The organism is Paenibacillus sp. 01T431, assembly GCF_056398625.1.
Genome location: NZ_JBFTPT010000007.1, coordinates 230,687 through 346,029 on the forward strand (window position 1 = coordinate 230,687; position 115,343 = coordinate 346,029).

97 protein-coding genes and 1 pseudogene (2 of these 98 running past the window's edge) are annotated in these 115,343 nt (G+C 45.3%); 27 read left to right on the top strand and 71 right to left on the bottom strand.

From position 1 onward, the window contains the following. Positions 1-350 carry the 5' end (the start) of an asparaginase gene (locus tag AC1DM9_RS15145; RefSeq protein ID WP_477580785.1) on the bottom strand. It extends 1,000 nt beyond the left edge of the window, so only the first 350 of its 1,350 coding nucleotides appear in the window; the start codon lies at positions 348-350; its stop codon lies beyond the left edge, outside the window. Between the two features lie 289 nt (positions 351-639). On the opposite strand from AC1DM9_RS15145, the gene AC1DM9_RS15150 reads away from it, so the two are divergent. Together AC1DM9_RS15150 and AC1DM9_RS15155 are read left to right on the top strand one after the other, a co-directional pair. Continuing rightward, positions 640-747 (top strand): carbohydrate-binding protein, encoded by a 108-nt coding sequence (locus AC1DM9_RS15150; protein WP_477510765.1) that lies wholly within the window; start codon positions 640-642, stop codon positions 745-747. 197 nt (positions 748-944) lie between these two features. After that, complete coding sequence (locus AC1DM9_RS15155) at positions 945-1,142, top strand: sporulation protein Cse60 (RefSeq protein ID WP_076268509.1); 198 nt, start codon at positions 945-947, stop codon at positions 1,140-1,142. 421 nt (positions 1,143-1,563) lie between these two features. On the opposite strand, the gene AC1DM9_RS15160 is transcribed toward AC1DM9_RS15155, so the two are convergent. The 11 genes from AC1DM9_RS15160 to AC1DM9_RS15210 form a co-directional block, all read right to left on the bottom strand. After that, positions 1,564-2,919 carry an LLM class flavin-dependent oxidoreductase gene (locus AC1DM9_RS15160; RefSeq protein WP_477580786.1) on the bottom strand — a complete coding sequence of 452 codons (1,356 nt, stop codon included), beginning with the start codon at positions 2,917-2,919 and terminating at the stop codon, positions 1,564-1,566. 35 nt (positions 2,920-2,954) lie between these two features. Then, positions 2,955-3,776, bottom strand: coding sequence for an ABC transporter permease (locus AC1DM9_RS15165; RefSeq protein WP_477580788.1), 822 nt, complete (start codon positions 3,774-3,776; stop codon positions 2,955-2,957). Next, the gene (locus AC1DM9_RS15170) at positions 3,776-4,576 is read right to left on the bottom strand and encodes an ABC transporter permease (protein ID WP_430056209.1); all 801 of its coding nucleotides are present in this window, start codon (positions 4,574-4,576) and stop codon (positions 3,776-3,778) included. The genes AC1DM9_RS15165 and AC1DM9_RS15170 overlap by 1 nt, the downstream gene beginning before the upstream one ends. Positions 4,577-4,655: 79 nt before the next feature. Next, a complete protein-coding gene (locus AC1DM9_RS15175) occupies positions 4,656-5,681 on the bottom strand; it encodes an aliphatic sulfonate ABC transporter substrate-binding protein (protein ID WP_477580790.1) in 1,026 nt (341 codons plus the stop codon). 47 nt (positions 5,682-5,728) lie between these two features. Then, entirely contained in the window at positions 5,729-6,505 is a 777-nt protein-coding gene (locus tag AC1DM9_RS15180; RefSeq protein ID WP_477580792.1) for an ABC transporter ATP-binding protein, read from the bottom strand. A gap of 231 nt (positions 6,506-6,736) precedes the next feature. Beyond that, complete coding sequence (locus AC1DM9_RS15185; protein WP_477580793.1) at positions 6,737-7,336, bottom strand: TetR/AcrR family transcriptional regulator; 600 nt, start codon at positions 7,334-7,336, stop codon at positions 6,737-6,739. A 144-nt stretch (positions 7,337-7,480) separates the two neighbouring features. After that, the gene (locus AC1DM9_RS15190; RefSeq protein ID WP_477580795.1) at positions 7,481-8,302 is read right to left on the bottom strand and encodes a class I SAM-dependent methyltransferase; all 822 of its coding nucleotides are present in this window, start codon (positions 8,300-8,302) and stop codon (positions 7,481-7,483) included. A gap of 41 nt (positions 8,303-8,343) precedes the next feature. Continuing rightward, entirely contained in the window at positions 8,344-9,807 is a 1,464-nt protein-coding gene (locus tag AC1DM9_RS15195; protein ID WP_477580797.1) for a stalk domain-containing protein, read from the bottom strand. Between the two features lie 20 nt (positions 9,808-9,827). Next, complete coding sequence (locus tag AC1DM9_RS15200; RefSeq protein ID WP_477580799.1) at positions 9,828-12,350, bottom strand: FecR family protein; 2,523 nt, start codon at positions 12,348-12,350, stop codon at positions 9,828-9,830. Beyond that, the gene (locus AC1DM9_RS15205; RefSeq protein WP_477580801.1) at positions 12,347-14,110 is read right to left on the bottom strand and encodes a CHASE2 domain-containing protein; all 1,764 of its coding nucleotides are present in this window, start codon (positions 14,108-14,110) and stop codon (positions 12,347-12,349) included. Before AC1DM9_RS15205 ends, AC1DM9_RS15200 begins: the two co-directional genes overlap by 4 nt. Before the next feature lie 26 nt (positions 14,111-14,136). Further along, positions 14,137-16,752, bottom strand: a complete 2,616-nt coding sequence (locus AC1DM9_RS15210) for an SLC13 family permease (RefSeq protein WP_477580803.1) — start codon at positions 16,750-16,752, stop codon at positions 14,137-14,139. A gap of 202 nt (positions 16,753-16,954) precedes the next feature. On the opposite strand from AC1DM9_RS15210, the gene AC1DM9_RS15215 reads away from it, so the two are divergent. Then, on the top strand, positions 16,955-17,377 hold the full coding sequence (locus AC1DM9_RS15215) for a DUF4395 domain-containing protein (RefSeq protein WP_477580805.1): 423 nt from the start codon (positions 16,955-16,957) through the stop codon (positions 17,375-17,377). A 52-nt stretch (positions 17,378-17,429) separates the two neighbouring features. Here the strand turns inward: AC1DM9_RS15215 and AC1DM9_RS15220 are convergent, their stop codons facing one another. From AC1DM9_RS15220 to AC1DM9_RS15265, 10 genes are all read right to left on the bottom strand, one after another. Next, entirely contained in the window at positions 17,430-18,416 is a 987-nt protein-coding gene (locus tag AC1DM9_RS15220; RefSeq protein WP_477580806.1) for an oxidoreductase, read from the bottom strand. 183 nt (positions 18,417-18,599) lie between these two features. Next, on the bottom strand, positions 18,600-19,904 hold the full coding sequence (locus AC1DM9_RS15225; protein WP_477580808.1) for a 6-phospho-beta-glucosidase: 1,305 nt from the start codon (positions 19,902-19,904) through the stop codon (positions 18,600-18,602). Beyond that, the gene (locus AC1DM9_RS15230; protein ID WP_477548915.1) at positions 19,889-20,884 is read right to left on the bottom strand and encodes an N-acetylglucosamine kinase; all 996 of its coding nucleotides are present in this window, start codon (positions 20,882-20,884) and stop codon (positions 19,889-19,891) included. The genes AC1DM9_RS15225 and AC1DM9_RS15230 overlap by 16 nt, the downstream gene beginning before the upstream one ends. A 149-nt stretch (positions 20,885-21,033) precedes the next feature. After that, the gene (locus tag AC1DM9_RS15235; RefSeq protein ID WP_339206308.1) at positions 21,034-22,683 is read right to left on the bottom strand and encodes an extracellular solute-binding protein; all 1,650 of its coding nucleotides are present in this window, start codon (positions 22,681-22,683) and stop codon (positions 21,034-21,036) included. A 59-nt stretch (positions 22,684-22,742) separates the two neighbouring features. Further along, positions 22,743-23,636 carry a carbohydrate ABC transporter permease gene (locus AC1DM9_RS15240; RefSeq protein WP_076268524.1) on the bottom strand — a complete coding sequence of 298 codons (894 nt, stop codon included), beginning with the start codon at positions 23,634-23,636 and terminating at the stop codon, positions 22,743-22,745. A gap of 22 nt (positions 23,637-23,658) precedes the next feature. Beyond that, positions 23,659-24,612, bottom strand: a complete 954-nt coding sequence (locus AC1DM9_RS15245; protein WP_339206306.1) for an ABC transporter permease — start codon at positions 24,610-24,612, stop codon at positions 23,659-23,661. Positions 24,613-24,755: 143 nt separating this feature from the next. Further along, a complete protein-coding gene (locus tag AC1DM9_RS15250) occupies positions 24,756-25,622 on the bottom strand; it encodes an AraC family transcriptional regulator (protein ID WP_076268526.1) in 867 nt (288 codons plus the stop codon). A 225-nt stretch (positions 25,623-25,847) separates the two neighbouring features. Then, positions 25,848-27,224, bottom strand: a complete 1,377-nt coding sequence (locus AC1DM9_RS15255) for a sensor histidine kinase (RefSeq protein ID WP_477580810.1) — start codon at positions 27,222-27,224, stop codon at positions 25,848-25,850. Next, a complete protein-coding gene (locus tag AC1DM9_RS15260; RefSeq protein ID WP_076268528.1) occupies positions 27,221-27,901 on the bottom strand; it encodes a response regulator transcription factor in 681 nt (226 codons plus the stop codon). The genes AC1DM9_RS15255 and AC1DM9_RS15260 overlap by 4 nt, the downstream gene beginning before the upstream one ends. A 147-nt stretch (positions 27,902-28,048) precedes the next feature. Then, positions 28,049-28,867 (bottom strand): protein-glutamine gamma-glutamyltransferase, encoded by an 819-nt coding sequence (locus AC1DM9_RS15265; protein ID WP_477580812.1) that lies wholly within the window; start codon positions 28,865-28,867, stop codon positions 28,049-28,051. A 181-nt stretch (positions 28,868-29,048) separates the two neighbouring features. On the opposite strand from AC1DM9_RS15265, the gene AC1DM9_RS15270 reads away from it, so the two are divergent. Genes AC1DM9_RS15270 through AC1DM9_RS15280 form a run of 3 tightly spaced genes read left to right on the top strand, consistent with a single transcriptional unit; the run spans position 29,049 to position 32,295 of the window. Beyond that, positions 29,049-29,573 carry a hypothetical protein gene (locus tag AC1DM9_RS15270; RefSeq protein WP_477580814.1) on the top strand — a complete coding sequence of 175 codons (525 nt, stop codon included), beginning with the start codon at positions 29,049-29,051 and terminating at the stop codon, positions 29,571-29,573. Positions 29,574-29,596: 23 nt separating this feature from the next. Next, positions 29,597-31,756, top strand: a complete 2,160-nt coding sequence (locus tag AC1DM9_RS15275; RefSeq protein WP_477580816.1) for an ABC transporter transmembrane domain-containing protein — start codon at positions 29,597-29,599, stop codon at positions 31,754-31,756. A 17-nt stretch (positions 31,757-31,773) separates the two neighbouring features. Then, positions 31,774-32,295: a GNAT family N-acetyltransferase gene (locus AC1DM9_RS15280; protein WP_477580818.1), complete on the top strand. Its 522-nt coding sequence runs from the start codon at positions 31,774-31,776 to the stop codon at positions 32,293-32,295. Positions 32,296-32,525: 230 nt separating this feature from the next. Here the strand turns inward: AC1DM9_RS15280 and AC1DM9_RS15285 are convergent, their stop codons facing one another. The 5 genes from AC1DM9_RS15285 to AC1DM9_RS15305 all read right to left on the bottom strand — a co-directional run bounded on the left by AC1DM9_RS15285 (position 32,526) and on the right by AC1DM9_RS15305 (position 38,178). Further along, on the bottom strand, positions 32,526-32,909 hold the full coding sequence (locus tag AC1DM9_RS15285) for a GNAT family N-acetyltransferase (protein ID WP_477580820.1): 384 nt from the start codon (positions 32,907-32,909) through the stop codon (positions 32,526-32,528). Positions 32,910-33,015: 106 nt separating this feature from the next. Next, complete coding sequence (locus tag AC1DM9_RS15290) at positions 33,016-33,561, bottom strand: GNAT family N-acetyltransferase (RefSeq protein ID WP_477580822.1); 546 nt, start codon at positions 33,559-33,561, stop codon at positions 33,016-33,018. 4 nt (positions 33,562-33,565) lie between these two features. Further along, positions 33,566-35,356, bottom strand: coding sequence for an ABC transporter ATP-binding protein (locus AC1DM9_RS15295; protein WP_477580824.1), 1,791 nt, complete (start codon positions 35,354-35,356; stop codon positions 33,566-33,568). Then, on the bottom strand, positions 35,353-37,116 hold the full coding sequence (locus tag AC1DM9_RS15300) for an ABC transporter ATP-binding protein (RefSeq protein ID WP_477580826.1): 1,764 nt from the start codon (positions 37,114-37,116) through the stop codon (positions 35,353-35,355). The genes AC1DM9_RS15295 and AC1DM9_RS15300 overlap by 4 nt, the downstream gene beginning before the upstream one ends. Positions 37,117-37,398: 282 nt before the next feature. After that, the gene (locus AC1DM9_RS15305; protein WP_430055858.1) at positions 37,399-38,178 is read right to left on the bottom strand and encodes a Cof-type HAD-IIB family hydrolase; all 780 of its coding nucleotides are present in this window, start codon (positions 38,176-38,178) and stop codon (positions 37,399-37,401) included. A gap of 729 nt (positions 38,179-38,907) precedes the next feature. On the opposite strand from AC1DM9_RS15305, the gene AC1DM9_RS15310 reads away from it, so the two are divergent. Then, positions 38,908-39,180: a hypothetical protein gene (locus tag AC1DM9_RS15310; protein ID WP_477580829.1), complete on the top strand. Its 273-nt coding sequence runs from the start codon at positions 38,908-38,910 to the stop codon at positions 39,178-39,180. Between the two features lie 74 nt (positions 39,181-39,254). Here AC1DM9_RS15310 and AC1DM9_RS15315 read toward each other — a convergent pair whose 3' ends face one another. Next, positions 39,255-39,704: an SRPBCC family protein gene (locus AC1DM9_RS15315; protein WP_477580831.1), complete on the bottom strand. Its 450-nt coding sequence runs from the start codon at positions 39,702-39,704 to the stop codon at positions 39,255-39,257. Between the two features lie 117 nt (positions 39,705-39,821). Here AC1DM9_RS15315 and AC1DM9_RS15320 point away from each other — a divergent pair, with 117 nt between their 5' ends. After that, positions 39,822-40,628 (top strand): DUF6597 domain-containing transcriptional factor, encoded by an 807-nt coding sequence (locus tag AC1DM9_RS15320; RefSeq protein WP_477580833.1) that lies wholly within the window; start codon positions 39,822-39,824, stop codon positions 40,626-40,628. 176 nt (positions 40,629-40,804) lie between these two features. Further along, entirely contained in the window at positions 40,805-41,626 is an 822-nt protein-coding gene (locus AC1DM9_RS15325; protein ID WP_477580835.1) for a hypothetical protein, read from the top strand. Positions 41,627-41,691: 65 nt separating this feature from the next. Here the strand turns inward: AC1DM9_RS15325 and AC1DM9_RS15330 are convergent, their stop codons facing one another. From AC1DM9_RS15330 to AC1DM9_RS15380, 11 genes are all read right to left on the bottom strand, one after another. Continuing rightward, complete coding sequence (locus AC1DM9_RS15330; protein WP_430055866.1) at positions 41,692-43,272, bottom strand: ATP-binding protein; 1,581 nt, start codon at positions 43,270-43,272, stop codon at positions 41,692-41,694. Positions 43,273-43,544: 272 nt separating this feature from the next. Beyond that, on the bottom strand, positions 43,545-44,672 hold the full coding sequence (locus AC1DM9_RS15335) for a copper amine oxidase N-terminal domain-containing protein (RefSeq protein ID WP_477580837.1): 1,128 nt from the start codon (positions 44,670-44,672) through the stop codon (positions 43,545-43,547). Positions 44,673-44,758: 86 nt separating this feature from the next. Next, the gene (locus AC1DM9_RS15340) at positions 44,759-45,895 is read right to left on the bottom strand and encodes a bifunctional cystathionine gamma-lyase/homocysteine desulfhydrase (protein ID WP_477580945.1); all 1,137 of its coding nucleotides are present in this window, start codon (positions 45,893-45,895) and stop codon (positions 44,759-44,761) included. Position 45,896: 1 nt separating this feature from the next. Beyond that, on the bottom strand, positions 45,897-46,820 hold the full coding sequence (locus tag AC1DM9_RS15345) for a PLP-dependent cysteine synthase family protein (protein ID WP_477580839.1): 924 nt from the start codon (positions 46,818-46,820) through the stop codon (positions 45,897-45,899). Between the two features lie 187 nt (positions 46,821-47,007). Continuing rightward, entirely contained in the window at positions 47,008-49,062 is a 2,055-nt protein-coding gene (locus AC1DM9_RS15350; RefSeq protein WP_477580841.1) for a hypothetical protein, read from the bottom strand. Continuing rightward, positions 49,049-51,274: a GH92 family glycosyl hydrolase gene (locus AC1DM9_RS15355; RefSeq protein WP_477580843.1), complete on the bottom strand. Its 2,226-nt coding sequence runs from the start codon at positions 51,272-51,274 to the stop codon at positions 49,049-49,051. The genes AC1DM9_RS15350 and AC1DM9_RS15355 overlap by 14 nt, the downstream gene beginning before the upstream one ends. A 243-nt stretch (positions 51,275-51,517) precedes the next feature. Then, positions 51,518-56,131 carry an S-layer homology domain-containing protein gene (locus AC1DM9_RS15360; RefSeq protein WP_477580844.1) on the bottom strand — a complete coding sequence of 1,538 codons (4,614 nt, stop codon included), beginning with the start codon at positions 56,129-56,131 and terminating at the stop codon, positions 51,518-51,520. A 52-nt stretch (positions 56,132-56,183) separates the two neighbouring features. Beyond that, positions 56,184-57,293 carry a SurA N-terminal domain-containing protein gene (locus AC1DM9_RS15365; protein WP_477580846.1) on the bottom strand — a complete coding sequence of 370 codons (1,110 nt, stop codon included), beginning with the start codon at positions 57,291-57,293 and terminating at the stop codon, positions 56,184-56,186. Positions 57,294-57,425: 132 nt separating this feature from the next. Next, positions 57,426-58,889: an ABC transporter substrate-binding protein gene (locus AC1DM9_RS15370; RefSeq protein ID WP_441959118.1), complete on the bottom strand. Its 1,464-nt coding sequence runs from the start codon at positions 58,887-58,889 to the stop codon at positions 57,426-57,428. A 150-nt stretch (positions 58,890-59,039) separates the two neighbouring features. Further along, a complete protein-coding gene (locus AC1DM9_RS15375; RefSeq protein ID WP_441881096.1) occupies positions 59,040-59,924 on the bottom strand; it encodes a carbohydrate ABC transporter permease in 885 nt (294 codons plus the stop codon). An 11-nt stretch (positions 59,925-59,935) separates the two neighbouring features. Further along, positions 59,936-60,805 carry a carbohydrate ABC transporter permease gene (locus AC1DM9_RS15380; protein WP_477580849.1) on the bottom strand — a complete coding sequence of 290 codons (870 nt, stop codon included), beginning with the start codon at positions 60,803-60,805 and terminating at the stop codon, positions 59,936-59,938. Positions 60,806-61,182: 377 nt separating this feature from the next. Between AC1DM9_RS15380 and AC1DM9_RS15385 the strand changes: the two genes are divergently transcribed. Beyond that, on the top strand, positions 61,183-62,439 hold the full coding sequence (locus AC1DM9_RS15385) for a response regulator transcription factor (RefSeq protein ID WP_477580851.1): 1,257 nt from the start codon (positions 61,183-61,185) through the stop codon (positions 62,437-62,439). After that, the gene (locus AC1DM9_RS15390) at positions 62,420-64,207 is read left to right on the top strand and encodes a sensor histidine kinase (protein ID WP_477580853.1); all 1,788 of its coding nucleotides are present in this window, start codon (positions 62,420-62,422) and stop codon (positions 64,205-64,207) included. The genes AC1DM9_RS15385 and AC1DM9_RS15390 overlap by 20 nt, the downstream gene beginning before the upstream one ends. On the opposite strand, the gene AC1DM9_RS15395 is transcribed toward AC1DM9_RS15390, so the two are convergent. The 5 genes from AC1DM9_RS15395 to thrS all read right to left on the bottom strand — a co-directional run bounded on the left by AC1DM9_RS15395 (position 64,195) and on the right by thrS (position 70,207). Then, on the bottom strand, positions 64,195-65,262 hold the full coding sequence (locus AC1DM9_RS15395) for a cache domain-containing protein (protein WP_477580855.1): 1,068 nt from the start codon (positions 65,260-65,262) through the stop codon (positions 64,195-64,197). The genes AC1DM9_RS15390 and AC1DM9_RS15395 overlap by 13 nt on opposite strands. A gap of 147 nt (positions 65,263-65,409) precedes the next feature. Continuing rightward, positions 65,410-66,084, bottom strand: a complete 675-nt coding sequence (locus AC1DM9_RS15400; RefSeq protein ID WP_076268553.1) for a methionine ABC transporter permease — start codon at positions 66,082-66,084, stop codon at positions 65,410-65,412. Continuing rightward, positions 66,074-67,102, bottom strand: a complete 1,029-nt coding sequence (locus AC1DM9_RS15405; RefSeq protein WP_441881101.1) for a methionine ABC transporter ATP-binding protein — start codon at positions 67,100-67,102, stop codon at positions 66,074-66,076. Before AC1DM9_RS15405 ends, AC1DM9_RS15400 begins: the two co-directional genes overlap by 11 nt. A gap of 73 nt (positions 67,103-67,175) precedes the next feature. Further along, positions 67,176-68,000 (bottom strand): MetQ/NlpA family ABC transporter substrate-binding protein, encoded by an 825-nt coding sequence (locus tag AC1DM9_RS15410; protein ID WP_441881102.1) that lies wholly within the window; start codon positions 67,998-68,000, stop codon positions 67,176-67,178. Between the two features lie 293 nt (positions 68,001-68,293). Next, complete coding sequence (thrS, locus tag AC1DM9_RS15415) at positions 68,294-70,207, bottom strand: threonine--tRNA ligase (protein WP_477580947.1); 1,914 nt, start codon at positions 70,205-70,207, stop codon at positions 68,294-68,296. Between the two features lie 504 nt (positions 70,208-70,711). Here thrS and AC1DM9_RS15420 point away from each other — a divergent pair. After that, on the top strand, positions 70,712-71,116 hold the full coding sequence (locus AC1DM9_RS15420) for a CBS domain-containing protein (RefSeq protein ID WP_441881104.1): 405 nt from the start codon (positions 70,712-70,714) through the stop codon (positions 71,114-71,116). 78 nt (positions 71,117-71,194) lie between these two features. Here the strand turns inward: AC1DM9_RS15420 and AC1DM9_RS15425 are convergent, their stop codons facing one another. Next, positions 71,195-72,082 (bottom strand): LysR family transcriptional regulator, encoded by an 888-nt coding sequence (locus AC1DM9_RS15425; RefSeq protein WP_477580857.1) that lies wholly within the window; start codon positions 72,080-72,082, stop codon positions 71,195-71,197. A gap of 113 nt (positions 72,083-72,195) precedes the next feature. Here AC1DM9_RS15425 and AC1DM9_RS15430 point away from each other — a divergent pair, with 113 nt between their 5' ends. Continuing rightward, complete coding sequence (locus tag AC1DM9_RS15430; RefSeq protein WP_477580949.1) at positions 72,196-73,581, top strand: MFS transporter; 1,386 nt, start codon at positions 72,196-72,198, stop codon at positions 73,579-73,581. Here the strand turns inward: AC1DM9_RS15430 and AC1DM9_RS15435 are convergent. Both AC1DM9_RS15435 and AC1DM9_RS15440 read right to left on the bottom strand, forming a co-directional pair. Then, the gene (locus AC1DM9_RS15435) at positions 73,558-74,190 is read right to left on the bottom strand and encodes a type 1 glutamine amidotransferase family protein (protein ID WP_477510727.1); all 633 of its coding nucleotides are present in this window, start codon (positions 74,188-74,190) and stop codon (positions 73,558-73,560) included. The genes AC1DM9_RS15430 and AC1DM9_RS15435 overlap by 24 nt on opposite strands. A 119-nt stretch (positions 74,191-74,309) precedes the next feature. Further along, positions 74,310-75,092, bottom strand: a complete 783-nt coding sequence (locus AC1DM9_RS15440; RefSeq protein WP_477580859.1) for an AraC family transcriptional regulator — start codon at positions 75,090-75,092, stop codon at positions 74,310-74,312. 105 nt (positions 75,093-75,197) lie between these two features. On the opposite strand from AC1DM9_RS15440, the gene pyk reads away from it, so the two are divergent. From pyk to AC1DM9_RS15455, 3 genes are all read left to right on the top strand, one after another. Further along, the gene (gene pyk, locus AC1DM9_RS15445) at positions 75,198-76,613 is read left to right on the top strand and encodes a pyruvate kinase (protein WP_076268562.1); all 1,416 of its coding nucleotides are present in this window, start codon (positions 75,198-75,200) and stop codon (positions 76,611-76,613) included. 206 nt (positions 76,614-76,819) lie between these two features. Further along, a complete protein-coding gene (locus tag AC1DM9_RS15450; protein WP_076268563.1) occupies positions 76,820-77,116 on the top strand; it encodes a hypothetical protein in 297 nt (98 codons plus the stop codon). A gap of 242 nt (positions 77,117-77,358) precedes the next feature. Then, positions 77,359-77,733 carry a hypothetical protein gene (locus AC1DM9_RS15455; RefSeq protein ID WP_076268564.1) on the top strand — a complete coding sequence of 125 codons (375 nt, stop codon included), beginning with the start codon at positions 77,359-77,361 and terminating at the stop codon, positions 77,731-77,733. Positions 77,734-77,775: 42 nt separating this feature from the next. Here AC1DM9_RS15455 and AC1DM9_RS15460 read toward each other — a convergent pair whose 3' ends face one another. The 3 genes from AC1DM9_RS15460 to AC1DM9_RS15470 all read right to left on the bottom strand — a co-directional run bounded on the left by AC1DM9_RS15460 (position 77,776) and on the right by AC1DM9_RS15470 (position 80,747). Further along, positions 77,776-79,188: an MDR family MFS transporter gene (locus AC1DM9_RS15460; RefSeq protein WP_430055893.1), complete on the bottom strand. Its 1,413-nt coding sequence runs from the start codon at positions 79,186-79,188 to the stop codon at positions 77,776-77,778. A gap of 10 nt (positions 79,189-79,198) precedes the next feature. Beyond that, entirely contained in the window at positions 79,199-79,624 is a 426-nt protein-coding gene (locus AC1DM9_RS15465) for a MerR family transcriptional regulator (RefSeq protein WP_339206240.1), read from the bottom strand. A 178-nt stretch (positions 79,625-79,802) separates the two neighbouring features. Further along, positions 79,803-80,747 (bottom strand): acetamidase/formamidase family protein, encoded by a 945-nt coding sequence (locus AC1DM9_RS15470; protein ID WP_477580862.1) that lies wholly within the window; start codon positions 80,745-80,747, stop codon positions 79,803-79,805. Between the two features lie 365 nt (positions 80,748-81,112). Between AC1DM9_RS15470 and AC1DM9_RS15475 the strand changes: the two are divergent. The 7 genes and pseudogenes from AC1DM9_RS15475 to AC1DM9_RS15505 form a co-directional block, all read left to right on the top strand. Further along, positions 81,113-81,292: pseudogene (locus tag AC1DM9_RS15475) on the top strand (family 4 glycosyl hydrolase); the annotation flags it as partial. A 42-nt stretch (positions 81,293-81,334) separates the two neighbouring features. Further along, a complete protein-coding gene (locus tag AC1DM9_RS15480) occupies positions 81,335-82,228 on the top strand; it encodes a hypothetical protein (protein ID WP_477580864.1) in 894 nt (297 codons plus the stop codon). Between the two features lie 85 nt (positions 82,229-82,313). Beyond that, positions 82,314-83,540 carry an ROK family protein gene (locus AC1DM9_RS15485; RefSeq protein WP_477580866.1) on the top strand — a complete coding sequence of 409 codons (1,227 nt, stop codon included), beginning with the start codon at positions 82,314-82,316 and terminating at the stop codon, positions 83,538-83,540. A 129-nt stretch (positions 83,541-83,669) separates the two neighbouring features. Further along, positions 83,670-84,944, top strand: a complete 1,275-nt coding sequence (locus AC1DM9_RS15490) for an ABC transporter substrate-binding protein (RefSeq protein WP_477580868.1) — start codon at positions 83,670-83,672, stop codon at positions 84,942-84,944. Between the two features lie 144 nt (positions 84,945-85,088). Then, positions 85,089-85,910 carry a carbohydrate ABC transporter permease gene (locus AC1DM9_RS15495; protein WP_477580870.1) on the top strand — a complete coding sequence of 274 codons (822 nt, stop codon included), beginning with the start codon at positions 85,089-85,091 and terminating at the stop codon, positions 85,908-85,910. Between the two features lie 42 nt (positions 85,911-85,952). Further along, on the top strand, positions 85,953-86,798 hold the full coding sequence (locus AC1DM9_RS15500) for a carbohydrate ABC transporter permease (RefSeq protein ID WP_477527476.1): 846 nt from the start codon (positions 85,953-85,955) through the stop codon (positions 86,796-86,798). Between the two features lie 36 nt (positions 86,799-86,834). Then, on the top strand, positions 86,835-87,668 hold the full coding sequence (locus AC1DM9_RS15505; protein WP_477580872.1) for a PIG-L deacetylase family protein: 834 nt from the start codon (positions 86,835-86,837) through the stop codon (positions 87,666-87,668). A gap of 132 nt (positions 87,669-87,800) precedes the next feature. On the opposite strand, the gene AC1DM9_RS15510 is transcribed toward AC1DM9_RS15505, so the two are convergent. The 9 genes from AC1DM9_RS15510 to AC1DM9_RS15550 all read right to left on the bottom strand — a co-directional run bounded on the left by AC1DM9_RS15510 (position 87,801) and on the right by AC1DM9_RS15550 (position 94,031). Then, positions 87,801-88,787, bottom strand: a complete 987-nt coding sequence (locus AC1DM9_RS15510; RefSeq protein ID WP_477580874.1) for a cation diffusion facilitator family transporter — start codon at positions 88,785-88,787, stop codon at positions 87,801-87,803. 179 nt (positions 88,788-88,966) lie between these two features. Then, positions 88,967-89,527, bottom strand: a complete 561-nt coding sequence (locus AC1DM9_RS15515) for a nucleotidyltransferase family protein (protein ID WP_477580876.1) — start codon at positions 89,525-89,527, stop codon at positions 88,967-88,969. Then, complete coding sequence (locus tag AC1DM9_RS15520; RefSeq protein WP_477580878.1) at positions 89,511-90,239, bottom strand: metal-dependent hydrolase; 729 nt, start codon at positions 90,237-90,239, stop codon at positions 89,511-89,513. The genes AC1DM9_RS15515 and AC1DM9_RS15520 overlap by 17 nt, the downstream gene beginning before the upstream one ends. 54 nt (positions 90,240-90,293) lie before the next feature. Then, positions 90,294-91,334: a serine hydrolase domain-containing protein gene (locus tag AC1DM9_RS15525; RefSeq protein ID WP_477580880.1), complete on the bottom strand. Its 1,041-nt coding sequence runs from the start codon at positions 91,332-91,334 to the stop codon at positions 90,294-90,296. A 136-nt stretch (positions 91,335-91,470) separates the two neighbouring features. Further along, positions 91,471-91,860, bottom strand: coding sequence for a hypothetical protein (locus AC1DM9_RS15530; protein ID WP_441881121.1), 390 nt, complete (start codon positions 91,858-91,860; stop codon positions 91,471-91,473). 193 nt (positions 91,861-92,053) lie between these two features. Further along, positions 92,054-92,707: a polysaccharide deacetylase family protein gene (locus AC1DM9_RS15535; protein WP_477580882.1), complete on the bottom strand. Its 654-nt coding sequence runs from the start codon at positions 92,705-92,707 to the stop codon at positions 92,054-92,056. Positions 92,708-92,907: 200 nt separating this feature from the next. Next, entirely contained in the window at positions 92,908-93,087 is a 180-nt protein-coding gene (locus AC1DM9_RS15540; RefSeq protein ID WP_477580952.1) for a hypothetical protein, read from the bottom strand. Positions 93,088-93,337: 250 nt separating this feature from the next. Then, on the bottom strand, positions 93,338-93,568 hold the full coding sequence (locus AC1DM9_RS15545; protein WP_053373130.1) for a hypothetical protein: 231 nt from the start codon (positions 93,566-93,568) through the stop codon (positions 93,338-93,340). Positions 93,569-93,713: 145 nt separating this feature from the next. Beyond that, entirely contained in the window at positions 93,714-94,031 is a 318-nt protein-coding gene (locus AC1DM9_RS15550) for a thioredoxin family protein (protein WP_083682069.1), read from the bottom strand. Positions 94,032-94,224: 193 nt separating this feature from the next. Here AC1DM9_RS15550 and AC1DM9_RS15555 point away from each other — a divergent pair, with 193 nt between their 5' ends. The 3 genes from AC1DM9_RS15555 to hflX all read left to right on the top strand — a co-directional run bounded on the left by AC1DM9_RS15555 (position 94,225) and on the right by hflX (position 100,087). Beyond that, entirely contained in the window at positions 94,225-95,436 is a 1,212-nt protein-coding gene (locus AC1DM9_RS15555) for an SWIM zinc finger family protein (RefSeq protein ID WP_477580884.1), read from the top strand. Beyond that, on the top strand, positions 95,433-98,390 hold the full coding sequence (locus AC1DM9_RS15560) for a DEAD/DEAH box helicase (protein ID WP_477580886.1): 2,958 nt from the start codon (positions 95,433-95,435) through the stop codon (positions 98,388-98,390). The genes AC1DM9_RS15555 and AC1DM9_RS15560 overlap by 4 nt, the downstream gene beginning before the upstream one ends. Before the next feature lie 431 nt (positions 98,391-98,821). Continuing rightward, positions 98,822-100,087 (top strand): GTPase HflX, encoded by a 1,266-nt coding sequence (hflX, locus tag AC1DM9_RS15565; RefSeq protein ID WP_477580888.1) that lies wholly within the window; start codon positions 98,822-98,824, stop codon positions 100,085-100,087. A 66-nt stretch (positions 100,088-100,153) separates the two neighbouring features. Here the strand turns inward: hflX and AC1DM9_RS15570 are convergent, their stop codons facing one another. Continuing rightward, positions 100,154-101,074 carry an aldo/keto reductase gene (locus tag AC1DM9_RS15570; RefSeq protein WP_441959073.1) on the bottom strand — a complete coding sequence of 307 codons (921 nt, stop codon included), beginning with the start codon at positions 101,072-101,074 and terminating at the stop codon, positions 100,154-100,156. Positions 101,075-101,219: 145 nt separating this feature from the next. Here AC1DM9_RS15570 and udk point away from each other — a divergent pair, with 145 nt between their 5' ends. Then, positions 101,220-101,855: a uridine kinase gene (udk, locus tag AC1DM9_RS15575; RefSeq protein WP_076268584.1), complete on the top strand. Its 636-nt coding sequence runs from the start codon at positions 101,220-101,222 to the stop codon at positions 101,853-101,855. 204 nt (positions 101,856-102,059) lie between these two features. On the opposite strand, the gene AC1DM9_RS15580 is transcribed toward udk, so the two are convergent. The 11 genes from AC1DM9_RS15580 to AC1DM9_RS15630 all read right to left on the bottom strand — a co-directional run. Further along, on the bottom strand, positions 102,060-103,211 hold the full coding sequence (locus tag AC1DM9_RS15580; protein ID WP_477512397.1) for an MFS transporter: 1,152 nt from the start codon (positions 103,209-103,211) through the stop codon (positions 102,060-102,062). An 18-nt stretch (positions 103,212-103,229) separates the two neighbouring features. Next, complete coding sequence (locus tag AC1DM9_RS15585) at positions 103,230-104,327, bottom strand: polysaccharide deacetylase family protein (RefSeq protein ID WP_477512398.1); 1,098 nt, start codon at positions 104,325-104,327, stop codon at positions 103,230-103,232. Positions 104,328-104,482: 155 nt separating this feature from the next. Continuing rightward, on the bottom strand, positions 104,483-105,559 hold the full coding sequence (locus tag AC1DM9_RS15590) for a copper resistance D family protein (protein WP_477580890.1): 1,077 nt from the start codon (positions 105,557-105,559) through the stop codon (positions 104,483-104,485). Between the two features lie 195 nt (positions 105,560-105,754). Then, positions 105,755-106,600, bottom strand: a complete 846-nt coding sequence (locus AC1DM9_RS15595; RefSeq protein ID WP_477580891.1) for a carbohydrate ABC transporter permease — start codon at positions 106,598-106,600, stop codon at positions 105,755-105,757. Positions 106,601-106,613: 13 nt separating this feature from the next. Beyond that, on the bottom strand, positions 106,614-107,516 hold the full coding sequence (locus AC1DM9_RS15600) for a carbohydrate ABC transporter permease (protein WP_477512400.1): 903 nt from the start codon (positions 107,514-107,516) through the stop codon (positions 106,614-106,616). An 87-nt stretch (positions 107,517-107,603) separates the two neighbouring features. Next, on the bottom strand, positions 107,604-108,971 hold the full coding sequence (locus AC1DM9_RS15605) for an ABC transporter substrate-binding protein (RefSeq protein WP_083682071.1): 1,368 nt from the start codon (positions 108,969-108,971) through the stop codon (positions 107,604-107,606). 189 nt (positions 108,972-109,160) lie between these two features. After that, complete coding sequence (locus AC1DM9_RS15610; RefSeq protein WP_477580893.1) at positions 109,161-110,363, bottom strand: extracellular solute-binding protein; 1,203 nt, start codon at positions 110,361-110,363, stop codon at positions 109,161-109,163. A gap of 110 nt (positions 110,364-110,473) precedes the next feature. Continuing rightward, positions 110,474-111,460 carry a substrate-binding domain-containing protein gene (locus AC1DM9_RS15615; RefSeq protein ID WP_477580895.1) on the bottom strand — a complete coding sequence of 329 codons (987 nt, stop codon included), beginning with the start codon at positions 111,458-111,460 and terminating at the stop codon, positions 110,474-110,476. A 15-nt stretch (positions 111,461-111,475) separates the two neighbouring features. Then, complete coding sequence (locus tag AC1DM9_RS15620) at positions 111,476-113,260, bottom strand: cache domain-containing sensor histidine kinase (protein WP_441881132.1); 1,785 nt, start codon at positions 113,258-113,260, stop codon at positions 111,476-111,478. A 1-nt stretch (position 113,261) separates the two neighbouring features. Next, the gene (locus AC1DM9_RS15625) at positions 113,262-114,887 is read right to left on the bottom strand and encodes a response regulator transcription factor (RefSeq protein WP_477580897.1); all 1,626 of its coding nucleotides are present in this window, start codon (positions 114,885-114,887) and stop codon (positions 113,262-113,264) included. Between the two features lie 197 nt (positions 114,888-115,084). Beyond that, positions 115,085-115,343, bottom strand: the 3' end of a protein-coding gene (locus AC1DM9_RS15630; RefSeq protein ID WP_477580899.1) for an ABC transporter permease. The gene runs 452 nt beyond the window's last position; 259 of the gene's 711 nt are visible here — the last part of the coding sequence; its start codon lies off the right edge, out of view; its stop codon occupies positions 115,085-115,087.

The following is a 115,343-nucleotide window of genomic DNA, read 5'->3' on the forward strand; positions in this document are numbered from 1 at the left end:
CCGAATTGATAGGTAGAGACATCAGCTATTTTATTTTTCCCAGGCAGCTGAGCAACCATATCTGCCATTTTATAAGTACCAGCCGCATAGCTCTGGAAGTTAGTAGGATCATTATTGCTTGCCTTACCCGCAATCGTTCCTCCTGTTGCAACAACAATAACATTAGGAAGACTTGAAGCTTGATGTTCAGCGGATAGGGCCGGAATATCAAATGTCGGCAGCTGCGGTGCTTCCTCCGCGCGTACAAAATCCGTTTTTGTCAATACCCCTACCATCGCTGCAAGCAATGAAAGTACAAGCAGTGGAATTAAAATCTTTTTCGCTATCTCGCTCTTCACAACTTGTGTCATGTTTAACTCCTCCTATGCGATATAATTCTCTCTTTCTTCTACATCAGTCTATTTCATGTTATATAAGTTAACAAATCATTAAAGTAGACAAAAAAGCGTAACCATTGAGGTTTAACTCTACTTTTCACTCATTTGTGCTCATATCCTTACTAAATTGAAGAAAACATATGTTAGTTTTATTTACATGAATTAACGAGAATACTAGATTAATGCTCAGTATAAAAAAGGATTCTATAAATCAGTTTCAGTGTAAGAATTAGTAAGATAGACACTGTTTTTTATTCTCTATTTGTATTTAGGAGGGACATATGTCACTTATAATGGGGACACCTATGTAGCCAAATGGTGGACGATGGGAGAAAGACCTGATCAAGGAGGCGTCTGGAAAAAAAGCTAAACAACCCATGCAGCCGAATAGGGGCAGCTTCGTTATTTTAGCGAAGCTGCCCCTATTTTCTTTGTCTAAAATGGATCATTAAATCTCCCTGTTGACACTTATAGTACGCAATGCTATGGTGGACGTCAGAAGGCATTCTGCTATCGACGCGGGGTGCCTATCTGTATATTTATTTGGTAAGGGAGGACACAACGAATATGATTCAAGTAAAAGAATTTATTGATACGGATTCTGTTTTTGCTGAAAAAAGGGCAAATGAGTTTTTGGCAGAACTGAGCGACGATCAAGTCATTAATATTTGCTACGGCTCCATGATCAAAACAGCCACTTCAGGCAACACTTATCAGCGCAGCACTATACTTGTCGTTTATAAGCAAAGCAAAGAGAAGGAATAAAGAAAGCGGGTGATCCCATCATTAAGCCTCGTCAAGATAATCTAGAACATCATGAGACGCAGGGGAATGAGGACAAGGACATTCGAAACACAAAAAGAGATAAGTGGGAAATATTTTTCCGTATCCTTTCCTCCACGGCAGCATTTGGTTTGGTAGCTATCGCTATCGGCTATGTCACCTATTCATTTTTCATAAAATAGAGGCTGCTGTCTTGGAACCGTTATCACTTATTTTTAAGGTGGAGGTTTGCCATGAAATATTTTACTTATAATCGATGGTGTTTATTAAAGAGCGGAATATTCACAAAACCTTAGTCCCCCCTTCCCTGTAACAACGGCAAAGAAGCAAGCAGCCGTCGCCTAATCATGGCGCCAGCTGCTTGCTTCTTTGCGTTTTTTTCACTATTGCCTCTCAGCTCTTGTTACGCTTGTTCTTGTACCACAGGACGTTTGTTGCGGAAATGCCCTTCGCTTGGACGTTCAAGTCCAAGATGGTCACGAAGGGTATCTCCCGTGTAATCTTCACGAAACAGTCCGCGCTGCTGCAAAATCGGTACGACATAATGAACAAAATCGTCGAGTCCTCCAGGAAGAACCGGAGCCATGATATTGAAGCCATCGCAGCCATAGTCCTCAAACCACAGCTCGATAAGGTCAGCCAGCTGTTCGGGCGTACCAACAAACTGCAAATGCCCCCTCGCTCCTAGCATTCTGCTTCCAAGCTCTCGCATCGACAGCTTATCTTTGCGCGCCATATCCATAATAAGCTGAACACGGCTCTTCATGCCGTTGGATGCTTCAACAGGATCAGGAATATCCGGCAGCTGATCATCAAGCGAATAGCTGCTTAGATCTACGCCTAGGAATCCAGATAAGAAGCCGACAATATGGGCGGCAGGAATGAGCCCCTGCAGCTCTTGGTAACGCTGCTTCGCTTCCTCTTCCGTCGCACCAAGAATCGGAGAGAGGCCTGGCATGATTTTTAGACTGCCGCGTTCCCTTCCATAATCTCCAAGTTTGCTGTTCACACTCTCATAAAAGATTTTTGCCGCTTCCAGCGATTGCTGCGCCGTAAATATAACTTCGCCAATGCTGGCCGCAAAGTCTTGACCTGGACCTGATGAGCCTGCCTGAATTAGCACCGGATAACCTTGAGGAGATCTCGGCACATTCAGCGGTCCTTTCGTGGAGTACCATTCTCCGCTGTAATCAACTGGCCTTACTTTAGACTCATCGGCAAACTGACCCGACACCCGGTCAAGCACAAGCGCGCCATCCTCCCAGCTATCCCATAAGCGGGTTGTGGCATCCACAAATTCACGAGCCATCTTGTAGCGCAGGCCGTGCTCGGGATGTTTTGGCTGCCCGTAATTATGGGCTTCCAGATCAAGCTGCGAGGTTACAATATTCCAGCCTGCTCGCCCGCCGCTAATATGATCAAGCGAAGAAAACTTTCGCGCGACATTAAAAGGGGTGTTGTATGTAGTTGAGACGGTTGCAGTCAGGCCGATCTTCTCCGTAACAGCCGATAATGCGGATAATAGCGTAAGAGGCTCCAGCATGCCCGCTACCGCTTGCCCCACATTAGTGGCATACAGCAGATCTGCGAAGAAGAGCATGTCGAACTTGCCGCGCTCCGCGGTTTGCGCAAGCTTCTGATAAAACTTCACATCAAACATTCCTTCAACACCCGACTCCGGATGACGCCAGCCTGCATGATGATGGCCTGTATAATAAATAAATGCTCCGAGATGGAGCTGCTCCTGCCGTTTCCCCATAATCCGTTAACCGCCTCTCCAAACGATTCATTTTGTCATCCTTTATACGTATCTCGCCAGCGAAGCCATTTGGTTTCTAGCAGCCGAATGGCCGAATCCGACAACTTGCCAAATACAGCGAACAAAATAATGCCTACAAAAACAATTTCCGTTTGCGAGTATGCTCTTGCATCCTGAATCATATAACCGATACCTGCACTCGTCCCCATCATTTCTGCAACAACAAGCAGCAGCCATGAAGCGCCAAGCGATAGCCGTACGCCCAATAAAATATTCGGCAAGGCCGCTGGTATAATAAGCTTTGTTACCTGCTGAAGCTTCGTATATTGGAAAATACGCGAAACCTCATACAGCTTCACGTCCGTATTTCGAATACCAAGAAATGTGTTCACATAAACCGGGAAAAAGGCGCCAAGTCCAATAAGCAGCACCTTTGAAAACTCTCCGATCCCGAACCATAAAATAAACAATGGAATAACGGAAAGCAGCGGCACCGTTCTCAGCATTTGCAGCGAAGGATCAAGCGTCCTCTCCATTACCTTGCCAAGACCCGCCGATAAACCAAGCAGCAGCCCGAGCGCTCCGCCAAGAAGAAACCCAAAACCAGCGCGATAAATGCTAATACCGAGATGCTTCCCCATCTCTCCCGATTCACACAATGACACAAAGCTCTTCACAATATTTGACGGGGCCGGCAGCAGTGTTTCAGACAACAAACCAAGCCCGCTGACCGCCTGCCAGACAATCACAATGAAAGCCGGAACAATCCAGCCATGAAGCGGCTTTGGAATAACGCTTAACCAATCCCGACCAGCTGCCTTAACGCCCATTTCACGCGAAGCGGTTCGTTCTCTCATTACTTGCTGCCTCCTTTGTAGCTGTCCTGCCAATTTAACAGCCTCTTCTCAAGCAGCTTAACAAGTGAATCCGTCAGCTTACCGACTGCGGCAAAAATAATAATGCCTACAAATACAACCGAAGTAATCATGAGATAACGCGCATCATTAATCAGAAAACCAATTCCTGAGCTCGAACCCATCATTTCAGCTACAACAAGCCCAAGCCATGCCACACCGATAGAAAGTCGCACGCCAAGAAAGATATTAGGAAGCGATGCTGGAAGAACAAGCTTCGCAATCATTTGCCAGCGGCTAAACTGCAGCACACGAGCAACGTCAAACAGTTTGCCATCTACGGAACGAATACCAAGAAAGGTATTGACGTACAGTGGGAAAAAAGCACCTTTTGCAATCAATAACACTTTAGATGTCTCATCAAAGCCAAACCACAAAATAAACAACGGAGCTACGGCCAAATGGGGCAAAGTACGAAGCATTTGCAAGGAAGGATCAATGAGCCTTTCCGTCTTATAGGAGAACCCTACCCATAATCCCGCAGCTAAACCTAATCCTCCGCCCAGCAAAAATCCAAGCAGCGCACGTCGAGCTGAAATACCGAGATGATAAACCAGCTCACCAGATAAAGTTAAATGAACGAATTCCTCCACAATTAAGCCTGGTGTTGGCAGCAGCGTTGGATTAAGCTTCCCCATCATTCCAGCAATTTGCCAGATAGCTAATAAGCCGACTGGAAGCAGCAAACTGAGCAGCAGATTAACCGTTTGAATAGAGAGACGGCTCCTCGGCCGCCTCTTCATTACTTTGATGGGCTTATGCAATGCGCTTTCTGAGCCAGCTCCAACCATAAGAAACGCCCCATTCCTCTTGTTCAGTGTATTATTTCAACGCATCTTCAATAAATTTGTTATCAAATACGGTGGACACGTCGATTTTCTTGCGAATGACTTTAATGTCGAACTGGAAGTCTGCCGTCTTTTGCTGCTCTGCAATAATTTCATCCGATACAGGGATATTAATTGTCCTGGAGCGATTGAAGATCGCTTCAATTAATGCCGCAGGCACTTTACGCTCTGCCGCATAACGCTCGGTGGATTCGGCACGTTTATCATTTTCCCAAGCAAGCGCTTTGTTCCATACTTTCAGATACAAGGTAACTAGCTCAGGATAATCATCAGCAAATTGTTTTCTAACAATGTTGAAGGAAGGAGAAAGCACGCCCAGCTGTTCGCCGTCCGCAAGCACCTTCGCTTTATCCTGCAGCGTGTTCAGCGTAATGTTCGGCTCCCATGTCGCCCACGCATCAACCTTCCCCGTCTCAAAAGCAGGCTGTGCTTCATCCGGCTGCAGTTGAATAATTTCCAAATCCGATGCTTTAAGCCCCGCACCTTCAAGGCCGCGGTAAAGGAAGTTAAATGCGTTGCTCCCCTTGGCAACAGCTACCTTCTTGCCTTTTAAGTCAGCAACCGTTTGAAACGGGCTATCTTTAGGCACGATGATCGCGACATTGTTTTTGCCTTCGAGCGCCTGAGAAATGACTGTGAATTTAATGTCCGCAGCTTGTGCTGCAATGATCGGCATATTGCCAAGCCCAGCGAAATCAAGACGGTTAGAAGCAATTGCCTCTGTCATTGGAGGGCCGCTCTGAAATTCCGCGTACTCCACTTTCACGCCAAGCTTGCCAAATTCGTCTTCAAACCATTTCTCCTCAATCGCTTTGCCCATTAAACCGCCGCTGCCCTGATATCCAATCTTTACAGTAACTCCGTCATAGCTCTTTGCTGCTTTGTTGCCCGCGTTGCCAGTTTCTTTCTTGTCTGAATTTCCGTTGCCAGAAGCCGCGCAGCCGCTAATAAATACCGCTAATACAATAATTGCTGCCGTAAGAAGGCGTAATCTGTTCATCTTCATTCTCTCCCCGACGATCTTTATTTTTGGTGAAAAATAGTTTATTAAATATCCGCGCCTTGATCGATTTCCGGCCCCTCAACCTTCTCAAACTCACCCAGCACCTTGTGCCGCATCTCTTGAAAAGCATGGCCTGCTCGTTTCCGAGGATACAGCAAATCAATCGGCAATATTTTTCGAATATGACCCGGACGCGGATTCATAATGACGACTCGCTCGCCCAGAAATACCGCCTCATCCAAATCATGTGTCACAAACAACATCGTCGTTTTGTTTTTCTGCCAAATATCAAGCAGCACCTCTTGCATATGCGACCGAGTAAAAGCATCCAATGCGCCAAACGGCTCATCCAGCAGCAATATATCAGGACTGCGAAGCAGCGCTCTTGCAATAGCTACACGCTGCGCCATGCCTCCAGATAACTCACGAGGATAAGACTGTTCGAAGCCCTTCAGCCTTACAAGCTCGATGAGCTCATCTACTCGTTTACGAACCTCCGGCTTGCGAAGCGATAAATTTGCGGCTATATTTTTCTCCACCGTCAACCAAGGGAATAGCCTCGGTTCTTGAAAAATAAATCCTTTTTCTATGCTCGGTCCTTCAATCGGTTTTCCATTCAGCAATACCGTTCCTTCATAACCGGTATCGAGCCCTGCTACAATTTTGAGCAATGTGCTTTTGCCGCAGCCGCTCGGTCCAATAATCGTAATAAATTCCCCTTGTTTCACCTGAAGCCCAATGCGATCAAGCGCAATGACATCTCCCGAGGGTGTTGCAAATGTCTTATTAAGTTCATGTACTACGAGCATCTCCACCGCCATAAGCTGCCCCTCCTATTCAATATTGCATTATTAATACCCGATTACTTGGTATTATGGTAAAATAAAAAGACTTAACGCGTATAATAACTAACGTTAAATCTCCAGTGGTCTGGTCGATTCGCCCATATGTCAAACCTATCTACAATTTGAATGTTCATTCGGTTTGTTATGTTGCTTATTTTGCGGCATCATTTCAACTTTGTCAACATTTTTTTCGCATGCCTAAAAAAGCTATTTTTTGATCTCAAATAATCGAATAATCGCCTCAACATTCATCTCCACCTTCACCTCATAATCGGGCGGACGCTGGAGTGTCAGGCCTTGTATAAGGCTTACAAAATAAAAAGCAAGCTGCAAGGGATCTTCATCAATGATGATTCCCCTACGTATGCCGTCATTCATAATATCGGCGACAGGGCCTAGGTTTACTGTAAAACGATCCGTGATCGCCTTCTTAATGTCTGGCGGAGTAGACTCGGATAACCTTGCCGTATGCATAAGAATCGTAAACGCCCAATTTGTCTCCAATGAGAGCCAAGAGGCAAGCATTACCCTAAGTTTAGCGATCGGTTCCATATCCATGGCCGCTAAATCGGTTACATACTTCCCATAATTCGTCTGCCCCGAGCGCAGCACCTCGCTGAATATCTCTTCTTTCGAAGCATAGTAGTGATAGACATTACCCACACTAACCTTTGCTTCTTTCGCTATATCTTGAATGCTCGTTAATTGAAAACCATTAATCGCCATAACCTTCAGGGCACAATCAAGAATATGCTGCATCTTTTTTTCACGCATCATTTTATCTTTTTCTACATTTCTAGGTGACAAGCTAAGTCCTCCTTACAATAAATCACACTTAACCTGCATTATACATGCAAATACGTTTTGCGGTCATTTTAGCAATAAAAAAAGAAGGCAACCTTGTCCTCACGACAAGACTGCCTTCTGCACCATTTAAGCGCTAATAATGCTCTATTTTACACCTATCCGCATGCGGTAGCTGAACATGACATCAAGCGTTCTTCCCGCAAAATAACGCTCGACACTGCTGCGATAGCTCTGCAATTGCTCTTCCAGCGCCATCGAGCCAAGCTTGAAGACCGCTTGAATGCCGCCTTGGCTAATAGCCAGACCAATATAACGCTCTGCGTCGCAGCGCTCCATGTTATGGAACACGATTTCTTTGGAGAAACGGAAGAGACCACTGTTATGGATTTGTGTCAAATGCTGTTCCTTATCTCGTTTGATCGCTTGATCCTTCTCTGGGATATGAGCAGCAATAATCTCCTCAGAACGATCCATAAGCTGCTTATATTCTAATTCGACAGCCCAGTGCAGCGTAGGAGGCCAATCGCAATCATAGGCGGCAAATACACCTTCCGGCTTCAGAACGCGGGCAAATTCAGAGAGCGTGCTGACGGGCTCCATCCAATGAAATGACTGCGAGCAGGTTACAATATCAACACTGTCCGCATCTAAATTAAGCTGGTCAGAATACCCTTTGATGAACGAAATGGACTGATCCTCGGGGAGCTTAGACAAATGAGCCAGCGCTTTGCTTCTCATATCGTCATTTGGCTCAAAACCTATAATTCGCTCCGCATTCCCGAGCCATATAAAGGAGGACAGCCCCGTTCCGCATCCAACATCCGCCACAACGCTTGGCACTCTTCCCAAATAGCTTGTCAAAATATTTACAACTGCGGCAGGGGCTTTCGGACGATGCTGGTCGTAATCATTTTGAAAGCCTGAGAAACGGTCTACATTATTTTGCGAGCGATTTTCCAAAGTCATTGTACAGCCTCCATTCCAGCGATAGGGAATTTTGCTACTTATTACTCACTACTCATAATAATAGCATTGTATTCACTATCAAAAGCAAACAAAAATGAAGCGGCGTCAGCTAAATATTGCGCATCTACGTATAAAGCGCCTTTTTCAACAATAACCGTATGCTTCGCATTTACTTTTAGCGAAAGCTTCCAGTTGTTTTTGGTCAGCTGCACTTCCTTGGCCGCAGCATTCCACTTTATGTTCGCTCCCCATGCACCAAAGACAGCTCTCACAGGAAGATATGTTTTTTCTCCGCTCTTAAAAGGCTTTTGCACAGCAGTGAATTTCACTTGCTTGTTATCCAGCCATACTTGAATATCTTTGCTCGCCGGCAGCAGCTCCGTACCTGCAATCAGCTCTTCTTTCGTACGAATAGGATTGAGAGCCTTAGGGTTCACCGTCAGCACCTTAACGCTATTGTTTAACGTGTCGGCTATATACAGTTTACCGCTCAAATACAGCAAGGAAGACGGTTGATTGAACTGCGCTTGTTCAACCTCTCCAACTTTATCGCCAGGCGTACCTTGACCTGCAATTGAAATGACTTTCCCATCCGCTTGCAGAGCACGAATTCGGTTATTCAAGCTGTCTGCAACAAACAAAACTCCATCGGCAAATGCCAGCCCGCGCGGCCGATTAAACCGCGCTTCAGCGCTTATGCCATTCCCATAGCCGCCTGCCATATAACCGGTAAGCGCATCGACAGCTGTCGGTTTTCCAGCTACCGTCTTGACCTTGCCATCATAAATATAACGAATAAGATGATTGCCGCTGTCAGCTACATATAAGCCGCCCTTATCGTCGAACACAAGTCCCATCGGTTCATTAAACAAAGCTTGCGCTGCGCTTCCGTCCTTGTACCCGCCTATTTCGCCGGCAACTCCAGCAAAGGTAGATGTTACGCCTTCGGGAGTAATGACACGAATGACATGGTTTAGGGAGTCTGCTACATAAACATTGTCTTTGCTGTCTATTGCTAGTCCCGTTGGGGAGTTAAACTGCGCATCGCCAAATTTGCCGTCTTTATTTCCTGGCTTGCCATTGCCCGCAGCCGTGTATACTCGATCGTTTACAATTCTGCGCACAACGTGATTGTCGGTGTCACTTACATAAATGACACCCTTGCTGTTCACTACAGTAGAAGACGGTTGATTGAACGTTGAATTGGCAATCGTCCCATCGAAATAGCCCGCTTCCGTCTTTGTCGTAACAGGAGTAAGCTTCCCATTTTGCCATTTGCTAATCTGATTGCTGCCCGAGCCTACAACAATGATGCTCCCATCAGGGGCAGAAGCCAGCCCCCAAGGTTGGCTTGCTTTCTCGATGACATTGGAAACTTTAGCGACGTTCTCCGTCTCTCTTATTTCTACTGGCTGCTCATTCGCCGCGAATGCTGTTGCATGAAACGAAACTAGCATCGTCGCAAGCGCTGTGCTTGCTGCTAGCCATTTAATATTGCTTTTCATAGCATTGCTCCTTTCGATATTTAATCTATAGTTATTGGCCTTATAATATGGAAGGGAATAATTATCTCGTCAATTTGTTCCTCTTTTTTCATAATGGGTATTGTGATATTTCCCTCGCCTCTTGCTAGTTCCATACTGAAATAAGACCCTTTAAGTATGAGTTTTATATATACACCATCATTCTCGAGCTCATATGCATCGCTCTCTAGCGGCGTATTTTCAAACCCAAAGCAAAATGGCTCTTCCGCACACAAATTTCCATTAATCATTATCTCTCCCAGTTCATAACCATGTGTGTAGATGAAAAGCTCCTTATCCTTCACTATAACGGGCCTGTTCTCAAAATCTACGTATCTAGGAAAGGCAGTTACTTTGCTATCTAAAGAGAAATGCTGCTCGTTTTCTTGAAAATCACCATTAACTAGGTTCTTCAAAGCATTCGGTATTACATACACATCAATATTTGAGTTGTATGCAATGGGATCTTTAAGCTTTACAATGAGCTGCGTTTGATTATCTTGGTCAACAGCAACACTCTCAATATCCGCTATGTGGAGGGGCAGCTCCGCATTTCTACATGTTCTGCCCTCTGGAAGCTCTACCGCGTCGCATTTATAAATTACCAAACCATCTTTTGGAGAATAATTCCCAAAAGCAAGGCTCGTAGTAAATGGAAGCACTAACGTATACTCATCCTCCATAAATGCCACATTGGATAAAGCCTTCGGAGGATTAGCTACCCGTACCGTAATATCAAGCTCTAGAAAGTTTTCAACCTGACCATTACTGCCATTTTTCAAAGAAATACTTAAGCGATATGCTCCAGGCCGTAAATTGCCTTCGGCAAAATAATTTCCTTTTAACATAACATTCGCCGTATCAGGACCAGTCATGCTAAATAGTAAGGCACCGCTAAGGTTATATTCAAAAAACGGGTAACACTCCTCCGTTTCTTCCACTGGGCAAACTCTAGTTATTCTGATGTACGGGGAGTTCCCCTCAGAAGGCCATTCAGGCATTCCATAACCAAAAGTTCTAAAGGATATATTTGTGTAGTAATCGGTTTTCCCTAAAATAAATTCAATTGGCGGGTATTCACTGTTATTTATAAATTGAAACCCTTGTTCCATTTCTCCTCTTGCTGTAACTTGTTCATTCGTCTGCACATCATTGGTTTCCGAATTTTTTAATTTATTTTCATAGACCGTTATACGAATGATAGAGCCGTATTGCACAGCTTCTTTTAATTTAACCACCAGCTGATTAGGTTCAGATGGATGTATATCAACCGTCTCAACGATATCTAGACTTTCAAATTCACCAGCGTCATCCTGACGCACCTCAAATTTGACGATATTTGTACTAGAATCATTAAGAGCAAGTGTTGTCGTAAATGGCAAAATAAACGTTTTGTCATTTTTCATATACGATTCTAAATGATTATAAAACATCGTTAAATCTAGCGTTGGCGGCACAGGTTCTGGCGTTGGTGTTGGCGTCGGTGACGCCGTTGGTGTTGGCGTCGGTGACGCCGTTGGTGTTGGCGTCGGTGACGCCGTTGGTGTTGGCGTCGGTGACGCCGTTGGTGTTGGCGTCGGTGACGCTGTTGGCGTTGGCGTCGGTGACGCCGTTGGTGTTGGCGTCGGTGACGCCGTTGGTGTTGGCGTCGGTGACGCCGTTGGTGTTGGAGTCGGTGACGCCGTTGGCGTTGGCGTCACGACTGGGTTGCCGCCTCCACCGCTGCTGCCGCCTGTTCCCGCATTGTCCTCATATACAATAGTAGAGTTGGTTTGTGAACCTCCACTACCGCCTGCAGCTGCCGCCGCTTCCTCTTGTTTTTTCTTTTCAATTAGTGCTTTAACTTGCTCAATTATTGCCTTATCCGCTTTGGCGTCCTTTTGAAGCAGCAGAAGATAATGCTCCAGGCCGACCAACGGAAGATCGAGATAATTCAGCTTTTCCTTTACTCCTGCCCCATCTTTATTCAGTGGCAGCTGTTCATTCGGATTAACCGTCGTCTCGTCCGTTAGCCCTAGCCCATGCTTCGTTTTTACTGCGCCTTCAAATACACCCAAGTAGCTCTCGTTATTCTCATACGTAACGGTAAACTGCGTCCCCATAACGCCCATAATGGCAGTTGGCGTCTCAATCTCAAACCTAGAATCGCCGTCAAGCTTCTTCTTAATCGTGACAAGAACCTTTCCCTTCAGCAGGCTTAGACTCGTTTTGCCGCCCAGTGCCTTTGCACTTTTGACCAGTTCACTCACAACAAGCGTGGTATCCGTGCCAATCGTGACTTCTTTATCGCTGTCCAGGTCCATCGTTATTTTCCCATCACTGCCGGTTAGTATCGTATCGCCTTTTGTTATAGCCATTCCTTTAAAAGCATTAAATTTCTTGGACCCGCCGCTCTTTTTCACTTCCGCTTTGCCTGAAATGGTCGTTATTTTCCCCGCCTTTTCCGTATCCTTCGCAAAAACAGATGTCGGCATAATAATGGCCATGACTAGCAAAGTCACAAAAACTAGCTTTAACGTCTTCATTTTAGTCCCTCCAATTCATAGATTGAGATGCCCTGTTCTTTTCCTTTTACCTTGATCTCGCCCAGAGCGTTCGCAATAACACGATCTTTAACCACCTGATAGACCGCATCGCTCATAATTATTTGTCCTGGCTTTGCATTGCTCTCCAGCCTAGCTGTCGTATTAACCGTGTCTCCAATAGCGGTGTAGTCCATCCTGCTCTTCGAACCTATGTTGCCGAAGACGGCTGGCCCCGTATGAATGCCAAGACCAAACTTCACACCAAAGCCAAATCGTTCAATTAACTTGCGCTCCAATGCAGCTGAGCCCTCTTTCATTGCCCACGCCGCTTCCACCGCTCGCATTGGATGGTCTTCAAGAAGCAGCGGCGCATTGAAAATCGCCATGGCTGCATCACCGATAAACTTATCCAGCGTACCTTCGAATTTAAAGATGCAGTTGGCGGCAAGATCCAAGTATTCATTTAGTATTTCAACGATTTCCTCCGGCTCCGCCTTCTCTGAGAGAGGCGTAAAGCCGCGAATATCGACAAAAAGCACAGTTAACTCACGGCGCGTTCCGCCCAGTTTTAGGCCCTCTTCACCATTTTTCAAAATCTGGTTAACGACCTCAGGCGCCACGTATCTGCCGAATATATCCGTCACTCTGCGCCGCTCCAGCAATTCCTCTACGTAATGGAACCCAACAACAATGATGCAACTAATAATCAGCAGCGGCACCACATAGCCGATTGATATGATGATTCCCTGACCGTACAAGTAGCTGCTTCCTACTACAAACGCGACAAGAATAACCGCAACCGCCAAAAACGAGATAAGCATATTCCACTTCCGGAATAAGAAGTAGGCAAGCGAAGCCGCAAGGAGCAAAATCAGCGCATTCCATTTCCAATTAAGCTCATGCTTAAGATCATTTTCGAGCAGAGCCTGTATAATGTTCGCGTGTATTTCCACCCCGTACATCATTTTTTTCACCTGCAATGGCGTCAGGTACTCATCCTTAAAGCCCGTGGCATACGGTCCAATAAGCACAATGCGATCCTGAAAATAATCCGCAGGCACATCCCCGTTCAGTACAGCAGCGTAAGGAATCGCTTCATATTGCCCCGGCCGCTCCGTATAGGGAATATGAAACTGTCCAAATGCATCAAGTGGAAGCATATCCGCACTTACACTTTTGCCGAGGCGCTCCATGTACATTTTATAAATTGTCCAAGAAAAGCTTTCGACCTGCTCGCCTTCATACATAAAACGATATAAAGAGTTGCGTACAACGTGGTCGCGGTCCGGTATCGTGTTGATATGTCCAACCGCCGCTGCCGCCTCCTTAAGTGCCGGAAACGGCTCGGATATTTCAAGTGCTTCAATTGCGCCCTGCTTGGCTGAAGCTTCAAATGTTCCATATACGGGAAAAACGACATTGCCCGCATTTTCCACTGCGCTGATTAGCGCTTCATCCGATGATGAATCATCTGCCGACGGTGCAGGAAAAGTGACGTCAAACGCAATAACTGCGGGTTTTCCTTCGGAGAGCATATCAACCAATTGAGCATGAACATTTCGATTCCAAGGCCAGCTCCCAAATTCACTCACACTTTCATCATCAATAGCGATAATCGCAATTTGAGTTTCGACAGGGCTTTCCTTTTGCATAAAACGATCTTGGAAAAAATAGTCCATTCGATCAAATGTTCCTCTATACAGGAAGAAAATAACCAGTACAGCAAGCAGGCCCATAATATGTATAAGCTTTATTTTCATAATATCCTCCTTTCCCTTCTTTTTCGTTAAATGAGATGAAGCCACTTCCAATATGGAACACAGAGCACAGCTATAAGCAGAACCGCAAACGCATAACCGAGTGCAAGCTTCCCGGCTTGACGATGGGTAAACGCTTTCCCCTCCGAGCTGTAATAGGCAGTTAAATAGGTAGGGGACTGATAAGCAAAGAAAAACGGATCTGTTGCAAGCAATATGACAAATACGAGCACCCAAGGATGAATACCTACTGTTTCTCCTAAAGGAACAATAGCGGTGATAAGTAAAATAACAGCTGGATCATCTCGAATGACTAGCGTAACGATAAAGGAAACGAGAATGACTGCAACAAGGAATAAGGCAGGCGTGCTGACAAAAACAGACATATGCTCTCCAAGAAAGGAGGATAACAGCTCAGCAATCCCTAGCTGCTCGGCGACGCCCGCAAAGCTAAATGCAGCCCCGAGAAACAATAAAAAAGTCCAATCTATTCCGGTAGAAATTGTCTGTTTATCAAGCACGCCGCTAATAACTAAAACCGCAAAACCCATCAACATAATCCATGTACTCTCAATCCCGTGAAGCGGTTGAAGCACCATAAGCCCAATGCAGCATATAATCGTCCAGACCGATACTCGCTCATCCTTTGTAAGCGGTCCAAGCAGCTTCAACTGTTCATTAAGCACTTCGCTTGTGACAACTTTGGCAGGCTCGATCTTACGGAACATAAAGAGCAATACAATAATCAACACAGTGGCAAAAATAACAAACCCCGGCAGCGCATACAATAACCATTGCAGCCACGATACCGATTGCTCTGTAGAAGCAAGGCCATAAGCCATAATATTGGTGTATGAGCCTGTCATAACAAAAGGCGCGGTAAAGCCAAAGAAAATCATAGCAATCAGCCCAAGGCCAGCGGCTCCCTTGCTCCTCTCTTCAAAGCCGAGCGATTCGGCGAGCGTCTGTGCCATCGGAACGCCAAGCGATACCTTGGCAGAGGATGAAGGAAGCAGCGGATTAAGTAGGACCCCGCCTGCAATAATGCCCCAAAGCTGTCCGCGGTAATGGGCAGGAAATCTTTTTAAAGCATGGAGCGCAAAGCGGTAAGAAATGCCTGATTTTGTTATTACCGCACTTATCGCCATAATAGAAATCATGAAGAGCCACGAGCTTGACGCAAATCCCGACAGTGCCGTTTCCGGAGAGGCAACGCCCCCCAGCACCCACAGCATAATCATGCCAAGCGCCACAATGTAATCCGGCATAATCGGAACAATCCACATAATGACTGCGGCTAGCGCAATTCCGATAAACCGCATGCCCGCCTCAGTTAAACCGCCAATAGGATCTAACAGGAAAGAAAGTATGATGCAGAGCAGCGCCGCCATGACAGCCCCTGCTTCAGCAACACGATTCCCCTTCAACAAACGTCCGGCGCCTTTCACGAGCACCTCGCTGCGTTTTCGAGCCAGCTTTTGTTTGGCTAATCCATACGCCCGATCAGCATCCGGCAATTCAACTTTATTGAAGGATAAAGTGCTAGCTAATGCATCCGCCAGCTTCAAATAATCCAGCGCTTGATTGTTTCTGCCCACACGTCTGCTAAGCTCCGTTCCGCACTCGTACAAAAACAATAGCTCATGCGATTGAAATTTGTTAGGCTGATTTAAAGAGGCTTCTATAACAGCAAGCCCAATTTCCGGCGCATTTTTCTCACAGTAAGGAAGATAGGTTTGCAGCACTGTGTAATTCCCTGCGAGTATATCTCTAGGGCAGCGGCTAATGGTACGAAAAAGCTCAGCGCGCTGATGATCCGTAACCTCTCCTTCTATGCGAGCATACGTGTCTAGCGTTGCTGGCCAGTTCCCTTTATCCGCTTGGATCATGATGAATGCGACCCAGTTACCTTGAGAAACATACCACGAGGTCGCTTTATCCAGCCAACCAGCCATTTCCTCGTACCCATACCGTTCCTTGCTTATATCATTAAGAACTGGCTTAATACCGCTTGCAAGAGTCAACCATTCCGATGTTAATGGATCATCTTGAAAGCACTCCCGAAGGAAGAGATTGTCTGAGAGCTCCCTTTGCATCGTCATGCCATAGGTATGCTCCACAAGCCCTCTGCTAATAAGAGGAACATGTGCGCACCACTGCAGAAAACGAGCCGATAGCTCGCGCAATTGTCCAAGCTCATACGCAATTCGCTCGGATTCCGTTTTCTTAGATGCTTGAAGCTTCGCATTCGTTGCAATCAATCGTTGCGAAAGCAGCTTGATGAAATAGGATGAGAAAATTGCATTCTCAGCAACAAGGCGGTCAAACATCCTGCTGTCAATGATATGCAGTACAGCATCCTCCGCAGCTACGGCCTCAGCAGACCGCGCTTCCCCAGTAAGCAGAGCCATTTCACCAAAAACCTCACCTGGCCCAAGCACGGCAAGCGAACGCCGAACACTGTCATCCGTTTTTGAGAATAGCTCAATCGTGCCGCCTTCTATGATGAACATTTGATCGCCATGCTCGCCTTGATGGAACAACCTCGTTCCCGCAGGAATCTGTTGTTTATCAAGCATCCCCAGCAGCTTCGCAAGCTCTACATTAGAGAGCCCTTTAAACATATCGATACCTGTGAGCTTCACTAATCTATCTACCTCTTATCAAAGAAATTAGTTCTTTAGTATTATTAATCTATTATATATGAATATTGAAAAAAATTGGTAGTTATCGAAAGTTGTCATTTAATAATATTTTTGATCGATTAATCATTTGGTTATTGCCAAAAGAGCTTAAATTATCTACTATTAAATTATATAAATCCAATACGGAAAGTTGGTTTTTATAATGAAGGAGATTCCCATTCCATTTGTTCGAAGTAATCAAGTCGGTATCGTTGCCGTACTTCTTCTTGCGATAGGCCTGCAGTTGCCTTGGCTTATTGCAGCACTTTGGATTATTCAAATAATTGGACTTATTTTCGGTCCCAAAGCTAATTTATTCATTATTGTGGCTCGCCCTTTCCTAAACGGTCGAATTTCTTCCGCACAAACAGAAGCAGCTGAGCTGCAGCGCTTCAACAACTCCCTAGGTGTAGGTTTCCTCACCTTCTCGCTGCTTGGCTTTATGCTCGGCTGGTCTGCAGCTGGTTATATATTTGCTGGAATGATGGGAGCTGCTGCGCTAGCCGCCATTCTCGGCTTTTGCATCGGCTGCACGATCTATTTTCAATACAAGCAATTCCGCGCACGGAGATTAAAACGAGGTTAGCTTTAACAAAAAGAGCAATTGCCCGCATGAGGGCAATTGCTCTTTTGTATCGTTATAGCTTTACAATGGCTCTGCCTTTGGCTTGCCCATTCAAGAGGGTAGCTACCTGGTCGCTCACCTGGTCCAGACTAATTTCCGAGAATAGTTCGCCCAGCATACTTGGCTTATAGGCATCAGCCAACAGCGCCCATATTTTGCAGCGAATCTCCATCCCTGCCATGACGGAATCAATACCGATCAGCCGCACTCCTCTTATGATGAATGGGTATACGGTCATCGAAAGGCCCGCTCCGCCTGTCAAACCGCTCGCCGCTACGGCGCCGCCATATTTTAATTGAGACAGCACCGCGGTTAATGTCTCCCCGCCCACACAATCAATAGCTCCTGCCCATATCTGCTTGTCCAGAGGCTGCTTGGAACCAGATAGAAGCTCTTCTCTAGGCAGAATTCGTTTTACGCCTAAATCAAGCAAATACTGCTGCTTATCCAGTTTCCCCGTACTCGCCGCCACCTCATATCCAAGCTTCGCCGCAATTGCAGCAGCAATACTGCCTACTCCTCCAGTTGCACCAGTAACAAGAATAGGACCATCCTCTGGCCGAATGCCATTTTGCACAAGCTCATATACGGACAAAGCCGCCGTAAAACCTGCCGTCCCCAGTATCATGGCTTCCTTCATCGACAAACCTTGCGGCAGCTTGATTGTCCATTCCGCAGGCACACGGGCATATTCGCTAAAACCGCCAAAATGATTGACGCCGAGCCCAAATCCCGTGACCACAATTTCGTCGCCCTTTTGGAATCTCTCATCTTCACTCGATACAACCGTACCCGCCAAATCAATACCCGGTACAAAAGGATAACTTTTCACAATACCGCCATTAGGCAAACAAGCTAACGCATCTTTGTAATTCACACTGGAATACGCAACCTTAATAAGCAATTCACCCTGCGGCAAATCGTTTAAGTCCAACTGCTGTGTATTTGCGATAATCTCATTTTCTACTTTGTTAATCACAAGCGCTTTAAAAGATGACATATACGCAACCCTCCATTATATAGGCTTATAAACAAGCTGAAATTATACGGAACCTATGCCTAACTCATATTTTAATTCTAATGTAACAGTTATTGCGGGCGATTGCGACTGAGCTTACTAAGCGCAAAAAAAGACGTCTCTCACCCTATTCGGCGAAGACGTCTTCGTTCATTCATATTCTGCTTACTCTGCAAAAAACTGTGGCAAATACGCTTTGTTCTGCTCCAGCATCTCATCCAGCATACGCTGCGCGTCATTCGTTGAATCAACGAGTGGGTGATGCGCCAGTGCCAGCAATGCTGTATCCCTATTGCCGGATACAGCTGCCTCAATAGCCAACTGCTCATACACTTTCACAGCATGAATGAGTCCTTTCGCTGCCGCTGGCACAATAGCTACAGGCTGCGGAATTGGCCCTTCCTTCGTAACGACACAGTTTACTTCAATACAAGCGTCATCCGGCAGAAAGTCCAGCACCCCTTGATTTGGCACGTTTAACGTTTGAATATCACCGCTGTCGTTATACAGCGAGTTCATCAGCTTTACAGCCGCCTCCGAATAATAAGCACCGCCGCGCTGTTCAAGCTGCTTTGGTTTCTCCGACAAATTTGGGTCCTGGTAAATTTCGAACAGCTCATCCTCAAGCCGCTGAACCGTCTCCGCCCGCGTTTCACCTTTGGCAGCCGCTGCTTGCTGCTCAGCCAAGATTTCGCGCTGCAAATAAAAATATTTTAAATAATAGGATGGGATTGCTCGCAATGAACGAAGCAAACTGCCATTCCAAGCGTATTGAGGTACGTTTTTGGCGGAGTACCCGTCTTGGTTATTCAAGAGCTCATCCAGCTTGGATTCACCATTAACTGTAATGGAGCTAATCCAGTGCAGGTGATTAAGCCCAGCGAATTCGCATTGGATTTGCTCTACCGGTACTTGGTACAACGATGACAGCCATTTATATGCAGCTATTGGAGAGTTGCATAGCCCAATTGATTTGATGCGTGAATGCTTATGGATAGCCTCTGTAACCATGCCGGCCGGGTTGGTGAAATTAAGCAGCCATGCCTCTGGGCAAAGCTCCTCCATATCCTTGCAGATTTCAAGAAGAACAGGAATGGTGCGCAGAGCCTTCATCATCCCGCCTGCACCCGTCGTCTCCTGCCCAATCATATTGTATTTGAGTGGAATAGACTCATCCCAGCCGCGCGCTTCCAATCGGCCGACACGCATTTGCGTCGTTACAAAGTCAGCATCCGCCAGCACTGAGCGTCGATCCAGCGTCAAATCCAGCTTAATAGGCAAGCCTGATTTCTCAATCATGCGTTTGGCAAGCTGACCGACAATAGCCAGCTTATTCCGTCCCTCCGGTATGTCTACCAGCACAATTTCCGTCACAGGAAAGGTCGCATAATTTAATATAAAACCTTCAATCAACTCTGGCGTATAAGAAGATCCTCCGCCAATAACGACTACCTTTAATCGATCACCCATTCTGCTTGCGCCTCCTTCACTGATAAACATTGTTGTAAACAAGCATATACAGACTCTTCAATAGAAGAAGTCGTTTTATCCATAGCTAGTAAAATCGCGCCTGCCACAGGCTCCATCGTCAACACGGTCAAGCTGCAATTTGGAGCTGCCCGTTTCACATGCTCCTCCAAATAAGGCGCAACGTAGCGGCTGTCGCCGCGGGTCAGCACACTGCCAACCATAACGAGATCAAATACATCATGATTCATACTCAGCTTCGAAATGACAGCACTCGCCGTCATGCCAAGCTCCTCACCCTGCCTCTGCAGAATGCTGCAAGCTACCTCATCCTTTTGCTCCGCCGCTTCAAACAGCAGCTTCGCAAGCTGGTGAGGAATCATCCTGCCCTGATTCAAGTAGTCGTGGAACATATTTTCAACGGTGTCGTAGCCTAGTTGTTCAAGGGTCAGATCCGTAAGCAAGGTAGCTTGCCCTCTGCCCTCCCATGAGCGTATAACTGAACGAAAAACTTCCACTGCCAGCAAGCTTCCTCCGCCAAAATCACCGAAAGCATAACCGAATCCGCCGCATTGCAAGCTCTCGCCATGGCGATTAACGCCAAAGCTGTTTGTCCCGCTGCCGCATATGACAACAACCCCATCCGGCTGCTTCGTACCGGCTCTCAGACCGATTACCGTATCGCAAACGATCTCGTAGTTTTCAAACCCAAGCTTCGCGATCATCGGCCTTAATATTTCAAAGTCAGCTTCGCGATCTGCTCCCGCCAAACCAAATACTGCATACGCAATCTGCTCCTGTGTTACTTTTGCATGCATCATGGCATGGATAACAGCAGCCTGAATATTGCTTCTAGCAAGTTCTACTCCTAATTGATGATTGCCGCAGCCGCTCTCACTAGCGCCCACAACCCTCCCCATTTCGTCACATACAACAGCGATCGTTTTACTGCCTCCACCATCCACACCCAAATAATATGTCAATTATATTCTCTCCCATGCGAATACTTGGTTTTGGAGGCTATTCTCTTCTCGCCATGCATGCAAACTAATCGCTTAAGCATGAACAATAGAGAATATAGCCTCCAATCCCACTGCTGCAGTTGAAGCCAGCTAGCCTGTAATTAAAAACACTATTTTTTTAATTTGCTTACGTTTTCTTGCCACTTCTCTGTCTTGTATTTCAAAAGCTTCTCATAACCAGCTTGCTGTGCATCGGCTTCAGCCTTATCCAAAATTTGATTAACTTCTGCATCGGAGGATGCATTCATAATCGCTTTCGCTCTCGACTTCTCATAGATGGAGAATACGCTTGAACCAACGATGCCCTCATCTGTATCTCCAGCAGGGTCCAAGTTAACGAACTCTGTCGTATCGAGCTGCGTTTTCCACGTAATTTCCGATTGCCAGTATGTTTCCCAGCTCCGTTTCTCCACAGGCAGTGTGGATTCAAACTTCATCTTCGAGTTGTCTACATATACCGTATTTCCTACCCATTGAAAGTTAACGATTGAAGCCATTAATGCCTCGCGCTCTTCCACGTCATTTACAAACTTATCGGTGAACAATGGCGCTTCATCAGCATCCACTCCGTCCCAATAAATCCCCTCTGGTCCCCACATACTAAGGCGCTGTCCTTCTGGACCCGTGAACCAATCCAAAAATGCGAAGATCGCTTCTGGGTTTTTAGCCGCTTTCGTAATGACACTGACGTTCCAGCCTAGCTGCTTGTAATCGCCAGGGAATATTTTGTTTTTATCAAGTCCCGCTTTATGAACCGGCCATGTGATGAAATACCCCGCACTTGGGTCCTTGGCCGCCAATAGCGCATTCCCCTTTGCACCATACTCCGTCGGGCTGGAAGCCGCGTAAACTGCTATTTTTCCCGTTACAATCTTCTGCTCCACCTGCTCAGCCTTTTGCGTAAAGCTATCTTGCGAAATCAGTCTTTCACGGTATAATCTGCTTGCGTATTGAATCGATTCCCGGTAGACAGGATCTGTAAAGATCGATACCAGCTTATCGCCTGACGGTACAGCCATCATTGCATTGTACGTATAAGGACGATTTTCAGCAAAAGCGGATGCCATAATATCGATACCCGAAGCGCTTTGTCCTACTTCCAGAGGGACTACATCCGGATATTTCTCTTTCACCAGCTTCAAGTAAGCATAAAGATCGTCCGTTGTTTCCAAGCTCGGCTTGCCAAGCTCATCATGGATCTTCTTGTTTACCAAATAACCTGCATTGCCATTAGGCTGCGTCGTATACCAGTTCGGAAACTGATACAGCTTGCCGTCGGATGAGCGAAGCATATCCAGCGTAGCCTCACCAGCCCATTTCTTCAAATTCGGATATTTATCTAAGTAATCGTCAAAAGCAACGAGCATTCCTTCTGAGCGCAGCTTCTCTACGTCTGCGTTGCGCTCCATCCAGATCACATCAGGCAGCTCTCCCGCTACAATCATCGTGTTGAACTTTTGTTTCGCATTGCCTCCTGAGCTGATTGGCACCACATTTACTTTCTTATTCTCCTTAATCCATTTCGTCGATAAATCGTCGCCCCAAGGAGGCATCGTATACCAATCATAATGGCCGTAAAAAGAAAACTCGAGCGGTTGATCCCCAAGCACAAACGCAGCTTTGCTAGAATCCGGCTTGTTGTCGGTTCCTTCCTTTACCCCGGAATTCGCCCCATTATTGCTTGAACATCCTGTTAGTGCAAGTACAACGACAAGTGTGATTGACAATGCTGCATGAAAAGCTTTACTGAATTTAGCCATCGCTTAAACTCCCTTCTGCTTGTCTATCTATGGTTAAAGCTGACGCTTTAAACCCTTGGTTATTCCTTCAAAGAACCAACGAGAACACCCTTCACGAAATACTTTTGTACAAAAGGATACACGCATAAAATCGGAACGGTCGCCACCATCATGGTTGCCATGGATAACGACTTTGAAGTTACCGCTTTCATTGCACTCATTCGGCCTTGTGCCGCTGAATCCATTTGGGACATTTGCTCCAGCATAATATTGGAGTTCAATATTTGCTGCAGCTTCGTTTGAATCGGCAATAGGTTAATATCTGAAATATAAAGACTCGGTGAAAACCAATCATTCCAGTGATACACCGCCGTGAACAACGAAAGCGTTGCAATGACAGGTCCCGATAGAGGAAGAACAATGCGAAATAGAATACCCCAGTTGCTGGAGCCGTCAATTTGTGCTGATTCCTCAAGTCCATTCGGAATGCCAAGAAAGAAGGTCCGGAATATGATCATGTTCCATACGCTGATAATTCCCGGTATGATCATAACCCAGAACGAATTCATCAAATGAAGCTCACGAATGAGCAGGTAGCTCGGAATTAATCCGCCGCTAAAGTACATGGTCAACACGCAAAAGATCATGTAATACTTTCGTCCAACTAAATTTCGCTTACTCATTCCGTAAGCAAAAATCGCTGTTGCTGCAATGGATAGGAGCGTACCTATGACCGTACGAAGAATAGAAATAATAAATCCATCTATAAGTCGTTTGTCCTTGAAAACGACCTCATAATTGTCTAACGAGAAGACGCGCGGCCAAAATGTAATTCCACCGAGCATCGTATCGGTTCCCGCATTAAAGGAAATCACTGCAGCATTCCAGAATGGATAGAAGGCTGTGAAGCCTAACACAAACAATAGAAAATAGTTGACTGCCATAAATGTTTTGTCGCCAAAGGATAATTTCATCGTTTCGCCGCCCTTTCTCTCTTTACCACAAGCTGTTGCCTGACCGGCGAGCCAAATAGTTTGCTCCTGCTAATAAGCCGACGCTAATAATTGCTTTGAATAGACCGGCAGCCGTTGCATAAGAGAAACGGGAATTTTGAATACCCAGCCTATACACATAAGTGTCGATAACATCACTTACGTCGCGCAGCACAGGGTTTCCAGCTAGCAGCAAAATATCTTCAAATCCGGCATTCAACAGGTTGCCAATTGCTAATATCGAGAACACAACAACAACGGGCATAATCGATGGAATCGTAATCGTAACAATTTGTCTCACTCTGCTGGCTCCATCAATTGAAGCCGCCTCATACAAATGCGGGTTAATGCCTGCAATAGCAGCTAAATAAACGATAGAAGCAAAGCCAATTTCCTTCCAAACACCGGTTGTGACAAGGATCGCCCAGAAATACTCCGGCAAGGATAAAAAATTGATTGGCTCTTTAATGAGATTCACGGATTCCAGCAGCATATTTAAGCTTCCGTTATCGGTGGATAACATCGATATAACGAAGCCCGATACGATAACCCATGACAAGAAATGAGGCAAATAGCTAACCGTCTGAATAATTCGTTTAAACGTACGGTTATTAATCTCATTCAGCATCAGTGCCAGCACGATTGGCGCTGGAAATCCAATGCCCAGCTTCAGCAAACTGATGACGAGTGTATTTCGCATAACCACCCAAAACTCAGGAGCATTAAAAAACATTTCAAAATGTTTAAACCCTACCCACGGACTGTGCATGAACCCTTTGAAAATGCTGTAATCCTGAAAAGACATCAGCACCCCATACATGGGAATGTAGTTAAAGACAAAAATGAAGAGCAACGCTGGTATAACCATGAGCTGAATATCCCATTGTTTGATAAAGCGTTTCGTCTGCCCGGGCTGCTTGTACACATGCTGTTTGGTTTGTAGATCTGTTTGCAGCATGCTCCCCCCCTTTTTTTCTAATGTTAGTTAAAGTAACATAAATGCGTTATCCATTCGTCATGTGTTTATTTTATCTTTTCCGCTGTGTTGATTCTCCTCTTAAACGATTGATAACTAACACTATCTTACTGTTTCCATATGATTTAGCCTCTTGCGATTTTCGGGCAGGAGCCAATGTGCTTCTTAAATAATCGGTTGAAATTAGATAAGCTGCGAAAACCGCATTCCAGTGCGATTTCTGTAATTTTCATATCGCTGGTTTCGAGCAGCATGACGGCATGCTCTAAGCGAATATGAATCAAATAAAGCAGCGGAGGCGTCCCTACTGTACGCCGGAAAATATCGCTAAAACGGGAGGGGCTTAAGTAAACAAGTCCTGCGAGTTCCTCAAGCGTCCATGGATATGCAAAGTTTTTTTGCATGTCGTAAATGACCTTGCGCATTTTGTCCAGCTGCCTTGCGCCGATGCTGTCCTTTCCCCGATTTAACCCCTCTCTGCGGAAGTAACGATTTACGCATGCATGAAAGCGGATTAAATTTGAATAAACCAAAGAACCGTAAGAGGTTTGCTCCTGATCATGTTCATCCTGAATTTCAAGAAGCAGGCTTCTAAGCTCGTTCATATGAGGCTCATTGCGGTCCAGCAAATTAGTGAAATGGACCCCCATTTCCTTATAGGGATGCAAAATTTCTGAATCATAACGGACAATATTTAGCAGCCAAGAAGCATCAAAGCAGATCACTTGCATGACCAAATCCTTGGTTTCGTAAGCACAGTGCAAATCATTCGAGTTAATAAGCAAAATATCACCCTCTTGAAACTCAAACGTTTGCCCGTTAATGATGTAATAGCCGGTTCCTGATTTAATTAAATTGATCTCAAGCACATCATGCCAATGAAGCTTCTGATAGGTCGCATTGACGCCTATCGTTTCCAATACTTGAATGGGATAATGCTTAGCCAATATGAGCTTTTCTTTCGGAATATCCATATTTAACAACTCTGTCATACAAACCACTCCTCGGCATGAAAATGAGCTTCACAAAGCATGTAAATGACATAAAACTAACATAAGATTAAACAATTAAAAACCTTTTTTTATTCATGTTACAAGATTTGCAACCGAATAACCTCACATAAAAGATACATATTTACAAAATAAAAATACCTCATTCCCCTTATATTTAAAGGAATGAGGCATTTTCTATATTGACAACGATAATTACATAAAAACTTATGCTCGCGGAAGGGTAACGGTAACCGTTGTTCCAACTGCCCGCTTGCTTTGAATATCGATACTGCCTTGATGCAAAGCCACCAATTTCTGCACGATAGAGAGCCCAAGCCCGCTGCCTGAAGTAGCATCATTGCGAGCTTTGTCCGCCTTATAGAAACGGTCAAAAATGAATGGGAGATCATCCTCTGATATGCCTGTTCCCTGATCTTCGATGACAACAGTAACGACGTCGTTCTCCACTATTTTAATGCTGATCGGCTTGCCTGCATCCGAAAACTTAATGCTATTGGCAATCAGGTTTAACCACACCTCATAGAGCAATTCTTGATCAGCATGGATCGTCGTATCCGGCAGTTCAAGCTCCAAATGCAAATTTTTCTCCGACCATTGCCACTCGAGTGTAATTAACAGCTGTCGCAGTTGTTCGTCTAAACGAAAGCTTGTCTTATGGAGCGGCTTATTATCCTTGTCGAGCGCAGCAAGTGTTAGAAGCTGCTTGCTCATGCGGGATAGACGCTTGCTTTCTTTTTCTATAATGGCCATATAGCTATCCGTCTGCTCCGGCGTCGTTTCCTTATCGAGCACAGCCCGAGCTAATCCCTGCATAGATGTAAGCGGCGTCTGAAATTCATGCGAGACATTCGCCACAAATTCTTGCCGCATCTGATCCAGCTGCTTAATCGCCACCGACATCACCGAGAAGTTGCGTGCCAGCTCGCCAATCTCATCCTTGCGCGAGAGCTGCAGCCCCGCTTCAAAATCACCTGCAACGATCTTTTTCGTTGCTCTGGTAAGCTCATTAACCGGTTTCACAATGAGGCGCGATAAGAACACAATTAACAGCAAGCTGATGACGAAGGTAGCACCGATCAATATCGCTGCAATAATACGTATTTCGCCAATTTGCTGCTGCAAGTCAGGGCGGATAAACAGCGCTGCATACCCATCCTGTGTCTGAACTCTCATACCTGCTGTGTTCAAAACACTATTTTTGAAATAAGAGAACAGCTCCAGCCGTCCCTTCTGCTCCTCCAGCCCCCGATAAACCGCTCCGTTCAGCACCGATTGCATTTGCTGCTCGTTCAGCTTTCCATGCTTGAACGGCGAGCCATAGGCTTGTCCTTGCAAATGGTCATGAACCAAATAAATTTGAAAGCCAAGTGCTGCAATATGCGTCAGATAGCTATCCAGATCCATTTGCGGATTTTGCTCATATTGGGTGCTGATGTTTTGAGCGATCGCGATCATTTTTTGCTCATTGCTGGATTGCTGATTATTTTGATAGTACAGCCCCGTAAATAGCAAGCCTAGAATAAGGCTAATCATAGCAACCATCACAAACGTGAACACAATTCGAACATACAGCGACTTCATCCCTCATGCACCTCCAGCTTATAGCCGAGACCCCTGATCGTTGTTATCGTGAAATCGTCCTGACAATCCGCGAAGCGCTCGCGCAGCCTTTTAATATGAACATCAACCGTGCGGCTGTCTCCTTTAAAATCCGCGCTCCAGATGAGCTGAATAAGCTGTTCCCGTGTATAAATGCGGCCCGGGTGGCTTGCAAGTTGTGACAACAGCTCGAATTCCCGCAGCGGCAGGGTAATCACTTCATCGCCTATTTTAATTTCATAGCCTCTTCGATCAATGGAGACGTTCCCGAGCTTAATAACCTCAGAGGATACAAGGCGATAGCGGCGCAGCAGCGCTTTTATACGAAACAAAAGCTCCTTTGGCTCAAACGGCTTAACTAAATAATCGTCCGTCCCGGAGTCAAACCCTTGCTCCTTGTCCTCCATCTCCGCTCTTGCAGTCAGCATCATAACGGGAATGTCATAATGCTCTCTGATTTCGCGGCACAGCTCGTACCCATTTTTACCGGGCATCATAATATCGACGACAGCAAGATGTACCTGTTCATTCTCAAGCAAAATGGACGCTGCTTGTCCATTTTCCGCTTCGAGAACGACATAGCCGTCTTTGCCCAAAACAAAACGTAAAAGCTCCCGAATGGAAGGATCATCATCTACAATTAACACATGCATTCTCATTGGCTTGCTCCCTACAAATGATCATATTTATCATAGCTGTTTCCATTATACTCCTCCATGCACGCGAAGCGAAAACACCTGTATTCGAGAGCAGCAAACGCATCTCCTACAGGTGTCTTTTCACCATTTTCAATGACACGAATCATTTTAATAAATATCCGAACCCGTGCCTATTCTTGCCGCAATGCCGAGCTGTTCGGAACCGCTTCCCCCATCCCACCAAACGTCCCTAACGTTTAAGCCTTGCAAATATTCATAATCTGGATGGACCACAATATCCTGCAAGTACGCAGATATAGAGGCATTCTCATAGCGCATGCGATTCAGCGCATTAATGATATCTTGGCCGGATTCAATACCGATGCCATGTCCGAAATACAAATCATCATCCAGCATGATGACATTCTCACCTTGCCATTCCGGTGTATCCGGATCATGGTGAGGGTTCTTGAAGTAGAGCGCGTCGCCGGGGTAGGCTTCATTTTTATCATAGGTAGTTATTAAGCTTAAATCACGGTCGTATTGCCAGTCTCTTAAGAACAGGTTTTTAAAATAAGCGTTGAACACGGCATCGCCAACCGTATCAAGCACTGCTTTATAAAAGATAATGATAATGGCACCTGCGCATTCAAAGCCGTACAAATGCCCATTTTCAAAAATATCGTTAATGCCAACCGAAGGCAGTACGCCTCCCTTTAGCTGAAAGCCGCCGTTTTCCGTACGCGTCCAGTATTGCTCATTGCATTTTGACCCTGCGAAGGTCGCAAAGCTCACTCCACTGGCATAAAGCGCTTTGGCTGCTTCAATCGTATGCAAGCGCGTTTTCAGCTCAAATTCGAGCGCATCAACCGATGGATAGCGATAGACAACCTGGCTCTTCTGCTTCTCTTGCAGTATTTTTCGTTCAATCTCCGATAACGTCAAAGGATTAATCGAAAACGTAGGACTACCCGCAACAAGTATCACCTTAATTTTCCTCCATTTCATTCCAAATCGATTAGGTTATTGTACGTTTAAATAGAAAAAATGTGAGTATGGATGCGGAATAGGGACGCTGCAAATGTTGTCGAATACACAATCAATCTTCTGTTCATTGTCAGATCATGGTATAATTTGGTCATTATCTTGAAAGAAGGTAATTAAGCCTATGAGCTATTATTTCAACATTTGCTCTACTGCCAAGTATCAAGAGGCCTACATCACTTTTTTGCTGGAACATTTCGTCCAGCTAAACCTGCCCTATTCCTTTCCTGTCTCTCTCAGCTACCTTTCAAGCCCGCTGTTTATGGAGAAAGAATCTATTTTATTTCGCAATCCCGATGATGAAATCATAGGCGCAATAGGGTACATACACGGCACCGGTGATCAAAACTATGAAAATGAGCATATCGTTCAGATTCAGACGGTTTTTATTAAGGAAAGCTATCGAAGCAGCCGATTGTTTCTCCAGGCTTCACAGTTTCTCGCTCAATACTTAGCGCAGTTGAAACAGCCTGTTACAGAGCTCCGGTTCTGGATACCCTCACAGCCGAATCTTCAGCGCCTTTGCGCGAAGTCAGCCAGGAAAGTGGCGGTTCAGGATACGGATCATGGCGTTATTGAAGAGTATGTTATGAAGTTCACCCAATGGCACGATGATGTGATGAAATACCCTCATGAAATTTATTTTTAAGCTCAGAAGGAGCACAATCCGTCATGGTATTTATTGTTCTTAAGCACTTAGCAGGCTATATGCGTGCCTACAAGCCTCTGGCTATATTTTTTTTCGTTACGCTATTTTTAGATCTCATCTTCATTTCATTAGCACCGTTGAGCTTTCAATTTCTAATCGACAAAGCCATCCTTCCTAAGGACCTGCATGCCTTTTCTCTTATCATCATCATTCTGGCGGTTAGCGGCATCTTCTGCCTCAGTGCTGGCGTTTTCAGCGATTATGCTCTTGCCAAGCTGAGTGCAAGGGTGCAGCAGGATTTGCGCAAGCAATTATTTGAGCATATGCAGCAAGTGAACCTCGCTTTCTTCCAGAAGACGCGCTCAAGTGAGCTGCTCTCCTATTTCACAGTCGATCTTCCTGCCATTGAGCGAGCAATGAATGCAATTCTGACGGTAGGAATACAATCTTTTTCCGTTGTAGTCATTAGCACCGCGGTTTTATTTTATTTGCAGTGGAGTATGGCACTAGCCATATTGTTTGGGGCAGCCCTTATTTTTGCCGGTCCTTTCTTGCTGGGCGCTCGCGCGCAAGCCATTAACGTCGCTCATAAGGAGCAACTCGATCATTTAACAGGCGACATACAGGAAAACATTAGAGCGCAAAAAGTAGTCAAAGGTTTTAATCTCCAGCAGGCGATGACACATAAATTTGTGGGCAGACTGCAAACGATGTATCTCATTCACTATCGAAAAAATGTGATTAACGCTCAGCTGGAGCGAATTCCGCTGATCAGCTTACTCCTGATCAATTTATCCATTATTGGGCTTGGCTCTTATCTCGCACTTCACGGGCATATTACGATCGGGGCTTTGGTTGCCTTTTTCACGATGTATACTTCAATGGGAAATTCCGTTTTTAATTTAACCGCAACGATTCCAGTCTTCACGGATGCTTCCGTCAGCATTGAGCGAATGAACAAGCTGCTGCAAGCGCCTAAGGAAACAACGGGTAAAGCACTTATGACGAGCCCCCTAAATCATTTGCCGGATATTCGCTTTTCAGACGTTTCCTTTCGCTATAACGAGGAGCAGGAAGCACTGAAAAAGATTAATTTACATATTAAAGCTGGAACAACGGCTGCATTCGTAGGCTCTAGCGGCTCTGGCAAGAGCACGCTCGTACAGCTGGTGCTGGGCTTCTATGACCCGAGTGCAGGTCAACTCGAAATCAATAGTATTCCCATGCAGGAACTAAGTCGAAGCTCTTACCGAGATCAGCTCGGGGTTGTATTTCAAGATAACTTTCTCTTTCGAGGTTCCATTATGGACAATATTCGCATCAGCAAACCAACGGCAACGAGGGAAGAAATCATAGAAGCTGCCAAACAAGCTGAAATTCATGTGTTCATCATGACGCTGCCAAATGGTTACGATACGCTGGTGCTGGATGATGGGTCTAATTTGTCTGGAGGACAGCGGCAGCGGCTCGCCATTGCTCGCGCGATATTAAAAGATCCCCAACTATTATTGTTGGATGAAGCTACCTCTGCGCTAGACCCGATAGCTGAGGCATCTATTAACCGTACATTTAGGGATTTGTCACGCAATCGAACCGTAATAACCGTTACGCATCGTTTATCTTCTATAACAGGTGCAGATTGCATTTTTGTGTTTGATAAAGGTGAGCTGGTCGACATTGGGACTCACGAGGAAATGCTTGCACGCGAAGGCTATTATAAAGAATTATGGGAAAAGCAGAATGGTATGCTGATTTCAAATAGCGGGCAGGAAGCTGATATTGATGAGGAAAGGCTCGCAAAGCTTCCTTTCTTTCAAGGTATTGATAACGAAGTACTGAAAGAAATTAGAAGCCTGTTCAACACGGAGACATTTAGCGCAGGCCAACCTGTCATTCATGCCGGAGATCAGGGTGAAAAATTTTACTTAATTGCACGCGGCCGGGTTGAAGTATCACGCAAGGACGCAAATGCGATTGATGGAAAGCTTCGACTTGCCATATTAGAGGACGGAGACCATTTTGGTGAAATTGCTTTGCTTAACAATGTGCCGCGTACAGCCGATATCACAGCCATTACGCCTTGCGTGTTCCTTACCTTGCAGCGGAAAGGGCTTCATTACGTGTTATCTAAACATCCTGAAATCAATAATCGAGTCAGGCAAACGCTGAAGGAACGAAAATAGAAGGAGGTTGCTTATCGATGCTTGCGCAGTACTGCGTTTGCAAGAATGATGCTGATTTAGCACAGTATGCCCTATATTTCATCAGGCATCGCACCGATTTCAGCAGCAAGTTTTCGCTTCCGGATACCTTATATCATATTTTACAGTCTCTACAGCAATCCAAAGTAATGCTAATCCTAAGCCTAGAGGGCGACACGATTGGATGGGCGCATTATAGATATTTGTCTACGGAATATGAGCCTGTTCGGGAAGGGGAAATTGCTTTCGTAGATTCCGTCATTATAAACGACGCCTATCGAAGCGGCCGATTGTTCATTAACGGCTTTCGTTTTCTAGCAAACCATATCGCCGCTGAGAATCCGAAGGTCAGGACATTTGAATTTCACGCGCTTGCAAGCCATGCCTATCTGAACAGACTTTATTCCAAATTTGCGACTATAGTAGGACAAAGAGATGGGTACCATGAAATAGAAAACGCCTATTCTACTGATTTCAACCAACTTCTTCACTACTTAAATCGAACAAAAAATGACAATTGACGCCACTTTATTCCATATGTTACTGTAAATATATTCTATTATTAAAGGGGGTCTTTACATGTATCCACCAAGAATAAATGCAAACAATAAAACCGACCGCAAACCACTTCAATTTTCAAACCTGCTTAAGCTGAATGAACAAGCTAGAGTAACTACTGCGAAGTAATCGTTATAGGCAGCAAAAGAGCCATCCACCTTTGTAGGTAGAGAGCTCTTTTTTTTGTTGCTTATTAGTTGGACAATCCGCCACTTGCTGCACCCGCTCCGCTGGAGCTGTACGAATCGGAATATTCCGTGTTTGTTTTATCCCATACATCCTCATATGCTGGATTCCGCTTGAACTCGGCTAGTGCATAGGAGCAAGAAGGAATAATCCGTCTTCCCTTCTCCCTAGCCTCTTCTACTACAAAATCAAGCAGCTGCCGCCCCAAATGCTGGCCGCGATAGTCGCCATCCACATACGTGTGGTCAATGACCCAGGTGTCTACGTCGACCATCGTGTAAGTGATCTTACCGATCGTTCCTTTGGTTGTTGTCAGAACGTAGCTGTTGCCTTGCTTTTTTGCCAATATTTCCTCTTCTACTTCGCCATACAAGTCTCTATCTGTATCCATTGTTGCCTGCACCTCCTAGAAAGCTGTTAGTTATAGCTTCTTATGGTCAAGCTATCGGTCTACTACTTCTTACCCCGATAGAGGAACAATGAATCGTATGGGCAATCTATTTGCTATTTTCCGAAGAGGAATTAGTCGCTTCCTTCACCATGTATAACACTAGTTCATCGTCGACACGAACCATGCTGCCGGGCTTCACAATAACATTCTCGTACGAAATCCCTCTACCGTCAGGAATATAGCCTCTGCGAGCGTAAATGCGCTGTGCACTGCCATAGCTAGGGTAGAGCCCTACACCGATACCGACAATTCCATATTTTTCAAATGCGATCTGCTCAATCCCATCCATCAAAGCATTCCCAATCCCCTTGCGCCGCAAGGCTGGGATCACATCAAAATTGTTTATTTCAGGAATGTTGTTTTGCTGAAAATAGGGATAATACGATTGTGACAGCAGATGCAGCCATCCAGCGAACTGACCCTTGTAGAAAGCGACAAGGGTGACGCGCTGTCCCGTTTTATTTTCTTCCCAGCATCTTGCAATATAATCTAATCGCTTACTAATATCTTGATGTTCAATCGCATGAAAAATGACATTGACATCATTACTTTCCATCGCTCTTATTTGCATGTCTTCACGCAATTCGATCATCCCCTTACTCTTCTGCTGCTTCCATATTTTCTTCTTCCCATAACAATCTCAATTCCGCTGAAACCGCAAGCAAATGCTGTAGACTGCCTTGCGCTTCTATTTTCCCATTTTTCATGACGATAATATGATCGGCACGTTGCAAAGCGGCTTTGCGGTGGGAAACAATCAAGCATGCCGCATGCGGCGTCTGTTCCACTCGTTCCCAAAGCAGCTTCTCTGTCGTCACATCCAGCGCGCTCGATAAGTCGTCAAATACGAGCAGCTCCGGCTCACGAACGAACATGCGGGCAGCCGCTGTACGTTGTGCTTGACCGCCAGACAGCTTCACGCCGCGTTGTCCAATCATCGTTTCGAGTCCATGCTCAAGCTGTAAAATATCTTTGTCCAGCACAGCGGTGTGAATGGCTTTCTGCGTGCGGCTTGGTATATCTGGCATACCAAGCAAAATATTCGTTTCAAGCGTTTCGCTAAACAAATTAGGAACCTGCGAGGTATAGGCGCTGCGCGGCGGAACAAAAAATGAATCCGGATCTGCTACGCGCTCGTCATTCCACCAAATTTCTCCCGCTTGAGGAGGCAGCAGCCCAAGTACGGAGCGGAGCAGCGTTGTTTTGCCAGAACCTATCCGTCCCGTTACAACGGTGAAGCTGCCTCTTGTCAGCTCCATGCTTATATCTTCAATTCCTCTGCCGGAATCCTTATACCGATAGCTGAGTCCCCGTACTGAAAGCGTACGAAATGGAGCCTCCTCCTGCTCCTTTGAAGCGCGATGGTTTTCAGGAAATGCACCGCCCAGCTGCAATTGGGTATGCTCGGTAAGCTTTTCGGTTGATGCGCCTTGCAGCAGCTGCACCATTCGCTTAAACGAAATGCCTGTTTGCTGCAGCGTAGCTAAAAATCTGCCAAAAAACGCAGTGAAATCGGTCACGAACGTTAAATAATAGACGAATAATGCAAAGTCACCAACACTCAGCTCCGAGCGCTGCATAGCAGAAGCGCCCAGCAGCAATATAAATCCTGTTCCTATATTCACGATATTAGAAAATACCGAATCAAGTATAGAGGTGAATAATCGATCCTTAAGCGCGGCCTGCCTGCGCTGCTTATTCAATAAGCGAAGTCTGTCGATAAACCGTTTCTCCGCGCCAGCAAGTTGAATGGCCTGCACCGAGCTGAACATTTCACCGACCATACCCGTAACTTTGCCCGTAGCATCGCGACTGGTGGCACGGTAGGCCTGCAGGCGCTTGGAAGCAAGCTGGGTGACTGATACAACGAGTATAAGCGGCAGAAATACATAACAAGTAATGCTGACGTTAACCCGCAGTAAAATGAAGATTGCCGCTGCCGCAAATAACAATTTGCCAATGAAATCAAGCGTCCAGCTGATGGCATCCTCTGCTTGATTGGCATCATCGCGAAATTGTGTGACGGCTTCGCCTGGGGAGATCGGAATGGCCGCCGCTGCCGGCTGACGCAAGATCCAGCGCAGCATGTTCCACCGAAGCAAAGAGCCCATACTAAAGCGGTGGATCGTATCCGTCAAAGCACCCGCATAAATCGTAACGATTCTCGCGACAGCTACAGCCATTAACAAGATGGCTAGATTTGATGCGCTAAGCGACCAGCTGGCATGACCTGTGAGCGAATCAAAAAATTGCTGAATGATTAAGCCGGGCAGCAGCGGGAATAGATGAATGGTCGCCCAAAGGATAGCATTGGCAGAATAGAGAACCGGGCGATAGCAAATAAGCCGCCACATGGCTTGCACCGTTGTCATTTCTTTGCTGTTCATACAAGCACCTCCACAGCGCCGGTTTGCAGTAATTGGTATAGCCTTGAGCTTGGATCAGCCGCTAATTGCGATCTATTGCCGGATTCCACAGGCGTTCCAGCATCTAAAATAAGGATGTCATCCGCTCGTTTAATTGTTGCAAGCCGGTGGGCAATAATAATGGCAGTGCGCCCTTCAAGCAGCTTATCGATCGCTCTCTCAATATGCGCTTCCGTAGCAGGATCGAGCCTTGAAGTCGCCTCATCAAGAATGACGAGACCCGGATTAGAGAGAAAAGCACGGGCAAATGCAAGCAGCTGCGCTTCTCCAGCCGACAAACCGCTTCCTCCTGAGGCCAGCTGAGTATCAAGCCCTTCGCCAAGCGAAGCTAACCAGGCGCCTAGCCCTAAATCTTCTAATACATCATGCAGCCGCTCATCCGAAATCGTTGGATCGTAAAGCGTGAGATTATCTCGCACAGTCGCTTGAAACAGCTGAATATTTTGAGATACCATCGCGATTCGGCCTCTCAGGTCAGCTAGCGTATAATCCCTAATATCTGTACCGCCCAGCTCAATAGACCCTGCTTTCACATCATAGAAGCGAACAAGCAGTCTGGCCAAGGTACTTTTACCGCTCCCCGTTCGTCCAAGCAAACCGAGCACTCGGCCGGGCTGAAGTTTAAAATCGACATCGTGGAGCACTCGCTCCCCGTCCCCGTCCTCACCTGTGTAAGCGAATGCGACATTCGAAAAGCTTACTGAAAGCGCGCCTTCAGGCATATCAGCCGCTATCTCTTTCTCTTTTAGCTTCGATTCCGTAGCGAATAGCCCGCTAACCCTTACAATACTAGCATCCGCCCGTTGTAAATCTTGAATTTGTGTACGGATTTGCTCAAGCGGATGATTGAGCAGCTCGGTATACGTAAAGACCAAATAAATCGTGCCAAGGCTCATCGAATCCGTTGTCCACAAATATGCGCAATATAATAATGCAAGTGATCGTCCAAGCGTAAATACAAAAATAGTGGATACCCACATCGAATATCCGCCTATGCTTGCTTTCAGCGTAATCGGAAATATTTTGCGGAGCAGTCCATGAAATCGCCTCATTACGAATTCACTTGCTCCATTTGCGCGTGTATCCTCTGTTCCAGCCAAATGCTCGCCAACAAACCCATAAAACTCCGCCTGCACTTCGCTTGATTTCACCCAAAAAGGCGAAAAAGCCGTTCGTATTCGTTGAAGCACGAATATCGTCAATACAACGAACACCGTCATGCCTGCCCCTAAGCGCCAATCCTCGCGGAACATCAATACGAGTACACCTGCTATGAGCAGCAGATTCGCAACGAGCACAAATATGAAATTGGAGAAAAAATGCGACAGCTCATTCACATCGCCATCGATCCGCTGAATTAATTCACCGCTCGTTCTCTCCTTATGAAAGCTCTGATCGAGGTGCAAGCAATGCTTCGCCAAATCGCCTCTTAGCTCATTCGTTGCTGTCCAGCCGACTTGTTCTCCAATATAGCCTGAGGAAACGCTAGCGAGCTGATGCAGTAGCGCAACTGTAATAAACAGCAAAGCGCTGCCGATAAGATCATTAATTTGAATGCCAGGCTGCAGCGCGCTATCAATAAAATGCCGTATGATTTGCGGATTCCAAAGCTGCAAACCAATGCTGGCAAGCAGCAGTATAGAGAGCAGAACGAGCTTGTGCCGCTCATGCTTTAAATAAGTGCTTAACAGTCTCCAATATTGTTTAATGGGGATATTCATTTTCTATTGCCTCCAAACACACCATCCATATATTTCATATTTATCTTAAAATGAGGAGAGGACTGGTGGCAAGGTAAAGAACAGTTATAGCCGCTTAGCACAGAAAGCGATTATTAAAGTTTATAACGGGTAAGGGGCTAAAAAGGAAGCGAAAGGATTCCGCCGTTTCTATCTGAGGATGTAGATTCATGCAGCTACTAATAAGAAAAAGCCAACGCTATAAGTACGCGTCAGCTTTTTTTGTTTACTGCTATTTTTGCATATAATCACACAAATCCAGTCTTATCCCTTTAACAAACCAGCCTTGATTAATCCGTTGCGAATCCCCTGATCATCCACATGCGTTGTCACATAATCTGCGAATGGCAGCAGGTCTGGATGCGAGTTGCCCATTGCGATGCCTAGGCCTACTGTCTCCAGCATTTCAATATCATTCAAGCCATCGCCAAAAGCGACCGCATCGGCAGTTGTGTAACCAAGTTTCTCGAGCAATGCCTCAATCCCTTGAGCCTTGGAGCCGCCTGCGGGAAGAACATCAATCGCTTGTGGATGCCAGCGAATAAGCTTCAGCTCGTCATGCAATCCATCATACAGATGCTCGTCGTGGCTCTCACAGTGTAGAAACACTTGGAAGATATCGTCTGTTTTCCAAAATTCCGGATTATAGCCTGGCAAATCTACCTTTAATGAATTTACCGAATCTATAATAAAGGGATGATCCTCTTTGTCCGCAAAAAAGTTATGCTCCCCTTCAAATACGAGTCCATGATTATGCTCAGCTGCAACCTTTACAAGTCTCTCCAAACGACCTTTTTCGATCTCTCGTCTGTATAGCGGAGTTCCTTTGTACACAACGTATCCGCCGTTTAGACATACGAATGACTCGATGCCGAGCTGCTCAGCAAGCGGCTTTATAAAGTAAGGCGCTCTGCCTGTTGCAATAACCGGCTCCACTCCACTTTCCTTCAGCTCCGCAATAGCTTTGATCGTATCTGCCGGAATTTCCTTATGCTCATTAATCAGCGTGCCATCGATATCAAAAAAAACGATTTTATACCCCATTCTCTGTTCTCTCCTATCCGTAGTCGCAGACGTATGACGCCTGTCCTTTTTATACAGTATAAAGAATTAAGCCATGAAAAGAAATCTTTCGCCTTATTTTGCAAGCTCTACCCGCCATTAAAAGCCTTGCCTCACAGCGCGCAGCATGCAGCATGCAGCATAACATGTAAAATCTAACGGACATAGAATCCGCATTTCATGAAATATAGGCAAAAGTGGCGGGGTAACGGACATACGATACGCTAATCGGGCGGATTAGGTTGTTAAATGAGCTTTTTAACCCAAATAAGGGCCTATATGTCCGCAAGCTTAGCAATTAATGGGGAATTTCGCAAAATAACGCATCTCATGTCCGTTGACCTTATTGTTGTTAAGAGCTTCGACAAGCGTTTACCGAATTCAACAAAAAGAACCACCAGCAGCTGCTGGTAGTTCTCAATTAATAAAACAAAATGATTGATCTTTTAATGATCAATCATTTTTAGGCTCTGGAGGCTTTCTTGTCAGTCTGGAAATACTTACACTGTTCTCTTTTCACATCGATTACCTGGAAACATAAACTGAACTTTTATCGTTTAGTAGGTAATCCCTTACATAAAACGAGGAGGAAATCCAATTGTTTAGAATGGCCTTGTTCATGATGTCCATTATAATAGTTGCTTCGGGCTGTACAGTGGCTGATGATGAACCCAAAAATTACGAGAGCTTTTCCTCGGAAACATATTACATGTGGATCATGTATCACTAACAAATGGATCCTCAGGAGAAAAAAAGTCTGTCCGTGATGCAGTACAAATTAAAGAGTGGCTGCAATCTATACAAGACCTAGAACTTATTCCTTCTTCAGATCAGAGTAAGAAAGATGGTTTTCTTTATTCGATCGATTTGTTTGAAGGTGATGACAAAAAAATGTCTTTTACAACCAACTCTGTTGATGGAAAATACTATATAGCCAGCCCAATACTTACTGACTCTATAAAGGTTTTTTTCGAGAAGCATTAAATTAACACAGCAATTACGAATGAGCCGTTAGAGTTAGTCGTAGATTTAATATCTATATATCTAAAACCATATCGTTACCAACCATAATCCAGTCCCTTGCCCGTCTCAACAAAGGTTTTCAAATTGCTTAGAATCATCCACCACTGACTATCCGTCGTTGGAATCGAAGGATGGTCTTCAGTAAATTGGTCATTAACCAAAATTAGCTTCGTCGTAGCCCCAACCTCTTCTAGCGTAAAAGTGATCCTTGACTCCAACTCTGCATGATTCGACCGATAAGAAGGACCTGGATGCTCCAAAAAGCTAAGTATTTTGCTTGGCTCATATGCTAAAATAGTACCATAAATATGAACGGTTTCATCGCCTTCCGTACCTGGCCCAACATATTTAAGCGATGAGCCTACTTCGAAAGTTGATTCAATAATACAGCCAAAAAATGTTTGACGCGTTCCCTCAGGCGATACGAAGGCATCCCATACCTTCTCGAGCGCTGCACCAATATAAAACTCATATTTAAACTCCATGTGTTACACTCCTTTTTCTATTTAAAATGGTTGATGTTTTCTACTCGTAGTATAAAACTATCTGCTAGGATCGTATTGTAAAAACGCGACAAATTGATCAATAGGAGTGATATAGAAATGAACACTATCGACCAAAAACGCAGTTTGGGTATTTTACAGCGGAGTGAGAGCGAGAAAAAATTTCAGCTTTCCCGTTACGCTCCTTCCGAACCTCTCCTTCCATTCATTAAACATTACTGGATAATAAACTGGGATTTAGAAGGCCATGCTCCTTATTTTCAGGATGTCGTCCCGAATCCTTGCGTCAATCTCGTTATCGAAGACCACCAAAGCGGCATTTATGGCGTTGCCAGCCAAATGTATACGAAAAAAATTGAAGGCAAAGGACGAGTATTCGGCATTAAGTTTCAGCCTGGCGGTTTTTATCCTTTTCTAAACTCGCCTTTAGCAGGGCTTACGGATCAAGCATTGTCGATTCCAGCTGTTTTTGGGACGGAAGCTATCGTGTACGAGCAGCAGCTAAGGTTGGCAGCAGATCCTGCTGGCATGATCGCACTTACCGAGGCCTTACTTCTTCGTCATCTCCCGCAGCCGGATGAGTGGATTACACTCGTCAATCAAATCATTTCACGGATACATGAGGATCAAGAACTGACCAAGGTAGAGCAGCTATGCGAAACCTTCGATATTAACAAAAGGAAGCTACAGCGCCTCTTCAGTCAATATGTCGGAATAACGCCAAAGTGGGTGATTAAGCTGTACCGACTGCAAAATGCGGCGGAAGCGATCGATAAGAGCACTCATTATGATTCACTTAAACTCTCAGCAGAGCTTGGCTATTATGATCAATCACATTTTATTAAGGACTTTAAATCCATTATTGGGAAAACGCCAGATGAATATGCAAAGCGACAAGCTTTGTAGTTTGCCTGCTGCTTAGCCAATTTGACTGAGGCTTGAATGATCCTGTATATTTATAAAAATCAATAAAATAAGCACGGCTTACGATGGAAGCACCCGTAAGAGAAGGCGTATACCGCCTATCTTGCAGGTGCTTTTTTTGCGTTGTTTGCCCAAAACCAAAGGAGGTTTTATCGATCATGCCATCTGCTTCCAAATTAACTGTAGTTTTGTTTGTTCTCTTGCTTGCGTTTCTAAGTCCAGCTACTATTGCTGCCGCACCTTTTGAATTCAGCGTTACTGCCAAAACAGCTTTTGACAAAATGAAAGGAACCGCGGATAAAGGTACCTCTGCCAAGTTAACTTCTCAATACACGGAATTGCAAGAAATTCAAAAGCTGACCCTTGATTGGGATGTGCGGATAGACAAGCTCCATTACCAAAACGAGGAGACCGTTCTCGCTACTCGCAAGCGGATTAAGGAAGTTGGTGCGGAGAAGCTGGTTCAGCTAGAGGCAGCTGTCGTGCAAACCAAAAAGAAGTACGAATCCCTATTTAACCTTTATGATTCCTTGAATCAACAGCTGAGCCTCGCCAAATCGTTCAAAGATAAATGGCTTACGAATGCGCTGAAGCCGCAGGTCGAAACAACTAAAGCTGCCGTTCAGCTCGCCAAGCTAGATATACGCAGCAAAGAAACGGCGCTTAGAACAGCCAAAGCGAGCACCGCCAAAACGATTAAAGATTTGCGAGAGCTGCTGAGCGGCATCGACCCGCTTAAGGTGAAAATCAAAGCATCCAAGAGCACCATCAGCAGTATAAAGAAACAGTTCACGACGGAGACATCCATTTTGAATCAAGTGTTGAAAAAAGGCGATTCAACAGCAACCTCAAGCTCTTTTACTCGCATGCTCGCTTACACAAAGCAAATTAACGAGCAGAAACAAAAAACATATAACTATGAGCAGCAGACGATGAGCATTATAGCTAAAGTCGACGCGCAAATAGCAGCTATCAAGTAAGTAAAGCACAGCAAAAAAGCGCGTCTCGGCATCCGAAACGCGCTTCCATCTATAATTCGTCATCTTTATACAGTAGGGAGCCATACCTCAACAATAGTACCTACACCAAGCTCGCTGGACAACGATAATCGTCCCCCATGCGACGATACTATTTTATCTACAATCATCATGCCTAAGCCGTTCCCGTCCCGTCTTGTCGTATGGAACGGTTGTCCAATACGCCGCATCACTTCATCCGTCATACCTACGCCGTTATCGATAAATTGAATGCGTTGATAATTGTCCACCACATCGAGCTTAATGTTAACTTCTCCGCCGAAGGGAAGAGCTTCCATGCAATTTTTTAAAATATTTAGAAATACCTGTTTGACTTGATCACGGTCGCATAGAATTTTTGTCTCGCCTACTTTTGCGCTCCGTATTTGAATGCCGTTCATCTCAAATTGAAGCTCGAATACCGAAATGACCTCTTGTAAAATAACATCACAATCTTCTTCTTTATACTGAATCGCTTGCGGCCTTCCCAATATTAAATATTCGCCCACAATCGCATTCATCCGCTCCAGCTCTGACATCATCAAGTTGTAATGATGGGGATTCGTCGTTTTGCTGGACAATTGAAGCATGCCTTTTACTGTAGTCATAGGGTTTCGAATCTCATGCGCGATGCTGACGGCTAGCTGGCCTGCAAACACAAGCTTCTCACTATTGCGAAGCAGTTCTTCCGCGATCTTCATTTCCGTAATATCCCGCAAGCTGCCGACAACCCGCGTAAGCTGGCGCTCGCTGTCGTAGATAGGAACCACATCCAGCATGTAGTAGCGCAGCTTCTCTTCAACTAGAATAGATAGCTCGATTCCTACACAGGACTCACTGCGTTTCATAACGCGTTCAAAATACGTCCCAATGATGCCGACTTCAAATACACTTGTGCCTAAGCAGCCATTTTTTTCATGATCCGAATTGTTCAATATCGCAGCGCAGTATTTGTTTATTTCTACAATTGCACCCTGCGCATCGGCAATAATGACACCATAATAATCCGTTTCCAGAAGAACCTGATTTAAGATTTGAAGCTGTGTATTGTGTTTACGGAGCAGCAGCTCTCGCTCGATAGAATCAACGATTGTGCATAAAAGTGCAAGCAAATGAGGATGGGCAAACTGAATTTCCGTCATGATCGAAATCGAACCAAGCAGCTGACCGCTGTCCTCCATAAAAAAAGGTGCTGTATAACAAGCTAACTGATGTAGTACTTTCTGATAATGATCTTCGCCTACGAGCTGAATAGGCAGCTGTTCACGCAAACATAGATCAACCGAGCTCGTACCGATCTCTTCACAGTATCGCACGCCTTCAACAATACCTAGCTGGCGCACCTGATTAATAATAGAAGCATTGCCTCTGAACTCAAGGATATACCCCTCATTGTCTGATATGGCAAGGAAAAAAGGATCATCTGCAACGGTCGATAAAAATTTTTCAACAAACACGCTGATAACTTCAATCGTTTCTTTATAATGGCCCTGCTGAGCTTTAAGCTCCGCATCCGTAAACCGCTGGGTAAATATAGGCAGTTCATCACGATTAAGTCCATACCGCTCGCATTTTCGATGTGATTCTATGATTAAATCGTTATTTATCATATGGTATACCAATTAACCTTTCCAGGACAGCTAGCTTCCATTTTGTTGGACATTATCCAATATTCTAGTTTAACCTGGCATATTCCTTCCCAAATTCATTAAAAATCACTTATTATCTACAATAATCTCCAAAATCAGCGTCGAGACCCCAAAAAGCGACATTCCTTCGTTCGAAATTTGCACCAAATCAATCCTAAAATAAAAAAAAGCGATGCTTAATAGTTAAAAACCATTAAGAAATCGCTTTTTTTCAATGTTATGCAATGTTATGATTAGCCCTTTGGTGAAAGCTCAATTTTCATGTCATCAAGGTACAAAGTTGTCAGACCCTCATAGCCGGAGTCGCTGCCCACAATGACATAAAGCTCACCCTTCTCGTTGGTTTGCAATGTTGCCATATAATCCATGGCGACTGGCTGAAAGCCTTTCAGCGAATCATCCGGCTGCACCATGTTTCCAACGATCTTCATATCTTTGCCTTCGGTCTTCTGATTGCCTTTATCCAAATCCATTCGATAGTAATGATCGCCACCGCTATCAACCTTGACAGCTTGAGGCTCCTTGCTTACAAAGCCTGCTTTGATGCTGACAGCCTCTCCAGGAGCGCCGCCAACCCCCATCATCCCGCCCGATTGATCCGTATACAGCTTAAAGGATAATGATGCTTGATATACCGTATTTGGCTTCAGCCCATCGATCTTCTTCGTCGCGAACATAAACAAATCATCGCTGCGATTCATCCCTTTAAGCTTCAGTGCGTAATTGGTCTTGTTATTCGCAAGAGGAAGCAGTTCTCTAGCATATTGCAGCTCGTAAATATCCGGATTGTAGTCTACTGGCAGATCGGCAAAAGCTCCCTTCCAGCCTTCCTCGCCCTGGTCAAAGTTATAATGGAGCGATAGCGCAGCCTCACTCGTTTGCACGGTAACTTTTTTCTGCTTCGCGTCCCAGCTCGTTTTTGCTCCTAACAGCTGTGCTACCATTTTTGCTGGTATGAAGGTCGTGCCTTTAATAACAACAACTTTGGCAGGCAGCTTCACGTTCTTAATGAAGCTCCCAACTACCGCATCACTATTCTGAGTGAGAGTCACCGCAAGTCCAGCACGAGTTAAAATAATCTGTTTCGCTCCCGCATCCAATTGAATGTTTGCTTGCAATCCCTCAGCCAATGCTCTGACAGGGACCATCGCAATGCCGTTCTGTAAATAAGGCGCCACCGCGAGCTTATGCTCTCCGCGGTAATCAATCGATTTGGTGCTTCCTATTTGAAATTGAAGAGGAGCAGGCGAAACGGCTGAAGCGCCATAAGCGGTTGCTCCGCTAGCTGCTGCACTAAGAAATAAAGCGGATGAAAGAGATGCTATCATGAGGTTTTTATTTAACAATTGTTTAAAGGCCATTTGTCTACCATCCTTTGTTGTTAGTCTTTTGGTGCGTACCCAAACTAACGAACAAAGATGAATATAAGTTGCAATTGGCTAATTTTTCATGACTTAAGACTCTGCTCCAGATCTTCAAGCAAATCCTCGCTATCTTCAATCCCAACTGATATTCGCACTAAACCATCCGTAATGCCAAGCTGCTTCCGCCGCTCGCTTGGTATAGATGCATGCGTCATTCTCGCGGGAACGGAAATAAGACTCTCTACAGCACCTAAGCTCTCGGCAAGCGTAAAATATTTCAACTTTTTGATCATCACAGACGCTTTCTCCGCGCTGCCTACGTCAAATGATATAATGCCGCCAAAGCCGCGTGCCTGCTTCTTCGCAAGCTCATGCTGCGGATGGCTCGGCAGCCCCGGGTAATAGATGTTTTGAATGGTTTCCAAACGCGATAAATAAGCGACGATAGCCTCAGCATTCTCTTCATGAGCTTCCATGCGCAGGCCAAGTGTCTTCAACCCGCGGATGAGCAGCCACGAATCCTGAGGGCCAAGCACGCCTCCCGTCGCATTTTGCACAAAATGCAGCTCTTCCCCCAGCTTATCGTTGCTCACAACAGCAAGACCAGCGACAACATCGCTATGCCCGCCAATATATTTGGTAGCGGAATGCAGCACGATATCAGCGCCTAGTGTTATCGGGGTTTGCCAATATGGCGTGCTGAACGTATTGTCCACAATAAATAGCAGCTGCCTCGTTTTGGCCCAAGCGGCTACACCTGCAATGTCCGTTACTTTAAGCAGCGGATTTGTCGGTGTTTCCACAAACAATGCTTTTGTATTCGGCTGAAGCGCCTTCTCCATATCTTCTAGGCTCGTCGTATCCGCAAAGGTCGCTTCAATCCCCAGTCGGCTCAGCACCTTCGTCACAATGCGATACGTTCCCCCATACACATCATCCGTCAAAATAATATGATCGCCAGCGCTCAGCAAAGAAAACACAGCGTTAATCGCTGCCATGCCTGAGCTAAAAGCAAAACCTCTTGCACCTTCCTCTAAATCAGCAATATACTGCTCCAGTGCATGACGCGTTGGATTGCCCGTACGTGAGTATTCATAGCCTTTATGAACGCCGATGTCGTCCTGTTTATAGGTGCTCACTTGGTAAATGGGAACGCTGACCGCACCTGTATAAGGGTCAAAAGGGCTGCCTCCATGAATGAGCTTTGTTTTTCGCCTCAGCTTAAGCACCTCCGTTGTAAATCTGTTTGCTTAAGTACCGCTCACTGCCATCTGGAAAAATAGTAACAATTCGGCTGCCGGGCGCAGCTGCTTCCGCTTCAAGCAGCGCAGCATGCAGTGCGGCGCCCGATGAGCTGCCGACAAGCATTCCTTCGAGCTGCGCCAGCTCCTTCACCCGTGCAAAAGCATCCTCATCCTTTATCGTATGAATGGCATCGAAATAGCTGCTATCCATAAATGGAGCCAGCTTCTCCACGCCAATTCCCTCTATCCTGTGCGGCCCTAGTGCTCCGCCGCCAAGTATGGAGCCTTCCGGCTCAACAATAACCGTCTTCACCTTTGGGCTCTGCTCCTTCAAATACTGCGCTGTTCCCATGAAGGTTCCTCCCGTTCCCGCTCCGGCAACAAAAACATCAACCGCACCGTTTAAATCATGCCATAGCTCGGGGCCTAACGTTTTGTAATAGGTTAACGGATTTGCTGCATTAGAAAACTGCCTTGGCGAATAGGAACCGGGTATTTCCTTCATCAGCTCTTCCGCCTTCTGCACCGCGCCTGCTATGCCAAGCTCTGTTGGTGTATTTACAACTTGTGCACCAAGCGCCCTCATCAATTGCTGCTTCTCTATGCTGAATTTATGGGGGACAACAAAGATTGTCGATACTCCCCGTCCGATCGCCGCTAATGCCAGACCTATTCCCGTATTGCCTGCTGTCGCTTCGATAACGGTTCCTCCGGGCTTCAGCTGTCCGTTTGCGAACGCGGCATTCAGCAGCTCGACGCCAAGCCGATCCTTGACGCTTCCTCCTGGATTTTTATACTCAAGCTTCGCATAAAGCGTTACACCTTCCGGCAGCRCAAAACCTGTAAGCTCAACTAGCGGCGTATTGCCAATTAGTGCGTGGATATTGTGATACAACGCCATTTGCATTCCCTCCCACGACTCCTATTTCCTCCTACGCGCATCCTTTACTCGGGCTATACTCTTCATCATATGAAGCTGCTTCTCTTTGTGTTTATGTCCCGTAAGCCTACTTTTAGGCGTTATTCAAGCCTATAAAAAGGGATGCTCCTCAAGTAGAAAAGTCTACTTAAAGAGCATCCCCTTATCATTAAGCCTCGCTCAGTCCCCACCCGATTGCATGTTTTGTCGTCTGTTCAAGCCACTCATTGCTTGCGAAGTTTGGAATGTCCTTTGTTACCGTAAGCGTCGACTGTCCTTCAAAGCCGGGTTGTGGGCAATATACAGCCGTGTTCTCCCACTGCTCCGAGCCATTTCTTCTAAAAAGCAAACGGTATTCATACAACCCCGGCTTAATCTGCTCTGACACGATCTGAACGGTTTTCTCAAAGGAAAATGTCGTGCGATAGCCTTCCAACTGGCTCATCGTACCTGCCATGAGAACAACAGGCTCCGCCCGTTCCACCTCGCTCGAAGGATGCAAAATCAATTCGTATTCCATGCCCGGCTCGCCATAGACGATAAGAAGAATAGGCAGTCCCACAACCGCAATTTTGGGCGCTTCCACAAATACAGGCTGATGTTTCGGCTCGAATTGCTCCGATCGCTCCCACTCTTCCTGCACTTCGCTAGCCCTGCGATAATGCCATGTCCCCTCTATTGGCAAATCCACTTGATTCAGAAGAGCTGTTAAGCAGGTTTTTGCGCTTTGGAATGGATCTGTACAATTGTTATGTCCGTAACGGTAGCCGATTTCATGCCTAACGTCCACGCCATGCCTGCGGGCGCGATCAGCCCACTCAAAGGACAGCCAGCTTGAGGTATACGCGTCATGCGTTCCGTGTGTCAGCCAGACCTTAGTCCCTTTGTACTTCAAGGCATGTATGATTTGATTCGACGCTGGGCTTCGCTCGCTCGCAATAAGCTCCATATCATCAGTACCAAGCAGCGTTGTGAAAAATAGATCAACTGCGCGGCGACCGTCCCCATCCTGCCAGCCAGACTGCCACGCGTATTTATAACCCGTATCCTCGCAAACCGCGCGCCAGCATACCGGACAGGTGGGATTAAGCATTTCCTTAAAAGGATCTCCAAAAGCGAGCGGAACATTATAGCAGATGGCATAACGAACGGAATACACAATGCTATTCGGATTACCCGCCGCAATTAAGCTTGTTATGCCTCCGCGTGAGCCGCCAACCGTCACAATGGCATTCCCATCCACGGCGAACTGCTCTGTAGCGGTCAGGAACAGATCGTCCAAGTTTTCATATACGGAACCATGCATCGTTCTCGTACCGAACGAACCTCCGCCGTTCCATAGGATGCCGACTGCACCTTTCCCTGTGTCTAATAACGTCTGGCCAAGCACGTTTAGAAGAGCTGGCCCAACGTTTGCAAACACATTTTCGTTCTGATCATAAAACCCGCTGAATAAAGCAGGATACCTTGCTTCAGGTGTACGAGACCACTCCGGAGGAAGGATGTAGCTAACCATACTGCGATGCTCACCTTGACCTGCAATACGTCCATGCACAAGCTGAAAGGCAGGTACTCCTTCTAGTTCGTCAAGTGCCGTCCCCGGATTGCGGAAAATGACAGGATAACCCGTAAGTTTCATCACTTCATCCGATAGCTTCAAAGCTACTTCATCCGTCACGCGAACCACGCTATACGTCTCGCCAATATAGCGTTCATAGGCTGGCGTCCTTTGATGCTCGCCGTCTTTTTCCGCTGCAAACAAAGCATAAGCATCCGTCCGGTAATAATAAGGACTAGTGATATCATTGTCCTGCAGCGGAAGTTCGACTTCACGTTCGCCCGTTTCCTCATGCAGTCGAAGAACGCCGATCCCATCGGTGCCGCCTGCCTGTGAACCGCCTCTGCCGCCATTTAATGCGGCATTCCAATTCGTCAAAATCGGAAAATCATTACACAGCTTCTCTGTGACAATGGTATAAATGCCAGCTGTCGCCGATTGTATTCGAACAAGCCCACGATAGAAATCCACCTGCTCTACTTCCAAAAACTCAACCTTTTTATCCGTATAACGAGCCGCTTTAATCGTTGCTTCGCTTTCCGTAAGAGCCGCTAAAAGCTTCGGGTTCACCTTTATATCTGCGAACGACGAGGTACCGTCAAGACTAGTAAACGAGCTAATAGGGACATAACGACCAGGAGCAAAAATCAAATTATTTGGGCTCATAAGCAGCCTCATTTTTCATTGAGTATGGTAAAGTATTACTTAGCGTTACCGACCCAGAAGGCGCGTCCACCATATGAAATTGAAGCTCCGCTCCAGCCGCCAGCTGATCATGACTGATCGACAATTTATGCCACGGTTCGCCGTTTACACTCAGTTTATCCCAATATACATTTTCAGCGCCGTTGTTCACCGCTTCAATGACAAGCTCCTTGCCGTTCTCCAATTGAATGGTCACTTTACGGAACAAGGGGCTGCCCATGACATATTCCGGAGTTCCGGGACAGAATGGATACATGCCAAGCGCACTCCATATATACCACGAGCTCAAGCTCCCATTATCCTCATCGCCAGGCAGTCCATCAGGCCTGCTGCTGAATAGCTCTTTCATCGCTTTTCTTACCCAATATTGCGTTCGAGACGGCTTGCCGATTACGGTATAAATATAGGGAATATGGAAGCTAGGCTGATTGCTAATGGCAAACTGGCCGAAATCTATCGCAGCCATTTCCGACATTTCATGAATTTCCGTGCCGTACGTGCCCGTTTTGAATAGAGGAGGCATCGTCATCAGTTCATCGAGCTTTTTCGCAAAAGCATCATTTCCGCCCATCAGCTCTGCTAACCCAGCTATATCATGCGGTACGGACCAGCTGCACTGCCAAGCCCCGCCTTCGCAAAACGGGTTGCCCCATTGCAAAGGATCGAAGTGCTCCTGCCACTGCCCTTGCTCATTGCGCCCTTTCATGAAACCCTCGCCAGCATCAAACAGCTTGTTATAGTTCGCCGCTCTCTCCATAAAGAAACGATAATCCTCCGCTTTGCCGAGGCCTTTCGCCATCTGAGCAATGCAGAAGTCACCGTAATAATAATCCAAGGCGTTGCTCACGCTTTCGTGGAAAAGATTATCCGGCAGATAGCCATATTCGATATAGGCTGCCAATCCTTTTCGTCCATGTTTCCCATCACTGGAAGCGAGTGTGGCATGCTTGTGCAGTCCCTCGTAAGCCGCTTGCACATCAAACCCTTGAATGCCTTTCACATAAGCATCCGCTATTGCAGCATCGATTAATGTACCCGGCATGGCACTTCGTTCCGCAGGCGAAATCCATTTGGGCATCCAGCCGCTTTCCTTATAAATATGAACCCATGCTTCTGTCATTTCACCCAGCATGGTGGGAAATAAAAGGCTGTACAGCGGAAGGCTCGTACGATAGATATCCCAAAAACCAATATCCATATACATAGGGCCTTTATGAACGTTACCGTCATAAGCACTAAAATGCACTTGTTCCCCATTAGGGCTGTATTCATGCCATGTACGAGGAAATAGACAGGTGCGATATAAGCATGTATAGAAGGTGCTCATCTCATCCTTATCTTCACTTTCCACCTTTATTGTGCTCAGCCGTTGTTCCCAATCCTGTGCAGCTTGTTCCTGCAATTGCGCAAAGCTTAAATCCCCCAGCTCCTGCTGCATATTCCAAAGCGCCTGCTCATGGCTGATGAAGGAAGTGCCCAAGCGAACATTGACGATCCCAGACGCAGGGACAGCAAGTCCAGCGAAAGCGCCTACTCGTTCTCCCGCTCCTGCCAGCTGCTCGCACGCAGTAAAATCCCCATTAAATGTACCGCTTTGCTCATCCTGCAAATCACAATCAAAGTCCATAACAAAGTACATCGCAAAATTCTCATGTACTTCCCCGTGATGAGCACGAGTAAAGCCCGTCACCCGGCGATTGACGCTATCAATTAAAATCGAGGACTCCCCTTTAAAAGGAGACACGATAACTCTGCAGTCCTCTCTCCTGTCAAAAGTAAATGTAAGGCACGCACTCCTCATTCCCGGAACCAGCTCCATCGATGCTTCATAACGAGGAAGCCGAATTCGAAAATAATGCGGCTGCACGACCATTTCCTCTGGTCTGTAGGAGGAAGCATGGGAATCCGCATCTAAATAAATAGGCCCGCTCTGCGGCATGACAACAAGATGCCCATAATCCCTTATCCACGGGCTAGGCTGATGCGTTAGCCGCAGGCCTTGAAATCTGCGGTGGGAGGGATGGTAAAACCACCCCGCTCCGTCCTCATGGGATTGCGGACTCCATGAAGCAGTACCCCAAGGTCTTGAAACGAGCGGGAGCGTATTCCCGTTCGAGAATGTATACACAGAATCCGTTCCTTGCAGCGGATTAACATAAGACAAATAGTTCATGGAAACGACCTCCGAGTAGTTGGCTAATGTTGATTTGGCCTGCCATTTTCATCTTATGATAGCGCTTTATATCGTAGGATAACATCCGACAACCCTGCGAAATGGTTAAGTAGGCTTCCTTTTTTGCTTAATTTCCTATAAAACCCTTGATCTCCTTGCAAATTTCCGGCAACAAGCTGATTTCAAAATAGAAAAAAGGACCACCCTCCTGTTTTCAACAAGAGTGCAGTCCTTTCAACAAACCTATAACCCCATCAACCGGTAAATAACTGCTGCTGCTTCCGCGCGGGTAGACAAGCCTTTTGGTTTGTATGATCCATCCTTGTACCCTTTGATGAATCCCGCCTGCTGCAAAGCAATAATTCCCTCCAAAGCGTAACCGCTTATTTGGCTCTGGTCCTTAAAAATATCCGATTCGCCAGCTGCTTTTGGCAGCTTCACAACCGCCTCTATTGCGCGGAAAGCAATGACAGCCATTTCCTCACGTGTAATGACATCGGATACACCAAACGAGCCGTCTCCTTTTCCGTTTACAATACCCAGCGCCTGAGCTGTGGAAACCGCAGCATAATACCATGCTTCCTTACGGACATCCGTAAAGCTGCTAGACCCTGCAGCAGGTGCCAAATCGAGGGCATTGACGAGAAGCTGAACAAACTCGCCGCGGGTAATGGAACGGTTAGGCTCAAACCTGCTCTCCCCCACACCTTTCACAATTTCACGAGCTGCTAAAGCTTCAATAATCGTCCGCGATGCGGCGTTGACGTCTGTAAAATATACATTCGCAAAGGCTGCAGCGTAACGGCTAGAAAGATTAGTCTCGAAAGTTACCGTCCCCGTAACGGAATCGTATTTTACTTGTTTCACCGCTTCTACACGGCCATCTTCTAGAATTGTATATACAACAACCTGATGAGCCTGCTCTTCTGGCTTCAGCTCGTATTTCATTGTCGCCGTCATTGGCGACTTGGAATCAAACTTGCCAACCGCTGCTCCATCAGCATTAACGATGAAATCGTAAATCGGATGGCCTTTCCATTTTTGCTGTAAGCTTTGCGGAAGCGAGGCATTTCCTTGCTGGATAATTGAGATCTCCACCTGCTTCGAGCCAGCCGGCAGGCGGCTTAGGAGAGCTTCTATTGGAATGGAAAGCGATGCGCCATTTGCGGTGACGATTATGGTTTTCGCTTTAGCGTTCCCATCCTTTAGCGCTGCTGCGGAAATGTGAATGGCAGCACCCTTCTCATCTTTTCCAGACGGTACTACATTAATGACCAATTGCCCGTCTTTCGCCCCTTCGAGTGCTTTGTTAAGCTCCTCGTTGGAGATATTGATTTGAGCAATCCCCTTGTCGATACTAGCACCTTTAGCTGTAATGATGCCCTTGTCAATCGTGTTCAAGCTGCCATTGCTGCCGTCTGTGCTTCCCCCTGGTGTCGGTGGAGTAACCGTTGTTTTAGCCAGCAGCTGGAAGGTACGGAATAGCGCTGGGTCCTTCACTCCGCCAATACCCGAGCCCCACTCGATATATCCTTTGCGTCCTGCACCGTCATTATCGTCGACCAGCATCGAGAAGCTTAATGCTTGATTCACAGCGGCTTGGATCGGATAAAGCTCGCTCCAAGGAAGCTTCAGCTCATAGGAAGTTACCTTTGTTTCTTCATTTCGCGTTACGTTAAGCGTCCCGTTCGTTACTGAACCTGTTGCTTTGCCTTGCATCGTAAGCCAGCGATAAATTTGCGGCCCGTCCGGCGTCTGCGAAATGCCGTATTCATACCAGGACTGGCTCTCGCCGGGAACACCCGGCGCTACGCTGAACTGAATACCATCGTTTTGCCAAATCGAGCTGCCGGAGGCTGCATGGTTAAACACATCGTCTTTTATGCTTGCTGAGAGATAGAAAAAGCCTTCATCCCAGCGCAGCTTGGCTGTACCGCTTAGGTCATCATCACCTTGAAAACCTGTGATCACATTGCTGCCTTTCGCCAAATCAATCGTTATAGGCTGGCGGCTGTCCGTCTCATGCAATATGCGGTTAAAATCAATTTCTCTTGTCATATGAATGTTCTCATATCCGGCAATTTCAACCTTCAAATCAAGCGGATATTTAACCCCTTCAGCCAAGCCTGGCAAAGGAATAACATACGTCGATTGCCCGCTTGGCGCGACGACAGGGACATTCGTATCCTTGCCGCTGATGGTGCCAAGACCCGAACCTTTGCCAACCTCCCAAGCGATCTTTCCAACCGTTAAGCTGTCTTTTTCAGAGCTGTTTACGAACTGAAGACGGAGCGACTTGCTGCCGCTATCATCATCGGTAATACTCGGTATGACCTTCAAGCCTTGGAAATACAATCTCAAATCATCGACAGGCGGCTCCGGCAGCGTCGCCGGATCTAGACCTGCTCCATTATAAGCGCCAATATTCGGAGCTTCCGTGCCCGATACCGAATTCCCCCAATAATCAAGACCGCCATTGTCGGCAATGAGCGTACCCGCACCCAAAGCAGGAGAACCGGCTCTTAGCTTGTAGCCATCAACCGTATTCCAGCCTTTGCTGCCGCCGCCTTGATAAACGAGCATCGGGTTAGCCGTTACTTTATTCGGGTCAGCAGGCTCATTGATCGGATGGTTGCCGTAAAACAAGTTATGGTCAAACACGCCATTCATGCCCGGCACATGATAATCGCCTGTTCCAAGATTATAGATAAGATTGTTTTTGAATGAAAAAGCCGCCTGCAGATCCCCTGCTTCATTCCACTCATGATCCATAATTTTTGTATTCTGACCTGTTCCGATATAAATGCTGTTGTTGTAAATTTGCGTATTAGGCGAAACTCCGCCCGCAAAATTAAACGTATGAGTCAGGTCGTTTTGGCTGATGTTGTATCTAACCACATTGTTTGAAGAGCCGACCAGCACGCCTGGAGTTAAGCGCGCATCCACAAAGAGAATAAAGCCGCCTTTATTATCGTGGCTGTAGTTGTATTGAACGACGCTGTTGTTCGTATCAATATCTAAATTGAAGCCTTGACCGTCGCCTTCCGGCTTATTCGTATTAAAGGATTCGTTAAACTGTACCACATTGTTTTTGCCTCGAGTCGGCCAAATTGCAGCTGAACCGTTAAACTCACCAACCTCAGAGTAATTGCCGCCGCCTTCTGCCACATTATGTTCAATTAACGCACCATCTACGCCGAAAGTAAGAATGCCGTCGCTATCGGCTTGCTTCACATAGTTTTGACGGATTTTCACACCAGTTGAAGCAAAATCCTGCCCATTCCAGCGTTGATCCCATACGACAATGCCCGTTCGTCCAATGCGCTCCACTGTATTACCTTGAATGAGCACTTGATCGAACTTATCCGTTGCGGTGGTGCCGCCTACATATACGGAAATGCCCCCAAAGGCATGTGGCCCGCCCTCTGCTCCTGATTCAGTCGGATATCTGAAGCTGCTTGATACGCCATGCACATAGTTATCCAAAATCTGAATGTTTGTCAGCGTACCCGCGTTTGCATTTTCAACAAGAATGCCCTCTCGGTACGTCGTTCCGCGTTCAGCGGCGTAGTTGGTTACCTCCAAATTTTGAATAACGACGTTCGAAGAATTGCGAAGATATACTGCGCCCCCGGCCATGCCGCCGCCGTTAATGATTGGCTTGCTGCCGCTGCCGTAAGACGTTATCGTTATCGGCGCTTCCGCTGTCCCGCTGCCCTTTGGATACAGCCGCTCGTTCCATACGCTGCCTTTTTTGAGCAAAATGCGATCACCCGCTGCAAAAGTCGTGTTATTGACATTCGCAAAGGATTTCCATGCCGTGCTTTGCGATTTGCCGTCATTGCTGTCGCTGCCAGCTGCGGCATCTACGAAATAATCGCCATCGCCTCCTGTGCCGCCGTTTCCAGGCACCACATTCGCAAGCGTTACAGAGCCCAGCTGCATGAGCCAATTCGCCAGATCGCCAGATAATTCTACTTTCAAATAATTAATGTCTGCGGGCAGCGGATCAGCCGGCGTATATGTAGCCCCTGACCAAGCCCCGTCCCCGGTCGATTCAGGCGTATCATGCACAGCAGCAAGCTCTGTCCACACCGCGCCATCCGGCGAGCCATAAAACGTAATAACACCCGTTGAACCTGCGAAGGAGTGAAGTCTTGCTGCAAAATGTTTAATGCCATGCAGATGATAAACGACTGACTCATCCGATACGGCCGTTCTCACAATTCTAGAAGCATCCCCGCCAAAAAAAGCCGGATTCGTGTTGTCTATTGACCAATTAGCCGTAAACGAAGCAAGCTTGGAAATGTCATCAAGCTTGTCGTCAATCGTCTGAGGTGCCGTTGACAGATTGGAAACCGTAATCGATCCAAGCTGCATGAGCCAAGTATCGATATCTCCGCTCAGTTCAATTTTCAAATAATCGATTCCGCTTGGCAGTGCTCCCGAGGAACTGTATTCCGTTCCATACCAGCCGGAGCCTGTTCCTACAGGATCTGAATATTGAGAAGGAATTTCTGTCCAAGCAGAACCGTCCGCTGAGCCATAGAACGTAACGACCGCAGTTGATCCGGAGAAATAATAAGCTTGCAAGGCAAAGGACTGAATGCCATCCAGCTTATATACTGCATACTGCGTCGTCGTTGACGTTCTAACCGCTCTAGTCTCATCGCCTCCAAAAAAATGCGGATTCGAATTGTCAAATGTCCAGTTTGGCGAACTCGCAAACATCTTGGAGTTATCCGTTAACGCATCTTCAATCGATACTGCATCATGCGCAGATACGCTCGCAGCTGGCAATGCCAGCATGCTGAGCAGCGTGAGGACCAGCATCGCATTCATCCACTTCTTCAACATTTTTCATGGCTCCTTCTTAAAAAATAATAGAAATTCATTTATTAGTGAAAAGCTATAATTTCGTTAGGCCTAACCAGCTTCGTGCAAGGTGTGCTGCTCGCTCGCTATCCCATTCAACCGTCGCAAGACTTGTTTCCTGCTGAGTGATCTCGCGAAATTGTTCAGACAACAACTCGCTTGCGATCGCGTCTTTCACTTTCTCATAGGATTGGAGAATTGGCTCTCCTTTAGAAATGCAATACAGTAAATGCAGCTCCCCGTTCTCTTCGAAAAAATCGCTCGGCTGATTTACTTGGATTCGCTCTGCTTGCTGCACCGCTATTGGACTCTCTAGAGCTGCGGTACGACGAGTTGCACTCGTTAAGCTTGCATCCATCACCTCTATCCCAAGCTGCTTGGCAGAATCGATGAAGCTTGCTTGGTCTACGGCTGCTTTTTTCAACTGTTCCATAACGCGGAGAGCCTCGTTCTTATTAATCAAAGCGGCTCCATCTCCATATGGAAGCACCGCCCATTTAAGCTTTACATGCCCCGGGAGCGAATACTTCGTCTGCTTATCCGTTTCATATGCCTGTTTTACTTTGTCATCTGGAACAGAGAGCTTGCCGCTTTTTTGCATTGCTTCAAGTGTCGCGCTTTCCAAATTGCTCATGTAATAGCTGTAATAAGCTTCGATTTCGAAGGAAGTGGGTCCATATACGATTTCACCGTCTGCTGCAGCCTTGCTGCGCCTGCTATTCTCAGCTTCCATCCCGCTAAGAAACGATTCGTAGCTGCCATCCACAGCAATCCCACTCTTCTTCGCCAGCTGCTGCAAAGCTATCGTTTTCGTCAGCTCCGCTTTAGCTTCCTCAATTAACCTCTGCAAAGGCATTTCGCCGGAGTAGGAAGTCGTCCAGAACTGATCTGTATATTCAGCTCCATAGGTTTGCTTGAAATAATCAGCTACGAGCGCTTTTTTCAACCCTAAATACATTCCGAATTGTTCTGCTGAAGCTGCATGGCCGTTAACGATTAAGGGCTCGGAAGCAATGCTCGATCGTTTTTGCGAAGCGCCGACCAAGAAGAAAACTGCTGTAAGCGTTATCAATAAAAACAAAATGAAAACCTGCTTTTGTTTTGCACGCAGCCCCTTTATCGCCATATCCTTCTGCTTCCCCACGACATCCATTCTCCTTCCACACCACCTGTTGTCCTTTGCCATTCGCAGAGGCTCCGCCGCTGCCCTATTGATTGTAAATCCCCAAGGCTGACTGCCCTTGGGGATTTAGAGTTCACCGAAACCTTCCGATGCTTATTGCACTTTATCGAGATAGTCCTTTTGGAAATCGGCAGCTGCTTTCTCAAGCAGTGCTTTCGGATCTGCATTCTTGTTCGTTAATACAGCTTGGATAGCCACATCAAGCGTTTTGTAAAGCTCTTGCGCATTGACTGGCACCTCAGGGCGAAGACCAGCCGAACCATTCGTCATGTAATCATTGAACATATCCATATTTACATTGGTGTATTTATCAAGAATAGCTTGCTCTGCTTTAATACGATCCTCGTTCACCCATACGCGAAGTCCGTGCGGACCCACGATTAAACCTTGCTCGTTAGCTGTTTTGGATTGCGTTTCAAGTCCAAGCAGCGATTCTTCACTCGTTTGCGGCGAGAAGCCTTTTACATCCAGCCATTTGAAGGCTGAGTCCAATTGCTCAGGCGTCGCATCCGGCGCAAACATGTATAGTCCGCCGCCTAGAAGCGTCGCATTTCCTTTTGGTCCTGTCGGTAGTGCCGACATAGCCAGGTTATCTTTTGGCATTTTCATATTTTGAACGATCGCATTACCCCAATCGGATATGCCAAAGCTCATCGCCACTTGCTCTGTTCCGAACATTTGGAATAAATCAGTACCTACATCGACTAGATTGTTTGCAGGAAGCACGTCATATTTCCATTTCAAATCCTTTACGTACTGAAGCGCTTCAGCAGCCTCTGGGGAATTAAATACAGCTTTCCATTTGCCATCTACCTGCTGTTCAAAATCAGCGCCATATGCCCATGCGATATTCATGAACATCCAGCCGCCTTGATTGTTTTTGGTTGGGAAGAAAAAGCCGGACTTTCCTGTTTTCTCTTTGATCGTTTTAGCGGTTTGCGCAAGCTCCTCATAGGTTTTCGGGAAATTTGGCACCCCTTTGTCATCTACAAGACCTGCTTGCTTGAACAGGTTTACGTTGTACATAAGGCCCATCACGTATCCGTCTTTTGGAATGCCGTAATATTTGCCGTCTTTTTGCACCAGCTTGAGCAAATCTGGGTTAAGCGCTTTGTCGAACTCATTTTTAGTCATAATATCCGTAATATCAGCGGCATAATTAGCCTTGATAATTTTGTCTGCTTCAGTAAAAAAGGTTTCATACACGGTAGGAAGCTCACCGCTTGCCGCTTTCGGAAGGAACGAGCTTACATCATAGCCCCATTCATCCTTATCCACTGTAATAAGCGGATATTTTTCTTTCATTTTGGCCACATAATCGGTGTAAATTTTGACCTGAGCTTCCTCATTCGGCTTCGGCCAGTTGCTGACCTTGATCGTTGTAGGCTTCGCTTCGGAAGGCGCTTCCGTTGCTGGATTATTTTCGCCGCTATTGCTGCTTGCCGTCGGCTCCACAGCATTATTGCCGCTATTTTTGCCGCAGCCTGCGATAACGAGAACAAACACGCACAACATAATAAATGTAAGCTGCCAAGTGTTTCTTTTTTTCAAATTCATTTGTAATCCCCCAGCCTTCTATTTGGAATGATGACATTACGAGCTTTTGAAGCGCTTTCTTATTTTGCCGGCAACTAAATGCTATCACACTCATTATCGCATTCAGTAGGGCACAAATCTGCGAAACAGTTTAATATTCTGCGCGCTTCCTTAACCTTTGATGCTTCCGGCAATCGAATAGCCCTGCATAATATAGCGCTGGAAGACTAGAAATAGTAGAACCGGCGGAACGATGGCAAACGTTAAGCCAAGGAACTGGATATCTGCAGGCAGCGTAGCTTTTAAGTTAAAAATAGCAACGATGACCGTCCACTGCGACTGGTCTTTCAGAATCATATACGGCCAGAAAAAGTCATTCCATACGCCGTTGATCGTTAAGATCGAGATCGTGATAAGCACGGGTCCACTCAAAGGCAAAATAATCCGCAGAAAAATGCTTAGCTTGGAAGCTCCGTCAATATGGGCTGATTCGACCAAGGAAGCTGGAATCGTGTCGAAAAAGTTTTTGAAAATAAGAATGACAACGGGATTGACCGCCGCCAAAAACCATAAAGGCCAATACGTATTCGTAAAGTTAATATGGAACAGTGGAAAATCGACAATATTGCCGAACAAAGGAACAATTCCGACTGTACTCGGCAGCAGCACTGTCCAAAGAATGAGCAAAAAGAAAAAGGCGCTTCCTTTTGGCTTCAGCTTAGAGAAGAAGTAACCTGCCAATCCATTAAACAATACCGTAAATACAAGCGTTCCGATCGTCACATAGGACGTATTCACATAATAACGCATAAACTTGAACTCATTCCATGTGTCCCAAAGCTTCTCGATGTGAAAAGACCGCGGAATAATGGTAGGCGGAATTTCGTAAAACTCCTTCACATCCTTGAAGCTGGACAAAATAACCCAGACAGGAGGCAGAAGGCATACGAGTGAAATGATCGTCATGATCGCAAAAAATAGCCAATACATAATTTTAACCTTAGGTATTTTGTATTCCAGATCCCCAATAATTCCTGATGATTTAGCCGTTTTCATTTACTCACTCCTTACTCCTTGTCCCATTTTTTCTGCAATTTGAAATAGTAGACGGTCATAACCATCAAAATCATAAAGGTAATGACGCCGAGTGCCACCGAATGACCCGCCTCGAAATATCGGAAGGCATAGAAGTAGCTTTGCAGCTGCAGAGTCATCGACGAATTATTAGGGCCGCCCTCTGTCAAAACGAGAGGCTCATTAAAAATTTGGAAAACGCCGCTAATTTGTAAGATCAGCGTTAAGCCGATTAAAGGTGAAATCTGTGGAAGCGTAATGTTCCAAAATTTTCGCCATATGCCTGCGCCATCAATTGAAGCCGCCTCATACAGCTCACTATTCACACCCTGTAAACTGGCGAGAAATAGAAGCGTTGTTGCCCCGAAGCTTCTCCATGTGATCGTGAGCACGATCGTAATAATCGTCAAGCTTGGGTCCTGCAGCCACCCCTGCGGATGAATGCCGACCATGCCTATTATTTTATTGACCAAACCGTTCTCACTCGGCTCAAAGAGGAACATCCACAGCATGGATGCTGCAATTCCCGGAATCATGCTTGGGAAAAAAGCCGAAAAACGGAAAAAAGAGCTCCAATGCCGCATTTCATTAATCATGACAGCAACGACGATCGGAATGACAAATCCAATAACAAGAGACCAAAAAACGTACATAAACGTATTGATCAAGGTTTGCTGGAATACCGAATTGGTGATGACATCGATATAATTTTGCAGCCCGATAAATGACTCTGCTTTAAATCCCTTTGTCTTAAAAAAGGATAACCAAATGCCTGACAATAACGGCTGCCATGAAAAGAAAAAGAAAAAAAGCAGCGTGGGAATAATTAAAAGCCACGAGGACCATTCCTTCATCCAATACATAAAAAAAGTCGATTTTTTCTGCTTAGGAGTATACGTGGGTGTACCGGCGTTTACGCTCATGTTGGCTTCCTTTCCTAAATGATGTATTTAATTAAAATGATAACGCTTCCTTGCGAAGAGCGACATCCTTCAACCCTGCGAAATGGTTTGACATGGTGTGAAATATAAGCGCCGATTGCTGCTAACGTTGTTCTCCCTTCTTCATGGCAATCGCTGCTTTAGCTCATGGTAGCACAGTAAAAAGATTTGCCAGTAGGTTGTTATCCTGCGAAAGGGTGGATTATTCTGTCGGAACCTTCCATGGCACTGACGAAATAAGGACGATATATTATAATAAAATGGATCGATAACAATGGGTTATGGGGGAGTCGGACACCATGTTGAAAGCGCTTATCGTCGACGACGAATATTTAGTTCGCACAGGAATCCGCGAGACCATCGATTGGGCCGAATATGGGGTAGAGATTATTGGAGATGCAAGCAATGGCGTGGAAGGGCTGGAGCTCGCACTGCTTCATCAGCCCGATGTCATTGTGACTGATGTGCGTATGCCTTATATGAACGGGCTGGAGTTTTTGGAGAAAATAAAAGAGCATAATCTGCATTGCGGCGTTATTGTGCTCAGTGGATACGATGAGTTTCAATATGCCCAGGAGGCGCTTCGCCATGGCGCAGCCAGTTATCTGCTTAAGCCGGTAAATATCGATGAGCTGGCAGAAACGGTCCAGCAAATTGGGCGGCAAACGATTGAAAAACGAGCAAATCGCATGCAATTTCAAAAATATAAAAAAGAAGAGAGCGCCATCTCCTCGCAATTTTGGCTTGATTTATTTTACGGGCGACTCTCTGACACCACGTTGATTCAGGAGAAATATAATTGGCTGAGTATCGCGATTGCGCCTGAGGATAAGCTGATTGCTGCTGTCATCTCTATCATTCCAGACACCGTTACAGCGATAGATTTTGTTGATCAATCCAAATGGTCGGCAATTGAACAGCAAATTCGCCAGATCTTAAACAACCATTCAGTGAGCACTATAGCTGTTTTGCAAAGTGCACCGACAGAATGGACAGTCATCGCGGCTTCGAGCCTGCCAATCACCGATTTTGCTTCCACCATGTACACTTTTGGTTACGCTGTCATTAAAGAAATAAAAGACTCCGCCGGCTTCCAATTGACGGTAGGCTTCACTGAAGCAGCTGACCGCTATGCGGGCATACACACTGCGTTTGTGAAAGCGCGTGAGGCGGCACGCAAATCCATCTCTGGATTAGGCGGCGTTTTATTTGAATCAGAAAATGAACGTTCAGGCTCAAGACGCGAGGTTCGGGACGCGCTCGCCTATATTAGACTTCATTATGCAGATAACATTACAGCCGACATGGTTGCCGAGAAGGTTCATGTCAGCCCAACTCATCTGATGCATTTGTTTAGGAAGGATCTGAACAAAACGTTTTATGAGTGCCTGACGGAATATCGCATCGATGAGGCTAAGCGTTTGCTGCGCTACTCCTCCTACCGCGTTTATGAGGTCGGTCTGCATGTTGGCTTCGGCGATTCCAAATATTTCAGCCAAATTTTCCGCAAAATGACCGGGATGTCTCCTAGCGAATATGCCAAATATCAACAATAAGCAGGATCGCAGCGACAAGTCGTCCTCTATTTTGCGTAAAATGAACATTAGAACCCGAATCGTCTTTGTCATCATCGCCGGATTGACGCTGCATCTCACTTTGATGCTGGGTGTGTTCAACATTTACGCGCATACGTATCTCAAAAACAATTTGTACAATCACATTGGCAATATTCAAAAAGAGATTGGACTCAGCTTAGAGCTGATCGTCGATGATATCCAAATGCTTTCGCTCCGTTTCCTCGTCAATACGGACATTTACCGCCTAATCGGCGACTTGTCCATTGCAGAGGATGAGAAAAAAACGCGTATTCGTTCGCTGATGGAAGGCATCGTCGCCAAGAACGAGCTGATCGGCGACGTGGTGATCATTACAAATGAAGGCACCCGTTACCGATATGTCGCTGATACAGAAATTTTTGAAGATCCGGACGATCTGCTGCTTTCCAAAATCGAGGAGTCTATTTTGCCTGTTATCGGTAAGGTGAAGCATAACGCTAAAGGTAACGCCTATATCGTTTTCGGACAAAAATATCGCAATTTCAATACAGGTCAAAACATCGGAACGATTCTCGTCTATGTGAAGGAATCTTCGCTGTTTAATCTTTATAAGCCAGCGTTTGAGGGGCTAGGCTATTCCTATATTGCCTCGGTCACTAATGAAGTGATTTCACATCCGGATAAACGGGTGGTCGGCAATACTCTTCTGGAATCGGATTCGTTCCATCCCGGCGAAACGGCAGGTTATCGAAACGTATCATCGGGGCATGAAAATTATGTTTTGAGCACGTATCCGCTGAGCGACCGCCTGAACCGATTCGGCGTCAGCTGGAAGCTTGTTTCCGTTGTATCGCGGCCACAATTGTTTGCAGCGATTACGGAAGGAAACCGCAACGCGCTGTTTTTCGCTTTGCTCGTTTTTGTTGGTCTCTTAGCTCTATCTTTTTATTTGGCGTCCAAAATTACCGAGCCTGTCTTCAATTTAACAAAGAAGCTGGGTGCGATAGGAAAGTCCGGGCTGCAGCTCATGAATGATCGAAACAAACCGAGCGATGAAATCAGTGAGCTCGAAAACAGCTATTACACGATGATCGACCGAATTAACAACCTCATTCACGAAAACAATGAGGAAAAGGAAAAGCAGCGAATGATGGAGCTAACCGCTTTGCAATCGCAAATCAATCCGCATTTTTTGTACAATACGCTCGATGCGATCACTTGGACGGCCAGGCTGAAAAAACAACCTGAAATCGAGAGAATGATTTCTGCGTTAGCAACCTTCTTCCGAATCAGCCTGCATAAAGGGGACAAGCATATTCCCGTTGAGGAAGAGATTCGGCTGGTAAAAAGCTTTGTAACCGTTGAGCTGATGCGTTTTCCAGACAAATATGATGTCACCTACGATATCCCAGAGCCGCTTCGGAAAATTCGCATCTTGAAGCTTATTCTTCAGCCATTAGTGGAGAACGCCATTAAACATGGCATGAGTGAGAAACAAGGAAAAGGATTGGTCGAGGTTAAGAGCTGGCGAGACGAGACCTATCTGTATTTTGAAATTAAGGACGACGGGGTAGGGTTTAAAAGCAAATCCAACATTCAAAGCACCGATAAAAATGTGTTGTTTCAAAGCGGTTACGGCCTGAGAAACGTTGACGAGAGGATTAAGCTCGAATACGGCAAGGAATCGGGACTCACGATAACGAGCGAACCCGGAAAAGGAACGACTGCCCTTATTCGGATTCGCCTCAGCCTAGATCAAATCTCATGATGTCTGCGCATTTTTTTGTACAAATCCTTTAATGGATCTAGAATGCTGCGAGACAGCCGCTTAATCAGTATAAAAAATAGGGCCAAAATAAAAGCGCCAACTCCGATCAGCGTATTTCTTAGTAGTCGGAGTTCGCTTTTGATTGGCTCGCCTGAGATTAGAATTGCGATTCGATCATCGGAATGATACAAGCGATATAACAAAACAATGCCTTCTTCCGTCTGATTGATCGTCATTTCCTCATTCGCTTCTTTTTGTGTATCCTCCTGCAGCGTTTCCCAAATCACATCGTTAGGCTCTTCCTGCAAGCCATTTGCATTCAAAATCGCATGATCATGCGTAATAATATAGGTAGGATGACGGCCATACAATTCAGGATCGTCGGCATGATAGAAGCTGCTCATCTTTTTCAAATCCACATTCATGAGAAGCAGGCCCGTTATCTTCTCGTTTGTATCGATGATTTTGGCCACATAAACCAGCTTTCTGCGTGGATCTGTGTTCTTGTACACGAGCGAGCTCGAAGCTTGTACAATCCATTCGGACGTTAAATCTGAGCTTAAAAACTTCGTATATTCGGGAAGCTTCTGAGTCTCCTGGAACGAGCGTATCGCTGATACGTTGCTTGATGCGTACACGCTGCCGCTATTCCCGTACATCACCATATCTAAAATATAGAGGTTGGATGAAATCATGCCGTCCAATATCGGCGGAATGGTATTGTCATATTCGCTGCTTGTGAGGGAAGCATGAACGGCTGTATTGTTTGTCACCAAACTAGCCATTTCCTCCATCCATTTCATAAACAGCTGGGCGTTTTTGTGCTGTTGGCCTGTATATTGAAGGGAAAGCTGACGCTGCATTTCCGAGCTTTTGTTCTCCATGGTCCGAAATACGAGCATGCAGGACAAGATTACATATAAAACAATGACCGATAGCAAAATAATTTTCATTTTCTTATCAAGCGATCTGAACACCGTATCCCCTCGTTCCCCAGTTGTCCTCATTTCTATTTTAACGCAAGCTATAATGAAGCGCTTTCTTTTATTGCCCATCGATAGTACCATACAAGCTGCTTATAAAAAAGCCGTTAAAGCTGCGAAATGGTTTGCAATCGCAGGATGAATGGATAAACGAAAAAAACTCCCGATTATATCAGGAGTTCATTCGTAGAATGTGGGCAGACCGCTATAACGTTTCAACTAGTGCTTGCGCAGCTTCTTTGATATGCGGTTGCCCGCTGACTGCATCAGCTGCACGAGCAAAATAAGAATAATGACGCAAACGTACATCACGTCAGGCTCCCAGCGCTGGTAGCCGTACCTAATCGCCACATCGCCTAAACCGCCTGCGCCAAGTACACCCGCCATCGCTGTTGCGCCGATTAATCCAATCGTTGCGATGGTTAAACCAAGCACGATCCCAGGTCTTGCTTCCTTCAAAATAACCCGCCAAATGATTTGCCGGCGCGAGGCTCCCATCGCTTGAAATGCTTCAATAACACCGGGATTCACCTCCAGCAAAGCCGATTCGATAAGCCTCGCAATATAAGGCGCAGTATAAAAGACAAGCGGAACGATTGCTCCTTTCACCCCGATTGTCGTATGCACAATCCATTTCGTAATAGGAATGATCGCTATCAAAATAATGATGAACGGGACAGAACGCAGCACATTGATGACTGCGTTTAACAGATGATAGAGCACCTTGTTCTCATAAATATGATTTGGACGCAGCACGACTAGGCAAATGCCCAGAAACAAGCCAATAATAGTGGAGAAAAACAAGGAATAGACAACCATCGCCGCCGTTTCCCCTAGCGCTTCCGTGTATAGATCATGGTTCTCGGCGAGGCTTCTGAAGAAGCTATCCAGCATGCTTAAGCACCTCCACCTGCATTCCGTTTTGTACCATGTATGCAATTCCTTCTTCTATGGCAGTCGATTCGCCCGGCAAACTAATTAAGAGAAAACCAAATATGGTATCTTTAATTTTCGTTATATTCCCGTACAAAATGCTTGGCCGAAGCTGATAGCGCAGCGTCAAATCTGCGAGTATAGGCTCGCTTACGGTTTCGCCAATGAAAGAGATGCGAAGCAGATGTTTCGGCTCTGCAGGGTGGTTGGCTTTGTAAAGCAGCTCCTGCGGCAAATCCGCATCAAACACGCTTTTCGTAAATTTTTTGGTCGTATCCGTTTGCGGTTTCGTAAACAGCTCCAAAATAGAGCCCTGCTCTACAATGATGCCGTTCTCCATAACGGCTGCTCGATCACATATCTTTTTCAACACATACATCTCATGGGTAATCAGCACAATCGTAATCCCATAGGAACGATGAATGTCGAGCAGCAAATGCAAGATCGAATCGGTCGTCTGCGGATCAAGTGCCGATGTCGCTTCATCGCATAACAAGATTTCCGGCTCGTTGGCAAGCGCCCTTGCAATCGCCACACGCTGCTTCTGCCCTCCAGACAATTGAGCGGGGTAGCTGTCTCGTTTATCCGTAAGTTCCACAAGCTTCAGCAGCTCGCTTACCCTTGCTTCAATTTGTTTTTTGGGGACACCTGCAAGCACGAGCGGAGAAGCTATATTTTCATAGACGGTACTCGACATAAGCAAGTTAAAGTTTTGAAAAATCATCCCGATTTTCCGCCGCATAATGCGCAGTTCCTGCTCGCTAAGCGATGCCAGATCCGTGTCATTTATACGTATACTGCCAGCAGTCGGCCGCTCCAAATAGTTGATGCAGCGTAGAAGCGTGCTTTTGCCTGCTCCGCTGTAGCCGATAATGCCAAAAATTTCCCCTTTACGAATATGCAGATTCGCGTCCTTAATTGCATGGATGTTCTGTTTGCCCTGTTGATACGTTTTGCTGACATTTTCGATCCAGATCACTGTACAACCCCGCCTCTGCTAAAATGTTAAAAAGGTCTCTTCATCTAAGAAGAGACCAAGGTCTATTTTCGAGTTACCAAGATGCGACAATGTACGTGCCGTATTTTTCTTCTACGAATTTCTTGACTTGGTCGGAATGATAAGCCTTAATCAATCTTTGGAATACCGGCTTATCCTTGTCCTCGGTTCTTACTGCAATAATATTTACCCAAGGAGAATCCTTTGGCTCAATAAAAATGGCATCCTTCGTTGGCACAAAACCCGCTTCTACCGCATAGTTGGTGTTGATTACTGCCGCCGTCAGATCGCCAAGCGCTTTCGGTATGAATGCTGCATCCAGCTCCTCAAATTTCAATTTGAGCTTGTTTTCTGCGATGTCGCGAACAGTCGCTTTAATGCCAACGCCTTCTTTTAACTTGATCAGTCCAGCGTTTTCAAATAGAATCAACGCGCGTGCGCCATTCGTCGGATCATTAGGCAGGCCGATGACATCGCCTTCCTTTATTTCAGAAACGTCTTTGATTTTTTTGGAGTAGAAGCCGATTGGAAAATTAAGCGTGTTTGCGATCTTCACCAAATCAAGGTTGTTATCCTTCTTGAATTGATCGAGATACGGCTCATGCTGGAATGCATTGGCATCAAGCTCGCCTTCCGCCAGCACTTTATTCGGCTGTACATAGTCATTGAATACAACAAGCTCAATATCGAGGTTATCCTTAGCCGCAACTTCCTGCACCTGTTTCCAAATCTCTTCCTCAACGCCTGCCGAAATGCCTACCTTAAGCTTCGCTTTCTCTCCTTCTCCCTCTGCACCGCTCAATTCTGATTTGTTGCCGCACGCGGCAAGCACAGCGGTTAATACCAGTGTCAGCATAATCAATACGATCTTTTGTTTCATATGATCTCCCCTGCTTCCTATTTGTTTTTCAAGCTGATTACATGTCTAGAAAAACAGAAAAGCTCTTATTCCACGATGCCGGCTGTTTGCGCCGTTCCGTGAAATAAGAGCTTTTAGTCGTCTAATCAGCTCGATTTCTTATAATTCCGATGAGCTTACTATAGATTATATTTATTGCTTCTGTCAACGATTTTATTTGTCATTCAAGCGCTAGCTCTTCCATGGATGACCAATTCCAACGTGGAACGGCTGCCGCTCCGTTATTGCACCATGCTGCAGCCGCGCTAGCCATCTTACGATTTAGCCTGCACCTCATCCTTAATCCGCTGTACAACCTCAGCAATCGCTAGTGATCCGAGATCACCTTCGCCTCTTTTCCTGATGGCAACGCTGCCCGCGTTTTTCTCACTTTCACCGAGTACCAATGTGTAAGGCACCTTTTCAAGGCCAGCCTCGCGAATTTTATAACCCAGCTTCTCATTCCGTGTATCCACTTTAGTGCGAATGCCCGCTTCAGCGAGTGCTTCCTTCACCTGCAAGGCATAATCGATATATTTCTCCGAGACAGGCAGCAGCTTAACCTGAACAGGTGCGAGCCATAATGGGAATGCTCCTGAATAATGCTCTGTCAATATACCGATAAAACGATCAATCGATCCATATACCGCACGATGAATAACGACAGGGCGATGCTTCTGGTTGTCTTCGCCAATATAGGACAAATCAAATTTCTCAGGCATTTGGAAATCAAGCTGAATCGTGCCGCATTGCCAGCTCCGCTTCAAAGCATCGAGGATATGAAAGTCGATTTTTGGCCCATAAAATGCACCGTCGCCCTCATTTACGCGATATTGAATATTGCGGCTGTCCAGTACGCTGCGCAGTGATTGCTCCGCTTGATCCCATAGCTCCTCGGAACCCATTGAGTCCTCTGGTCTAGTCGACAGCTCAATTTTGAAATCAAAACCGAATACGCCGTAGATATGGTCGATCAATGCGATCGCATGGCTGATCTCTGCTTCAATCTGATCAGGCCGCACGAATATATGAGCATCATCCTGGCAAAACGTACGCACCCGCATCATGCCGTTCAGAGCACCCGAGTACTCATGGCGATGAACCTGGCCAAATTCCGACATCCGAATCGGAAGCTCTCTATACGAATGCAGACTGTTTTTGAAAATCAGCATATGCCCCGGGCAGTTCATCGGTTTTAGCGCATAAGCCGTGTCATCCACATTTGTAAAATACATATTGTCCTTATAATGATCCCAGTGACCCGATTGCTCCCACATCCGCTGGTTCATCATAAATGGCGTGCGTACTTCCTCATAATCCCGCTGCCGCTGCTTCTCGCGAATCAGGCTCTCCAGCTCCGTACGAATTGTCATGCCGTTCGGCAGGTAGAACGGCATGCCCGGCGCCTCTTCTGAGAACATGAACAGCTCCAATTCCTTGCCCAGCTTGCGGTGATCACGCTTCTTCGCTTCCTCCAGCAGGTGCAAATGCTCATCAAGCTGCGCCTTTTTCGGGAACGACGTGCCATATATGCGCTGCAGCATTTTGTTGTCCGAATTGCCACGCCAGTAAGCGCCTGCTACACTTAGCAGCTTGAACGCCTTGATGCGTCCTGTGGAAGGTAAATGAGGACCGCGGCAAAGGTCAACAAACTCGCCTTGCTCATACAGCGAAATAATGGAATCGTCCGGCAAATCACGAATTAACTCCAGCTTGAGCGGCTCTTCCTCCTGTGCGAATAAAGCTGTCGCTTCCTCGCGACTCACTTCACGACGCGTAATAGGCAGGTTTTCTTGAATAACCTTGCTCATCTCCGCTTCTATCGCAGCAAGATCATCTGTAGACAACGGCTTCTCGATATCAATGTCATAGTAGAAGCCATCCTCAATAACAGGACCAATCCCAAGCTTCACAGTCTTTTCCCCATAGATACGCTTTATGGCTTGTGCCATCACATGCGCTGTACTGTGACGGTAAATCGCTAAACCATCAGCACCATCAAGCGTTATAATTTCAACGCTGCTGCTTGCTAGGATGGGCTCGTTCAGATCGACGAGCCTGCCATCGACTTTTCCCGCGACTGCATTTTTGCCAAGGCCAGTACTGATTGATTCCGCCAATTGCGCGGCGGTTGTCCCCCGTGGATACTCCTTAACTGTTCCATCCGGTAATGTAATTGCAATACTCATCATGCAGCCTCCGATCGAATGTAGTTGAACGCAAAAAAAACACATCTCTCCCACCAAGGGACGAGTGCGTTCAGCTCGTGGTTCCACCCTCATTCGATCTGCTGCTTTATATGACTGGCTATCCGCCAGACTTAAAGTTACAGCAAGATCCTTATTGAGCACCCGGTAACGAGGATGAATCGGTGTTATTTACAATCGCTTTGTGCAAACAGCGGGTTCAATAACACGGCTACAAAGGGGTAATTACACAATCGGTTGCTGGAGAAGCTCTCAGCCTTAGCCTCTCTCTCTGGACAGCTCGTATAAGGTAATCATGTCTTTGGTCAAAGCCTATTTATGGGTAAATTGTAATTCGAATGTTCCAATAAGTCAACTGCAGCCAAGTATTCATGGAAATAAGCATAATTTTTAGCATTTTTATTCGATCATTTTAGACGTGCCCAGTCACTTCCACATGCACCATCGGACAAAATATGCTTTAATATACCAAAGGAGCGTGATTCAATGGACATCAAATCGTTTCTATTTCCAAAAAACGAGGTCTCATACCTCATGACATCCTCTAATATGAAAGAAGCCATAGATAAATTAGAGGCTAGCCACTATACAGCCATTCCGATCTTGGACGACAATGGCTTATATTTCGGAACACTTTCCGAAGGGGATTTGTTATGGAAGTTGAAAGCCACACCCGGCCTCACCTTCGATACAATGCACGAAATTCCTGTCGTCTCCATCAAAAAACGGATGAAAGTCGAATGTGTCGCGATCAACGCCGATTTGGACGATATGCTGGCGCTGGCGGCCGATCAGAACTTCGTTCCCGTCGTAGACATCGATCGCGTCTTTCTTGGTATTATTCGCCGCAAAGATATCATCGAATACTATACCCGAAATATTTCTGATTAATTGGAAAAGCCAGATCATGCAAATCAAGAAGGCTGCCGTCGCCGGCAGCCTTTTATGATGAATTAGTGGTGAACACGCTTAAATGCTTTGTTTGGATAACGCTTCAAAATACGCTGCAACGACCTCACGAAATTCCAGAGCAGCTCGCGAAATATACCGATTCCTATGCCATAATAGCGCTATCTCCCGTACTAATTCGTGATTCTCTATTTGGAGATAATGGATTTGTTCCCGCGAATTCCTTGCCGTGCTGGGTATGAAGGCTATACCTATTTCGGCCTCTACAAGCATGCTAAGCCTTGCAGGTTCATCCCCCTCATACACATATTTTGGTACAAATCCAATCGATTCGCATAAAGAGTCAACTAAATCGCGCGTACCGTAACCTTTTTTCACTCCGACAAACCATTCATCCCTTAGCTCTGCCAAAGATACGCTGCTTCGATCTGCCAGCCGATGCCCCTTTGGAACAGCTACAAGGATCGGGTCGATAAACACGATTTGACATTCGATATCATCCCCTTCTATAGGAGGCGAGGACAAGCAAAAATCCACTTCTCCTCTATCCAGAAGCGTAACCATTTCCTGTGTGGCGAGCATTTGCACATGAAATTGAATATCAGGACGTTTTTTCCGAAACTCACGAAGGATATTGGGCAATTTGCTTGCAGTGGTCACTGCTAATTTGAGCGTGCTATGTTCCGGGCTGGATAAATCGCTAAGCTCCTGCTTCCCCTGCTCCAATTCAAACAATGCCCTTTCTGCACGGCGGAGGAATAGGCTGCCATACTCATTCAATCGCAAATTCCTCCCTATTCGATCGAATAAGGGAACCCCTAAATCCTCCTCCAAGCGCCCAATCGTTTTGCTTAGTGAAGACTGAGTAACGTGCAGATTGCGTGCAGCTTCGGTCATATGCTCCAAACGAGCTACCGTAAGAAAATATTGCAGTTGAAGAAGTTCCATTTTGCGCCCCCATTCATTCCCTCAAGTCAATGAGATTATAGCATCAAATGCGTTGGAATGAATAAATGATTTCAAGTACGATGACATTAATACGATTTGGGGGCGATTCAAAAATGAGTGTTCGCAGCAGGTGGTTAATGATCTCCGTTGGTCTAGGAATACTATTGAACCCATTAAATTCTTCGATGGTTTCAGTTGCTATTCCACGTCTGCAGCATGTATTCCAACTTGATTTTACAAGTGTTTCTTGGATTATTTTTTCCTTTTACATTGCAAGCAGCATCGCTCAGCCTATTATGGGAAAGGCCAGCGATTTATTCGGGCGCAGGAAGATCTTTCTTGCCGGCCTTGTTGTAGCCTTCGTTGCGTCATTACTAGCTCCGCTGTCACCAAACTTCGGATGGCTCATAGTGTTCCGCATTGTGCAAGCCATTGGAACAAGCATGATGGTTGCCGTTGGAATGGCTATTGTACGCATTCATATTACAGAGAAACAAGCGACTGCGCTGTCTGTTTTGTCCATCTTTCTATCGGGAGCGGCAGCCATAGGACCCTTTATTGGCGGGATCTTGATTCATTCGTGGGATTGGACGGCTATCTTTTTCGTCAATATTCCATTTGCGATAGCTAGCTTTCTATTAGCATGGAGAACTATTCCTATCGATGAACCGCAAATGCGCGCTGCAAAGGACATGTCTTTTCGTATGTGGTTTGATTTGATAGATGCGTCAGGAATCCTGCTCTTTACAGTAGGTCTGGTTGCCCTGCTCGCTTCATTGCTCTCAGCCAAATCATCTGGACATGTCTCATTCAGAAATGTCGTTGCCTTGCTGGTCGGACTTGCTGCACTTGGGGCATTCGTTCGACATGAGTTAAAAGCGGCGTCACCTTTTATTCCACTGCGCACATTCGCCAAATATCCTGCGATGACTTGGGTTAATGTAGAATTCATGCTCGTTAACGTATTATATTACTCGCTCTTTTTCGGGCTACCATCCTACTTGCAAATGGTACGCCATGTCAGTGAGTTCCAAACCGGGATTCTCATGCTAAGCTTAGGCTTATGCTCGCTAGTTACTTCTCCAATCGCAGGACGATGGATCGATAAATCAGGACCAAGACCAGCATTGCTGGTATCTGCCATACTCATGACACTTGGGTCAGTGTGGCTCGTCACATTGAATCAAAATTCACCGGTTATTAGCGTATGTCTAGCTTTGGCTGCATTCGGTATTAGCAACGGGCTGAACAATGTAGGGATGCAAGCATCCTTGTTCCAAAGCTCTCCAAAAGAAATAATCGGTGTAGCATCCGGATTATTTAATACATCCAGATACTTTGGAACCATCCTCTCCTCATTGTTGATAGGTATCGTTATGGGCGATACGTTCAGCTTCGAGGGATTTCATGTGCTTGGAATTATCCTCACGGTCATTGCGTTGTCTTTGGTATTCCTGAACCGGCGGCGCCGGGACTCAATTCGATACGGAATCCATTAATTCGAAGAAATATTTTGATTCATGAGTCTGATAAAGCTTAAACCAAGCCTGTAATGTATTTGGCGCAAAAACATCCAACAACTGCAGTACATGCATCGTAAATTCCAGCGGGGCTATACCTGATGCAGTAACTAAGTTTCCATCTGTTACTGCAGGCTCCGTTTCATAATATTTTTCTCCCGTATAATTAGGACAAACCATTTTCAAATATTCGAGATCGTTGCTTGTATGTCTTCTTGAGTCGAGCGCTCCCATCTTTGCAAGTCCCATTGTAGCGCCACAAATCGCTGCAACTACTGTTCCTTCTTCTAATGCTTTTGAAGCTTTTTTCAATATAGGCTCGTGAATGGGTTCCATCCAAGTATCTCCGCCTGGAAGAACGAGTACATCCATACTTTCCAAACTACACTCTTCAATAGAAATAGCAGGCAGTATTTTCAATCCTCCCATTGTAGTAATAGGATTTTTATCAGCACCTACTGCAATGACCTCTAAAGACGCTAACTCCTTTTTAAAATATCTCCCTGAGTTAAGCTCAGCAGTTAAATAACCTACTTCCCAATCTGCCATCGTATCAAAAACATAAAGATATACTTTTTTTGTCTGCATAATAAACACTCCTTTTGTAATATCTGAATACCCCTATTATAAAAAAACTTCACTGACATCCTCCGTCAGTGAAGTTTTTTAAACTTGATAAAAATCAATTAAACCAAGCAGAACTTCAATTAAACGGTTGAAGAGCGCTCATGCAGGAAATCAGAAGGAGAGCTGCCAACAATGCGCTTGAATATACGGTAAAAATACGAAACATCGTTATATCCTAAATAGTCGGCGATTTCACTAATCATCAGCTGCGATTCGGTCAGCATGTAGATCGCCGTCTTCATTCGCTGATTGTGTACATATTCGCTGATTGTCTGGTTCGTAACCGCCTTAAACAAAGTAGCCGCATAATTCGGTGTTGTATTAATGACATCCCCCAGTTCCTCCTTCGTCACCCTCTCGCGATAATGCGTCGAAATATATTGCTTCATGCTGTCAACACGCCGATGCTTGTCCGAGGAAATCATTCCGCGATCCTTCTCTTGATTGAGATAGACCAGTGCTTCCGTAAGCAGCGCCTCTGCCATGAGTTCATAATAAGGCGGTTTCTCCTTGTATTGTGTCCAAACTCCCCGCAGCCTCTCCTGTATCACTTCAAAGCGCCCGAGCCGTTGCTTTAATGGCTCTTCCAGCTGAAGCAGAGGAAGGCTGCACTCGGTAGCCATTTTGCAAAAATTGACCACATACTTCGTGTGGACGACCGTTGGAATGCTTTTCCCATAGTATGGAATATGCCCCGGTATAAGGAGCAAATCTCCTTTTTCCAAAATCACCTTCTCCTCGTTCACCCAATATACACATTTCCCATAAGTCACTAACGAGAGATGAAAGGATAACATGCGCCCCTCACCTTCCTCGTACCAATCCGCCCCGTTGTCCTGATGCACATCCATAATTGATAGCATAATGAACGCTCCTTAGAACCGTACTATTGTACATTCATTGTACTATAGTTCTTATCTCCTTTCGACTTTTCACGTTACAATGAAAAAAATAAGGAGGCCTACAACATGCTAAAAACAAAAATTATTTGTACAATGGGGCCCGCTTGCGACTCCGTTTCGACGATTAAAGAAATGATCCAAGCAGGGATGACCGTTGGTAGACTGAATATGGCTCACGGCGAATTAGAAGATCACGTTATGCGAATGAACAATATACGGCAGGCTGCACGCGAGCTGAACACTTTTGTTCCCATTATGATGGATATTAAAGGTCCTGAGGTGCGGATCGGCAAGCTGAAGGAAGCGTCTTGCGAGCTGGTGATCGGTGAAGAATTGATTCTCACGACGGAGGATGTACTCGGCGATGCGACTCGTCTTCCTGTAAACTATTCCGAGCTTCCGCTTGTCGTAAAAACAGGCGACCGGATTCTCATTGATGATGGACTTGTTGATCTGACAGTAATGTCGGTGGAAGGTAACGATATTCGTTGCAAAATCGTGAGCGGCGGCATATTGAAACCTCGCAAAGGCGTTAACCTGCCAGGCATCAAAACGACGCTGCCAGGCGTAACGGAGCGCGATGTGGTGCATATTCATTTTGGCATCAAACATAATGTTGAGATCATTGCTGCTTCCTTCGTAAGAAAAGCAGAGGACATCTTGGAAATCCGCAACATTCTTGAAGAAGCAAATGCAAGCCATGTACAAATCATTTCCAAAATCGAAAACGCTGAGGGCATGCAAAACCTTGATGCAATTATCGAAGCATCCGATGGCATTATGGTTGCGCGTGGTGATCTAGGCGTAGAGGTACCGATCGAAGACGTGCCAATGATGCAGCGTGAGATGATCAACAAATGTAATCTAGTGGGCAAGCCGGTTATCGTTGCGACACATATGCTGGAATCGATGCAGGTTAACCCGCGTCCGACTAGAGCAGAAGTAAGCGACGTAGCCAATGCGGTTATTCAAGGCGCTGACGTCGTGATGCTCTCCGGCGAGACAGCAGCTGGAAAATACCCTATCCCATCCGTACGGACAATGGCTTCCATCGCAAGAAAAGCGGAATCCATGATCGATTATAAAGAGCAATTCGATAAAAAGAGATCGCAGCAAAGCACGAACATTACGGAGGTAATTAGCCAAGGTGTCGTTAGCTCCTCGCTTGAGCTGAGCGCCAAAGCAATCCTTACTTCAACGGAAAGCGGCTTTACTGCTCGTATGGTATCCAAGTACCGTCCGATGTCACCAATTATCGCGATAACGCAGCATGATCATGTGCTTCCAAAAATTTGCTTGCTCTCCGGCGTTATTCCGGTTAAAGGCGATGCAGTAACAACAACAGACGAAATGTTCGAGTCCGCTATCCGCAATGCTAAGCTGACTGGACTTATTGATACAGGCGATATTATCGTGCTTTCCGCTGGCGTGCCAATCGGCCAAGCAGGGGCAACCAATCTTATCAAAGTAGCACAAGTATAAGTAAGTATTTCGCCAAAAATGGCATGATATCAAAAAGCTGCGCCGTCCGAGGACGATGCAGCTTTTTACTCATATAAATGCAGCCCGAACGACTCAACATAACGATACTTTCATGAAGCTTTCACAAATGACATGCTTTCCTATGCCTTTTGGAGCATATTATAATAATAACAACACATCGTTTCTACACTTAGGAGGGAATGGGTATGAAAAAAGAACATACCGTTCATTTCAAAATTATGCATGGCTCGGCAACCAAGACGCTAACCGGACTCATGTACCTAGAAGAAAACACAAAACCAACTGTTCAAGATTATCAAGAAGTCCTGAAACAATGCGGACATGATGTACATATCGAGAATGAAGAGCAGTTTATTTTCCGCTCCAACAACCCAGCAGACGACTATTTGATCGACGTTCTTGAAAACTATAAGAAAAACGACAAAGATCTACATGCTGACCATCTCGCACAAAGCTTTGTAAAAAAGACGCCATTCCTATAGAAATATTACTAGAATAGGAGCAGAAAGACTGTTTCGGGTCAAATGACCTCATGAAACAGCCTTTTTTTATCGTACAAAATAAACTGTTTACGACTTTGACAGCTGCTAAAGTACCTATTCCTTAATAAGGCTTTGGAAATATTTTCATGTTGAATTGGTTGTGTTATGCTTCTTCTAGGATTATAAAAGCTTAGAGTCAGCATGAAGCTATACCGTTCATGATCCATGAAAGTTGGTGATTCGTGAGTACAAATGAAAGTATCACCTTAGTTGTCATTACCCTCATTTCCGTGCCGCTTTTCCTGCTTGCCTTCATCGTCATTCGGCAATCGTTTAAGGATACTCGGGAAACTAAATTTATTTTGAAACATGGCGAATCCTTTGACGCGACTGTGAGCTCCATACAAAAAACCAATACGGAGATTAACGGTCATCCTGAGGTTTTTATCGGATTAACGATTCCAAGAGAGCATGCAGATCCTTATCGCGCCATCATTAAAACCGCCATTTATATGGTTAATATTCCTCAGTATCAGCCTGGCCGCAAAGTAAAGGTGAAGGTGCTGGAGACTAACGGCAAAATTAAGGTCGCCTTGGAAGGCGCACATGTATTTTAACTTCCATGAAATAAGAAAGAGCGCCGCAATCGGCGCTCTTTCTTATTGTACTGCAGCTGCCTTTCGTTTCCGCAGCAATAGCGTAAGTGGGATAGAGCAAATAATAATAATCGTCCCCAGATGGAAAACATCCTGAACGCTAAGCGATAGCGCAATGGTTTTGGACGATACACCGTCCTCCAAATGAGCAATCGTCTGCGCTGAGAGGATCGTGCTGAACAAACTAATCGATAATGCTGATGTCCCCTGCCTGATCCAATTCATCACCGCAGAGGCATGACCTGAATTGACGCTTGGTACAGCAGACATCGCAGCGTTCGTCACGGGCATGTTGCTGAAGCCAATCCCCATATAACGAATAGCCACCCATACCGTAATAAATGCCGCGCTTGTCGCCACATTTGCATGGCTAAGCTCCCATGTGGCTAATCCCATTAGCAGCAAACCGATGAAGATTAGCCTCGATGGTCCTATTTTGCCATAAAGCCTGCCTACTGCAAGCGAGATTAATACCATCGCAAGTGTACCTGGAAGCATGACCATCCCGGTAGTAAAGCTCGACTCCCCCTTAATATTTTGCATGAAGATCGGTACGAGTAACGTGCCTGCATATAAGGAAATCGTTATACAGCAGTTTAGTATGACTCCGTAAGTAAACCTCGGGATCTTCAGTACTCGCAAATTTAATAAAGGATTGCTTACTCGCAGTGTCCGCACCACAAAATAAGCAAGCACAACTAAACCAGCCGCGATCATTCCGAGTGTTTGCCAGCCAGCCCAGCCCCAATTATGCGCCTCGCTAAATGCGACCAGCAACGCGCTTGTTCCGATGAGAACCGCGCCAAACCCGATCCAATCCAGCTTAATCCCGGTGCTTAATCGGTAATTAGGAATGTACTTGGCGGCAATAAGCACAGCAATAATGCCAATCGGAATGTTCATTAGAAATAATGATTTCCAGCCATAAATTTCAGCAAGCCATCCGCCTATCGTCGGCCCAAGCGCAGGAGCAAGCATCGCTGACACGCTCCAGAAGCTGACGGCAACAGCCTGTTTTGATTTCTCAATGGTCTGGTAAATGATTGTCATCGTTGTGGGCATAATAATTCCGCTGAAGAATCCTTGCAAAATCCGAAATGCAATAAGAGATTCAATACTCCAAGCGAAGGTACAAAGCGCAGACGTTAAAGTAAAACCGGCTAGTGCGATCACATATAATTTTTTGTAGCTCCATTTATCACCCATAAAACCGATAATCGGAGCAATAATACCTGTTGCCATCATAAAACCGGATAACATCCATTGCACCGTGTTTAAACTGGCATGAAAATCATCCATAAAGATAGGCAACGCCACATTTATCGTAGTTGTACTCAAAGAGGCCATGAAGTTGCCGAAAAAAACGGCAATCATAATGGTCCAAAATGACGAAGCTGCTTTTTGCGAGGTATCCACATTCATGCTCCTATTCCTGTAATTGATCTAAAGCCTTCTGTACACGCTTCTCTGTTTCGGTAAGTTCTTCTTTAAACTGCTCCATACGTTTAATTTTCATGTCGATCATCGTTTTTTCCTTATGGAGCACCTGTGATATTTCGAAAAGCTTCAATTTTCGCGCTTCGCGATCCTCACTCGTACGATATTCACTTTTCTGCTGCTCAATGAGCGATTGAAACTCCATATACTGCTGAAGCTCTGCAAGCGAGAAACCGAGCACCTCTTTTACGAGCAGTATTTTGTTGATTTTCTCTATATTTTCCTCTGAATATAACCGAATACCGCCTTGCGTCCGCTCCGGTGCAGAGATTAAGCCAAAATCCTCATAATACCGAATGGCGCGTTTCGTTAATCCAGTACGCTTGGCTACTTCTTCAATTTTTAGCAAATCCAATGTCGAGCACCTCCGAATTTTCTACAATAAGCATACTCCTAGTGACAGTTAACGTCAACGTTAACTTTTGGGGGAGCAATAGTGATGGAGCAGCAGCTTTGCAAATAACTTGCCGTTCATAAGCAAAAAAAACAATCTGAGACATAACTACATGTTCCAGACTGTTTTTTGATCTCAGTTATATCGATGACTTGAAAACGCCATGCGGCAAGCAAGCGTGAATGCCTTTAATGCCATTCACAATTTGAGTAATCTTTAAGTCAATAACCGAGCTTCCAAGTGCGATCGCTTCCACTCGGTTTAAACCATATAATTCACCCATAAGATCAAGCATCCCATCCAGCGCCTCGACGGTGGCTTCATTTAAGTCTTCATGAAAACCAAACGTAATCCAGCCTGAAGGCGTATTCGCTCTAGGATTCGTCAAAACGATGTCTTCCTTCACCGTTATCGTTACGTCAACTAAATCCATTGGAGACTCAATCGCCTGACAGCTAATCTCCCCATCGCCTTGACGAGCGTGGCCATCTCCTATGGATAAATAACCTCCGTCTACAGAGATCGGCAAATATAATGCGCTTCCTTTGACAAGCTCCTTGCAATCGATGTTGCCGCCGCAGGCGCGAGGAGGAAAAGTGGAATGAATACCTGGACTATCCGGGGGCATCCCAATCACGCCCATAAAGGGTTGTAGCTCTACCGTAAACGATTTGTCATTAATGAGACAGGTTCCCGTCATCCATTCCTTGTCTAGTTTCCAATCGAGGGAAATCTCTTTATATTCGGTTAGCTTTAGCTTTTGATTTTGCCAATTTGGATATTGGCCTGCTGCTGTAAAGCCGTATGATCCTGGAATGATATCATTAAATCTAATCTCAAGGGTCATTCCTTTTTTTGCTTCTTTGATAAATAAGGGACCAATTAAAGCGTGACCACTATCGATATCCTGTCTTCTTGAAAAAGGTTTATATCTATCTTGATTGCTTGTACCTGTACCCCAGCCTGCATCCAGCGTTTGAAAACGAATGGAATCACCTGATTCGATCGTAAGCAGCGGAGTCACTTCTGTTGTAAACGAGCCAATTAGGGAGCCTTGCGCCAATTCGATTTTGTGAACGGTCATGAATGATCCCTCCAAAAAAGCTAAATTGCCTTTCAAATTTATATTACCATAATTGGAAAATTAATAGTTGTATTAAGAGAGTCCATCTCGATTTCGCGCATTTTTTGTCCTATCGGTTGGAACCTCCCCCATGGACTACATACAGTAAGATAGTATTATAAAATCGTTCTTTATCATAAGAAGAACGATTTTTTTTATTTTACAATAGAAGTAAGGCTAAGCGGGATGAAGATCATGCGCTTGCCAATATCTTTTTGATTTGAATAGGAGTGTGAACCAAAATACAGATATAGATTAATGATGTGTATGTTTTAGTGTTACAACCATTTAGGAAGTCCAAACCATGACGGAGCAGAAAAAAAGGGTTGAAAATAGCGGTTATTGGAGGCGGTTCCTCATACATTCCTGAGATTATTGAGGTTTTTATTAATAAATATGATGAAATGCCCATTCGTGGGCTGTGACTAGTTGATAGTGAAGAAGGCCGCCATAGACTGGATATTGTTGGTGAACTAGCCAAAAGGATGGTCAAAAAATCAGGTTTGGGTTACCTCTGCATGGTAGATGAATAAAAAGGATGGAATCTATTGAATATATTGTTGGCCTTTTGCGCTGTTCTGATGTTCATTATTCAGACGTTAGCTTTGAAACAAATGAGAAGCACGAATAACAATGAGGGATTATCCTCCTTTTTCAAACGGAGTTCGGCTTATACGGCGATAATTGCTATTGGCTTTTTTGTATCATGGCTCATGTCAGATTTGAATGGCATCCATACCGCTACGCTTGTGCTTGGAGTGTTTTATGGGCTTGTTTTTGTACTTACTGTTTTGTTCTATTCCTGCGCTATGAATACGGGACCGTTATCTTACTCTGCTTTTTATTTCTCAGCAAGCCTGCTTCTGCCTGTTGTTGCAAGTGTTGTACTTTGGAATGAGCCGATGACCGGCATGAAATTTATGGGTATTGCTCTTTTTATCCTATCCTTCTATTTCATCAATGTGTTTGGAAGCAAAGGGCAAGAAGCAACAGGAATGAAATGGTTAGTTTATTGTCTTCTTGCCTTTATTTTAAATGGTACCTTGCCAATCATCATGAAATGGCAGCAGACGTTACTTGAGGGGCATGAGCTGATTCCCTTTATGTGTGTAGGATTTGGATCGGCGTTCTTATTTTCACTTAGCGGTATTCTTTTCACTGGGGGATTCCAAAGACAAAGCAAGCCAATTCCTACTGTACGACAGCTTCGTATTTTGACGCTGTACATTGTAGCCATAGCAGGATCAACCGGTACTGGAAATGCGATAATAACGTATTTGTCAGGACGAATGTCAGGTCTTCATTTGTTTCCGCTCGTCAATGGAAGTATGATTGTGCTTCTAACGATCCTCTCCGCTGTTTTATTTAAAGAGAAAATGTCTCGTGGCGGCATCATCGGAATAGGCATTGGCTTGCTCGCCATCGTGTTTGTGAGTATGTAAATAATAGTTATTGACAATCATAATGGCAAATCTTATTATTTAATTAAGTTTATTTATTAATCAATTTTAGAAGAGAGGTTGTCGTTTGTCCAAAGTATCAGCAAAGCAGAAACATGTAAGAATCATGAATCAAAATTTAATCATAGATGCGATTAGAAGAGATGAAAGCGCTACAAGAAGTGAGCTGTCAAAGCTGTTGAAGCTGAGTGTACCTAGCGTTTGCACGAACGCAGATCAATTGGTTAGGTTAGGCATTCTAAGGGAAACAGAGGATGGCTTCACAGGTGTGGGAAGAAAAGCAAGCCGTTTGCGGTTGAATGATAACTTTGGCTATATCATCTCCGTTGATCTAAGCAATCCTTGTATTACGGTGGGCATTTCAAATCTAAATCCAATTATTATTCAAGAAGTGAAATTCGATATTGAACAATATGACATCAACCAGTTAATGGAGCTAATAATAAGCAAGATTGATGAACTTCTTGTTAAGAGCAGTGTATTAGTAAATCAATTGCTTGCTATATCTATCTCTATACCAGGTCAAGTGGATAATGATTTAGGTATCGTAAAGTGCGGATCGTATCTGGAGCGACTCGGCACTGTGAATTTCAGAGAACCGCTTCTAAATAAATTCGGTGTTAGAGTACTGGTACAAAAGGATATCAATTCTGCTGTTCTAGGTGAAATAAAATTTGGAGCTGCACAGGGACACGCAAATGCTGTGTTTGTAAGCGTTGATGTGGGTGTGGGTCTTGGTATTGTGCTTGGAGGATCGTTGTATCCGGGGAAATTTCATCTTGCAGGTGAAATAGAAAATTACATCGTGAACGTAGAGGCAGAGAATACGGAACGACAAGATGGGATATTTGAGAGCTCTCGGTTGCGCGATTTGGTTACAATAGAAGCTTTGGTCAGATCGGTTAGAGCAGAGCTGGAGGCTGGGGGCGAAAGCAGACTGCTTAAAGCTGTGAATGGCGACATCGCTAAGATCGATTTTAATCACATTATAAAGGCGACATTAGAAGGAGATGCCCTTAGCGTTAAGCATGTGAAGCGCTGTGCAAAGATTATGGCTGCCTTCGTAGCAAACATGCTATTTTTACTTGATTTGGATACCGTTATATTGGGTGGTGGGTTCGTCACCCTCGGTTCGGCTTACACCGATACAATACGGGATGAAGTTAGGCGTTTAGGGCTAGGAAATACGGCTATCGTGGATACGGCGCTCAAGACGAAAGCTGTTTTGATTGGCGGGATTGCCATTGGATTGGAGACTATGTTCAGTGAGCTGCTGGAGGAGCAGGAGGCTTAAAACCTCCTATCCCTTCAATTAGTTAATTAAGTTTATTAATCAATAATAAACTAGATTGTTCCTTGGGCGTTTTAAATGAACGCGTTCAAGTTTCAATATATGAATTCATTTTAAAAGGAGAGTTGAGTAATGAGGAAAAAGGTGGCAAGCAAGACAACAGCACTAGTACTTATCTTCGTAGTATTTGCAGCACTGATGGCAGCATGCGGGGGATCCAAACAAGAAGAGAATGGAGCATCCGAGAGTAAAACAAAAGAGATAACGCTTCGGGTAGCGACATCATTCGCTGGATCTGATCCATGGGTTCCAGCTTGGACGGAAGCTATTAAACAGTTCCAAGAGGAAAACAAGGGCATCAAAATTACGGATGAGTCAACGCCGGTCAATCAAGAAGCATTGCGTACGAAAGTGAAAGCGGATGCAGCAACTGGCAATCTAGCCGATGTCATGTTTTATTTCAATGGCAGCGAGACAGCTATTCTAACCGAATCGAAAGAAATTGTTTCCTGGGAAGATGAATTTGCTAAAGATCCAGATTGGGCGAAGCAATTCAATAGCGGGATCATCGAGAAGGTCAAGTATGAAGGCAAACTCTATTCTCTCCCCTATATCGGCTTCTATGAAGGCTTGTTCTGGAATAAAGAGTTATTCGACCAGTATCAACTCGAAGCTCCAACAACCTACGATGCTTTTATAAAAGCGATAGATACGTTTGCAGCTAATAATATTGTACCATTCGCTACATCGCTCACAACTCCATATCTGCAAGAGGCTTTGGTTCTTTCACAGGTTGGGCCAGAGGGACAACAAAAGGCTTATGATCCATCATGGGCACCAGCTCTTACGATCTTCAAAGAGTTGAATGATAAGAAAGCGTTTCCTAAAGATGCACTCACGCTGGATGATGAAAAAGCGCAATCTTTATTTGCAGGCGGGAAAGCGGGAATGATGTTCAACGGTTCATGGACAGCTGCTGGTCTGAGTACAAATCCTGCTTTTCAAATTACACCATTCCCACTCGTACCGGGTGGTAAGGGTGAGAATATGATTGTATCTGGATTTGGTTCTGGTTGGTATATGAAGAAAAATACCGATCAAGCCAAATATGATGCGGCTCTAGCTTTTGTGAAATTCATGACATCTCCTGAAACGGCTGGCAAATTTGCAGCAATAGGCGGAACTTATGCAGTCGATACACAACAATCCAGCAGCACCGCACAGCTTCTGATTGACGGCAACAAGATGGTGAGTGAGGCAAAGGATTTCGTTATGCCAATCGATTCTTACGTTTCTAGGGAATCGTATACCGAGTTCTTAAAAGGTGTTGCTTATGTGTCAGCAGGAAGAAAAACAGCCGAGGAAATTCTAGATGAAGCCACAAAATTAAACAACAGAAACAAGTAGTTGTTTCAACATGCCCCGGGATATCGGATTGCCGGCTCCCGGGCAAATGGCAGTATGTAATCCAAGCTATTGCTTATGAAGAGGAGGCGTTCAGTTGTGATATTCAGGGACAAGAGATACATTGTGCTTTTCCTGGCGCCAACGATGCTATTATTATTCACCTTTCTTTTGTATCCACTCGTACAATCCGTTTATTATAGCTTCACCGAATGGTATAACTTCTCAAATACGAAGAAGTTCATAGGATTCGGCAATTACAACCAGCTCATTCATGACCCCGTTGTTTGGATAGCGCTAAAAAACACGTTTATATTGGTGATCGGTGCCGTATTCCTGCAGGCTGGAGGAGGTTTGGTCCTTGCGCTGCTAACCGACAGCATCAAACGAGGATTTAAATTTTTTAGAACGGTCTTTTTCTTTCCGATTGTTATCTCTGGTACGGCGATTGGCCTCATGTTCTCGCTCATTTACAACTACGACTATGGACTCTTAAATGCCATTATGAGAGGGCTCGGTCTGTCTGAGCAAATATGGCTAACGGAGAAAAGCGCGATCTATTTGGTACTCATACCGATTCTATGGCAGTATGTTGGATTTTATTTTGTTATATTCCTGACCGGAATGTCGAAGATTCCAGAGGATATTTATGAATCAGCTATGCTGGACGGTATTACAGGAATAAGAAAATCCATCTATATTACACTTCCATTATTACGAGATGTCATTGCTTCTTGTCTTACGCTCGCCACGGCTGGAGCATTGAAAGTATTTGATGTCGTATATATCGTGACCAAGGGTGGTCCATTGAATTCCAGTGAGCTGCTCAGTACTTACATGTACACGAAGGCATTCAATGGGCAAAACGCAGGTTATGCCAGCACAATCGTCATTGCGATGATGATACTCGGTATTGTCATAACCGTTGTGTTAAATAAATTAGTTAAAAAAGAGGCTGTCAGCTACTGATGATAGACAACAAACAGCCCAATTGAGAAGGTGATATTTTAGATGGTTAATAGACTAGTAAAGCCTGGTGCGGTCAAGTTCGGCGTATATGCGCTCCTGATTTTATGGGCATGCACAACGATCATCCCGCTATTATGGGTGCTGCTCAATAGCTTCAAAACGTCCGAAGAAATTTTAACGCAATCATTCGCTCTCCCACAAAGCTACTCTTTATTTAACTTTTTTAAGTTGAACGAATATGGCAACATTAACGTCGTTAAAGGCTTTATGAACAGTATGATCATTTCGGGATCCGTTGTATTAGGTGTTTCCCTTTTTGGCGGGTTGGCTTCTTTTGTACTAGCGAGATTTCAATTTTCATTTAAAGGGTATTTCACGTCTATATTTGTTATTTGTATGCTGCTGCCGCAGTTCGCTGTTATTATTCCGAATTTCGTTATCATCGAGAAGCTGGGTTTGAATGGAACCTATTTATCCGTTATTCTCCCACAAGTAGCTGGCAATTTGAGCTTTGCTATTCTAATGATAACAGGCTTCATGGCTTCTTTGCCTGGAGAACTAGAGGAAGCGGCGGTCATGGATGGGGCAACCATTTGGAAAATATATTATAAAATAACGCTGCCGCTTTGCTTCCCTATTTTTGCAACGGTGTCTATTATGGTCTTTCTTTGGTCATACAACGAGCTTTTGTTACCACTCGTCTACCTGCCAATAAGAGAGATGCAGCCTATATCTGTCCTCTTGTCGCTCGTATCGAATGCGTATGGTACAGATTATGGCGCTATGATGGCAGCCATCACGATTTCAATTGTACCACTGCTTGTTTTGTACATGTTCTCACAAGAAACGGTTATTAAAGGGCTGACAGCAGGTGCAGTAAAGGGATAATGGTTTTGGGTTACCATACAGGAGGAGAGAAAAAAGATGTCTACACAACAACAAAAAAATATAATTGTCATTGCTGCACATCCGGATGAACCGGAAATTTATGCGGGAGGAACCTCTGCTTTATTCGCAGAAATGGGACACCGAGTGAAATTCGTTTCCTTAACCAATGGAGATTGCGGACACTACTCAATTAGCGGACAAGAGCTCGTGGATAGAAGAACGCAGGAGGCCTATGAGGCTGCTAGACGATTGGGTGTTCTTGACTATAGCATATTGAATATATCTGATGGCCGTCTGACGAATAGCTTTGAAGTGAGAGAAGAAGTTATTCGCCAAATTCGCAATTGGAAGGCCGATGTCGTCATTACCTTCCATCCTGAAGGTGCAGGTCATGTAGATAATCGCAATGCAGGAAGAATTGTGAGAGATGCTGCGGATTTTATAGCGAAGGTACCTAATTCTGTGCCAGATGCCCCATATTTAGAGCAATCCCCTCTTTTCTTGCTTATGCCGGACTACGGAAAGAGGGGTGCTTACTCACCCGATCTGGTCGTCGATATTGGTTCTGTTATTGAGAAGAAGCTGCTTGGCTGTGATGCGCACGCTTCCCAATTCTATGAGTTTGCGCCATGGCAGCGTAATCTGCTAGATCAGGTTCCACAGACGTGGGATGCTAGGAAGGATTATATTTTGCAATATTGGAGCAGCTTTATCGAGGTTTCATCGGAGATGCTTCCGACGCTGGATCGACTATACGAAGAAGGGAAGTCAGAAAAGACAAAGTATGCAGAGCCATTCGAGATTGCAGATTACGGCAGAAGACCGAGTGATACAGAGCTGAAGCAGTTGTTTCCCATGCTGAGTCAATAAGAGGAAATACCTTGAGATACTCCGTGAACGGATCATTGTTGCAGGGCTGTTGAAATTCACGTATTAGCAAAAGCCTCCTATGAACTGCACCTCCAAAGTTAGACACCATCTAACTTTGGAGGTGCAGTTTTTCTATTTGGATTCATTAGGATTCCAGCTTCTTTTGCCATCATCCTCTAAAATCCCTAATGTCACATCTGCAATATCCTTGTCTTCAAGCAGCTTGGCGCGAACGAGGAACTTAATATCATCGGCTACCGCAAGCGTTAAACCAGGCTGCAGCTCCAAGTACGCCTCAACGTGGTAATAGCGGCCTTCTTGTAGAATGCGCATTTGATAAATATCGGTTACGCTCTGTTCGGAAAAAATAATACGGGATACCTTGTCTGCTACTTCCTTCGGGGCAGAAACACCAATGAGTCCGATCATATTGTCGTAGCCGACACGATAAGCAACACCAACCATTAACAGACCAATCAACAAAGTTGCAACGCCATCAACCGTTTTAAACGAGGTAAATGCAGCAATGATGACCGCGATCATCGCCAAGGCAGCTCCCGAAACGGCAACAAGATCCTCATAGAAAACTAATCGTGTAGCAGGAGCAGAACGCCCAACATTTTTGAAGGCAGCTGAGAAAATACCGAGACCTTTCCCCTCCGCACCCGCTTCGTGTATAATTTCCTTCATTGCTTTGACTAATATAAGCCCGTCAATAACTAGATTAACAACCAGAACCCCAATGTTTAACCAAAAACCTTCACTTGCAACTGGATGCAAAATGAGATGCCAGCCTTCACGAATCGTTTCATAAGCCATAATAGTAACGACGATGACGGCAATCATACAAAAAATATTGATGACACGCCCAAAGCCGGTTGGAAACCTCGGCGTCGGTTTTTTCTCGGCAAGAATGCTTCCGGCGAAAACAAACCCTTGGTTTATCGCATCTGCCAATGAATGCATGGCGGAAGCAAACATCGCGCCGCTGCCGCTGAAGGCCGCTGCGAACCCTTTTATGGCGGCGATAAACGCATTGCCGATCATCGCTACAGCGGAAGATTTATTCCCTTTCTTTATAAGCTGCATAAAACTCTGACGTTCTGCTTTAGGCTCCATTTTCTCCCCCGCTACATTTTATTTACCATTACCTTTCCACTATTGCCTGCTTTCAATCCCAGTACTGCTATTTTATGCTTACCCAATCAGGCAATAGGATAAACGGACAAAAGCTTTTCATTGTGTCAGAGACAACTTTCTTCTTGCGTTATCGATGTCCTTAAAATAATACCATGCTTTCATTGGCGTACTTTAGGCCAGCGCTCTTGAAATCTTTTTTGCTCAAGCCGCTTCTCATAAATGGCGATTCGATCCTCGTATTCCAAGTAAAAAGGCGATGGTCTAACAATCATTTCTAGAACATCTTCTATTCCACAAGGAGCAGTTAACACGAGTTTGTCATGCTGATCTATTTTCAATCCTAGAGCGGTTACGGTCTCTGGAAATTTGGAAATGGCATCTGTGGAGCTGGAATACGGAGGATTGTTATTGATTACATGCATTCGAGCTTGGTTCTTAACAGACCAAGGTACGTGAGGGTTCATCTGATTTAATGTGTTTTCCAGCTGTTTCTCTATCTGCTCGTCTAGGTTGGAAGGATCGAAATAAACGACATCAACATCGGCCAGCGGCGTTCGTTCCGTAAATCCGTGAAGGGTATCCCAAATTTTGCTGCGAACGAAACCTGCACATACCCACCAATCTGGAAGCTGGAGCGTGCTAACCTCTCGTAAGATGTTCATCATCCACTCATCTCTATATACAAGCTGTATAATATCCTCTTCACTGTTTATCAACATTGATCCACTCTCCTGATTTGTTCATTTCTTGTTCAATATGTATGTCCAATCCTGCTATAGGCGAATAGCCGTCGACACTTGTTTCATCCGTCCTCACCATGAATGACCACTTAAAGCCCTCTCTCGGAAAGGTGAGCATAACATAGACGTTTTCGTTCTTATACTTTTTTTCTAATGCATGCTGCAATTGCAGCTTCGAGAACGACAACCCTCCAAGATACAAAGCAACAAGGATTAGTCCTGATAAAAAAATACGCCTTCTTCTCCGAGTAGATGCCCCGATAATGAGAGCAGTGGTCAGCGTAATTAAAAGAACAGCGTCGTTTCTATTTACAATAAAGAAATCAGACTCCGTTTTAATAAAGGGATAAAAGGGAGCTACGCCATTGCCGATGAAATCTATAAATAAATGGCTAAAAACGCAGATAGACAATATCAGCCAAGCCTTTTTAAACGTAATTTTCCTCTGGAATGCATAATAACATGCAGCAAAAAACAAACCAATCACAGGTACGAGCCAAATGGAGTGGCCAAGCAGGTCTCCGTAAAGCTTCGAAATATCAGGAGAAATAGCAGCTGCACCGCCGAAAATCAAGAGAACCTTGCGATTCACAGTGGTTGCAGCCGCTTTCCCGCAAAATAAATAGGCCAAACTGGCGCCTACAACAAAATGTAAAAGGACGTGAATGATATGACCTGAAATATTCTCCATATTCACCTTTCAATCAAATTATAAAATTTGATATATGATTCTCGAAGAACCCGCCTACACTATCGGCAGTTCATAATGCTTGCACAACTCCCGAATGACCTCACCGATCAACGACTCGTTTTGAGGTTTACCTGGCTCTGCATTCATCATCACTGCTATACCGCTTTCTTGGCGCGGGTATCCAACCAGCTTGCTTTGAGAACCAACTCCCCAGCCTTGAGAAACGAAGCAGAGCTGCTCTCCAGCATCAGGAAGAAATACGCCTAAGCCTGCACCTTTATCGCTCGCATAACCCGTAAGCATTATTCTAGCCATCGCTGGCCGCAAAATACCATTAGGATCGCCATTCCAAGCTTTCACGACCTCGCGTGCCAATACTAGCAATTCAGAAGGCGTTGTCCACAAGCCTGCTCCGGATAAATTGGGATAGTGTGCTCTCTTCCCTTCAACCACCTGTCCCCGTTTATCATGACCCATGGATGTGTTCAGTAACTCGTTTGCAATACCATCCCAGAAAATAGTTCGTTTTAAGCCAAGCGGCTTCATAACAAGCCGCTCCATAGCAGCAGAAAAGGCTTCTCCTGACACATCCTCAAGGATTTGCTCCAACACAGAATAACCTGCATCCGAGTAAGAGAATCGACTCTCTGGCAGGTGAGCAACCTCAACTGGTTTGGAATGATATTTCGTTGCTCCTAAGAGCAGCTCTCTAGGCGTAGGGAAAGGGTCTTGCTTCTGATAAGGTTCATAGCTCCCCCGTGCATCCACAATTCCCGATTGATGTGCCAGCAAACTGCGCAGCGTTACTTTCCTCTGCTGAGTGAACTGGTTTTCGGGCACCTGCCAGGAAACTAAGTAACGATTAACATCCTCCTCCAAGCTAAGCACGCCCTCTTGGACTAAACGAAGTACACCAATAGCTGTTACCATCTTGCTAATGGAGCAGGCAGGAAACAAAGTTTCCTCTGTCACCTTCTGCTGCATGCTCGCTTCAAGTACGCCATAGCTTCCTTGCCACACCATTTGTCCATGCTGAAGAACGGCAATTCCTAATCCCGGTATACCATTCAACTTCATTTTTTCTTCTATTTCCAAACTTATCATTGCCTCTTGGCACATAAGATCAGCTCCGTCACCAAACAAATTAGAATAATTTTTACCTCATTATTCCATTTCACTCTGTATGACGGGAAAAAGCAACAGCCAGTTGCAACATTTTTATGGCAGCCTATTATTTCTTCGATATCCGTCTAAAGAAATAAACACCCTCAACAATCAGCCCTGCCATAAAACCTCCTGCTACTGCTTCTAAAAATACGAGGAAACTAATTAGGTCCTCCCATCCAGTCAAACCTTTGGAATACATAGCCATCAGTATAAGACCAATTAGCATCCCAAGATTGGAGAACAGCCATAGCTTTCTCGCTCCAAGCCAGCCGATAAAACCGAATAAAAAAGATAATATGGCTGCGAGCAGCATAAATCGGAAAGCGTGCATGCCTGTGAAAGGCTGGCCTAATATAACAAAACGAATCAACCATAATAACAGGCTAACAAGCAAGGTGGATGCTCCAGCTAGTAGCCACCACCTGCCGCTTCTGTCAGCGGGAATCCAGTGCATCAACCATTGCCCCCTCTTGAATAAATGTTCTTTTTTACTTAAACGCATGAAGCGCTTACTTTGTTTCGTTCATTCTGGTTTGCCCAGCATGAATTCAGCAATAACTGCTCGCAGCAAAAAAGGAGTACCGTTCGCCGCTGCTATGAATTCATAGAGACGAGCTGTACTCCTTTTTGATCATGCGATTTGCTTGCTAAATGGCTGCGGTTTGAAGAGTCGTTTCCTTAGGAAGCTGAAAAACTACATTTTTTGCAAGCAGCTTATCCATTAATGCTTGAAAAGGAGCAACCGAGATCCAGTCGTGTATCATAATAATTTGTCCGCTTGTTGCTTGTAAATCATGATGTTGGTCCATAACGTCCGCCGGCTCAAAATCGAACGTATCCCAAGTACAATCCACATGCAGTCCGTTTTTTGGGGTGCCATTCTCGAAGGATGGCTGCTGATAGCCCAGCTCATCCAGTACACCCTGAATACCTTCGAAATGATCGTCCTTCATTTCGTCTAACAAATGCTGCATAAATGGAAAACGAAACAGCTTTGAAGGCCTTATCGTTTCTGCTTTATTGTACAGCTCATCTATAATACGGTCGGTTCGCTCGATCTGCCCTCTTACGTCTTGTAAGCCGATAACAGAGAAATCTGCATGATCATAACCGCGATTCCCAATGATATGGCCTGCTTTAATCGCAGCTATCGCTTCCTCAGAACAGCTTTCCAATGCTTCGCCCACACAAAACCAAATCGCCCGAATCTCTTTTGCGTTCAGAAAATTGACCTTTTGCATAAAATCTTCAGCAGGACCTTCATCTATCGTGAGGTACACCGCTTTTTCAACCGCCAACATAGCAAGAAACCCCCGTTTAATTATTGCTGCCAACCTTAATCATCTATGTAGTATACCATAAGCATTCCTTTTCATTTACTCTTCATTCCTAAAAGAACTTCATTTATAGCTATATACAAAAATTACACACAGCAAACCGAATGTCAGAATGACACCCGGCTCTTTTTGTGAGTAATGTAATTTCAATAATTACCTATCAACTAAGAATGTTTTCTAGCTGAATTCAATTCATTCTCATTTTGGTGCCATTCCTTGAGCATGCTTTGATAAAAAAGATTTTCCTGCATGCTGAGCCCTTGCTTGTTGTCTTTAATAATTAAATTGCCGATATTCCGCTTCAAAATGATGCTCCGACGTCCTAACATGTCCATATAAGTCAAGTAAAATCACCCTCCAGATAATGTTTTCCAATCGGTCGTTTTAAGTATAACGAATACGACTCCTATTGAAAAACAGCAACCAGTGGCGTTATTTCTAATAATGCTGACTAAGGCGGACTGAGCGGAAACGAGCAGCAGTCATTCGAAAACATCCTGCCGTATCCTCCATATAACGTCCACACCTCCTCAGATGGGATGTAAACACAACAAAAAACCACAGCCCATATTTGGCTGTGGTTTATCGCAATTATTAGGCTTTACCTAGGATCTCATCTATTTCGCTTTTCAGTAATAGATATCTGTGGACGCTGCGATTGATCGCAACCTTAGTGAGGTTATGCTTAAGCACATAAACCTTCATCTGGTCCTTAGTCAGGCCTAACAGGTCACCGGCCTCGGTAACGGTTAATACAACCTGCTTGCTCGTTGCGTTAAATGTTTTTTTTACTTTTTGATCCCAGTCTTCAAATACTACCTGCATATTTCCGACTCCTTTATCATAGTCAATGGTCTTTATTGACTGCACCTCTCAATTATAACACGAACAGCACTATAATCTTCGCCTGATAAAAATTTTATAGTAAATAAAAATATATTTCGGCCGTTCTACGGAGAAATCATCCCCGTTAATCCATGTTCTTCATAAGTTTATACAAATAATCAACTGAACGCATCGCATATTCAAACTGATAAGGTTCTCCGTTCTTCAATAAAACAAGGCAAGGCACACTCGTAATTTTCCAAGCATTTCGCAGCTGGGGGGCATAATTTATATTTATTTTATACAAGGTCGTTGGAACCTCAGCCGCTTCCACAATTTCCAGCATCCGCTCGGCGACCTTACAGGTTCCGCAAAACGGTGATGAAAAAAGCAGCGCATCCTTACCATTCCCTATCCGATTAAGCTTTAGCCAGTCTTCTTCTTGGATTTCTTGAATTGCCATCTGTCATCTTTCCTTTCTGCCGATAAAGACAGTCGTTCATTTGTTGCCATATTTATATTGTAAAATGTTTTGGTGCTTTAGGAAAGACAAACTGAAGCGTACATGCACTTTATACTCCAAGCCATAAGCGAAATAAATGGTATAATTAGCTGATTCGTAAAATGATTTTATTCGTTAGGGAGACCACTTCGTCATGAAACCAATTGAACAAATGAACGTCGCAGAGTGGCACGCACTGTTTAAATCTCGTACCGAGTCTCTGTCTGACCTTACTCGAAATGCCGCATATGTACATCATGCAATTACAGCAATTAATCAGATAAAGCCTAAGCTTTCTTCTGCACAAAATAATCTATTTGAGCTGCATGCTCATCTTCATATTCTAATGCTGCTGCTTAATCTTATTCCCGATCAAAAGGGACATTCCGGCTCCTTTATCGGCTTCCATACACATGCTGCTATTTCTGATGTACAGCTTGCTATTGCCGAGCTCATGCAAAAAAAATCCGATCCTGCCGAGGAACCCGACTATTGGCAGTGCCTAGAAGAAACATTAATCTTTTTACGCAAGCTTATGCTCGCGGAATCAGGATCAAAGACATATTTCTCCGATCCTTATTTTTGGTTATGGCAATACTGGATTATCCCTAACCAGAACGATACGAGCCTCTGTCTAGAAGAGCTGGAGCAATTGGATACCGCACCTTCAAAGCTCGGCTCAGCGCTCTCCCGCTACCCTTTGCTGCTTGCCGAGGTGTGGATGAACTTCTTCTTACAACGCGACGAAGAGGCGTGGAGCAAACTAAATGAAATAAGCAGCGGTAACGAGCTTCGTCCAAGTGACTTATTCCATGTCTTATCCATGATGTCTGAAAAAGAGCAATGGCAGCGGTTATCGAATTGGTTAGTGGAAACGAAGCCATATGTAGAGAAAAGCCGAATTAACGCCTTGGAAATCTTTTTTAGCTACTGGGACGGGGTAATTGAACATTATCCAGATGCGGAGCAGCTGATGTGGACGCCTCTCATTCAATCGCTTCCCTATGCTAGTTCTATTTACGAAGGAAAATTGCTCCGTCATGCCAAATGGCAGCAATGGATCGATTATCAGCTCAGCACGGGAACCGAGCCGCTTGACTATCGCGTTGGTGTGTTCGCCCCTATTGAGAAACATGCGCCGGAGCTGCTGCTGCCCTTTTATCATCAGGCTGTGGAAAGATATGTGCTGCTCAAAAATAGGCCTGGCTACAAAACCGCTGTGAAACTGCTCAAACGGCTGGCTAAGCTGTACAAGAAAAGGAAAGACGAGGAGCGCTGGGAAACGTTTATTGCAGCGTTCGCTTCTAGCCATAGCCGCCTTCGTGCGCTTCAGGAAGAGCTTCGGAAAGGAAAACTTATACCATGAGCAAGTTTACAAAAACAATTACGGTATACGCTAGTTTAACGACACATGGCGATGCTCTCTTATACGGAATGAGCGGCATGAGCGACTTCCTGCCCGGCGTAAGCTTGAAGCACAGCTTGTTCGCCTGGCATACGCCTTCCTTTTACGGCACAGAACTCGAAGTACAGCAGGTTGAAGGACTAGAGCTTGTATTGCTTCCAGCCGAGCAGGTTATTCCTTTTTTTGCGGAAAACACGGTGCTTGAGCACGTGGAATGGATATGGGAAGAGCAAGCCGGAATGCTTGTTGCGCTCGCCCCCTTGTTAGCAGCTGAAATAACAGCACATCGCTACATACCAAGTTTCTCGGCCTTCCGTTCTGGAAAGCTCCAATGGAGCTGGGATAGTGCTGTAATAAACGAACAAATTCAGAGCATGATCAGGAAAACTCAATCAGACGATAGCTTTAAGACGGGATTGCTTGCTGCTTTTTCTGCTGCTGTATTTGACGCTTACTATGGCACAGAAACGACTGCTGCTGATTTGCGCAGGGAATACCCGCTCCTCTTTGCCAAGGATGGCATAACCGCCGGACTGGATGCACAGGCATGGCTGATCGCCATTGGCTGGAAAGCCGATCAAGCTCCATTTCGGCCAATGCTTCAGCTTGTCGAGCCCATTGATGCGGATGACCCGTGGCAGCTTAAGCTTATTTTGCAGGACAAGCTCGATCAAGCGGTTATTGTACCCGTTAAATTGTCTGATACAGGCGAAGCTTACGGCTCGTGGCCTGCTTCTTGGTCGCCATCTATTCGTGAGCGTTCCTCAGGCTGGCTGGAGCGTCTGCGTGCTTGCCTGCCGACAAACCTGCTTACGGGCCAGCGTGACGATATTTTAAACGTCCCCTTGAAAAATGATGCCGCTTGGCGGTTCCTTGCCGTAGATAGCCCCCGTTTATTAGACGCGGGCTGGCAGGTACTGCTTCCCGCTTGGTGGGAAACCGCCAGCCGTAAGAAACCACGCCTTCGTGCTAAGGTCAGCACAAGCAAACGAGAAGAGGGCTCCGGTGAATCTTTATTTGGACTGGATACACTAATCGAATTCGATTGGCGCATTGCCATTGGAGACACCGACCTGACTGAATCCGAGTTTAATGAGCTTGTTGCCCGGAATGAGCGGCTCGTTCGCTTCCGAGGACAGTGGGTTTCGCTTGATCCCGCCTTGCTCGCGCAAATTCGCAAAGCGATGTCGGGCATTGACCGCGCCGAAGGTTTATCGTTTCAAGATGTTCTTCAGCTGCATCTTCTGGGAAGCGGCAACGAGCAAGGGGATGATCAGCCTGAGCAAGAAAACGAAGCAGAGCAAGAGCATCGTATTCAGCTGGAAGTTGAGCTGAACGAGCATTTGATGACGCTGGTCAGCCAGCTAAACCAACGAACCGAGTGGCCTATGCTTGCTGTTCCTGCCGGGCTGCGTGCCGAGCTTCGACCTTATCAGCAGGAAGGCTACGCTTGGTTGTCCTTCTTACGTCGATTCGGACTTGGCGCATGCTTGGCCGATGACATGGGTCTTGGCAAAACGGTTCAGCTTATCGCCTATTTGCTTAATCTCAAGGAGAGCACAGCAGAGTCAGAGCAACACATGCCATCGCTCATCATCTGCCCAACCTCTGTACTGGGCAACTGGCAGAAGGAGATTAGCCGCTTTGCACCCTCGCTGCGCGTCATGCTTCATTACGGAAGCAGACGCCTCGTAGGAGAACATTTCCTTGAGGAAATGCGAAACGCCGATGTCATACTAACTTCATTCGCAACCGCTACTCTTGATCAGGACATGCTGAAGGATATTACTTTTGCAGCGATTTGCTTGGATGAGGCACAAAATATAAAGAACGCTCAAACGAAACAATCCGCAGCCGTTCGCAGCTTTACTGCGAAGCATCGTATCGCTTTGACGGGCACGCCGATCGAGAATCGTTTATCGGAGCTGTGGTCCATCTATGATTTCATGAATCCGGGGTTTCTGGGGAGCGCACATGGGTTCCAGCAGCGCTTCAGCAATCCTATTGAAAAGGAACGCAATGTTCAGCGCACCGCAGACTTGCAGAAGCTAGTTAAGCCATTCATGCTGCGGCGCAAGAAGAAGGACCCCGCGATCCAGCTTGATTTGCCGGACAAAAATGAAATGAAAACGTATATTCATCTCACAGCCGAGCAAGGCGCACTTTATAATCAAACCGTTAATCAGCTTATGGATCGCATGCAAAAGCTTGAAGGCATCGAACGTAAAGGCGCCATTTTATCGTCCATTATGCAGCTGAAGCAGCTTTGCGACCATCCGATGCTGCTAACCAAAGAACCTTTGGTGGACAGCTCTGCGCCAGCTGGTGAGCAAATGGATACAGAGCGGATCATAAGCCGATCGGCTAAGCTTGAGCGGCTGCTCGCCATGGTGAGAGAACTGCGAGACGAAGGCGAACGCTGCCTTATTTTCACGCAATACCTCGGTATGGGGGAAATGCTTCAAAGCGTGCTGCAGCAGGAGCTGCAGGAGCCGATATTATACTTGAATGGCAGCACCTCCAAGCTGGCACGGGATCGCATGATTGAGCGGTTCCAATCGCAACAATTGCCGCCGGAAGAGCAGCCTAATGTGTTCATTCTGTCGATTAAGGCTGGCGGCGTCGGGCTTAACCTGACCGCTGCTAACCATGTATTCCATTTCGACCGTTGGTGGAATCCTGCTGTGGAGAACCAAGCAACCGACCGCGCGTACCGCATGGGCCAAACTCGCGACGTTCAGGTTCATAAATTCATCTCGCTTGGCACGCTGGAGGAACGCATCGATGAGATGCTCGAAAATAAGCAGCAGCTCAGTGAAAATGTCATCTCCAGCTCTGAGGGCTGGATCACGGAGCTATCAACCGATGAGCTGAAGGAGCTCTTCACTTTGCGTCAGGATTGGAGCGATTCATAAGGGACTCTTTTCCTTTTGACTTGCCGTGAAATAGCCCTTTGTGCTACACTGATGCTAATTTAAATGAACGGAGGGTTACGTGTGATAGACTATATCCGAGTTAGGTCTTTGCGCAGCTGCTAATTGAATAGCGCCAAAGCTCTGCCTGTGTGCAGGGGACTCAGGATAGGTCTGCCCATTTTGAAGGTAACCCATATAAACAGAATACGTCGACTATTGTAGGGAGCATCCCGACTCGCGTATTCGCCTTTAGAGCGGAATTTCCATACGTTTATTTCAGCGTATATGGAAGGCCATCAATCCATATTGATAAGGGATATTGGATTCCTTATGGATATTTTCACTGATACCCTCTTACCAATAACGGTGAACACAGGCAGAGCTGCCTGTGTTTTTTATTTTTTAAATAACCGTTAAAAGGATGATGAATAATGGAACAACCAAAACAAAAGGCGATTATCGTCGGAGTTCAGCTTCAAAATCAAACCGACTTTGAATACTCCATGGAGGAGCTTCGCAATCTGGCTTCCGCATGTTATATCGAGGTCGTTGATGAACTAAGCCAAAAAGCAGCACGCATTAACCCGTCTCACTATATTGGGACTGGAAAGATCCAAGAGCTGCTGGCCCTGCTCGAAGCTCATGACGCGCATGTCGTTATTTTCAATGATGAGCTCTCCCACTCTCAAATTCGTAATTTGGAAGCCGCTTTGGAGCGGACGGTCATTGACCGAACGATTCTCATTCTGGATATTTTTGCGGAGCGCGCCAAAACAAGAGAAGCCCAGCTGCAAGTCGAAGTCGCTCGGCTTCAATATATGCTTCCTAGGCTTGTCGGACTTCGCGCATCCTTGGGGCGGCAAGGCGGCGGAGCTGGTCTCAAGAACAGAGGCGCCGGTGAAACGAAGCTGGAGCTGGATCGCAGACGTATCGAAGAGCGGATCACTGCTTTGCAAGCCGAGCTTGAGAAGCTGGTAGCCCGCCGTCAAATTCAGCGGAAGCAGCGGCAGAAGAACGAGGTGCCTGTCGTCTGTCTCGTCGGTTATACGAATACGGGGAAATCTAGCTTGATGAATGCTTTGCTTGAGAAATACAATCCAGAGACAACCAAACAGGTATTTGCCAAGGATATGCTTTTTGCAACGCTGGAGACCTCGGTTCGCAGTATTGATTTGCCTGACAACAAATCATTCTTGCTCACAGATACGGTCGGCTTCGTAAGCCAGCTTCCCCATCACCTGGTGAAGGCCTTCCGCTCAACTTTAGAGGAAGTAACTGAAGCTGATTTGCTCGTACATGTCGTCGACTACGCCCATGACGATTATGAGCAGCTTGTTGCGGTTACGAATGAGACGTTAAAGGAGCTGGGGGCTTACAATCTCCCAACAATTTATGCATACAATAAATGTGATCTGACGGAGCATCCTTATCCGGAAGTACGTGATAACAACGTCTACCTTTCCGCCAAAAAGAATATTGGACTAAATGAGCTAATTCAGCTTATTCGCGATCATATCTTCGACGACTATATGGAATGCGAGCTGTTGATTCCGTTCAACCAAGGGCGCTTGGTTGCATACTTTAACGAGCATGCGCATGTGCATGCAACGGACTATGAAGCAGAAGGCACACGGATGAAGCTGGAATGCCGGGTATCTGATTTTGAAAGGTACCGTAATGAAGTAACAGTGCTTTAAGAAAAAAGGAGGCTGTCCAAAAGGATAATAACCTTTTGCGACAGCCTCTTCTTATGTCGAAAATATCTAGTTGCTGCGATCCTGCGGGTGCGGCTCGACTGCAAGCATTGCCGCCTTTGCGTTCGCTTCAACCTGAGCCGGGTCCTTGCAGCCCGGAATGACAGCCGTTACGGCTGGGTGCTTCAAGCACCAAGCAAGCGCCCAGCTCGCCATATCGACACCTTGCGGTACCTCTTCACGCTGAATGTGTTCTACTTCCAGCAGCTTAAGCCGTGTGTTCTCTTTATCATGCCTGTGGCGTACATCGGTATCACCGAACACGGCACCCGGCTTATATTTGCCGCTCAAATAGCCGCTCGCCAGCGGAACACGTGCAAGCACGCCCAAATCCTGCTGCTCGCATGCTGGAAATACTCTTTCCTCCGGCTGACGGTCGAGTCGATTATATACGACCTGAATGACGCGAGAGTTCACCTTTGTTGAGGCTTCTGTCTGATGCAGATTGTCATTGCTGCCGATAGACGTCCCAAGAAAACGGATTTTCCCGGCTGCAATTTGCTTATCCAGAGTGGTCCACAGCACATCATTATCAAATGCTTGGTCTGGTCCTGAGTGGAACTGGTACAGGTCAATATAGTCCGTCTTTAGCGCCTTCAGTGAAGCATCAAGCTGAGCTACAACACCTTCGGCGTCAAATACGTCGGTACGCGTGAAGCGCTCGTGGAAATGATGGCCAAACTTTGTTGCTATGATCCAATCCTCGCGGTTGCGGCGGCTGATATAATCTCCAATGAGTGACTCTGAGAGGTGATCACCGTAACATTCTGCGGTATCAATCAGATTGATGCCAAGCTCACGCCCTTTATCGAGAATCAAATCGACTTCATTCTGCGAATACTCCCGGCCCCATTCTCCTCCAAACTGCCAGGTTCCGATGCCGATTACCGACACATTTAGTTCTGTGCTTCCGAGTCTTCTATACTTCAAGATCAACACTCCTTCTAAATGATGTAGCCTGTCCTTTTCATTTTAACATTTTAAACCATGAGTAAGAAATAGCATGCTTCCGTATTCTGTGCTACAATACTGAAATTGCTATGGCAATTTTATTAGGGAGGTTTACTGAATCACCATGCTTATTATTGGTATCGCTGGCGGCACCGGCTCGGGAAAAACTACAGTTGCACGCTCTGTCATTGAACGTCTTGGATCGGAAAAAGTAACTTTCATATCTCAGGATAACTACTATAAAACCTATTCGCATCTCAGCATGGCTGAACGTGAATTGATTAATTATGATCACCCTCTCTCTTTTGATATCGAGCTGCTCGCTCAAGATCTGCTGCTTCTAAAAGAAGGAAAAACCGTTTACGCGCCAGTCTATGACTTTGCCGCTTATGCTCCATCCACAACAGAAACGGTAGAGCTTAAGCCGAACAATATCGTAATATTGGAAGGACTTCATGTGCTCGCGGAAGAGAGCATTCGGAAGCTGCTCGACATCAAAGTATTCGTCGATACGGATCCCGATGTACGTATTCTCCGTCGTGTGCTTCGGGATATTGAGGAGCGCGGCCGGACGATCCAGTCCGTTCATGACCAGTACTTGAAGACGGTTAAGCCAATGCACGAGGCTTTTATTGAACCATCCAAAAAATATGCCGATTTAATCATTCCCGAAGGCGGACACAATGAGGTCGGTATTCAGTTGCTGTCCATACTGACTGAAAAATATATGACAGATCACGAGCCGCCGATTCTCGGCTAATTGCGCTCTAAACATAGGAAAGGGGCAGTCCCTCCGGTCATTTCAGACCATGAGGGACTGCCCCTTTTTTAGTAAATGTAAGTTTAAAGTGCTATTCGGCAGCCTCTCAGCAACAATAAGACTACTTTCTAGATCTATTTCGGCAAAATGAGCTCATCCGATGATAATAAGACTATTTTCTAGATCTATTTTTTCGAGCAACCATTAAACAATCGAGTTTGTTTGGTTTCCGCGCTCATGATGCTTGTTTGCGAAAAACAGTACCGAAGCCGTCAGACATAAACAAAACAGAATCAAATAAAGGAATGGCGCGCCAAAATAATCGACAACCGCGCCGCCCATCGCATTGCCGACAATGCCACCAAGTCCCCAGGTTACAGCCGCATATACCGTTTGCAGAGTCGCTTTCGTGCCCTCAGTCGCATAGCTTTGTACGATTTCAACAGCTGTGCCCGCGACAAAAGCGAACGCGATCCCATTTAACAGTTGAACCGCCAGCGTCAATGAAACGTTGTCGAAGAAAAACATCGCGAAATATTGGATGCCATAGATCAAAGCCGCGACGCACAGCAGCTGATATCTGCCTATTCGCTTGCTTAGCTTCGTCGCCACCCAGAACATCGGCACCTCAATAATAGCGGCTATCGCAAATGCACTGCCGATCCAGCTCTTATCAAAGCCCATTTCCTTAAAGTATAATGGCAAAAAATTCATATTAATCGATGCAGACATCATCATCAGCATGCTAGTAGCGACAAAGATCATAAATGGTTTATTGCGAACAACCTCGCCCATTTGGCCGAATAACGTCACATTTCTTCGAGTAACCTTCGTTGCTGGAAGCAGCATGAGCGCCAAGCAGACGGTTATACTCACAATAAGATAATAAATAAAGATGTCGTTGTAGCCGTATTTTTCGTATAAAATGCCTGTAGCAAATGTACCTATCGCATAACTTAAAGCTCCCCATAATCTGACGCTGCCAAAGGAAAAACCTTTTTTGCTGGCAATTTCTACAGACATCGCGTCGCCTATCGGTCCGCCAGAGGATTGAAACCATGCAAAGAAAATAGACAAGAAAAGAATCCCCGCAAGTCCCTCCATAAGCTGAAATCCAAGCCCGAGTATCGGAGCAATGATAACGCAGATCATGATAATTTTGCGCGGATTGTTGATTCGGTCATTAATCATGCCCATCACGGGCTGGGCAATGACGCTGACCAGAGCCCATAAAGACAGGATGAGACCAACCGTTGTATGGCTAAAGCCGCGATCGCTGAAATATAGACTGGTGTAAGGCATAACGACAGAAATGGCTAGATACCATAAAAAATAATAGGTTGCTAATGACTTCACCGGGTACGTACCTTCTCTCTACAGCTCTTCCTTAATCTCCGATTGCCAGCCGAGCTGCCTGCACATCTCATGCATATTGCGAATATCCCGTCTTGCTTCAATGCGGGTTAACCCTAATTCCATTGCATGCTTAGCAGCCCACCGAAGCAAATATACGAGCGTATCCGCTTGCGCTTCCTTAGCCGCAAAGTCGAGTAGTACAAGCGTATCTTCTACGACACCAGCGCGTACGAAACCCCAATAGGAGCCTTCAAACTGCCATATGTGGAACAGCTCACGATTCTCTATAACGCCGAATTCATGAATTGGATTCTCCAAATGCTCAAGCCATTCCTGCTCGGAATTGAATTGAAGCGTATATTGTGGAACGTTCCATGCTATGGTCTGAGCAGCTAGCGCAGACAGCTCCTCTTTATTTGCCAAGGGAGCCCAGCCCTCCGAAGGATAATCCAGCTCAGACGGAACCTCAACCGTTATTTTCCAAGGCTTGTAGCCTACTTCTAACCCTGCTGACTCCAGCATTTCGGGAATACCAACGCATCGTAGTCCTCTTTGCTTAGCGGTTTGGATAAGTGCTCTTAAAGCCTCCGGAGTGCCTGTCGCAATATCATTGCTATGCATGACGACAATCGTCCCTTTATCTAGAACGGGTTCGACCTTTGCAATTATATCTTCCGAAGATACGCCCCTCCAATCTCCTGAATCGACGCCTTCAATGTCCCGATAGCCGCCCCATTCGTCCAGCCAATCCAAGTTTTCCTCGCGGAAAGAACAATAAGGAAAACGCATAAAAGTTGGGCAAGCAAGGCCTGTCGCATCCTGATAAGCCAGCTCGGTCAGCTTAAGCTGCTCCAAAAATACAGCCTTAGGCACCTGTGCCATCCGGCGATGATGATACGTATGAGGGGCAAGAACATGACCCCGAGACAAAATCTCTCTAGCTTTATCTGGATATCTATCTATCCACTCGCCCGTAAAAAAGAAGGTGCCAATCGCTTCTTCTTCCTCTAGAACAGAAAGCCAAAGTTCAAGTGGTAGATGTGAAGGCCCGTCATCAAACGTAAATGCACATATCGGCTGGTCGTTATTTCCCTTCCAAAACGCTTCAATTGTCATAAGGCAACCCCTATTCTCTCGTTAGTTTCCTGTATTATAGTTGAGAATAAAAAAATGTTCCAATACTCTCCTCTCCTTATCTAATACAATCCTACTGTCTTACAAAAAAAACTCGTCCTGCTTAAAAAGCAAAAACGAGTTTCCTTCTATCAGCTCTATTGAACAGATAAAAGTATGCCAAAAAACGGGAATAAGACAGCTATGCAAGCAAAGACAGCAAACATGCTGCGTTTCTCTTTTTTATAGCTGGGAAATAATAAGGCCAGTGCTGCAATTCCAATAACAATCATGCTGATATATACAACACTCCAGTTCCATTGCAGCGACAAGTCTTGCAAATCGCCATGCAAAAAAGTAAATAACGGAGATGGAGAAGGCTGTTCGAACTCCCCTTCATGAGGCGGCTCCTGTACACCCATGTAGGCGGTTGTGATGAGAATGACAAGTGCAAGAAACGTTTCCGCTCGAAGCCACCATTGCAATCTACTTTTATGTCGACCACTATCTGTAATTTTTGATAGAAACCCATTCATAAAGCCTAGAAGAACAAGCGGCAAGAAAACAAGATGTTTAAATAGAAGCGCTTGTCCATAATTGATTCCCCATGAGTTGATATAACCATCGACTAGGAGAAACATCATCATTATACCAGCCGCTACAATTAGGACGATGCTGCTGATCGACATTGGCGTAAACCATCGTACAAACGTCTTCCAGTTCCATTCCCCATTTGTAAACCAAGCAACAATAAGAAGCGTGCCGAGCCAAAGAGAAACTGCAGCGACATGAACGGATTGTGAAAATACGCCCCAGAAAGGCGAGAAGCCTGCCGGATGGCTGGCCCAGCCATGAGCTAGAATACTGGCACACCATAAGAGTGCTAGAACCCATTTGGTCATTTTACCCTGCAAGCCTTTAAACTGTGTGATCATGTACATCACGGTACATATAATGAGATTCCACACCCAAGCATTGCCGTACGAATAATCTTTTACAACAATTAATAAAACTTGAATGAAGGGCATGTCCTGCGCAAAATCGCGTAAAACAAGCGCTGATCGAAGAATCGACATAAATGAAAAAAGCGGGATTGCCAATAAAGCATATTGAAATAAATCAGTGATGTTCTTTAATTGTGGTTTGGACTTCTCTGGAATGAACTGAAGCAATAGATAACCACCGGTCAAAGCAAAGGACAAATAAAGCAGCGTTTCAAACAAATAAATGTACAATATGATCAACTCCAAGCACAGGGTTCAACTCAAAAGTCATCATATCATAAATAAAAACAAATGAATGCATGCTCATATGATATTTGTTTGAAAAATAGGAATGCCTGAACTCGAGTACGTATTCCATAAACGAACAGCTCCTTCCTCGGAAGAGAAAAGAGCTGCCAGCTGCTATTGGATTATTCAAATATTAGCTTATTTAACCGCACCAGCTGTAATCCCGCTTGCGATTTGCCTTTGAAAAATAATATAAATAATAAGAACGGGAATAATGGTGATCAACAGCGCTGCGAACAACGGACCCCACTCTGTACGATACTGCATCTCGGCTTGCATAACGCCAATTTCCACCGGCAGCGTATACTGGGTCGGATCATTAATAAGTATCGTACCCACGATATATTCGTTCCAGATGTTCAAGATATTGACGATGCCAACCGTGATCAAACCTGGCTGCGCCAGCGGAAGCATAACTCGGAAAAATGTCCCGTAATAAGAAGCGCCATCCACGATTGCTGCTTCCTCGAGCTCCTTCGGCAGCGACTTGAAAAACCCAACGAGCACAAAGATGCCGAAGGCCAGCAAGCTGGACGTATAAACAAATATCAATCCAAGCTTCGTATTAATTAGGCCGAGTGAATTCATTAAGAAAAACAACGGAATGAGCGCTAGTACAAACGGTACCATCATTGAGGAAATATAAAGCAGAAACAATGCATTGCTTCCTCTAAATTTATATCTCGCCAGCACATACGCTGTCGTTGCGGATAGCAGCAGCGCCAATATCGTCGATCCCGTCGTAATGACAAGGGAATTCACGAAATAAGTATCAAAGTGGTATTTGCTCCACACATACGAGAAGTTGGACCAAATAAGCGGAATCTCCGGCAAAGCCCACGGTGCATTTAAGAAAAATTGTTCATTATTTTTTAGAGAATCAAGCAAGGTCCAAATGAGCGGGTACAATACCGATATGCCCCATAGGATCAAAATGGCATAGATGATTAGCTTGGCGATCGGATTTTTAATCTGTGTATTCATCTCTTTATCCCCCTTAGCTCATCTCAACGGGATCATGACGCATAAGCCGTTGAAGTATGATTGTCGTAATTAAGGACAGGACCAGGATGATAAACCCTATCGAAGCGCCATACCCAAAGTGGAATTGCCGGAATGCCATTTGATACAAGTAGGAGCCCATAACCTGTGTGCTGTTATCCGGTCCGCCTTCTGTCATAATCCATACGATTACGAAGGAACCGTTAAGCGTAGTCATCATGATGTTAAGAATGGACACTTTCATCTGCTCCCAAACGAGCGGAAGCGTGATGCTCCAAAACTGTTTCCATTCCCCTGCGCCCTCAATGCTTGCCGCTTCAAAATAGGAAGCAGGAATGCTTTGAATAGCTGCAATGAGAAGAATCATATAAAAGCCGATACCCGCCCAAATAGCCGGAGGCAGAAGCATCCAAATCGTATGATCGGAAAAACCAAGCCACGTTATCGATACTTTTTCACTCGTGAATAATGACAAAAATGCATTCAAGAAGCCAATTTGCGGATTATATATGAAATTCCACAATACGCCAATAACAACGACGGAAATTACATTCGGAATGAAGAAAATCGACCGAAAAAATCCAGCCAGCTTAAAGCCAAACCTAGTGAGTGCTACTGCAAAAAACGTCGCGAGAAGCATAATTCCGATTACTTTGCCAGCAACAAGAAAATAGTCGTTGCCGATCGCTCTCCACACAATGGGATCATGGAACATCTCTTTGAAATTATCAAAGCCAACAAACGTTTTTGTCTCCGACATGCCGGACCAGTCAAAAAATGAATAATACAAGCTTTGCACTACCGGATAGATTGTAAATACGCCGAAAAATAAAAGAGTTGGGATGATGAATGATGCGATAAATATATTTCTCTGCCATTTTACTGTCCCTGAGTTCATACCTTCCATCCCTCCGAGTAAATTCACAGAAAGTGATCGAGGCGTTGTGCCTCGATCAATCTCTGCCGTCAATCTTTTGAAGGCTTATTATTTGCTAACCTTTTTCACCACGTCAGTTACCCGCTTAACCCACTCTTCAGGCGTAATTTTGCTAATCGTCAGTGCATCTGTTGCATCCATCATCGCTTTATCAACGTCAGCGTTGTAAGTGATTGTTGGGATAACAACCGTGTTAGGATCTGTCAAATATTTAGCAGCATCTTTAACATGGCTTGGCGCATTGGAGCTGCTGATGTCGCCTTTAATGTTAGAAGGAGCGCCACTTAGCTCAGCCCATTGTGAAGCTTGATCTTTCGAGAAAATGAATTGCAGGAACGCTTTAGCTGCTTCTTTGTTTTTCGCTTTTTTCGCAATGGCAACAGTAGCTGTGGATGTATTCGCAACCACTTTACCGCCTGCTTCTTGCGTAATGGAAGGAATGAAACCAAAGTCAAAGCCAGCAGGAACGTCTTTAGCCATTTCATTTGGCAGCCAAAGGCCATTCACAATGAAAGCATCTTTGTTTTGCAGGAACAGCATTTGTGAATCCGTGTGATTGATTTGGATAGAAGCTTTGTCGATGTAATCCTTATCGCGCATTTCTACGATTTTGTTCAATGCAGCAAGAACAGCAGGGCTTTCAAAAGCTTCTACTTTGTTAGCTGCCATATCTTGAAGAATAGAGAAATCGTTGTTGTTTGCTGATACGATAGCTGGATACAGGAACGAGCCATTGATATAGTACGGGTATTTACCTGTGTGAATAAACGGCGTAATGCCGTCTGCTTTGATTTTTTCGCTTACAGCAAGGAACGATGGGAAGTCAGTTGGCTCAGCCCAGCCTTTTTCCTTGAAGAGAGCTTTGTTCCAGAAAACACCCCATGAGTTGAGTACGAGTGGAATGTTGTATACTTTACCGTCAAATTGTTGAGCAGGTTGAGCCAATATGTCGCTGATTAGATCACCGTCAACGTTTTTGGCATCTTTCAGCCAATCCGTCAAATCCTCCAGCTGGCCGTCTTCAACCATTTGGCGATCGTTCAATACCGGACCATCGATGTATACGAAATCTGGCGGGTTGCCGCCGATCCAGCGCGGTCTATTTTGATCGTTAATTTTAGGTCCTGCGGATTCTTTAATGTTAAGCTCCGGATTTGCAGCTTGGAAATCAGCAATAACTTTTTTCCACCATTTATCGCCATACCCGCCCACAAAATATTGAATTTCGAAATCGCCTGTCAGCTTAACCGTCGTGTCGGTAGCAGCAGGTGCGTCCGTCGCTTCAGCAGCCGGCTCCTTTGTAGGTGCATTAGTAGCTGCTCCACCATTATTGCTATTCGAGCCACATCCAACTAACGATACGGCAGCCAAAATAACGGCGATACCAAGCGCTGCAATCTTTTTCTTCATAATCATTAAAGCAAACCCTCCCAAAAATGATGTTTTTCACACTGTACTTAGGGGCTCATCTTGCTGCTCCATCGTGTAATTTCATCATAAATTGGGAGGGCTATAATCTCTATTGAATATCTTCCATATATTCTTTATTATCTTCTCTTCCGTGCATATAAAGCTATTTTTCGAGTAATTTCGCTAAGATAGCGCTTATTTTTGCTGATTGCTCTTGTTTTCTGCAAAAGACTGCAATTCATCTAATGCCGCTTTTGGCGTCATTTGCTCATATAAAACAGCTTCACCTAGCTTACGGGTATAATCAAGCACCGCTTGCCAAGCAGGCTCCTTCGCCGGATAAAACCTCGCTTTGCTTAACGCTTCCAAATCGCTTTTGACCACTTCGCTTTTCTCCGACAGCTTGGTGCCCACCGTCGTCGTAACGGGAAGAAACCCTTCGCGTTTAATCATTTCTTCATAAGCTCGATCTTCATAAAGGAAGTCAAGAAACTTGGACAACGCTTCTTTATTGGTATGATCAGTTTTGAAGGACACGAGCAGATCATGTACACCAAACGTAATTGGCGATGTACCATCCTTTACTGGAATCGGACCCTTTCCCCATTCCAGCTCCGGAAACTCTTTGGGGACGACTGCCGAGAAATAATTGCCAGATATCATCATAGCAAGATTGCCTCCGCCCATAATTCGCTGCTTCTCGTCGCGAGTCGTTATGTTCGGCTCTGGCTCAGTCAAGCCTTTATCAAACAGCTCTTTAAAAAAAGTCAATCCTTCCACATTGGTCGGTGAATTAATGGCCCATTTCCCATCTTTAATCCAATCTCCGCCCGAACCAAAAAATATATAAGACAAAGTCGCCTGTGTCTCATTGTCCGACAGGTCAATTCCGAAGCCGTCTGCTGCGCCAAGCGCTTTAATTTTCATTGCGGCCTGCTCTAGCTCCGACCACGTTGTCGGAGGGGCAGCAATGCCCGCTTTGCGGAACAGCTCCTTGTTGTAGTATAAGTTCCGTGTAGTAGCAACGTATGGAATTGCGTATTGCACCCCGTCTATCTGATCCATATCTACTAAGTTCGGATACAGCCGATTCGCTAGTTCAGGCGATATAATATCATCCATATTATTTAACAAGCCATCCTTGGCGTAATGGGCATACACATTCGTATTCAGAAGATCGGGAGGCTGGTTTTTGCTAATCATAGTCGTATAGATTCCATCAAGTATATCCCAGTTGGCTACTTGCAGCTCTACATCAATGAGAGGGTTTTTCCTCTCAAACTCTTTTACCAGCTTCTCAAGCAGCGGCTTCGTTTCCGTACTGTATTCAGAGGCGACAAACCGAATCAACGCCCGCTCCTCCTTCGGAGTTGCAACTGGCTCTGGGTTCTCGTTCATGCACGATGAGGAAACTACTGTAATTAACAAAAGGCTGATAGCAACCATAAGAGGCTTAGTTCCATAGCGTTTTCGCTGCATAGGGTTATATTATCCTTCCAAATAGGAATCTACTTACTCGTTATAAATGGGAATAGCAGCTTCTGATTTTCCGTTGTGTACATATTTTCTTTCGTGATGACATTGGATTCAATATAGGTGATAGGCTCGGTTTTTTCTCCATCAATTAGCTTTAGCGCCGCTTTCACGCCAAGATAACCCATATTAAATGGCTTTTGTACAATAGAAGCTGTCATAATGCCTGACTCCAGCAATTGAACCTCATCACTGGTGCTATCAAATCCAATAAGATTAATAGCACCTGCCTTGTTATACTCCTTCAGCAGCCTTGCAACCCCCTGTGACGCGGATTGATTGAGTGTAATAAATGTATTAATGCCGGAATCGCTTCGAAGCAGCCGCTTGGCAATTTCATAGGCTTGATCCTCGGAATCATCTGCATAATAGGTTTCCATTGCACTCGCTTTGTAGCCCTTCAATGCAAGGCGCATTCCCTCCAGCCTCTCTTGCGAAATAATCGAGCTCGCGTAATCACTAATAACGGCAATATTCGGATCACCGTCCGTTTCCTGAATGGAGGTTTGTCCTGCTAGTTGTCCTGCTTCTTTATGATTGCTTGAAACAACAATAGGAGAAGGCTTCATACTCGGAGAATGATTAATAATGACCAGCTTGATGCCTGCAGCGCGCGCCTTTGCAAGAATAGCTGGCATTCGATTATCCATTACCATATCAATGACAATCGCTTGCGGCTTCCGTGCGATCGCATCCTCCAAGATTTGAATCTGAGCATTGGAATCGCCTTCAATAAGCGGACCTTCTACACTCAGGTTTAGCCCCGTTTCCTTAGCTGCTGCTTCCGCACCCTGATTGACTGCCTGCCAGAAATCAAGTCGAATATTTAAGGATTTCAAAATGACCGTAACATTTTTCTCCTCATGGTTAACACCAAAAAGCAGATTAAAGTTGAATACAAAATAGATGGCAATCATCGCAATTGCCACAACTAGCAGCAGCGTAAATCGATGCTTTCGCATTATTTTGCTTCCCCCTTAATCGAGCTTCGGTATTACGATCGTAATACAGGTGCCCTCTTCAATTTCGCTGCGAATTTGAATGCCATACTCATGCCCAAAATAAAGCTTGATTCGCTCGTTTACATTGCGTATCCCGATGCCCTGGTTGGCGTTATCCTCCAAATTGCTGTAGAGAAGCTTCCCTAGCTGTTCCGCTGACATCCCTTGGCCGTTATCCTCTACCTCAAAAATAATTTGATCGCCTGCCTGCCTTCCGCGGATCGTAATTAATCCATCATCCATGCCATACATGTTCCGGATGCCATGATAGATCGCATTTTCTACAAAAGGCTGAAGCAATATTTTTAACGTTTTATAGTCAAGAATTGATTCGTCCATATCAATGACATAATTAAGCTCATCGTTATAGCGCATTTTCTGTATAAGCAAGTAGTTCGTAATATGCTCAATTTCCACTCGAATCGGAACCAGCTCTTTTTCCTTCGTAATGCTTGCGCGGAACAGCTTAGCTAAAGCAGATGTCATCAGAACGACCTCCTCGTGCTGCTTCTGCTCGGCCATCCACACAATCGAATCGAGAGTGTTGTATAAAAAATGAGGATTGATTTGCGATTGAAGTAGCAGCAGCTCGCTCTTTCGCTTATTTTCCTGATTTAAAATCGTTTCCTCCATGAGAAACTTGGTTCGGCTGACCATTAAGTTAAAAGATCGACCCAGCTGTCCGATTTCATTCATTTGGCCAATTTCCGTCTGAATATTGAAGTTGCCCTTCTCTACTTGCTTCATGTCGGATTGCAATACTTTAATAGGCTTGGATAAGCGATGTGACAATCCTATAGAAATCAGCAGCGTAATGGCTAAGCCGCATAAGGAATAAAAAATAATGGAATTACGCAGACCCTCTTTGTTTGCAATTAAATCATCTGAATAAGCCACTCCGGCAATTCTCCAACCAAAGTTCGTGTCTTGCACGGAGTAAATACGTTTGTCTCCACCCTCGTTCACGACGAAGGATTGACCGCTTGGAGCCTGCAAAACTTCTGCAATACGCTCTGTACGCAATTTGCTATCGATGAGCTGCTGCTGCGGATGATAAACGATATGACCTTCGTTATCCACGATGAAGAGATAACCTTTTTTGCCGAGGTTAATATTTTCGCAAATGTCATTAATGACACTTAAATTTAGATCAACGAGGAGTACGCCATCCGCCTTAATTCCATCTGTGCTCTTAAGCTCTCGACTCAGAGAAACGACCCAGCGGTATTCGTTTTCAATTAAGCTTTGTACATGAGGAGCAGAAACGACGGACCTGCCGCCTGCCGCTTTTGCCAGCTGATACCACTCTTGATCCTCTGTCTTTGTATTTGGATTTAAGGTAGTAATTCGGCGGTCAGAAACAAATCGCCCATTGTATCCAAACACCATAATGGATGCAATGTCCTTGCGCGTATACAAGATCGCCTGGAACAAGTCGGAAATTTGCTTCTCGTACGTACGGCGGTTCTCTGCGCTGATGAAGTTATTATCCGATATGTAATACTTGACGTCCTTATTCGTTAAAGCGAGCAGTGAAATATTTTCCATATTGTCGACATACGATTGAATATTTAGGTTGACCTGCTTAATAATTTCCTCAATGTAGCCTTTCGAATTCCGCTCAACCGCCGCTACGGAAACTTGATAGCTTACTAGACTTGTTAATACGATAGCAGCCAAAATCAGCATAGAAAAAGCTAAAGATATATTGGATTGAATGCTTTTTAGCGGAAACAAAGGAAAGAACCGATCTTTGAGCATGTTAGGCTCCGCTCCCCTTTATTTGTTTCTCTCTGTAATCCTTTGGGGTTATACCTGTGTGCTTCTTAAATAAAATGCTAAAATAATTCGGGTCCTTGTAGCCCACCTGCTCCGCAATTTCATACAGCTTCATCGCCGAATTGTGAAGCAGCTCCTTTGCCTTGGCCACCCTTACACCGGTCAAATACTCAATAAACGTCTCTCCTGTATGCTGTTTGAACACGAGACTGAAGTAGCTTGAGCTCATGAGCACATGACGGCATAAGTCCTGCAACGACATCTTTTCATTCGCGTAATTTGTATCGATATACTCCACCGCGCGATGAATTTGCATGTTGGTCAAATAATTACGGTTATCCGCTATAGTAGAAATAACGGAGCTTACCATGTCCTTTAGCCAAATCTCAACCTCATCCAGCGTCTTGAATTTGAACACGTTCATCAGCTTCATTTGCTGCTCAAACGGTGATTCCTGCTCTCGAACGGCTAGCTCCTGTACAGAGTTCATCAGCGAGAGAACAACCTTTTGCATTTGCAGCATACAAGCTTCCACTGGAACAAGAGAGGTTTTCAGCTCTGCCACCCCTTGTTCAATCAATTGGTAGGCTTCTTGAATGGCGCCTGTCTTAACAGCAGCAGCCAGCTTGCGGTCGAGGTCATGGCTCAGCGGCATGTATCCGAAAGGTTTTCCTTCAATATCAATAATACTCAGCACTCTATTTTTACCTAGCAGAAAACGATAGTCCAGCACCGACAACGCACTCTTGTAAGATAACGGCAGCTGTTCAGCAAGCGTACATGTTCGTCCGATTCCTATCGTCACTGTAAATTTCAAATATTTCTCAATATGATAGCGGACCTCCTCAGCAAGCGAAAATCCTTGTTCATACAGGAGGCTTTCACTGTCATGTCCAAAAATGATGGCAACCATCCGCTCCTCACGGGTTCGGAAGGTCAGCACATGCTCTCGGTCCAGCGTTTCATTAAAAATATCATAAGCAGCGAATCGCAAAAATTCGACATCATGCTCATAGGAGGACAGTTCTCTGTCGCCAAAATCGTCGATATCTACGACCATGACCAAATATAGCGGTGATATCGGCGGCAGGTTGAAATAAGCAAAACGTTCTGCGATTTCCACTTTCCCTAAACCAACCGCAACTAAACGCTCTAGAAATCGCTCTTTAAGCAGCGGAAGACTGTGCTCCAGCTGGTTGTTTAGCCTGCCCAGATCTTCACGACGCTGCTTCTCTTCATCCATCTCTGCTTTAATTCGATCCAGGAGCTGACGTATTTCTTGCGCTGTAATCGGTTTCAGAATGAAATCAGAAATTTTAAGCCGAATCGCCTGCTGCGCATACTCAAATTCGTCATAGCCCGTTAATATAATCATTTTTATATACGGGAATTGAGCGGAAATTAAACCAGCCAGCTCTAATCCGTCCATAAACGGCATACTGATGTCTGAAATAACAAGCTCCGGCCTATCCAATTCTACGGCATCCCACGCTTCTCGACCGTTAGCGTAATCACCAATCAATTCGAAGCCATGTTCATTCCAATTGATTGTATTTTTTAATCCGATTCGGACAACCGCTTCATCATCGACAATAATTACTTTATACATCGAAGCCTCTCCAGTCTGTAAATGCCAATATACGAGCAGTAACAATATACTCCAATTATGCATGAGAATACACCAGCTTACAATTCTTTGATTCAGGAAAATGTCGAAAAACCCGGCCGCAAGCGGTCCGGGTTCTCTTGGCTTAAGCGGCAGCAAAATTATGCTGCTCCGTCCACCATTTCATATACTACTTTGCTTTATTCATCCACCATACGTTTCTTGTATACGTACAAGCAGACAGCATACATCGCAATAATCCAAACAAAAATGATAGCTAAATGGGACAATACGTCTACCAGCCCCGCACCAGCCTCCACTTGTTTTGCTAATTCAATCAGCTGCAGGTTCGGCATGAACTTGGCAACGGTCAGGATTGGATACTGATCCATCAACGGTGTAATCAATGACCCAAAAGCAAAAATGACAAATGCCGGCATGATCGCAACGGAGGCTTCC

Coding starts and splice junctions, on each gene's coding strand:
- AC1DM9_RS15155 (WP_076268509.1), top strand. CDS start 945: ATGATTCAAGTAAAAGAATTTATTGATACGGATTCTGTTTTTGCTGAA.
- AC1DM9_RS15160 (WP_477580786.1), bottom strand. CDS start 2,919: ATGGGGAAACGGCAGGAGCAGCTCCATCTCGGAGCATTTATTTATTAT.
- AC1DM9_RS15165 (WP_477580788.1), bottom strand. CDS start 3,776: ATGAGAGAACGAACCGCTTCGCGTGAAATGGGCGTTAAGGCAGCTGGT.
- AC1DM9_RS15170 (WP_430056209.1), bottom strand. CDS start 4,576: ATGAAGAGGCGGCCGAGGAGCCGTCTCTCTATTCAAACGGTTAATCTG.
- AC1DM9_RS15175 (WP_477580790.1), bottom strand. CDS start 5,681: ATGAACAGATTACGCCTTCTTACGGCAGCAATTATTGTATTAGCGGTA.
- AC1DM9_RS15180 (WP_477580792.1), bottom strand. CDS start 6,505: ATGGCGGTGGAGATGCTCGTAGTACATGAACTTAATAAGACATTTGCA.
- AC1DM9_RS15190 (WP_477580795.1), bottom strand. CDS start 8,302: ATGACTTTGGAAAATCGCTCGCAAAATAATGTAGACCGTTTCTCAGGC.
- AC1DM9_RS15195 (WP_477580797.1), bottom strand. CDS start 9,807: ATGAAAAGCAATATTAAATGGCTAGCAGCAAGCACAGCGCTTGCGACG.
- AC1DM9_RS15200 (WP_477580799.1), bottom strand. CDS start 12,350: ATGAAGACGTTAAAGCTAGTTTTTGTGACTTTGCTAGTCATGGCCATT.
- AC1DM9_RS15205 (WP_477580801.1), bottom strand. CDS start 14,110: ATGAAAATAAAGCTTATACATATTATGGGCCTGCTTGCTGTACTGGTT.
- AC1DM9_RS15215 (WP_477580805.1), top strand. CDS start 16,955: ATGAAGGAGATTCCCATTCCATTTGTTCGAAGTAATCAAGTCGGTATC.
- AC1DM9_RS15220 (WP_477580806.1), bottom strand. CDS start 18,416: ATGTCATCTTTTAAAGCGCTTGTGATTAACAAAGTAGAAAATGAGATT.
- AC1DM9_RS15225 (WP_477580808.1), bottom strand. CDS start 19,904: ATGGGTGATCGATTAAAGGTAGTCGTTATTGGCGGAGGATCTTCTTAT.
- AC1DM9_RS15235 (WP_339206308.1), bottom strand. CDS start 22,683: ATGGCTAAATTCAGTAAAGCTTTTCATGCAGCATTGTCAATCACACTT.
- AC1DM9_RS15240 (WP_076268524.1), bottom strand. CDS start 23,636: ATGAAATTATCCTTTGGCGACAAAACATTTATGGCAGTCAACTATTTT.
- AC1DM9_RS15245 (WP_339206306.1), bottom strand. CDS start 24,612: ATGCTGCAAACAGATCTACAAACCAAACAGCATGTGTACAAGCAGCCC.
- AC1DM9_RS15250 (WP_076268526.1), bottom strand. CDS start 25,622: ATGACAGAGTTGTTAAATATGGATATTCCGAAAGAAAAGCTCATATTG.
- AC1DM9_RS15255 (WP_477580810.1), bottom strand. CDS start 27,224: ATGAAGTCGCTGTATGTTCGAATTGTGTTCACGTTTGTGATGGTTGCT.
- AC1DM9_RS15260 (WP_076268528.1), bottom strand. CDS start 27,901: ATGAGAATGCATGTGTTAATTGTAGATGATGATCCTTCCATTCGGGAG.
- AC1DM9_RS15270 (WP_477580814.1), top strand. CDS start 29,049: ATGAGCTATTATTTCAACATTTGCTCTACTGCCAAGTATCAAGAGGCC.
- AC1DM9_RS15275 (WP_477580816.1), top strand. CDS start 29,597: ATGGTATTTATTGTTCTTAAGCACTTAGCAGGCTATATGCGTGCCTAC.
- AC1DM9_RS15280 (WP_477580818.1), top strand. CDS start 31,774: ATGCTTGCGCAGTACTGCGTTTGCAAGAATGATGCTGATTTAGCACAG.
- AC1DM9_RS15285 (WP_477580820.1), bottom strand. CDS start 32,909: ATGGATACAGATAGAGACTTGTATGGCGAAGTAGAAGAGGAAATATTG.
- AC1DM9_RS15290 (WP_477580822.1), bottom strand. CDS start 33,561: ATGATCGAATTGCGTGAAGACATGCAAATAAGAGCGATGGAAAGTAAT.
- AC1DM9_RS15295 (WP_477580824.1), bottom strand. CDS start 35,356: ATGAACAGCAAAGAAATGACAACGGTGCAAGCCATGTGGCGGCTTATT.
- AC1DM9_RS15300 (WP_477580826.1), bottom strand. CDS start 37,116: ATGAATATCCCCATTAAACAATATTGGAGACTGTTAAGCACTTATTTA.
- AC1DM9_RS15305 (WP_430055858.1), bottom strand. CDS start 38,178: ATGGGGTATAAAATCGTTTTTTTTGATATCGATGGCACGCTGATTAAT.
- AC1DM9_RS15315 (WP_477580831.1), bottom strand. CDS start 39,704: ATGGAGTTTAAATATGAGTTTTATATTGGTGCAGCGCTCGAGAAGGTA.
- AC1DM9_RS15320 (WP_477580833.1), top strand. CDS start 39,822: ATGAACACTATCGACCAAAAACGCAGTTTGGGTATTTTACAGCGGAGT.
- AC1DM9_RS15325 (WP_477580835.1), top strand. CDS start 40,805: ATGCCATCTGCTTCCAAATTAACTGTAGTTTTGTTTGTTCTCTTGCTT.
- AC1DM9_RS15330 (WP_430055866.1), bottom strand. CDS start 43,272: ATGATAAATAACGATTTAATCATAGAATCACATCGAAAATGCGAGCGG.
- AC1DM9_RS15335 (WP_477580837.1), bottom strand. CDS start 44,672: ATGGCCTTTAAACAATTGTTAAATAAAAACCTCATGATAGCATCTCTT.
- AC1DM9_RS15350 (WP_477580841.1), bottom strand. CDS start 49,062: ATGAGCCCAAATAATTTGATTTTTGCTCCTGGTCGTTATGTCCCTATT.
- AC1DM9_RS15355 (WP_477580843.1), bottom strand. CDS start 51,274: ATGAACTATTTGTCTTATGTTAATCCGCTGCAAGGAACGGATTCTGTG.
- AC1DM9_RS15360 (WP_477580844.1), bottom strand. CDS start 56,131: ATGTTGAAGAAGTGGATGAATGCGATGCTGGTCCTCACGCTGCTCAGC.
- AC1DM9_RS15370 (WP_441959118.1), bottom strand. CDS start 58,889: ATGAATTTGAAAAAAAGAAACACTTGGCAGCTTACATTTATTATGTTG.
- AC1DM9_RS15375 (WP_441881096.1), bottom strand. CDS start 59,924: ATGAAAACGGCTAAATCATCAGGAATTATTGGGGATCTGGAATACAAA.
- AC1DM9_RS15380 (WP_477580849.1), bottom strand. CDS start 60,805: ATGTATTGGATGAAGGAATGGTCCTCGTGGCTTTTAATTATTCCCACG.
- AC1DM9_RS15385 (WP_477580851.1), top strand. CDS start 61,183: ATGTTGAAAGCGCTTATCGTCGACGACGAATATTTAGTTCGCACAGGA.
- AC1DM9_RS15390 (WP_477580853.1), top strand. CDS start 62,420: ATGCCAAATATCAACAATAAGCAGGATCGCAGCGACAAGTCGTCCTCT.
- AC1DM9_RS15395 (WP_477580855.1), bottom strand. CDS start 65,262: ATGGGCAATAAAAGAAAGCGCTTCATTATAGCTTGCGTTAAAATAGAA.
- AC1DM9_RS15400 (WP_076268553.1), bottom strand. CDS start 66,084: ATGCTGGATAGCTTCTTCAGAAGCCTCGCCGAGAACCATGATCTATAC.
- AC1DM9_RS15410 (WP_441881102.1), bottom strand. CDS start 68,000: ATGAAACAAAAGATCGTATTGATTATGCTGACACTGGTATTAACCGCT.
- thrS (WP_477580947.1), bottom strand. CDS start 70,207: ATGAGTATTGCAATTACATTACCGGATGGAACAGTTAAGGAGTATCCA.
- AC1DM9_RS15420 (WP_441881104.1), top strand. CDS start 70,712: ATGGACATCAAATCGTTTCTATTTCCAAAAAACGAGGTCTCATACCTC.
- AC1DM9_RS15425 (WP_477580857.1), bottom strand. CDS start 72,082: ATGGAACTTCTTCAACTGCAATATTTTCTTACGGTAGCTCGTTTGGAG.
- AC1DM9_RS15430 (WP_477580949.1), top strand. CDS start 72,196: ATGAGTGTTCGCAGCAGGTGGTTAATGATCTCCGTTGGTCTAGGAATA.
- AC1DM9_RS15435 (WP_477510727.1), bottom strand. CDS start 74,190: ATGCAGACAAAAAAAGTATATCTTTATGTTTTTGATACGATGGCAGAT.
- AC1DM9_RS15440 (WP_477580859.1), bottom strand. CDS start 75,092: ATGCTATCAATTATGGATGTGCATCAGGACAACGGGGCGGATTGGTAC.
- pyk (WP_076268562.1), top strand. CDS start 75,198: ATGCTAAAAACAAAAATTATTTGTACAATGGGGCCCGCTTGCGACTCC.
- AC1DM9_RS15450 (WP_076268563.1), top strand. CDS start 76,820: ATGAAAAAAGAACATACCGTTCATTTCAAAATTATGCATGGCTCGGCA.
- AC1DM9_RS15470 (WP_477580862.1), bottom strand. CDS start 80,747: ATGACCGTTCACAAAATCGAATTGGCGCAAGGCTCCCTAATTGGCTCG.
- AC1DM9_RS15490 (WP_477580868.1), top strand. CDS start 83,670: ATGAGGAAAAAGGTGGCAAGCAAGACAACAGCACTAGTACTTATCTTC.
- AC1DM9_RS15495 (WP_477580870.1), top strand. CDS start 85,089: ATGCTATTATTATTCACCTTTCTTTTGTATCCACTCGTACAATCCGTT.
- AC1DM9_RS15500 (WP_477527476.1), top strand. CDS start 85,953: ATGGTTAATAGACTAGTAAAGCCTGGTGCGGTCAAGTTCGGCGTATAT.
- AC1DM9_RS15505 (WP_477580872.1), top strand. CDS start 86,835: ATGTCTACACAACAACAAAAAAATATAATTGTCATTGCTGCACATCCG.
- AC1DM9_RS15510 (WP_477580874.1), bottom strand. CDS start 88,787: ATGGAGCCTAAAGCAGAACGTCAGAGTTTTATGCAGCTTATAAAGAAA.
- AC1DM9_RS15515 (WP_477580876.1), bottom strand. CDS start 89,527: ATGTTGATAAACAGTGAAGAGGATATTATACAGCTTGTATATAGAGAT.
- AC1DM9_RS15520 (WP_477580878.1), bottom strand. CDS start 90,239: ATGGAGAATATTTCAGGTCATATCATTCACGTCCTTTTACATTTTGTT.
- AC1DM9_RS15530 (WP_441881121.1), bottom strand. CDS start 91,860: ATGCACTGGATTCCCGCTGACAGAAGCGGCAGGTGGTGGCTACTAGCT.
- AC1DM9_RS15535 (WP_477580882.1), bottom strand. CDS start 92,707: ATGTTGGCGGTTGAAAAAGCGGTGTACCTCACGATAGATGAAGGTCCT.
- AC1DM9_RS15545 (WP_053373130.1), bottom strand. CDS start 93,568: ATGCAGGTAGTATTTGAAGACTGGGATCAAAAAGTAAAAAAAACATTT.
- AC1DM9_RS15550 (WP_083682069.1), bottom strand. CDS start 94,031: ATGGCAATTCAAGAAATCCAAGAAGAAGACTGGCTAAAGCTTAATCGG.
- AC1DM9_RS15555 (WP_477580884.1), top strand. CDS start 94,225: ATGAAACCAATTGAACAAATGAACGTCGCAGAGTGGCACGCACTGTTT.
- AC1DM9_RS15560 (WP_477580886.1), top strand. CDS start 95,433: ATGAGCAAGTTTACAAAAACAATTACGGTATACGCTAGTTTAACGACA.
- hflX (WP_477580888.1), top strand. CDS start 98,822: ATGGAACAACCAAAACAAAAGGCGATTATCGTCGGAGTTCAGCTTCAA.
- udk (WP_076268584.1), top strand. CDS start 101,220: ATGCTTATTATTGGTATCGCTGGCGGCACCGGCTCGGGAAAAACTACA.
- AC1DM9_RS15585 (WP_477512398.1), bottom strand. CDS start 104,327: ATGACAATTGAAGCGTTTTGGAAGGGAAATAACGACCAGCCGATATGT.
- AC1DM9_RS15595 (WP_477580891.1), bottom strand. CDS start 106,600: ATGAATACACAGATTAAAAATCCGATCGCCAAGCTAATCATCTATGCC.
- AC1DM9_RS15600 (WP_477512400.1), bottom strand. CDS start 107,516: ATGAACTCAGGGACAGTAAAATGGCAGAGAAATATATTTATCGCATCA.
- AC1DM9_RS15605 (WP_083682071.1), bottom strand. CDS start 108,971: ATGATTATGAAGAAAAAGATTGCAGCGCTTGGTATCGCCGTTATTTTG.
- AC1DM9_RS15610 (WP_477580893.1), bottom strand. CDS start 110,363: ATGAACGAGAACCCAGAGCCAGTTGCAACTCCGAAGGAGGAGCGGGCG.
- AC1DM9_RS15615 (WP_477580895.1), bottom strand. CDS start 111,460: ATGCGAAAGCATCGATTTACGCTGCTGCTAGTTGTGGCAATTGCGATG.
- AC1DM9_RS15620 (WP_441881132.1), bottom strand. CDS start 113,260: ATGCTCAAAGATCGGTTCTTTCCTTTGTTTCCGCTAAAAAGCATTCAA.
- AC1DM9_RS15625 (WP_477580897.1), bottom strand. CDS start 114,887: ATGTATAAAGTAATTATTGTCGATGATGAAGCGGTTGTCCGAATCGGA.